Origin of the sequence: Kingella kingae ATCC 23330, from assembly GCF_900111845.1 — a bacterium.
GTDB lineage: Bacteria > Pseudomonadota > Gammaproteobacteria > Burkholderiales > Neisseriaceae > Kingella > Kingella kingae.
The window spans coordinates 1-98,428 of record NZ_FOJK01000004.1 but is presented as its reverse complement, the minus strand read 5'-3'; the positions used below and the strand labels follow the sequence as shown (position 1 = coordinate 98,428).

Sequence of the window (98,428 nt, the reverse complement as noted above, 5' to 3'; positions counted from 1 at the left end):
TGCGTATTGCTAACGGCTAAATTGGTTGTGGTTGCTGTGATTTTGGACGGTTTACCCAATGACAAAGTTTGATTGTCGCGTAACACGCCACCGCCAGTTAAACCTGCTCCTGCTGTGATAGTGGTGGCATCGCTTTCTAGTTTGAGTTTTAGGTATTCGGTTCGATCGCCCAATGCGGTAAAAATTTGATTGATTTTGCCGTTTGCGCCACCGAGCACGCGGTCGCCTGTTTCAATTTGCTCAATGGCACCGCGCCATTGGGCTTGTAAGTTTAATTGAGTCATGATTGCCTTTCTGGATTTTAAATACTGCCGAATGAATAGCTGCCGTCAAAAGCGATTTCGCCATTCCACAAAATGGGATTGCTGCGAAAATCTAAATAAAGCAGCCTGCACCGCAATGGGGCGATTTCGGCTAGGATTTGCTTGATTTGCTCGCCTTGTTCTATGCTGATAACACGCGATAGCACCACGCCATAAGTTGCCCAATCGCCATCGTTGCCGCCAAAATAGTGCTTGCCATTAAAAGAGATGTTGCCGTTGTATTGCTGCTCGCTTGCGCGTTCGATGATTTCTATTTCGCCTAGCTGCAAATCGCGGAACAACTGGCGAATCATGGCTGGCGTGCCTTTGTGTTGATGTTTGGCAATGTAGTTTTGAATGATTTGTCGTTGTGCGGTTTCGCTTTCGGCAAATATCCAGCCTTCTGCATCGGAGATGCTGTTTTCCCATGCCAAAAAAGGTAGAAATTCGGCAGAGCAGTGCAGGCTGCTGTGGTTTTGTGTGATGACGCGCCAATCTATTTGGGCGATTTGCTGGCTGCTTAATTGGGATAGCGTGTGTTGCAAGGGGCTGTTGTTGCTGGGGATTAAGCTGTCGGTCATGTTAATTCGCTGCTTTCTATGCTGACGATTCGGATAAATTCGCCGCTTTGGCATATCACGTCGTGTTGTGGTTCGTGCAAAATGACTTTTTCTGCACCCACTACGTCTAATGCACCAATGATTTTGGATAAGGCAAGTTGTGCGCCCAAGCCGCTATGTTCGGCAATGAGTTGTTGCAGGGCGGTTTGTTGGGCTTGCTGCACGCTGGTTTTGCCTAACTGACTCTGGTAGCGCGTGGCATAGCGCAGGGTAATGGGTTTGGCGGTGGCAGCTTGCACGGTAACGCTATCGCACAAGGGGCGTTTGTCTTCGGCAGACAAATATTGCTGCACATGGGCGAGCAATTCTGGACTGGCAATGCCTGCGTTGCTGTGCGATTGAATGTACACCAACACATCGCCTGCGCGTGGCTGCACGGCATAGGCATCGGCAACATCGTCCAAGTCTAGTGCGTGGGCGATGTATGCCAAGCGCGGGCCAGCGGCGGCTAGTTTTTCGGGATAAAGCTGCACTCTGCGTCTTAAACTGCTGTCGCTTTCGTTGATTTGGGCGATGGGCGGATTGGCATATGGGTTGGCGGCTTGAATGATTTTGCGCGACATATTGCGACTGGCGGCAATGTGGTCTAAATCGTTGCCTGTGGCAAAGGCTAAAAATGTGGCAAGCGTGGCTTCGTTGATGCGTTGGCGCAATAACATTTCGCTGTATGCTTGTTGCTGCAAATCAATAGTGAGCGGCTCGCTTTCTAGCTCCAATGTGGCGGCAACCACGTCTTTGATGTGGTTGGGACAAAGTTCAATGAGCCGCGCTTTTTTGCTGGCAAAAATGGCTTCAAACGTGAATTCTTCTATGACTTTGGGCGGTGGCAACTGGCTTAAATCAATTTCTTTCATGCTGGCACCTTCACAACAAAATTTAGGGCTTGTTTGCCCAAACGTCCGCGCAACTGAATTTGGACATTGATGCGTTCTTGGTTGCGCACGGCTTGGATTTGGGCTTGCTCAATTTCAAAACGCGGCTCCCATTTGGCGATTGCCATAATCACAGCGGCATTGCAGCGCAGCAACGTCGCTTCGCTGAGCGGCGTATCAAGCAACTCGGGGAGCAGGCTGCCATAGGGTTCGCGTTGAATGCGTGTGCCAATACGTGTGAACAAAATATTGTGGATAGATTGCTGCACATGCTCGGCAAGCGACATCATGCGCCCTGTTTGTGCGTTCATCATTGCGGTGCTCCTGTTGTGCCACCGCTGTCGCCTGTGTGGGTGTGGCTATGCAACACCACGCCGTTGCTGGACAATGCGCCGCCAATATGTTGCAGGTCGCCCGAAATGGTGGTGCTGCCGCCTGTGCCATTGCTGCCTGCCATGCCCGACAAATAAGTGAGCAAATTTTCTACGGTTAGCTTGCCTGTGAACGTGGCTTGCGGTGTGTCAAATGTGATGGCTTGGCTGGCTTGGACGGTTGCGGTTTGAATGCCCGAAATGTGCAGGCTGCTTGCGGCGTGGTTGTATTCAAAACGTGCGCCATCGGGAAAAGTGATGACGGTTTCATCGGCAGATTGAGCTGGGCTGGGAAAGGCGGTGGACATTAAGCCGCACAAAACCAAGCCATTAGCGGTTTCGCCGCTGGGGCTGATGACAATACAGTTTTCGCCCACGCTGGGCGGACGATGAACCGACACGCCGCCTGCACACGGCACAAAATAGGGCAACCAATCGCTTGTTAATTCGCCCAAAGCCACGCGCACGCGGCATTCGGACGGATTAACTTGGGCGATGTTGCCTTGTTTGATTAAGTTGGCGATTTGGCGATTGTGTTCGGCTTGCATGGCGATGATTGCGCGTGTTAAATGGTGTAATTATGCAAGCGGTTGTTTGAGCGTTGTGGCGTGAGAGTGGTTAAAAGCGCGGTTTAACGGCAAAGATAAAAGCAGCCTGTAACGCTTCGGGATTGCCGAAAGGTTGCAGGCTGCTTTTTCTATCAGATTTAGCCAAATATCTCGGAATGAGAACCTAACCGAACAAGTATCAAGGCGTTTTCTTTCCTGCCGTAAATTAAAACCAAATCAGGCTTGATATGGCAGTCTCTGTATCCGTTTTTGTCATTCACAAGCGCATGGTCGCGATATTTTTCAGCAAGCGGCAAATCATTTACCAAACAAGTTAAAACTTCTGCCCATTCCACTGTCGCAAGCTCTAAAAACTGCTTTTTCACATCTCGCTTAAACTGCCCTTGAAAAATAATTTCTCTGCTCATTTCGCCAATTCCTGCATTGCTGCAATAGCTTCTTCAACGGTTTTATAGCGTTTGGCTGTCTCAAATTCGGATTCCGCATCTTCAATCGCTTTACGTGTGATTGCATTAGGAATGCGGTTTACGTTGTGTTCAAATGAAATGGGAATGGTTTGGGTAGTAGCAATCTGATTAAAAAACAGTTTGACTGCTTGTGCTGGCGTTAATCCGTAGCTCTCAATGACTGGAAATGCGCGTTCTTTCAAACTTTTATCCATACGGATATTAAAATTTATTGCGCTCATGTTTAATTCCTTAAATATTTAAAAGTAATCAAATAATAAAACATTTGTTTTACTTTTTCAATATTTTCATTTCATGCTCCAACCGAGACTTTGTTTGCGCTGCTGCACTTGCTGCTCGGTCTGCGATTGCTCTCCAAGCGTTCTAGCGCGTTCATTGACGTCCTTCCTTCCGTGAACAAAGGGAAGGACGTCAAGCTGTTGCGAAATATTGCCGCAACACGGTTTCCACAATCTGCAAATCGTCATCGGAAAAACCTAACAATTTGCGCTGTGGGCGGTTGCCTTCGCCGTATTGGTGGGCGTGGGCGATGTAGGCGGTTAAGCCGCTTAAAAAGCCGATGGCGGCTTCGTGTGATGTGGCTTTGAGTTTGAGGTATTTGAATTGGTTGATTTTGCGGAACATGAGTTTTTCATGTATGCGCTTTTTGCCGCTCTTATCGGGAACGTAAATGAATTTACGGTTAAATTTTGAAACGCCGTCTTGTCCTAATGAACCGCCACGCGATAAAGCAAAACCTTGAACATAATCTGAATCATAGGAACTGCGTTGATAGTAGCCACCGCCCTTGTGAAAACGATAAGGAAAGCCGTATTTTTTATCGTGTTCAGGGCGTTTAATGGTGAGCATTTCACGCAATTGGCCGATATTACGCTGTCTCATTTCTGGGCCATCGTAAATAAACATTCGCCCAACTTTCAATTCTTCGTTTCTGCGTAATTTACGATAACCTTCCAAATAATCTTTATCACTGTCTTTTCTGCGACGCATGGGGCTACCGTCAGGCTGCAAATTGGCAATAATGCGCTCGCGGTTGTTTTGGCGAATTTTTGCACCAATTTTGCGCATCATTTTTTTGCTTTCTTGTGGCGACAAGCGTTGGGTTAAGGTGTTGAGATTATCTAGGTAAATATCTAGTGCGTTCATGGTTTATAGCCCTAATGTGGTGGCTAAATCGGTATCGCGTTGTGGTTCGGCTGGGTGTGTGATGTGGACGTTGTTGTGTTCGTCAATCAAGGCGGTGGTGCGCTCGTTGAGTTTGAGTTCAATCAGCAAATCTGCGCTGCTGTGTCCGTTTAAATCTGCCTCAAAGGTAAACGCATTCGGGATAACCGAGCCTTGCCCCAAAATATCTGGCTGGTTGGTTTGCAGCCAGTTGATAATGGCGACTTTTAACACGTCTATATTGCCGACAAAATCGGTAATTAGTAGCGTGAGCGTGTAGTGGTCGGTGTATCCAAGCGTGCCTTTGTGGGCTTCTACTTGTCCGTTGGTAATGTAGAGATGGAGTTTGTCGGGGTTGTCGCGCAATTCGGGCAGGGCGGTTTCTAGGGCGGTGCGTAGGGATTTAGGCTTTTCCATATTTTTCTATTTTCTCTTGACAGGTAATGCAGTGGGTGCAGCCTTTGACGGCGGCTCTTCGGGCTTCTGGGATTGGCTCGCCACAGGCGTGGCATTCGTGCGCGGATTGGTTGGCGCGTGGGGTTTGGGTTGCCGACCAGCGTGCTAATGCTGCGGCGCGGTGTCGTTCTTCTAGGTCGCAGGCGCGGTCAATCATTTGGGACATGGAATTCTTTCTTGACACACGCGGCGAGTGTATCGCGTGCGATTTTGCATTGTTGAAAAGCGTGGTCGGCGGCTTGATAGGCGCGGACTAAATCAGCATTGGTAGCCAAGGCGATGTTGGGTCGTACGCATTCGGGAACGGCTGGGCAGCTAATGACGTTGATTAGTGCAGGCTGCCAAAAGGACGGTGGCGATAATGGCTTTGTTCATGGTTGCAGGGCTTTCTTGATGTGGCTGGGCAGAGGTTGGCTTGCCCATTGTGGGTTTTGTTGCAGGGCGATGTCTAGCTGCTGGCGGCTTTGGGCGGCGGCTTGCTGCCATTGGTTGAGCTGATTTTGCAGCTGGATTTGGTTTTGCTGCATTTGCGCTATGGTTGCTTGGGCGTTTTGGGCTTGCTGTTGGCTTTGGGCAACTTGTTGGTGCGGGTGTTTGTTTTGCGTGTGCTGCCAAGCGGCAAGGGCAAGCAATGGGATATTGACAATGGCTGCAACACACAGGGCATAGGTGGCAAGTTTGTTTATCATGCTAGGCTGTCCGCTGTCCATTGGGTGTTTAAGTCGTCCACGCCGTGCTGAATGTTTTGGGTAACGCGGCGTACCCAGCCTTTGCCAAAGGTGCTGAACGTGGCGATATGGGTATAAAACGCTAGGCGTTCGGCATGAAAGCGGCTGACCAATTCGGCTTGGTTTGCTTTTTTGATGGCTGCCAAGGTTTGTTTGCCGATGATGCCATCGTCTGCCACTTTGGCGGCGCGTTGTAGGATTTTGCTGGCGTTTTGAATGCCGTGATTGACGCAGGCATCAAAATATTGGAAAGCGATAGCAGCAGGCATTTGGCTGGCTTGGCTGTTTTCCCAATAGGCGCGGCGATAGATGGCAATCGCATCGTTGCGCGACATACTGCGCATGCTGCCTGTGTAGCCATTGGCTTGGGCGGTGGCTTTGGTAATGCCCCAGTTGGTTTCGCCACCTGGGTCGCGTGGGTGGTTTACGTAGCCGCCTTCGTGCGACAAGATGCGTTCTATAAAAATATCAAATGCTTTTTGAGTCATGATGTTGTTCTTTCTTTTGTTGATTAAATTGCAAGCGACGAAGCAGCCTGCAAAATTGGGAAAGCTGAAAACTGGCGTGAATTTTGCCAATGTTGCCGCCTGCTAATAGGACGCTACCTGTTTGCAGGGCGAGTGTGAATATGAGCAGCCATTCCAGTAGTTCGTTGAGTTTGAAATGAGCAGCAAGGACGAGCGACATCATTTGTAGAAATGTGAAATAGGCTAAATAGGCAAAAATGGGCTTGTGCGCTCTGCCACGTTTGTCAAAAAAGAGAATGGATAAGGCACACGCGCCTGCTAGGGCTTGAATGGCGGCATATTGCATAGGGGTCATGACGGATTATTCTCCACGTTTTGACTTTGGTTTTTTTTGTCCAAATAGGCGTAGGCGTATTGAATGGCAACAACGGTAAAGGCGGCGGCAATGGCTGCACCTGTGAATTCGTTGATTTTGAGCGGCACGGAGTCTGGCAAAAGGAAATTGACGATTTCGCTGGCATCTTCGCCACCAAATAAGCCTGATAAACCGCCTGTGCCTATCAATGCGATTCGCCCTGTTCACATTCGGGAGTATTTGGATTGGCGCAGTAAAGCGGCGAAAACTCGGGCAAATCGCGAAGTGGCGTTGTTTAGCCATATTTTTAATAAGGCGCGTGAATGGGGTTATACGGATAATGAAAATCCTGTGCGCGGTGTCAAGAAAAATGTGGAAAAAGGGCGCGATGTGTATGTGTCGGACGATATGTTTTGGCGTGTGTTCAATCGTGCAGATAGGCATATTCAACAGTTGATGTTGGTGGCTTATTTGTGCAGCCAGCGTGTGGGCGATACGTTGAAATTGCGTGTGTCGGATTTTCGCGATGGCGCGTTGTGGATTCAGCAGAATAAAACAGGTAAGCGATTGCGTGTGGCGTTGGTGGGTGTGTTTGCTGATGTGGTGGAGCAGATTTTATCCGAGCGTGGCAATGCAAAACATGATTTTTTGTTTTGCAAAGATGAGCGGCCGATTTCGTATAACCAGTTGCGCTATGGCATGGACAAGGCGCGGCGATTGGCTGGGGTGGATAAGGCGGATTTTCAATTTCGGGACTTACGCGCCAAGGCTGGTACGGACAAGGATGAGGAACTGGGACTAAATGCGGCGCGTGATTTGTTGGGACATAAAAATAGTAGTATGACGGTGCAGTATGTGCGTCATCGCAAGGGGAAATTGGTGCAGCCGACCAAGCTGGATTGGGGCGATTTATTGACGTGATTTTTGGGTGTTTTTGGGGCGTTTTTTGAGGCGTTTTTTGAGCGAAATGTAGAACAGACGAAAAAATGTAGAACGAATCACGCTGTTTTAAAAACAAAGCAACCGCATGAAAAGCTAGATTTCATGCGGTTTTTTGTTTGGTGGGTCGGGTGGGTTTCGAACCCACGACCAAGGGATTATGAGTCCCCTGCTCTAACCCCTGAGCTACCGACCCAAGTGCAAGGAAAGTCGCATATTATAAAAATTTACGAATAAAAGGTCAATCATTACAAAAAAATAGAGCAATCTGACTATTTTAGAGTATAATGCCTAAACTCTTTAATAACGAATCCACACACCAAGGAGACAATCCATGCAGCACACATTCAACCCCTTAACCATTCGCAGCAAAGAACTGACTCCCATTGTGCAAGGCGGCATGGGCGTGGGCATTTCGGCTTCCAGTTTATCCAGCGCGGTGGCGCGTGAAAACGGCATCGGCACAATCGCCAGCGTGGATTTGCGCCATTTGCACGAAGATTTATTGGCAGAATCCAAAATCAACCCGACCGAAGAAAAATATTGCCAACTCAATCACATTGCGCTTGACCGCGAAATTCAATCCGCCAAAGCACAAAGCAACGGCAAAGGTTTGATTGCGGTGAACGTGATGAAAGCGGTTAAAGACCACGCGGCTTTGGTGCGTCAAGCGTGTGAATCGGGCGCGGACGCGATTGTCATGGGTGCAGGTTTACCGCTGGATTTGCCCGAATTGGTGGGCGGTTACAAAAAAGATGTGGCGTTGTTGCCGATTTTGTCGGAATCGCGTGGCATCGGTATCGTGTTGAAAAGATGGATGAAAAAAGGTGTGTTGCCCGATGCGATTGTGATTGAACACCCTGCTCACGCGGCTGGACATTTGGGCGCGATGACGGTGGACGGCGTAAACGATGAAAAATTTGAGTTCAAGCGCGTTATCACAGAAACGATGGAAATCTTCAAAACATTGGGCTTGGAAAGCGAAAAAATCCCGTTGATTTTGGCTGGCGGCATGGCGAATTTTGACAAAATCAGCACCGCACTCAAAGAATGGGGCGCGAGTGCGGTACAAATCGGCACAGCGTTTGCAGTAACGCAAGAAGGCGACGCGCACATCAATTTCAAAAACACGCTGGCTGGCGCAGAACGCGAGCAAATTGTGGAATTCATGTCGGTGGCGGGCTTGCCTGCACGCGGCGTAAACACACGCTTTTTGAGCAGCTACACCAAGCGTTTGGACAAATTGCAAGCCAACGCCAAAGCCGACCCACGCCGTTGTACGCAAGGCATCAACTGCTTAACCACTTGCGGTTTGCGCGATGGCTTGGAGAAAATCGGACAATTTTGCATTGACATCAAATTGGCAGAAGCGTTCCGCGGCGAAGTGGATAAAGGCTTGTTTTTCCGTGGCAAAGACCCATTGCCATTTGGTTCGGCAATCAAATCGGTGCGCGAAACAATGGAATATTTGCTAACGGGTGTGATGCCTAATCAAACTGCTCGCTAAATCAGCATAAACCTAAAAAAGCAGCCTGCACTTTTTGTTAAACAAGATTTGGACAAAAGGTGCAGGCTGCTTTTTTGTATAATACGGCTCTTTTGATTATTTACACCCAACCATGATACCGCACGAATTTATAGACGACTTGCTTGCTCGCACCGATATTGTTGATATTATTGACCAATATGTACCGCTCAAAAAAGGCGGCGCGAATTACATGGCGTGTTGTCCGTTTCACAAAGAAAAATCGCCCAGCTTTTCAGTCAGCCCAACCAAACAATTTTACCATTGTTTTGGCTGTGGGGCGCATGGTTCAGCGATTGGTTTTGTTATGGAACATCAAGGGCTTTCGTTTGTGGAAGCGGTGCAAATGCTCGCCGACCGCGTGGGCATGACCGTGCCAAATGTTCGCAGCGAAACGTCCGAAAGCACCGCCCAACGCGCCGCCCGAAAACAGCAACAACAAACGCTGGAAAACATCGTTCAGGCAGCCTGTGAATTTTATCGCCAACAATTACCGCAAAATCAACAAGCCATTGATTATGTGAAAAAACGCGGTTTGTCGCGTGAAATCGCGGAACACTACGGCATTGGTTATGCACCTGACGGTTGGCAGCCGCTCGCGCAGATTTTTCAGCCGTATCCATCCGCGCCGTTGGTGGATAGCGGCATGGTGTTGGACAACGAAGGCAAGCATTACGACCGTTTCCGTCATCGTTTGATGTTTCCGATTCGCAATGTGAGCGGTCAAGTGATTGGTTTTGGTGGGCGCGTGTTGGACGACAGCAAGCCGAAATATCTCAATTCACCTGATACACCATTGTTTGATAAGGGGAAAAATTTATACGGTTTGTACGAAGCACGTCAGGCGATTAAAGATGTTGGGCGTATTTTAGTCGTGGAAGGCTATATGGACGTGGTGGCGTTGGCACAATTTGGCGTGGGCTACGCGGTGGCGGCGTTGGGAACGGCAACGACTGCCGACCACATTAAAATGCTGTTCCGTCAAACAGATAGCGTTTACTTTTGCTTTGACGGCGACGCAGCTGGGCGTAAGGCGGCGTGGCGAGCGTTGGAAAATGCGTTGCCGCAATTAAAAGATGATAAGTCGTTGAATTTTCTGTTTTTACCCGAAGAACACGACCCCGACAGCTTTGTGCGTGAATTTGGCAAGGCGCGATTTGAAGAAGCGTTGTTGCACGAGAGTAAGCCGCTTTCGGCGTATTTTTGGGACGCGCTAACGGCAAATTTGGATATGCACACGCAGGAGGGCAAGGCGGAATTGGTCAACCACGCTACGCCTTTGTTGAATCAGATTACCCAAGCCTCTGCGCTGGCGTATTTGCTGAAACAGGAATTGTCGGCGAAAACAGGCATTGACCCGAGCAATTTGGCGTATTTAATGGGGCAGGCCGCGCCGCGCCGTCATGTGGAAGCGAAATCGTATAAATTACCGCGCGAAAGTTCTCGTCCAACAGCGGCTATTTCTTTGATACAAAAGCAAATTCGTACTTTATTGCTCAACGAAAAATGGGCGCAATATGTGGCGTTTCCCGATTATTTTGCGCTGGATAGCGAATATGCGTGTTTGGTGGCGTTGGCGAAATTCTATCGCGAGCACCCTAATGCGACCATGTCTCGCGCTTTGGAGTATTTCCGCGATTCGGCGCACGATGAAATCCTGACGTTTATTTGCCGCCACACCATGCAAGACGAACAGGAAATCAGCGACAACAGCCCAGCAAAATGCCAAGAATTTCAAGACGGTATGACTCGTTTGACTTTGGATTTGAAAACCGCGCAAATCAATCGCTTGCGCCAAAAAGAGAATTTATCGGCAGACGAAAAGCGATTGTTGGTGCAGTTGGTGATGATGAAATAGTGCAGGCTGCTTTTATCGGCAAAAAAAACGAAAAAGCAGCCTGCACTTTATCTTTTTGATTTATCGCTTAAACGCCAATACCAACACGCCAGCTGCGACCAATCCGATGCCCAACCATTCTTGTGCGCTGGGTTTTTCGCCCAAAAACCATACGGCAAAAATCGCGACCAGCACCAAACTGAATTTGTCCACAGGCGCGACTTGCGATGCGTTGCCTAGTTGCAGGGCTTTGAAATACGCCAACCAAGATGCGCCCGTTGCCAAGCCCGACAAAATCAGAAACAGCCAATTTTTTGCCGACAAGCTGCTGGGCGATTGCCATTTGCCCGTGTAGCTCAAAAACAAGGACAACGCGGCGATAATCACCAAGGTGCGGATAAAAGTCGCGAAATCGGAGTCAATACCTTGCAAGCCCATTTTAGCGAAAATCGCGGTCATGGCAGCAAAAATTGCCGATGCCAACGCCCAGTAAAACCATGTTTGCATAACCATTATTGATTTCCCGTAACTCGTTGATAATGTACCAAATCAAACGCGATACCATTTTGCGATACGCAAGATTCGCGCGATTGCTCACACCATTCTTGTGGCGCAAATTCGGGAAAATGCGTGTCGCCCTGCGGCAACAAGGCGATTTCGGTCAGGCGCAAATCGGTGGCAAACGGCAGGGCTTGGGCATAAATTTGTGCGCCGCCCATGATGATGATTTCGGGTGCATCGGCGCAAGATTGCAAAGCAGCCTGCACATCGCCCTGCACTTCTGCGCCTGTTGCCTGCCAATTTGCTTGGCGCGTGATGACGATGTTGCGCCGATTGGGCAGAGGTTTACGCGGTAAACTGTCCCACGTTTTGCGCCCCATGATGACGGGTTTGCCCGATGTGTATTGCTTGAAAAACGCAAAATCTTCGGGAATGTGCCATGGAATGTCGTTGTTTGCGCCAATAACGCGATTTTGTGCCAATGCGGCAACCAGTGTGATTTTTTGCATGATATTGTTCGCTAGATTAAAGTAACAAAAACAGCCTGCACTTACTGAAAATTTATTTCTCTTTCCATCTATTATAAATCAATAAAATCAACATAATACAAGGCAATATCGTTCGTGCATAAGTATGCAATGGGTCATCAACATACCAATATTGCCCCGTACCTGTTGGATTGTATTCAGTATTGGGAAAAAAATTGATGGCTATGGTAAAAATCAACCAGAGAACAATATCTTTGTTTCGGAATTTCATCGAATTATTCCTGATAATATTGAAAAAGTGCAGGCTGCTTTTTTGTATTATTTACGGCGACGACGCTCGCCAGGCAGCAACATATCCGCCCATTTCAAAATATTCGCCACTTCCGCAGGATTCAATTCGTAAAACTGACCGCGCTTCAAACGATTTGGCAAACCAATCGGGCCAAATCCCACGCGCACCAAACGGCTTACAGTAACACCTTGACTTTCAAACAAACGGCGCACTTCGCGGTTGCGACCTTCTTTGATGATGACGTTGTACCACTTGTTTACGCCTTCACCACCCTGTTCGTAGATGCGTTCCACTTTTGCCAAGCCGTCTTCCAACATCACGCCTTCGCATAAATCGTTCATTTGTTCTGGCGACAATTCGCCCAACACACGCACCGCGTATTCACGCTCTACTTCAAAACTTGGGTGGGCAAAACGTTGCACCAATTCGCCCGAAGTCGTCAAAATCAACAAACCACTTGTGTTAATATCCAGCCGCCCAATCGCCACCCAACGCGAACTTGCCGCCTGTGGCAAACGGTCAAAAATACTCACGCGCCCTTGTGGGTCATCGCGCGATACAATTTCGCCTTCTTGCTTATAATACAAGATGATACGCGGCAAGCGGTCAGCCCATTTCAATTTAATCGCGCTGCCTTTGACGGTAACTTGGTCATCGGGCGACACTTTTTCGCCCAATGTCGCCACGCGCCCATTGACTTGCACCCAGCCATTGTTAATCCACTCTTCCATTTCACGGCGCGAACCCACGCCCGAAGCCGCCAACACTTTTTGCAAGCGTTCAGGCTCAATGCGCGACAAATCGGTGCGTTTTTCGCGCAACTCTTGCACCCGCTCTTGCATTTTTTGATTGGGCGCACGCACCACCAGTTTACGCGCTTTGCTGGCGCGTTGTTTGGGCATGGTGGCGTATTCTTTGGGTTCGGAAATATAAGATTTTTCGTGGCGAGCTGCACCGCGTTTGGCGCGTGGTTTCGCGTTTTCGGCAGATTCGTTTTCGGCACGATATGGACGTTGCAGGCTGCTTGAAACAGGTTTTTGCGGTTTGCGAGCAGGCTTTTTGCTGCTCACGCCATCGCGAAATTCGCGTTTAGATTGGGGTTGATTTTTACTCATTTTAAATGCTCCGTAATTTTGCAGGCTGCTTTTGAATGCACGATAGAAATTTCCTATTGACAGCAATCCCCAACCCTCTCCCACAGGAGAGGGAGAAATATCGCGTGTTCAAAGTCTGCCCGAAAAATTCTTCTGTGGCTTGCGCGACAGGATTGGTTAAAAAAGCGGATTGTACTCCAAAAGCAGCCTGCACTCTATTTTCTCTTTCGTGCAAACGGCATTTCAATATAGCGATTACCCAAATACGCCAAACCACATAAAAATGACCATGCCATGCAGCAAATAAATCGCGTAACTCAAATCGCCCAGCTTGGTTAATCCGCGATAATTCAATAGATTAGCAAAACTGTAACCGTGCGCGACAAAGCCAAACCAAATCACCAGCAAAAGTCACTGCTCCCACGTTTACATAAGCCATTGAATTGGTTTGACAAACAGCACCGCTGGCAACACCAAAATAAACGGCCAATAATAACGCAATGGACTATTACCCAAAATCAACCAATCGGCAATTTTTGCGCTATCCCACTTTGCCAAGGCTGGCGGTATGCTTGCGTGCGAAGAAATAATCCACACCGCCACGCAAGCCGTCTAGCTGATGACTGCGGTTGTGCGATGTTGCAGGCTGCTTGAATAATCAGGCGCACAATAAAGCGGCAATGGCAGTGCAAAATGTGGCGGCAAGCAACAGGATAATGGTGTGATTATTCATGATGATTTCAATTCCATAGAAAAAACCCCAGATTTGGAGTTTATTTCCATGCATTATCTGCAAACTAGGAAAATAACTCAAATCTGGGGTTTACCAAAATGGGAGATTACGCCACCGTCATCACTTGCAGCGTATTGGTGCTGCCGCTTTCGCGCATATGCGAACCGCTGGTAATGATGTATTGGTCGCCTGCTTTGAACACTTCGCGCTCTTTGAGCAAGGCTTCCACTTCAAGCAATGCGGTATCGCGGTCGGTACTGGTTGCCAGTTGCAACGGACGAACACCGCGATACATTGCCATACGGCGTTGCGCTTGGGTACTAGGGGTTAGCGCGTAAATTGGAATTTGAATGCCATAACGACTGATTTGGAATGCCGTTGTGCCGCTTTCGGTCAAAGCCACAATCGCTTTGGCATTGGTATGACGTGCCATATGCACCGCACCGCTGGCAATCGCATGGTCAACGCGATAGGTTTCTTCCATGTGGTCGGCAACGCCCACCAGTGAATCTTGCTCGCGTTCGGCAGCAGCGCAAATCAATGCCATTTGGCGCACGGTTTCAAATGGGTATTCGCCCACTGCGGTTTCAGCAGAACACATCACCGCATCTGTGCCGTCCAACACCGCGTTTGCCACATCGCTCACTTCGGCACGAGTTGGCACAGGGTTGGTAATCATGCTTTCCATCATTTGCGTTGCGGTGATGCTGAAACGGCGCAATTCACGCGCACGGCGAATCATGCGTTTTTGCAAAGCTGGCACGGCTGCATTGCCCACTTCTACCGCCAAATCGCCACGCGCTACCATAATGCCGTCAGACGCTTCAATAATTGCGTCCAAGTTTTCAATCGCTTCAATGCGCTCAATTTTTGCCACCAAACCAGGTTGAATGGTTTGACCCAATTTCGCGCACTCTTCGGCAACGGCATCACGCGCAATTTTCATATCTTCGGCGTTTTTAACAAAGCTCACTGCCAAGTAATCGCAACCAATCTTAACGGCGGTTTTTAAATCGCGGAAATCTTTTTCAGTAAACGCGCCAGCCGACAAGCCACCACCTTGTTTGTTGATGCCTTTATTGTTTTTTAACACATGGTTGTTGTTGCAAATGGTATGGATTTCGCTGCCGACTACTTTTTCTACGGTAACGGTTAGCAAGCCATCGTCCAGCAGCAACACATCGCCTGCTTTCACATCGTTGGGCAATTCGCGGTAGTCCAAACCCACGCGCTCGCGGCTGCCTTCGCCTTCCAAAGCGGCATCAAACAGCAATTTTTCGCCAGCTTGCACTTCAATAAAACCGCCCACCAATTTGGATACGCGGATTTTTGGGCCTTGCAAATCTGCCATAATGGCGATTTCTCGCCCTGCTTGACGCGCGGCTTCGCGCACGATTTGCGCGTTGCCTTCGTGAAATTCGGGGGTGCCATGGCTAAAATTGAAGCGCACCACATTCAATGCACCAATGGTAATCATGTCGCGCAATAAATCTACATTGTTGCTGCCTGGGCCCAAGGTTGCCACGATTTTGGTGTTGTGGCGAATACGGGTTAAATCGCGTTTTAAAGCTGTCATGTTGTTTCCTTCAATCAAATGGGGGGTGTATTTTTGTAGGATTATAACAGTTTTTAAAGTAATTTAGGGGATTTAAATCGCTTATTTATTTGTTTGAAGCGATTATTTTGTTATAAATTACATAAGACTACATCAATACAATCAAAAGCAGCCTGCACTTTTTGTTTACGAAGTGCAGGCTGCTTTTTTAATCACAAAGATTACTCGCCGCGCTGCTCAACCACTTGGCTGGTCAAATTTTGCGTCAAACCGTTGATATCCGAGCCATTCAAGCCGATTTCTTTGAGCAAATTGTCCACCAACGGGGCTTGGCTGCGATAACGCAATGCGCTGTTTACCATTTGGTCTGCCAAATTGCCTTGCGAGGCGGCTGCGTCTGGGTGCAGGCTGCTTGCGCTGTTTTGTCCAACACCGCCCAAGCCATCAACATGCAAAATCTTAATGCCGTCAATTTGCTCCATTGGGCGCACGCTTTCGCGAATAATATCAGGCAAGTGGCGCAACAATGCCAAGCGGATTTGCATTTCAATTTGCTCCACGCTCAACACATTTGCCGCTTCGTTTACCGCACGCGCACCTTCAGCATCAACCTTGTATTGCTGCTCTTGCGCTTGTGCCAACAGCACTTTGGCATCGGCTTCACCTTGTGCGCGTAGGCGGCTTTGCGCGGCTTCGGCTTCGGCGGCAATGCGTAAGGCTTCGGCGCGATCAATCGCGGCTTGTTTTTCGGCTTCGGCTGCTACTGTCAAGGCAATCGCTTCTTTTTGCGCTGCTTCTTGTGCTGCAATCAATTCCACCGCTTTGGCGCGTTCTGCGCGTTCGGTTTCGCGCACCGTTACCACACTTTCTTCTTCGCGCACCGCTGCGGCACGCGCCTTGTCGGCTTCGGCTTTGGCTTCACTTTCGGCGCGTGATTTTTCGGCTACGGCAATCGCACGGTCTTGTTCTGCCAACTCAATCGCTTTGCGGCGTTCCACTTCGGCTTGCTCAACCGCTTGGGCTTTGCGAATGTCTTCGTTTTTAATATCGCGCTCTGCGGCAATGCGTTTCAAATCGACTTCACGCTCTGCTGCAATTTTGGCTTCTTCGGCTTCGCGTTTTTTAGCTGCTTCTTGCTCGGCAATACTGGCTTCTTGTTCGGCACGGCGCAAAGCAATTTCGCGTTCTTGCTCCAATTTTGCGTATTCTTCTTCGCGCAAAATCTGCAAACGACTACGCTCGGCTTCCAAATTTTTGCTGCGAATCGCCAAATCGGTATCTTGTTCGATGTCGTTACGCTTTTTGCGACGCACTTCAATCGTTTCGGTCAATTTGGTCAAACCTTCTGCGTCAAACGCATTTTGTGGATTGAAAAACTCAAAAGACGTTTGGTCCAAGCCAGTCAAAGACACGGTTTCCAATTCCAAACCGTTTTTATACAAATCTTCCGACACAACTTGCTGCACTTTTTGTACAAAATCCACACGTTTTTCGTGCAGTTCTTCCATTGCCATTTCGGCAGCAACGGCGCGTAAACTGTCCACAAATTTGCCTTCTACCAATTCTTTTAATTGGTCGGGCGACATGGTTTTCATGCCCAATGTTTGTGCGGCAGTGGCAATGCTTTCCGATGTCGGCTTCACGCGCACATAAAATTCTGCGGTGACATCAACACGCATACGGTCGCGCGTAATCAAGGCTTGATTGGCTTCGCGGCGCACTTCCAAACGCAGCGTGTTCATGTTCACAGGAATCACTTCGTGCAACACAGGCAACACCAGCGCACCGCCATTCATGATGACTTTTTCGCCGCGCCAACCTGTTCGCACAAACGACACTTCCTTGCTGGCTCGGCGATACAAGCGCGTCAGAATCAAGCCCAACACCACCAAAGCCACCAAAATAATGCCAGCCACCACCATAATTTCAATCAAGCCCATTGTCTTTTTTCCTTTATGTTTGGGTTACAAAAATCATTTAAATATCATATTAAATTGGGTCGCGCCCCAAGTTACATAATCAAGCTAAACAAGCAGCCTGCACTATTTTCTTGCCGCTCATACATTACTCTTTAAATGCGGATTGGGATTGGCAATCGCGCGAAATTGTCCGTTTTCCTGCGACACCAGCAACACCGAGCTGCCTTGCAACAAATCGTCTGCACCATCGGCTTTTGCCATGACATAGTGCTGCTGCCCAAATACGTCTTTAACGCGAACTTGTGCGGCTTGTTCGCTGCTGGCACGTCCCAACACCACTACGCCCACGCGTCCAACCAAATCTGCCGAAGCCTGCGCAGTGCTTTCGTCTTTGGGCAACACACGATGTAAACCTTGTGCCAACACGCGCACCACAGGCAATGCCACCAACCACGCCGCTATGGCGGCAAGCCACATCGGCAACCAGCCTGTAAACAGGACAAACCAAGCAGCCTGCACGGCGTAACCTGTTAGACCATACACCAACAAAAACACCACCAACCACATCAACAAAGGCAATTTGCCCACATAGAGCCAGCTTAAAAAGCGGATAACGGTGCTGCCTGTGTCGACATCTATCGTTAATTCGGGCGATGTGGCATCGGTTAGGCTATCGGGCAACAGGCTGTCTAGCCAATCGCTCGCGTCGCCCAACATCAGCGACACGCATTCCAACACGCCCAGCAATATCATGACGGCTAATGCAATGCCAAACAGTCGGGTTTCGGAAGCCTGAATCAATGTCCACATGGTTGGGTTTTCCTTTTTGGGGTTGATGATGTTGCCTGCACACGTTGCCATTAGCGACACAAAGAGTGGGTATGGCGGCGATACTCCATGCTCTGACTCGTATGAAAATGGGCAATGAATGTGCAGGCTGCTTTGCCCATTTAGGCATGTTTAAGCGTTATTTTTTATCTGTTTCCAAACCTTCGCGTCCTGCGGCAACCATGAATTTGTTTTGACCTTGCATCAGTTGTTGTTGCCCTGCCATGATTTTCTTTTGCGCCGCCAATACGCCTGCTTGGTCTTGTGGCGATAGGGTCATGGCGGCGCGTGTGCCTTCTAACACTTGTTGCATGCCTTGCGCCAAGTCATTGCGAATGGCTTTACCTTCGTCTGTTTTGAGCGATAGGGCGTTCAAACCTGCTGGCACTTTTTCAAAAATCGCAAGCATTTCGTTTACGATGACTTTGGCTTCTTCTTCGTTTTTCACGCCTTGCAAACGTTGTTGATAAACTTGGTTCATTTGCGGTGTGTAGCCCGTGTCTGCCATGACTTTAGCAATGGCGATTAAGTCGGATTTTTCGGGGCTGCCACACGCCGACAATAGCAAGACACTCGCTGCCACCAACATGATGCTACGAACCCAGTTACGCATTTGATTGAACATTTTTGTTTACTCCGTTTTGTGTTGATAAATGAAACAATGCTTACAAAAGCAGCCTGCACTATACGCGCCTATTTACCCGATTTCAAAGCTGCCAAACGTGCTTCAATTTGGGCTTTGCGACTTAAATCTGCCAAATCTTGTAAGGCGGCGGCATTGACTTGTTCGACAACAGGAACGCCACCTTGTCGCTGCATCACGCGATTAAAACTGTCGCCGCTTTTGCTGGCTGCACGGGCAATTTGAGCAATTTTATCAGCACTCGTACCATTCAATGCCACCCCAGTCGCGGCGGCTTGCGAGCGTTGCCAATCGTGCAAAGCAGCCTGCATTTCGCGCTGTTTTGCCAGCAATGCCGCCACAAAAGCGTCCAATTCGCGCTCTTGCGAACCCAAATCCGCCAAACTGTTTTCCAACACAGGCACACGCGCTTCAATGTCTAGCTGCTGTGCGATGCCAGCCTGCGCCAAATCATCGCGCCCCGATTGCACCGCCAACGCAATTTGTTCTGCCAAGGTTTCGTGCTGATTGTTTTCGTCTGCCAATTTTTTTGCGGTTAAATGTTTTTGTGCCAACACTTTGCCCAACTCGGTTCGCACTTCGTCAATCGCCCGTTCCAATTCGCGCACGTTTTCTTGCATCACGGCTTCGGGCGCACAATTTTCCGCCGCGTCCAACACCGCATGAAAACCACCGCTTACCAATCGCCCCACTCGGCGTGCCAAAGATTCGCTCATATTTTTTCTCCTGTTTACATTTGTCGCGCCTGACGAACAATGTCCGCCAAACGCAAAGTATTGTTCAGCTGCGCCAACACTTCATCATCATACGCCGCACCCTTACCCACTACTGCAAGCTGCAACATCGCGTCCATTAAACGCACAATGCGCCACATTGCTTTTTGCTCGTATTCGCGCAATGCCGCCAAATCGGCATTGTCGGGCAAATCCGCTACCAAAGTTGCCGCCAAATCGGGCAACTGTTCAAACAATCGCGCCAAAATCGCCGAATGTACGCCCAATTCTTTTTCGCTGTGCAACACGCTGTGTTTGGCGGCATACACAAATCGCTCCATCGTGTCGAGTGCGTGGGCATAATCGCGTTCTTGCTCGTGCGCCAAACGCGCTTGTTTGAGCAATTCGCGGATTTTTTCCGATGGCGTGCTTGCGCCGTCTATTTGCAACTGTGCGATGAAATCGGCATCTTCTTGGTCAATTCGTACGCTTAATGGAATACGATTACTGGTATTTGACATACACAAAACCTACACTTGAATTTATTTATATGCAAATATATACAAAACGAATACAAAACACAAGCAGCATGCACAAAATAAAACATAACTAGCTGTTTAAAAACAAAATAATTTGCATACAAAGTGCAGGCTGCTTGTTGCGATTTTTTCACGCAAAGCCCCTGCAACGCTGCTATAATCGCCCTTATTTTTTTATTGTTTTTAGTCAAGGATTAGCCATGCGAATTTTACTGACAGGCGCAAACGGACAAGTCGGACGCTGCATCAAACAACAAAAACCCGAACATTGGGAAATGATTGCCGCCGATTCCAACACGCTAGACATTACCGATGCCAAAGCGGTTGCCAATATGGTGAGCAATTTTGAACCCGATGTCATCATCAACGCCGCAGGCTACACCAACTTGGAAGCTGCCGAATGCGACAAAGAACACGTTTTCGCGGTAAATGCCGAAGGTACACGCATTTTGGCAGAAGCCGCCGCTCGTGCAGGCATTCGCTTTATTCACTTGTCTAGCGATTATGTGTTTGACGGTCAAAAACGCATGCCCTACACCGAAAACGACTACACCAATCCTCTTTCTACCTACGCCAAATCCAAATTAGCAGGCGAATTATTGGCGTTGTCCAGCAACCCAGCCAGCATTATTGTGCGCTCGTCTTGGGTGTTTTCAGAACACGGCGACAACCGCAACAATTTTGTTAAACGTGTCATGGAACAAGCACTTGCTGGCTCGGTTGCCACGCCCAGCGACAAAATCGGCTGCCCTACTTATGCAGGCGATTTGGCGCGTTTGATGATTAACTTGGCGCAATGTCAAACCGCACCGCGTGGCATTTACCACTATTGCGGCGACAAAGCGGTTAATCGTTTGGAATTTGCTCAAACCGTGGTCAAAATGATTCAAGCGGTGCGCCCATTGGAAACCACCGTTGTTGAGATACCTGCGCCCGAAAACGAACACACGCCACGTCCGCCCTATTCCGTTTTATCGTGCGACAAAATTCGCGCCTTGGGCTACGAACCATCGGATTGGCAAAGCGCACTCAAACACGTTGTGCAAACTTTATTGGCAAAAACCGCATAAACGATATAAAAAGCAGCCTGCACTTTATTCAGATTGCAGGCTGCTTTTGTTTTTTATTTTATTTATTTTATGGAACTCAATATGTTAAGCAATTCAACCATTTTGGTAACGGGCGGTACAGGTTCGTTTGGCAACACTTTTGTCCCCATGACATTAGAAAAATACAATCCCAAAAAAATCATCATCTTCTCGCGCGATGAAATGAAACAATGGGAAATGGCAAAGAAATTTCAAGGCGATAAACGGGTGCGTTTTTTCATTGGCGATGTGCGCGACAAAGACCGCTTATATCGCGCTTTGGACGGCGTGGATTATGTGGTTCATGCTGCCGCAACCAAAATCGTGCCAACCGCAGAATACAATCCGTTTGAATGCGTGAAAACGAATATTAACGGCGCGATGAATTTAATTGACGCTTGCATTGACAAGGGCGTGAAAAAAGTCGTGGCACTTTCAACGGATAAAGCCAGTAGCCCTGTGAATTTGTATGGCGCGACTAAATTGGCTTCGGATAAATTATTTGTGGCAGGCAATGCGTATTCGGGCGAACATGGCAGCCGTTTTGCCGTGGTGCGTTATGGCAATGTCATGGGTTCGCGCGGTTCGGTGATTCCGTTTTTCTTGAATATTCGCGATAAGGGCGTGTTGCCGATTACCGACGACCGCATGACGCGCTTTATGATTTCGTTGGAACAAGGCGTAGAATTGGTTTGGCATACGTTTGATGATATGGTTGGCGGCGAAATTTATGTGAAAAAAATTCCGTCTATGAAAGTGAGCGATTTGGCAACGGCAATCGCGCCTGAATGCAAGCAGGAAATCATCGGCATTCGCCCTGGCGAAAAATTGCACGAACAAATGATTAGCGCGGAAGATTCGTTCCACACTTATGAATATGCGGAACATTTCAAAATTTTGCCTGCGATTAACGGCTGGGACGAAACGCCCGAACGCATTAAGGACGGCAAGAAAGTGGCGGAAGGTTTTGTGTATGCCAGCGACAATAATCCTGAATGGATGAGCGCGGCAGAATTGCAAGCGTGGGTGGCGGCGAATCAGCATAAAATTGGCAATATTTAAATAATAAAAGTGCAGGCTGCTTTGAAAATAATTCAAAGCAGCCTGCACTTTTATTATTTAGACCATTTAATTTACAAAGTCGCTTCAATTTGCGGAATCATTGCGCGCGCTTCGTGCAGCATCATACCAAACGTATTACCATCGTCATTGCAAGAAAACACGCACACCAAGTGATGATGATGTGGCAAGCGAATCAAAAAATACACCGTGCCATTGCCTGTTACAATAATTTCGTTGAAGCTGGCACGCTCTTGTTGCAAACCACTATTAGCACGGAAAATTTCTGCCACTTGCAGCATAGTCGGCACGGTAAATACATCAGTGGTGGCACTGGCAACCAACGCCAAAACATCATCGGGCAAAGTCGCACTGGCTTCCATTGCTACCAGTTGTCGAGTCAAAATATCCACACAGGCAATGGCTTGGCAATCGCTAAAATGTGTCAGCGAATCTTTGAAAATTTGCTGCATAGCTGGGTTGTGCGGCGTGAGTTCGTATGAATGTTTTGCCACAGTAAGTTCAGGTTCTGCATTGGGTACAAAAGCAGCCTGCATCGTTTCGTTTTCGCTTGGGTTTTGGAATAATTTTTTGAAAAATGACATAAATCAACCCATTATATGTGTGTATCAATCAATAATAAAACACGCTACCTAAATTGATTTAGGTAGCGTGTCGTCATTATAGCATTAGCTCTCAAATAGCGCACAAGTGCCGTCTTCGGCGCAGTTGGCTTGACGGTACAAGCGAATCAAACGTGCGGTTGATGCATCGTGTTGTTGCGGTTCAACATCACCAGTCAGTTCTGCCAAAATGGTTTTGGCAAGTTGTTTGCCCAGTTCCACGCCCCATTGGTCAAAGCTGTTAATGCCCCAAATCACGCCTTGTACAAAGACTTTGTGTTCATACATGGCGATTAAGCTGCCCATATTGCGCGGTGTCAATTTATCCAACAAAATCATATTGGTTGGACGGTTGCCGCTGAATGTTTTGTGTGGCACAAGAGCTTCAATTTTGTCGGCAGGCAAACCTTGCGCTTGCAATTCGGCGCGCGCTTCATCTGGTGTTTTGCCGCGCATAAACGCTTCGGCTTGGGCAAATACGTTGGACAACAAAATTTCGTGGTGCCCTGGCAAATTGCTGCGTTTTTCCAAGCTGGCAATCAAGTCAATCGGGGTAACGTGTGTGCCTTGGTGCAACAGTTGGAAGAAGGCGTGTTGTCCGTTGATGCCTGTTTCGCCCCAAATGATTGGGCCTGTGTCGGTTGGAACGGCTGTGCCATTCATTTGAACTTGTTTGCCGTTGGATTCCATATCCAGTTGCTGAATGTATTTGGGCAAGCGGTGCAAGTGTTGGTTGTATGGCGCAATCACATGGCTGCCTGCACCATAGAAATTGATGTACCAAACGCCCAACAAGCCCATCAACGCAGGCAAGTTTTGCTCCAATGGCGTATTGATGAAGTGTTCGTCCATCAAGTGTGCGCCTTCAAGCAATTCAATGAAATTTTGTTCGCCTAAATACAACATAATCGGCAAGCCAATCGCTGACCATAAGCTGTATCGTCCGCCTACCCAATCCCAAAATTCAAACATATGGTCGGTGTCGATGCCAAATTCGGCAACGGCTTTGGTGTTGGTAGATAAGGCAACAAAGTGTTTGGCGATGTCTTGTTCGCTGGCTTCCTGCAAGAACCATTCACGCGCAGTGTGGGCATTGGTGAGCGTTTCTTGCGTGGTAAAGGTTTTGGACGCGATGATGAACAAAGTCGTTTCTGGGTGAACTTGCTCCAACACATCGCGCATTTGTGCGCCGTCCACGTTGGACACGAAGTGCATTTTTAGGCGTGGATGTCCAAACGATTTGAGCGCGGTACACATCATCAACGGCCCTAAATCCGAACCGCCAATGCCGATGTTGACCACATCTGTGATGACTTGATTGGTGTAGCCCAGCCACTCGCCGCTGCGAACGGCGTGGGTAAAATCGCCCATTTTGCGTAATACCGCGTTTACTTTGTGCATCACGTCTTCGCCATCTACTTCAATTTTGCGGTTGCTGCGGTTGCGCAAGGCAATGTGCAACACGGCACGGTTTTCGGTTTGGTTGATTTTTTCGCCACCAAACATTTGTTTCATACGCTCTGGCAAGCCTGCTTGTTTTGCCAGCTCAATTAAATCTGCCAAAATTTGGTCGTTGATACGGTTTTTGGAATAGTCCACGCTAATGCCGCCCACTTGTAACCAATAGCGTTGCGCGCGTTCTGGGTCTTGTTCAAACAAGTCGCGCATGTGGCTGTTTTGGGTGTTGGCAAAATCTTGTTCTAGGGCTTTCCATGCTGGAAGTTGAGTGGGGTTGGTCATATTGATTTCCTTGTTATGCAATCAAAATAAATCAAAAAAATGTGCAGGCTGCTTTTTATTCCACCAAATCGTCATCAACACGATGACGGCGCACGCTGCGTTTGCCTTTTTCTAGTTGCAGGCTGGCGGTTTCGCCCAAACGCAATGCCAAGCCAATCGCCAAAATGTCAATAATCGCCAGTTGCAGCAGGCGCGATATCATGGGTGTGTAGCGGTTGCTGTCCTCTTGCACCACCAACGCCAACACGCAGTCGGCAAGCTGTGCCAATGGGCTGTCACTGCGTGTAATGGCGATGACTTGTGCGCCGTTTTCTTTGGCAATGCTCACTGCATCGAGCACCTCAATAGACGAGCCTGAATTGGAAATCACCACCAACACATCGTGCGAACTCAATACCGATGCCGCCATCAGTTGAATGTGGGTGTCGGAATAGGCAACGGTAGAAATACCAAAACGGAAAAATTTATGCTGCGCATCTTGCGCCACAATGCCCGAGTTGCCCAAACCATAAAATTCGATACGGCGAGCGTGAGTCAGCATAGCGATGGCATTTTCCAATTCGTCTTCTTTGAGACTACGGCGCGCGCCCAACAAAGCAGCGGCGGTGTTGCCCAACACTTTTTCCATGACATCGCCCATGCCGTCATCGGTATTGAGTTCTTCGTGGACAAAAGGCAAACCAGAATGACTGATGCTTGCCGAGAGCGACAGTTTGAATTCAGGTAGCCCTTTGTAGTTTAGACTGCGACAAAAGCGGATAACAGTGGGCTGTGATACTTTGGCACGTTCGGCAATTTCAGCAACCGCGGCGTGGACAAACCATTTGGGTTCTGCCAAGGCAACTTCGGCGACTTTGCGCTCTGCACTTGACAAAGATTCTAGTTGTTCGCTGATTTGGCTTAACATAAAAGTAGACTTTCAAAAATAAAAGTGCAGGCTGCTTTGAAAGGTTGCCGCACATGATTATTGATATGGCGTGTAGTATAACAACAAATTCGCTCAAATGTCGGAAAAAAGCAGCCTGCACTGTGTTACATCAAACATAAAACATCGTTTTCGCCAGCAACACAATTCCCAACATCTGCACCAACACCGCCGAATGAATGTATTTGCTCCATTTGACTGTGAGCGTTTGCGTGCGGATTTTGTACACCGCAATCAAAAAGTGCAGCAACACGCCACCAGCCAAACACAGTTTTAACGTCAGTTGCAGCGCAAACGAACTGGCAAACGGGTCGCGCAACAAATCGGCATAACGATGCAACATCGTCAAACCCGACAAAAACACGCCAATCACAATAAACGGCATCACGCGCACCGCTCGGCGCGAAATCACACGTTCGGCTTCGCGTCTGGCTTCTTTTGAGATTTGCTTGCTGTGCAGGCTGCTTAAAATCAACGCTTCAAAAATCACGCCGCCGACAAATGCAATCGCGCAATACAAATGAATAATGTGCGCCCAAGGGTAAAGTTGGCTCATTTTTCGTCCTTTGTTGATGTGGTTTGACGGCGGGCGCGTGGGTGCGCTTGGTCGTACACTTGCGCCAAATGGTCTAGGTCTAGTTTGGTGTAGATTTGCGTGCTGGATAAGCTGCTGTGTCCGAGCAAATCTTGCACCGCGCGTAAATCTTGCGATGCTTGCAACAAATGTCCTGCAAAACTGTGGCGCAGCATGTGTGGCGTGATGTGTTGCAGGCTACCGCGTTGTTCCGCCCAAAATGCCAAGCGGCTGGCGATTTGGCGTGTGCTTAATCGGCTGCCGTATCGCCCTGTAAACAAAGCCGTTTCGCCATTTTGGGCTGGGCAATTTGCCAACCAAGTGTGCAGCGCGTCAATGCAATGGCGTGTGAGTGGCACTTGTCGCTGCTTGTTGCCCTTGCCCTGCACGCTGACCCAGCCTGCGGTTAATTCAATGTCGTGCAGATTGAGTGCGCGAAGTTCCGACAAACGCAGTCCGCTGCCATAAAACAATTCCACAATGGCGTGGTCGCGAATGGCAAGCGTGTCATCGGATTCGGGCGATTGATTGAGCAGCGCGCCCAACGGTTCGCGGTCTATGGCGCGTGGCAAGCGTTGCGGCAATTTGGGGGCGCGAAGTGTGGCAATAGGGCTATGTTCCCAGTAGCCTATATCGCACAAATACAGGGCATATTGCTTCCAAACCGTGAGTTTTCGCGCCAAGCTGCTGGCGTTTAAACCTTGCTGCGACAGCGTTTTGAGTGCGCGTGAAAAATCTTGGCGCGTGGGTGGCGTGTTTTGTTCGGACAACAGCGTGTGCAGTTGTTGCAAATCGCGGCGATAGGCGACAAGCGTGTGCGCAGAACGATTTAATTGCGTTTGTTGCAACAAATAGGCTTCGGTGTGGGCAAAAAATGATGTGGTCATAGGTCAAAAAATCATGCAAAAAAGCAGCCTGCACATTGTAGCAAAAATGTGCAGGCTGCTTTTGATTTGTTTTTTTGCAATTTAACTACCTTGTTTCGCTGCCCATTCCACAGGGGTCGCCGCCACTGCAATAGACAACGCGTGCAATTCGTTGCTGGCTAATTGCGCTGCCAAGCCGTCTTTAACCAAGCGATGACGTGCCAAACGTGCTTTGCCTTCAAACGCTGGCGACACGATTTGCGCGAAAAAGTGGTGCCCATCGCCTTCTACGACTAAATGTTCGCAGGGCAAAACTTGTTCAATCATTTCTTTAACTTGTTCTGGGTATAACATGGTTTTTGTTCCTTTTGTTGATATATAGTGAATTAAATTTAGATTAGTACAGTGTTGCCAACTCCCTTATGTACTAGATATACACGGCGGTCGTTGTCGCCTTGTCCTAATCTAAATTTAATCCACTATAAATTGCAGGCTGCTTTGCCCTTTTGTCCAAATCTTTGATTTGGGTATAAAAGGGTATGCCGTAGGCAGGTTAAATTTGATTGGCTTTAATCGCCTGTTCCAAATGCGGCATGGTCAAAGCACCGCTCTGGGTTTTGCCATTTGGGTACACAATCGTTGGTGTGCCGTTAAAGCCAAACTGTTCGCCCAACGCCATTGTTTTTGCCATCGTGGTTTCGCATTCAGCCACTTTGGGCGGCATTTTGCCTTCGCGCATCCATTCCGTCCACGCTTGGGTTGGGTTCGGCTGGCACAAAATCTGCACGGTTTTACGCGCTGCATCGGGGTGTAGTGATTCCAACGGCATCATAAAGTTGTAAATGGTTACGTTGTTCATTTTGGTGAACTCGCGCTCCAAGCGTTTGCAGAATGGGCAATCGGCATCGGAAAACACCGCTACTTTTAGTTCGCCATTGCCACGCACTTCTTTAATCGCCAAATCCAAAGGCAAGCTGTTGAAGTCAATCGCGCTTAATTCGGCTTTGCGCTCTTCGGTTAAGCTGCGTCCGTCTGCGGTGGCAATCAAATCGCCCACCAACATGTGTTGTCCAGTCGCATCGGTGTAGGCAATTTGGTTGCCACCTGCCACGATTTCATACAAACCTGCCACAGGCGTGCTGTTTACCGCCGTAATTTTCAAACCACGGTCGGCATAGCGGCTTTCTAGCGTTTGCGTAATCGTTTTGGCAACATCGGCTGGCACGTCTTTTGCCACTTGTGCAGGCTGCTTGGCAGCGGTTGCGGCTGGCGCAGGTGCTTTTGCTTGACCGTTTGCCGCAGGTGCTTGTCCGCAAGCCGATAAAATCGCCATAGTTAAAATTGAAGTTGTCCAAATGGTGTGTTTCATTATCTCTACCCAATGTTTTAAAAAATGCTGGCAAATATACCAAAAATCCAGCCAAACACGCCAAACAAATCACAAATTTTTACCAAAAAAAACTTTTCAGGCAGCCTGCACCGTGCCAAAATCCGCCTGTTTTTTATTTTGGACAAAATTCATGACGCCCATTCTTGTTTTTGACATTGAAACCATTCCCGATACCCGAGCCATTCGCGCGTTAAATCAACTGCCGCCCAGTATTAGCGATGCCGATGTCGTGGAATTTGCGGCGCAACAACGTCGTGCCAAAAATGGTAGCGATTTCATGCCACATCATTTGCATAAAATTGTGGCAATTTCGTGCTGCTTGCGTTGGAACGACAAGATTCACATTGCGACATTGGGTTCTGCCAACAGCAGCGAAGCCGAAATCATCGAGAAATTTTTTGGTTTGATTACCAAATACACACCACAACTGGTGAGCTGGAATGGCGGCGGATTCGATTTGCCTGTGTTGCATTATCGCGCATTGGTTCATGGCGTGCAGGCTGCTCGTTATTGGGATATGGGCGAGGGCGATTTTGCCGATAGCCGCGACTTTAAATACAACAACTACATCAGTCGTTATCACAACCGTCATTGCGATTTAATGGACTTGCTTGCCATGTACACAGGACGCGCCAACGCACCGCTAGACGAATTGGCAAAATTATGCGGTTTTCCAGGCAAAATGGGCATGGACGGCAGCCAAGTGTGGCAAGCCTATCAAAACGGCGAAATTGAAGCGATTCGAGATTACTGCGAAACCGATGTCGCCAATACTTATTTGGTATTCCAGCGTTTTCGTTTGATGAACGGCGCGCTCTCCCAACAAGAATACGCTGCCGAATTGGAGCGTTTGCGCGAATATTTGTATGCCCAAGCCGAAGATAAATTGCACTGGGAAGAATTTTTGGAAGCGTGGGACGAGTAAACAACACGCATCAAACAAATTTTTGTTAAAATAGACAATCTGTTATTTTTTAAGGCATACACAAATGTATTTTAAGCAACAACAAGGCGGCGGCTTGTTCAATTTTATGGCTGGTTCGATTGTCACATTGGGCGCAATCGCCGCTGTTTTGTTTACATTAAATCAAAACAATGCACGCGATTTTCAGCAGCCTAAAATGGTCAATAATCCCGTATCGTCAGAACCTGCTGTATTGACACCCAAGCCAGATGTGGCTGCATCGACTACGGTTGCCAACGTAGAAACTGCTGCTTCTATGGTGCAACCTATTCCACCTGTGGCAGCCAATACACAAAATACTACCGCAGACAACGAACCTATCATGGTGCAGGCTGCTTCTGATAGCACCACCACACCACGCGTTGCCAAGCCGTCTATCAACAATAATAAAGCAACCACCACGCCAAGCAAACCGCGCGAAACAACTGTTGTGCAAAATGACCCTGTATTGGGTGAAGCAATGCCTGCACCTGCCAAACCTGCTGCACCACGCAAGCAGCCTGCACGCGTTGCCGTGGACAATATCGAACCAACTGGCGAACAAATTTTAGAAGCGGGCAACTTGCAAAAAGCGCGTCAATTAGCCAGACGTGAAGCCGAACGAAAAGCACAACAAACCAGCAATAAACCTACCGCAACAACCGAGCCAAATAAACCCAAAGGACGCACGGTAATCCAAGCTGGCGCATACAACTCTCGCGCTGCTGCCGAAGAACAACGCACCAAATTGGCATTGAGCGGCGTACAAACCAAAATTGTTCCTGTACAAAGCAATGGCAAAACGCTGTATCGCGTGCAAACGTCTAGCATGGACGGCTCTCGCGCGGCACAAGTACAACAAAAACTAAAAAACAATGGTGTTGATACCATTACTCGCCCGCAATAAATCCCAATTCATCATTCATCAAAGATAAGGAAATCGTTATGTTGAATAAAAAAAGTATTGCCGCCGCATTGATGGCGTTATTTGTATCTGTTCCTGCGTTGGCAGCCACCGAAGGCGTGGACTATAAACTTGCCGAAGTGGAAGTTGCACCCTTGCAAAAAGACAAAATTGAAGTAACCGAATTTTTTGCATACTGGTGTCCACATTGCTATGACCTAGAACCCGTTATTGCACGTCATATCAAAACCTTTGCCAGCGACACCGTATTCCGCGCGGAACACATTGTGTGGGATAAACAACGCGATTTTGGTTTTGCACGTCTTGCCGCAGCGGTGAAACAATCGGGTACAAAAATACAAGCCAACCCATTTATTTTTGAAGCTGTAATTAAACAAAAAGTCAATTTAGGCAACTCAGCCGTTTTGTCGCAATGGCTCAAAGCACAAACCGCATTCGATGGCAGCAAAGTGCAGGCTGCTTTTGATTCGTTCAGCAACGCCACACAAGCCACACAAATGGAATCATGGACAGACCAATACGCCATTTCTGGCACACCAACCGTGATTGTGGGCGGCAAATACCAAGTTATTTTCAACAACGGCTACGAAACAGGCATGACCACGATTGACGAACTCATCAAAAAAGTACGCGAAGAACGTGGCATGAAAGCCCCAGCACCCAAAGCCGCAACCACACCAACTCACAGCTTTGGCGCAAGTTTGGTTAATAGCGTAAATCGTTAATAAAATATACAAAAGCAGCCTGCAATGACTGTGCAGGCTGCTTTATTATTGAGAAAAACAAATGGATATTGTTTTATTATTCAAAGCCCTGATTTTAGGCATTGTCGAAGGCTTAACCGAATTTTTGCCGATTTCCAGCACAGGACATTTAATTGTTTTGGGCGATTTAATGAACTTTAACAGCAACGGCAAAGTGTTTGAAATCGCCATACAACTAGGCGCAATTTTGGCGATTGTAGTGGAATATCGCCAACGCTTTGCCAACGTCATCACAGGCATTGGGCGCAACGACCAAGCCAACCGATTTGTGCTGAATTTGGCGATTGCCTTTATCCCAGCCGCCGTAGTAGGACTGCTGTTTCGCAAGCACATCAAAGAATATTTGTTCAACTCCATCACCGTCGCCATTGCGCTGATTGTGGGCGGTTTGTTGATTTTGTGGATTGAAAAGCGCACCCAACATCGCCCACCCAAAGTCAAAAATGTCGATGACATGAGTGGCAAAGATGCGCTGGTGGTGGGATTAGCACAATGTCTCGCTCTAATCCCTGGTACATCGCGTTCGGGCAGCACCATTATGGGCGGCATGCTGTGGGGCATTGAGCGCAAAGCCGCCACCGAGTTTTCGTTTTTCTTGGCTGTGCCAATGATGGTTGCCGCCACAGGCTACGACATCTACAAAAGCTGGCAAGAATTTACTTGGGGCGATGTGGGCTTAATTGCGGTGGGATTTGTTGCCGCTTTTGTATCTGGTTTGTTTGCCGTCAAAGCATTGTTAAAATTTGTATCGACCAAAAATTACGTTCCGTTTGCTTATTATCGCATTGTTTTTGGGTCATTTATTTTAATTACATCACAAACAGGCTGGATTACTTGGTCTCAAATGTAAATTATTTTTACATAAACTATTTTCAAAAGTCACTTTTTCAGGGAAAATACGGCTTTGAGAAAAAAGATTGTTTTGCCTGACTTGGCTGTACCGATGCAGCAGCACAGGCAGGTAAGAAGGAAATCTAAAATGACATTAGAAGAAATTGTAAAAGGCTTATCAAGCATTAAAGGTGTAGTTGCGGTAGCGATTGTGGATTATGGTAGCGGTATGATGATGGCATCGCATGCCAACGATACAACTTTTGATTTGGAAGCGGCTAGCGCAGGCTGCGTTAATATTATTCGCGCCAAAATGCGTATTAAGGAACGACTCAATTTAAATGATACTTTGCACGACATTCAAATCAGTCTATACAAACAAATCCATTTAATTTGCCCATGCACCAATAAAGACAGCACTTTTGTTTATTTGGTTGCCGACCGCGAAAAAGCCAATTTATCTATCTGCCGCCGTTCGCTGTTTAATGCAGAGAAATTGGTTGATTTTTAATTGCAGGCTGCTTTTAGCTAACATCAATCCAAACAAGCTATTTGATAGTTCAGGTAGCTTGTTTTATTTTGCATTAAAATTTATCACACTAGCATTAAATATCAAAAAAACAAAAAAATAAGCATTAAATTTTGTTTAATGCCTGCAAATCGTAGAATAATATAGTGGATTAAATTTAGATTAGGACAAGGCGACAACGACCGCCGTGTACATCTAGTAACATAAGGGAGTTGGCAACGCTGTACTAATCTAAATTTAATTCACTATAAAATTAAATTGCACAATATGAATTAATTTGCTTGTCAAAGCAGCCTGCACTGTTTATCCTTTGCGCTTTCATATCAACATAAACACATAGGAAAAAACATGAACCGCCTACAAAAAACCGATGATATTCGCATTGATGCCGTAACCGAACTCTTGCCTCCAATCGCGCATTTATACGAATTGCCTATTACTGATGCAGCCGCCAATTTAGTCGTGCAAACGCGCCAAGAAATCGCCGATTTGGTACACGGCAAAGACAACCGCTTGTTGGTCATCATCGGCCCTTGTTCCATTCACGACCCCAAAGCAGCAATGGAATATGCGCAACGCCTGCTGCCCTTGCGTCAAAAATACGAAAAAGAATTGCTGATTGTCATGCGCGTGTATTTTGAAAAACCACGCACCACAGTCGGCTGGAAAGGCTTAATCAATGACCCGCATTTGGACGGCAGCTTTGACATTAACTTCGGTTTGCGTCAAGCACGTAAATTGTTGTTGGATTTGAATAATTTGGGTATGCCTGCGTCCACCGAATTTTTGGATATGATTACGCCACAATATTATGCCGATTTGATTTCGTGGGGCGCGATTGGTGCGCGTACCACCGAAAGTCAAGTGCATCGCGAATTGTCTAGCGGTTTGTCTTGCCCAGTTGGCTTCAAAAATGGCACGGACGGCAATCTCAAAATCGCCATTGACGCGATTGGCGCGGCATCGCACCCGCACCATTTCTTGTCGGTTACCAAAACAGGGCATTCCGCCATTGTCCACACCAAAGGCAACAGCGATTGTCATGTGATTTTGCGTGGCGGCAAAGAGCCAAATTACAGCTCCGACCATGTGCAGGCTGCTTCGGCGCAACTCATCAAAGCAGGCGTAACGCCCAAATTGATGGTCGATTTCAGCCACGCCAACAGCAATAAAGACTACACGCGCCAAATGATTGTCGCCCAAGACGTGTCTGCCCAAATCCGCGCAGGCGAACAAAACATCATGGGCGTGATGGTGGAAAGCCACTTGGTAGAAGGTCGCCAAGACAAGCCAGAAGTGTATGGCAAAAGCATTACCGATGCCTGCATTGGCTGGGATTCCACCGAAGAATTGTTGGCATTACTCACCGCGGCACAACGCGAAAGCGGTCGCGTAGCATGATATTTAAAAAGCAGCCTGCACATTGGGTTCGCGCCCTAACCGCGCAAGAATGCCAACTGCTGCGCCAGATTTTTCGCAATTCTATTCGCTATAAATTGGTGCGCGTGGTATGTGGCAAATTCTTGCCGTTGCAGGCTGCTTTTTACTTTTGGCTGATTTATTTCTGCGCCGCCAAATGATTATCCAACGCCACCGCTGCGCCTGTAATGCCTGGGTATTTGCTCAACACCACATACACAGGAATCGCGGCAAGATACGCATCAAAACGTCCTTTGTTTTCAAAGCGATTGCGAAATGGCGAGTATTTAAAGTAATCAATAAAACGCGGAATAATGCCACCACACAAATACACGCCACCACGCGCACCCAGCGTCAAAGCCAAGTTAGACGCAACCGTACCCAACATCGCGCAGAAAATATCCAAAGTCAAACGGCACAAAGGCGATGTGCCGCTCAACGCGCGTTCGCTGATTTCGGCTGGCGTGAGTTTTTGACGCTTAACGCCTTCGCGCTCGCTCAACGCATCGTGAATCAACACCAAGCCTGCGCCGCTCAAAAAGCGTTCGGCGGAAACGTGTCCGTGTTTTTTCTTGGCGTATTGCCAAATCATCACTTCGGTGTCGTCAAACGGCGGGAAGCTGTTGTGTCCGCCTTCGCCTGCCAATGGCACATAACCTGCTGGCGATGGAATCAAACCGCTCACGCCCAAACCTGTTCCCGGCCCAATCACGGCTTTGGGTGCGTTTTCAATGGGTTGGAAGCCACCCACTTGTACCAATTCTTCGGGCTTGGCTTTGGTAATCGCCAAGGCTTGCGCGGTAAAGTCGTTGATAAACAACAATGTATCCAAATACAGAGCTTGGCGCGTGGTTTCAATCGAAAACGCCCAATGGTGGTTGGTCATTTGCAACCAATCGCCGACCACAGGGTTGGCAATCGCCACCGCTGCGTGTTTGACTTCTGGATTGCCTGCGCGTTTCAAAAATTCTTTGGCAGCGTCCACAATCGTGTCGTAGTCGTTGCACGGTAAAACTTCAATGTGTTCAAAGATTTGGTGCACGGTTTCCAGCGCAAAACGGGCGTTTGTGCCACCAATATCCGCCACCATGCGTGGGTAAACGGCGGTTTCGGTTTTTTTGGATTTAGTCGTTGTAGAAGACATTTGCGGTCACCTTTTCGGAATGTAAAACGTAGCTGATTGGGAATGTTTGTGTTTTTTCTTGTTCGGCTTGGCGATACACGGCTAATTTTTCTGCGCCTGCAATCGCCAAATAAACGTGCGCGGTACGTTCAATCGCCGCCAAAGTCATGGAAATGCGCTCGTGTGGCGCGGTCATGGGCGTGGTGTGCAACAAAGGTTGCGGATAATCGGCGCGAACCGCATCGGCAAATTGCGGTGCTTGGGGGAAAATGCTGGCAGTGTGTCCATCGCCACCCATGCCCAGCACCAATACATCGGGTTGAACATAGTTTTGTAGCGCAAATTCAACGGCTTGTTCGATTTGTTGCAGGCTGCTTTCGCTTGCCGCGTCATCAATCATGGCGATGAATTTTGCGTCTTTGGCTCGATTTTGCAGCAAATTATCGCGCACTAATTGTGTGTTGCTGTCGGCGTGATTGGTTGGCACAACGCGCTCATCTACCAAGGCAATATTCACACGCGCCCAATCCAAATCCAGTTGATTTAAGGCTTGAAAAAACGCAATCGGTGATTTGCCACCCGACACCGCCAACGTAGCGCTGTCTTGTTTTGCCAACGTATCGCGCAAATTTTGGGCAACTGCTTGGGTAAGTTGCTCGGCGTTGTCTGCCGCAGAATTTAATTGTTTAAATGAAATCATCAGGTTATTCCCTTTCTTTTTTATGTTGATGTTTTATCCTGCCGCATTGAGCGCAATCAGCCATGCCACCATACCCAGCAACACAGCAAACCAAATGCCTAGCCACATTCGCAATGGGCGCAGCAAACGCGGATTTTGCACCGTTGCACGATTGAAAATAGCGCGGATTAATTGGCGTGTTAAAGCGCGATTTTTGCGCCAGTTTTGCAAATCGGCAAAATCGGTTAGCCATTTTTTCGGCTACGCTCAATGTGCAGGCTGCTTTGAAATAGCCTACGCTGGCGGCAATCAACGCCAATATCATCAATAAAAATAAAATCATCATAGTGATTTATATCAAAGCAGCCTGCACTTTGCGTAAACACAACAAAAAATGCAGGCTGCTTGTTTAGGATTACGCTTGCTCTTCCAACCAAACATTACCATCACGCGCCAACAATTCTTGCGCTTCTTTTGGCCCCCAGCTAGATGCAGCGTAAGTGGCTGGTGCAACAGGCGAAGTTGCCCAGTTGTCCAAAATTGGCATGACCCATTCCCACGCTTTTTCCAGCTCGTCGCGGCGATTGAACAAGCTCAAACGTCCGTCAATCACTTCGCGCAACAGCAATTCATACGCTTCGGCGCGGCGTTCGTCTGACACTGTGCCCATGTCCAACACCATTTCGGTTGGCTGCACGTCCAAGCCGCTGCCCACTTGTTTCACATACAATTTGAGCGATACGGTTTCATCGGGCTGCAACGAAATCACCAAACGATTAGGATTTGTGCCAAACAAACCATTGGCTTGGTCTTTGAAATTCAAAACAATTTCTGCTGTGCGCGTTGCCAAGCGTTTGCCTGTACGCAAATAAAACGGCACGCCTGCCCAACGTGGCGTATCAATTTCGGCGCGAATGGCAACATAGGTTTCGGTACGGCTGTCGGCTGGCACATTGTGTTCTTGCAAATAGCCGTTTTGCTCGCCGTTTGCCACATATTGTGCGCGAATCACGTTTTTATCTACATCTGCCGAAGTCATCGGTTTGAGTGCAGCCACCACTTTCAATTTTTCATCGCGTACATCGTCTGCGCTCAACGATTTGGGTTGTTCCATTGCCACAAAACACAGCATTTGCATGATGTGGTTTTGCATCATGTCGCGCAATGCGCCTGTGATGTCATAAAACTCGCCGCGCTCTTCCACGCCCAGTTGTTCTGCCACCGTGATTTGCACCGATTTGATGAAATCTTTGTTCCAAACTGGCTCAAAAAACACGTTACCAAAACGCAATGGCAACACGTTTTGCAGGCTTTCTTTGCCGAGATAATGGTCAATACGATAGATTTGGTTTTCTTTGAAATGCGTGCCAACATCGGTGTTGATGGCTTGCGAAGAAGCCAAGTCTGTGCCAAGCGGTTTTTCCAATACGATGCGGACGTTGTCGGCATTTAAGCCCACTCGTGCCAAATTTTCACAAGCTGGCGCGAAGAATTTGGGTGCAGTTGATAAATAGATAACAACATTATCGGTTTCGGTACGTGCTTTGACGATTTTTGCCAATTCGTCAAAGTGTGCGCTTGTGTTTACATCTACGGTTAAGTATTGAATACGTTGAACAAAACTTGTCCACAATTCATCAGTGTAATTCTTTTTGATGTGGATTTTACTGTCGGTTTGCACTTTTGCCAAAAATTGTGCGGTGTCCATTTGGCTGCGCGATACGCCCAAAATGCGACCGTTTGGGTGCAACAAACCTGCTGCGTGCGCTTGATACAGGCAAGGCAACAATTTACGCATAGACAAATCGCCTGTTGCGCCAAAAATTACCATATCAAAATTGTTGAGTTGAGACATTTTTGCTTCCTTTCAACGTGAACATAAAACAAGTGGATTATGCCCGATTTTGGGCGGTACTGAATAGTGTTATTGAAATAAAATTACGATTACTTTGCGCTACATCGGGTGCAGGCTGCTTGTTAAATCGCCCATATACCCAATAACACTGCGCTGTATGGTGCGGTTTTGCCTATTGCAATCAAACATACACATCGCCAAAACGGCAAACGCAAGCAGCCTGCAACCAGCGGCAAGGCATCGCCCACAATCGGTAACCATGCCAGCAACAATGCCCATGCACCGTAGCGTTGTAGCCAGTTTTGGGCGCGTGGGGCGACTTGGGCGCGAAGTGGCACAAAGTAACCTAAAACATAACTGCTGACGCTACCGAGCGTGTTGCCTAGGCTGGCGACCAATAGCCATGTTTGCCAATGTTGTGGTTGCTGCCAAACGAGTGCGCCAAATAGGACTTCGCTGGCGGCTGGGAATAGCGTGGCGGAGATGAATGCCGATGTGAATAGCGACAAAATATCGGGGAACATAAAGTGCAGGCTGCTTTTTGATGTAAAAAAGAGTAGTGGCGCAATCATCGCCCTACTCTTTTGTGTGTTGATTTAATAATGTGGTGGCACTTCATCAGCTAAACTATATGGCTTATCTTGTGCGCCATCGCCTTGCTGCTGCATTTTGTTGTACAACACACGCAACTGCGCTTGCTGTAAATCCAGCGCGTCTTGCAATTTCGCTACCGTGTCGTTCAACGACAGCAGCAGTTCATCTTGCAGTGCAAGGCGAATTTCCAATTCTGTTATGCGGTCTTGCATTTCTTGCATGATTACAGCACCAGCGCGGCAATCCAGCCTGCAATAAACAGGGGAATGTTGTAGTGAATAAAGGTTGGAATCACGCTATCACGCATATGGTCATGCTGCCCGTCCACATTCAAGCCCATGGTTGGACCCAGCGTAGAGTCGGACGCTGGCGAACCTGCATCGCCCAACGCGCCTGCCGTACCAATAATCGCCACGGTTGCCAAAGGCGAAAAGCCCAAGCTAGCGCACAATGGCACATAAATCGCGGTAATAATCGGCAAAGTGGAAAATGAACTGCCAATGCCCATGGTTACCAACAAACCCACCATCAACATCGCAAACGCAGCGGCGGCTTTGCTGCCTGCAAACATGGCTGCACTGGCTTCTACCAAGGGTTTGATTTCGTCTGTGGCTTTCATCACTTCGGCAAAACCTTGTGCGGCAATCATAATAAAGCCCACCATTGCCATCATTTTGATGCCGTCGTTGAACACGCTATCGGCTTCGTTGCGGCGCACCACGCCGAGCATCATAAACACGGCAAAACCGAGTAATGCGCCCAACATCAATGCGTCTTTGTACACCAACTGAATCACAAAACACACCAAAATCGCCAATGCTGCCACCGCGCTGCGATAAGACGACACTTGCGGTTGTTTGGCAGATTCTTGCGCCACTTGTTCGTCAATTTGTTTGTTTTGATAGACACGCGGTTTGCGGTAATGCACAAACGCCAGCAGCAAGCCAGCCACCATGCCCAAAGCAGGAATCGCCATCGCGCTCATCACATTGATGCCTTGCACACTCATGCCTGCTTTTTCAATGTTGGGCAACAAAATTTTGTTTAAGAAAATCGCGCCAAAACCATAGGGCAAGAACATATAAGTCGTTACCAAGCCAAATGTGATGACACAAGCCAGCAAACGGCGGTCAATTTGCAGGCGATTGAACACCAGCAGCAAAGGCGGAATAATCATTGGGATAAAGGCAATGTGAATTGGCACGACGTTTTGGCTCATCACGCCCATTGCCAGCAACGCAAAAATCAAAATCCATTTCACTTTGTTTACGCCAGACGGGATTTTGTCTTGCGCTTGGTTGCCATTGAGTTTGCGGATAATCGCGCCTGCCATTTGTTGCGGCAAACCAGAATGCGTAATCGCCATCGCAAAAGCACCGAGCATAGCATACGACAAGGCAATGCTTGCGCCGCCGCTCAAACCATTTTGAAAATGCGTCATCACCCCTTTTTGCGTGACTTCGCCTGCTGCATTGACCACGTCTGCCAATGGTAAACCAGCCGCCAAACCGCCTGCAAATGCGCCCACCACCAAGCTCAATACCACATGAACTCGTGCCACCGACAGCACCAACATGACCAATACGCCAATCATTACTGCATTCATTGTTACTCCGTTTGCGTTATCTATAATGAAAAGAAAACACATCATACCTTAACATGGTTTAACACGCAAAAAGCAGCCTGCACTTTGCATCACAAAAAAATGCAGGCTGCTTTTTCTATCTCAAAGCAGCCTGCACTTTATTTATTGCTTACAACTCAAAATCTTCCAAATCTTCGGCTTTCACTTCCGCATCAATTTGTCCGATTAAATAAGACGAGATTTCCACTTCTTGCGGTGCAACTTGCACATTGTCAGACGACAACCAAGCGTTAATCCATGGGATTGGGTTTTGCGTAGCTTGGGGAAAAGCAGCCTGCAAACCCACGGCAAGCATACGATGATTAGTAATGTATTCCACATATTGACACAAAATGTCTTTGTTCAAGCCAATCATGCTGCCGTCTTTGAACAGATATGCCGCCCATTCTTTTTCTTGCTCGGCGGCTTTTTTGAACAATTCAAAGCACTCGTCTTGCAATTCGGCGGCGATTTCTGCCATGTCGAGGTCGTCCACACCGCTACGCATCAAGTTCAGCATATGCTGCGTGCTGGTCAAATGCAAGGCTTCGTCACGCGCAATCAGTTTGATGATTTTGGCGTTGCCTTCCATCAATTCGCGCTCGGCAAAGGCAAACGAGCAGGCAAACGACACATAAAAGCGAATCGCTTCCAACACGTTCACGCACATCAAGCACAAATACAGTTTTTTCTTCAATTCACGCAACGAAATCGTGATTTCCTTGCCGTTTACCGTGTGTTTGCCTTCGCCCAACAAATTGAAATATTGCGTGTATTCAATCAAATCATCGTAGTAGCAGGCAATGTCTTCGGCGCGTGCGATGATGTAATCATTCTGCACAATGTCGTCAAACACCACAGACGGGTCATTGACAATATTGCGAATAATGTGCGTGTAGCTGCGGCTGTGAATCGTCTCAAAAAACGCCCACGTTTCAATCCACGTTTCCAATTCAGGAATCGACACCAACGGCAAAAAGCCAACATTGGGGCTGCGACCTTGAATACTATCCAGCAGCGTTTGGTATTTTAAATTACTGATAAAAATGTGTTTTTCGTGGTCAGGCAAATTGGCGTAATCAATGCGGTCGCGCGATAAATCCACTTCTTCTGGCCGCCAAAAAAACGAGATTTGCTTTTCAATCAATTTTTCAAACACTTCGTATTTTTGCTGGTCGTAACGCGCCACGTTTACAGGTTGCCCAAAGAACATGGGTTCGGTTAGGGGGTTGTTGGCTTTTTTACTGAACGTGCTGTATTGCATTTCCAAGTGTTCGCAAGACATGATTTTTCCTAAATCGCTAAACTAAAACGGGCGTATTGTAACGTAAAAATAGGTTAGAAATAGCGGTTTTAGTCCGCATAAAATGTAAGTCTTTTTGTGCAATAGCATAAAAAGCAGCCTGCACCTTGCCTTATTTTGGCGTACAATGCGCGTTTATTTTGATTTTAACCGCAGTAAAACTATGTCAGACAACAAAACCTTAACCAAACAACAAATTGTAGAACTCAAAGCGCGTGCGCACCATTTGAACCCTGTGGTCATGGTGGGACAAAAAGGCTTGACCGAAGCCGTAGTCGCCGAAACCATTACGGCTTTGCAAGCACACGAATTGATTAAAGTGCGCGTGTTGGGCGACGACCGCGAAGAGCGCATTGCCATTTGCCAAGCCTTGTGCAAAGCGACCGAAGCGCAACTGGTGCAACATATTGGCAAATTGCTGGTGCTGTATCGTGAACGCCGCGATGAAGAACAAGCCGCTTAAAAGTGCAGGCTGCTTTTATTTTGTTGATTTAATTGATTGAACACCATGTCCGTAACCAGTCAAACCATTGTTACCCCGCAACTTATCGCCTTTGATGCGCCATTCACTTTGCAAAATGGGCAAACTTTGCCGCGTTTTGATTTAATCGTGGAAACCTATGGCACGCTCAACGCGCAAAAAGACAATGCCGTGTTGATTTGCCACGCACTCTCTGGCACGCACCACGCCGCAGGGCGACACAGCGCGTCCGACAAACACGCAGGCTGGTGGGATAACATGATTGGCGCAGGCAAACCAATCGACACCAACAAATTTTTTGTGATTGCGCTCAACAATTTAGGTGGTTGCGCGGGCAGCACAGGGCCTTTGTCCATCAACCCAGAAACCAATCAGCCCTATGGCGCAGATTTCCCACTCGTCACCGTGCAAGACTGGGTGCAAAGCCAAGCCTTGCTCGCCGACCATTTTGGCATTGAGCAATGGGCAGCCGTTGTGGGCGGCAGTTTGGGCGGCATGCAGGCTTTGCAATGGACGTTGGACTTCCCCGACCGCGTGCGTCATGCGCTCGTTATTGCGTCTGCGCCCAAATTGAGTACACAAAACATCGCATTCAACGATGTCGCCCGACAAGCCATTTTGACCGACCCCGATTTTTATGGCGGACATTACGCCCAACATCAAACCAAGCCGCACCGTGGTTTGCGTATCGCCCGAATGATGGGACACATCACCTATCTTGCCGAACACGGTTTGGGCAAAAAATTCGGACGCAATCTGCGCGATGGCAGCCTGCACTATCATTATGATGTGGATTTTGAAGTGGAAAGCTATTTGCGCTATCAAGGCGACAAATTTGCCGACCATTTTGATGCCAACACCTATTTGCTGATGACCAAAGCCTTGGATTATTTTGACCCAGCCGCCGCGCACAACAACCAGTTGCAGGCTGCTGTGCAACACGTTAAAGCCAAATTTTTTGTGGCAAGTTTTAGCAGCGATTGGCGATTTGCGCCCGAGCGTTCACACGAATTGGTCAATGCTTTGGTTAATGCGCGAAAATCGGTTCAATACATAGAAGTGGAATCGCACCACGGACACGATGCGTTTTTAATGGAAGACGCGCCCTATATGAACGGCGTTCGCGCCTATATGCACAATATTCAGGTGAGCCAATGAAAGAAACCGTCATCGGCATAAGCGCGATTGTGTTGATTATATTGGGTTATTTAAATATGCCGTTAGAATGGCGGCGACACAAAGACATTGAACACGGCAACCAAATCATCGCCCAAATTGAACGCTATCGCCAGCAACATAAACAGTTGCCCAACGCACAAAACGAAGCCGAATTGGCGCAACTGGGCTTGGTTAAAAACAAACAAGGTTGGCAGCCAGCCTATCGCCGCTTGAACGACCAACATTACGAAATCATCTATCAAGACGGCTACACCGCGCCCTATTTGCGCTGGCAATCCCAACAACCGCAATGGACATTAACGCCATGAATTTACGCGACGACCTTCAACTGATTTACGACTGGATTCCAGCCAACGCCCACGTTTTAGACTTGGGCTGCGGCACAGGCGAATTGCTGCACGCCTTAATGCAGCACAAAAATTGCACAGGCTACGGCGTAGAAATTGACGTGGACAGCGTGCAGGCTGCTTTGGAGCGCGGCGTGAACGTGCTGCAAGCCGATTTAGAGCGCGGTTTAGACAGCTTTGCCGACAACAGTTTTGACGTGATTGTGTTGAGCCAAACCATTCAAGCCATGCAAAACACCGAAAATATTTTGCGTGATTTGACTCGCATTGCCAAACAAGCGATTGTGTCGTTTCCCAATTTTGGCTACTGGCAAAACCGCCTGCAAATTGCACTGTGTGGGCATATGCCTGTGAGCGAGCGTATGCCGTATCAATGGTATAACACACCCAATATTCACTGGTGTACGCTCAGCGATTTTGACCGTTTGTGCGACAAAAACCATATCCGCGTGCTAGAACGCGCCGTGATGACCAGCGGCAAACGCGTGGAATATTTGCCAAATTTGCTGGGCAGTTTGGCGTTTTATCGCGTGGGGTAGTCGTCAATACAAAAAGCAGCCTGCACATTTTGTTGATGAAATGTGCAGGCTGCTTTTTATGTGATTACAAAACCGCAGTCGGATAAGACCCAATCACTTTCACAAATGCCGACCGTTCGCGCAATTCGCTCAAAACAGCCTGCACGTTTTCTTGCTGTTCGTGTCCTTCAATATCAATAAAAAACAGATATTCCCACAAGCCTGTTTTGCTTGGACGACTTTCAAACTTGGTCATGGAAATGCCAGCGCGTGTTAGCGGTTCAATCAGGCGATTGAGCGTGCCTGCTTGGTTGGGCGCACTCACAACCAGCGAAGTTTTATCTTGCGAACTGGGGACGGTGCTTTGATGCCCCAACACCAAAAAGCGCGTGGTGTTATTGGGTTCGTCTTCAATATTGCTGGCGAGCTTGGTCAAGCCATAAATTTCGGCAGCGGCTTGGCTGGCAATGGCGCAGGCGGCTGGGTTTTCACTTGCCAATCGCGCCGCTTCGGCATTGCTGGACACGGCAACGCGGCGAACGTGGGCAGGCAGATTTTTACTCAACCAATGCTGACATTGCGCCAAAGCCTGCGCGTGGGCATACACCGCTTCAATGCCGTTTTGGTCAGCCGTTTGGCGCAACAAGTGATGATGAATTCGCAATTCCACTTCGCCACAAGCGCGTAATGGCGTGGACACCAGCAAATCCAACGTGCGTCCAACCGAGCCTTCGGTGGAATTTTCTACAGGTGCGACCACATAATCGGCTTGACGCGCTTCCACCAAACGCAAGCTGTCGTCCACCGTCGCGCAGGCAACGGAGTGCGCCGCGTGTCCAAAATGCTTCATCGCCGCCAGTTGCGTGAACGTGCCTTCGGGCCCCAAATAGGCAATGGTGAGCGGACGTTCAATCGCCAAACATTCGCTCATGATTTCGCGGAACAAACGCGCTACGGCTTCGTTGGGCAGCGGGCCTTCGTTCAAATCTTGAATACGGCGCAACACTTGGGCTTCGCGTTCTGGGCGATACACCACACCTGTGCCTTTGAGTTCGCCAATCGCGCGTGCGTGCTGGGCGCGTTGGTTGAGCAGTTGCAGCACTTGTTGGTCAATTTGGTCAATCGCATCGCGGTGTGGCAACAGTTTGGCTTCGTCTGACATAATTTTATCCACAAAATAAAAGGGCGTATTTTAACGAATTTTAGGTGCGATGTTGTGGCAAAAATCCACAAAAAAAAATGGCAGCCGAGCGGTTGCAGGGCTGCCGAATACCTCAAATCAGAGATTTTACGCTTCACAAACAAATCAGGCTTTCGCCTGACTCTGCCGCATTGCCCGAAAGGAGTGAAAAAGCAATACGACAAAGCTGGGATTGAACAGCCATATTGGCTATTCAAGAAAATTATGTAACTTAATGTAGCGAATTATAGTGTTATATTGTACGGTTTGCCAAGTATTATTTGTTAAAAAGCGATTTTTTTTGCGATTAAATGAGATAATTAGACAAAATAAATCTTAAAATAGTACTTTTGTAACAAAAAGTAGTAAAAAAGCAGCCTGCACATTTTTGAGTGCAGACTGCTTTTGTGTGAAATACGTTTTATTCGATATTTTGAACTTGCTCGCGCATTTGCTCAATCAACACTTTGAGTTCTACCGACACTTGGGTGCATTCGCCTGCAATGGCTTTGCTGCCCAGTGTGTTGGCTTCGCGGTTGAGTTCCTGCATCAAAAAGTCCAAACGTTTGCCGATGCTGCCTGTTTGTTCGGTAACAATACGGCGCACTTCGCCAATGTGGGTGCGTAGGCGGTTGAATTCTTCATCGACATCGGCTTTTTGCATGAACAACACAAATTCTTGTTTTAGGCGGTCTTCGTCCACATGGGCAACGGCTTCGGCAAGGCGTTGGCGGCTGCGAGCGATGTGGCTTTGCAATAGGCTGGGGAACAAGTCTTCTAGCGCGCCGACAATCGCTTCCATCAAATCCAAACGCTCCACAATGTGCGCTTGTAATTTGCTGCCTTCGCGTTGGCGAGCGGCGATAAAGTCGTCCAAAGCGCGGTCTAATAATTGGTTGATGACTTGGTGCAGCTCTTCGCTGTCTATTTCTGCACTGGCGATGACCCCAGGGAAGCGCAAAATATCGGAAACACTTAATTTGCTTAAATCTTTGTGTTTTTTACGCAATTTGCTGTTGATGTCTGCCAATTCGTTGATGAGTTGCTGATTTAAGTGCAGGCTGCCTGCGCTGTGTTGTGCGTTACTTAATTGAATACGGCATTCCAATTTGCCACGCGCGACTTTGCTGCTGATGGTTTCGCGCATTCCGCTTTCTAGCACGCGCAAATCGTCGGGGATTTTGAATTGCACGTCTAAAAAGCGGTGGTTTACCGAGCGAATTTCTAAATCGATTCGTTTGCCAGCGCATTCGGCAGAAGCGTGGGCAAAGCCTGTCATACTGCATACGGTCATGATTTTTTCCTTGTATTTGGTTGAAAAAATGAGTGACGGCATCTTAACAGGAATGCTTATCAACGTAAATCGTGGTTAAGAAAAGCAGCCTGCCCCTTTTGTCCAAATCTCAGATTTGAGTATAAAAGGGGCAGGCTGCTTTTTTATTCGTCCACACGCAAAAACGTGGCGCGATAATAGCGCAATTCTTCAATGCTTTCCAAAATATCGTCCAACGCCTGATGCGAGCCTTTTTTGACTATGCCTTTATACACCGCAGGATTCCAGCGTTTTGCCAACTCTTTGAGCGTAGATACGTCCAAATTGCGGTAGTGGAAAAAGGCTTCCAAGCGTGGCATGTGGCGCACCATAAAACGACGGTCTTGATGAATGGTGTTGCCGCACATGGGCGTGGTGTTTGCGGGCAACCATTGCTGCATCCACGCGAGCAATTCGCTTTCCACTTGCGCTTCTGTCCATGTGGATTCTTTGACACGCTGGGTTAAGCCTGTTCGGGCATGGGTTGTGGTACACCATTCGTCCATGCCATTCATAATTTCATCGCTTTGATGAATGGCATACACGGGCGATTGCGCCAACACGTTTAAATGCTTGTCGGTAATAATCATCGCGATTTCAATGATTTTATCGGTATCGGGGTTTAAGCCAGTCATTTCCATGTCTAGCCAGCATAAATTGTTTTGGTCTTTCATGTTTTTCCTTTAAAAAAATGATATTTTTGAATCTTGATAAAACACACGATACAAATTTTTGTTTTGCAAATACGGATTATTTTGAATACGTTGCACCAGTTTCACAAAGTCATCGGCTTGTGCAGTCTGCCCCAGTTGAGCCTTGATTTTTCGTTTGGCAAAGCCTGCATCAATCAACACAGCAAAAGAATTATTCATATCCATACACTTATTTTAGGCGTAAAAAAACGACCGTAGTGGGTAGCAGATTGGTTACTGCACTTGGATAGTTCACCCACATTGGTCTCTTTGAATGTCCGCAAATCATAACGCAAACATATTGTTTAAGCAACTTTTATACAAAAATCCCCATCACAACCACATCGCCAACGAAGCCACAGGCACATCACACGCCCACACGCCTTGTTGGCTGCTGCCGTCCACGCCGCGTAAAAACACATAGCGTACCGCAATCACATCGGGGCAACATTGGCGGCTACGAAGATAACGCGCCGTAGCAATCGCATAAATCAAGGCTTGCAAATAATAGTGATGCTTGGCGATTTCTGGATTCAGCGACGCAGGCGAATAATCCGCCAAATAATTGGATTTGTAGTCAATCACCAACGCTTGATTTTGCGTGTAAACCAGCGTGTCAATAAAGCCATTCAAAAAACCGCTTAACTGGCGGAACGTGAGCGACAAAGCAGCCTGCACACATTCGGGCGACAAGTTCATTTGCTTGCACCAGTTTTGCACATCAACCAAATTAAATTGTTCTATTTCAAACAAAAATGCCATTTCGTTAAGCCACTCTTGGCGCGACAAATCGCACAAACGTATGCCGTTTACCAGCGGTGTTTGGCGCACTTTGTCTAGCATATCGCACACGGCTGGCAACCAGTTTTCGGCATCGGCAATTTGATGGCGATTCAACACGCGCACAATGCGCTCGCTGTGTTTTTCGGCTGGCTGACCAAACGGAAAATATTCCAGCAATTCGTGCAAACACACGCCTGCTTTTGCGCCACGCGGAAAGTGCGCCATGTCCCAAATATCATCGTTTTGGATTGGTAGCGATGTCGTTTCGCTGGGTAAAGCAGCCTGCACCGCAATGTCCCATTTGCGCTCGGCTTCGTCTGTGTTTGCCAACGCTTCGGGCGCGTGTTGATGCGAACTCAACGCGGTAAAACTGCTAAACACAACTGGCGCATAATGGCGCGTGGCAACGGTTTGCGCTTGATAAACCGTGTCGCTATCCGACTGAATGTGCAGGCTGCTTTTGCCGTTTTGCGTCCACAACAAAGCAGCCTGCGGTGTTTCGTCCCATTCAAAGCTGGTAGTTTCTGCGTTTTGCTTCTGTACGAATTGTTGCCAAATTTGGCGATAGGCGTGCGCTGGCACTTTTGCACCAGACCATGTTTTGTGCGCATCACCGTCTAACAAATAATAAAACGGGTGATGATGCGTGTTTTCGTGTGCCGCCAAATACAGCACCAATTGCTCTTCGGCGCGAGTCAAAGCCACATACAGCAAACGCAAATCTTCCGACAACCGCTCTTTTTGCGCCTGTTCTTTGTCGGCATCGGTCATTTGGTTTTTGTGCAACAAAGTACTGCCCGATTCGCCTTGCAACACTTGCCAATCGTCGCCCTTGTTGCCTTTGCCACGCCATACAAACGGGCAATACACAATCGGATATTGCAAGCCTTTTGATGCATGCATGGTTACGATTTTGACCAGTTGCTCATCGCTTTCCAGTCGCAAGGCGCGGTTTTCGTTGCTGTCGCCGTCTTGCGTGGCAGCGATTTCTTGTTGCAACCATTGATACAAGGCGGCTGGCAAACGTCCGCTTTCTTCTTCGGCAGCCAGCAATTCCAGCACTTGCCCCAAATTGGTCAAAGTGCGGTCGTTGCCAGCAGCGAGCAGGTTTTGGATGACATCGTGTTGCTGCAAAAAATGTTGCACCGCTGCATACACGCCCACTTTTTGCCATTTTTGTAAGGCAACGCTCGCTTCGTCTGCCCATTCGCTTAATGCGCGTTCGTCTTGTTGCAAAGCCCACAACTGTTGCGCGGTGTAGCCAAACAAGCAGCCTGCAAGCACATAAACCAAATGCGCCGTTTGCTGCGGATTCAAGAAAAATGCCAACAAAGCATACACAGCACGCGCTTCGTCTTCTTGGAACACGCTATCACGGCTCAACAACACGCTTTGCACGTTTAGGCGTTTGAGTTCGCGCTGCACCATTGCGCCTTCTTGGCGGGTTCGCACCAGCACAGCCATATCGCCAGCGTGTAGCGGTTTGTCTTTTAAACGCAATTCGCCCTGCCCTGCGCGATGCAAGGCATAGGCAATTTCACTGGCGCACCATTGGGCGGACGTGTGTTGCAAGGCATCGGTTTTTTCGGTTTTATCCAAACTTAAATCGTTGAGCCAACGCACGCGCACCGCCGCTTCTTGGGGCGACAAATGGCTGTTTGATCGATGCGCTTGCACGGTTTCGTATGCCAAATTGGGCAACACAAACGGTTGCGGTTTGGCGAACAATGCACCCACGCTGTTGACCAATCGCGCATGGCTGCGGAAATTGGTACGCAAAGTGTAGCGTTGTTCGGGCGACACGTTTTCTGCAGCTTGCAAATAGGCAAAAATGTCCGCGCCACGAAAATTGTAAATTGCCTGTTTTGGGTCGCCAACCATAAACACGGTGGGCGCGTTTTCTGTGTGCAGGCTGCTTTGCATAAAGGCGCGAGAAAAAATGCCATATTGCAACGGGTCGGTGTCTTGAAATTCGTCAATCAGCACCACTTGCCAAGTGTGCGACATGGCTTGTGCCAACGCGGTGGCATGGGTGCGATTGGTTTGCAGCGCGTTGAACACGTCTAGTAATAAATCGTCAAATTGACGTGCAGGCTGCTTTTGTTTGTCGGCTTCGTTTTGCTGGCGAATAGCGTGGAGCAAATCCATTGCCACGTTAATCAACACATCGCCTTCGCTGGCTGACAAGATTTGTGCGTGGTTTGCCCATTCGCCCCAAGTGCGGCTTAAACAGTCCAAAGCATCAGGGTCTTGTTTGCCTTTGAAGTCTTTTTTGGCTTTGTCGGTTAGCGTGGCAAGGCTGAATTTGTTTTCGTTTTTGCTATTAAAAAACAGCTTCAAAATAATGTTTACATCGGGCAAGCAGCCTGCACTTTTCCAGTCATGGCATTGTTGGATATAGCTTTTTAAATCATCGGGCTGATAGCTATTTTTGGGCAAACTCGGTTGCAATTTTTCCCACGCGCTTTCAATCGCATCAAGCTGATTTGCCGTGTCTTGCCATGCGCGTACAAAACCTTCGTTTGCTGCTTGCCAATCGCGCAAAGTGTATGCCATGGGGCGCGTGTGCAAATAAGTTCGCCCCACAAACGAAGCCAATGCTGCGGCTTGTTGCTGTGGATTTTTTTTATGGCGATACACAATCTGCGCCAGTTGTTCGTGGTGCGCCACTTGTTCGCGCCAAAAGTCTTGCGCCGCAATCGGGCTGGGCGTGCTGTCTTCGTCCAATTCAATTTGAAAAGGGACTTGGCAATAAAACGCGAAATCTTGCAACACGCGCTGACAAAAGCTGTGAATGGTGTAAATGGCGGCGTGGTCAAACTGGCTCAACGCGGCTTTGAGTCGCATCATTAAGCGTTCGCGCGATTCTTTTTGCAGGGCTTGTTCCACCAATTTGCTCATGAAATCTGCCGATTTGGGCGCGTATTGTTCGCAAGCAGCCTGCACTTCGGTTGCGCCAAACGGAGCTTGCATTTTGTGCAACACGTGCAAGGCTTCGCCCAAACGGTCGCGCAATCGGGTTTTGAGTTCGGCGGTGGCGGCGTTGGTAAACGTAACCACCAAGATTTTGTCCACAGGCATTTGTTCCAGCAGCACCAATCGGGCAAACAGGGCGGAAATATTCCATGTTTTGCCCGTACCTGCGCTGGCTTCAATCAAATTAGTGGCAACTAGGGGAACGTTTAGGAGCGTGAAATCGTGGCTCATAAGCAATCTTTATCGGATAAAAAAGAGTTTGGCGAACACGGTAAATACAATCAGAGCAAACAAGGCAAATGCGCCATACATGGCTGGTTTGTACCACGTTGGACGTTCGTCATCGTCGGCAACAGGCAAGTAAATGTGGTCGGGCAACACGAGAATATCGGGGTCGTCATTGGCATCGTGAATTGGCTGACTGGCGTTGAGTTGCAGTTCCAAAAAATCGGCAATGCTTTGATGACGTTTGGGCGCGTTTTGTGCGCTCAACAAGCCCAGCGCGGTCAGTCCACGCAAACGCTGTGGCGCGGTTGGGCTGCCTTGTGCGATTGCCTGTTCCAAATATTGCTTGGCACGATGTTTAATCGCGATTGGGGCTTGGCAAAAACGTTCGCAAGCAGCCTGCACTTGTTCGTTGCTGTGTTGTGGGTGTGTTTTTTGCCATTCGGTGCAGGCTGCTTGCAATTCTTGTTGCAGCAATACAGGCGCAGCCAATGGTGCAGCCGCCAGCATTTCGCCCAGCAAACGCGATGCGCGCCAATCGCCTTGTTGCGCGAAATATTGCGCGATTTTGGCGGCTTTTTGTGGCTGCTGTTCGGTAAACAAACCTTTGGCAAGCAAATATGCCCAATACAAAGCAGCCGTGCGTTGTCCTTGTTGCGTTTGCTGTTGCAGCCACGCGAGCAGTTTCGCGCTTTGTTCGGGCGACAAATCGGGCTGTTTAATAGCTTCGGCAACTTGCGGCAAAGGCTGCGAATGGGCGGCATCGTGCGGCAAAGTCCATTCAACCAACATAGCACTAAAATCCGCCAAACGCAGTTGCGCGTAGCCTTGCACCAATTCGGGATAGCTGGTGGGTTTGCCTGCGGCAAGTTGCAGCGTGCAGTCGTGAACTTGGGTGGGTGTGGGGAGAATTGGGGTCATGATGGGGTACTCGGTAAAAATGTAAGAATGTGGATTATATGGGATTAAGTGGTGCAGGCTGCTTTTTTGATTGATTCAAAGCAGCCTGCACTTTAACAAATTGATTGCAGGCTGCTTTGATTTGGTTTACGCCAATTCCGCTTTCTTGCGGCTAACTCGCGGTTTTTTAAACGACAATTTCGCTTTCTGCGCCTTCTCGTCCCAATCCACCAACACAAAACCGCCGTCCGTCAATTTGCCAAACAACAATTCATCAGCCAACGCCTTACGAATTTGCTCTTGAATCAAACGGTGCATAGGACGTGCGCCCATTTGTGGGTCAAAACCTTTTGCTGCCAAATGGTTACGCATCACATCGCCAAATTCTGCCACCACTTTTTTATCCGCCAACTGCGTCGCCAACTGCGCCAAAAATTTATCTACCACCTTCGCAATGATTTCAGGCGACAATGGCGCAAACGGAATAATCGCATCTAAACGATTGCGAAATTCAGGCGTAAACAATTTTTTGATGTCCACCATTTCATCGCCGCGTTCGCGTTTGCTGGTAAAACCAAAACTCGGTTTGCTCAACGCTTCCGCGCCTGCGTTGGTTGTCATGATGATGATTACATTGCGAAAATCCGCACTGCGTCCCATGTTATCCGTCAATTTGCCCGCGTCCATCACTTGCAGCAACACATTGTAAATATCGCGGTGCGCTTTCTCAATTTCGTCTAGCAGCAAAACACAATGCGGCTGTTTGTTAATACATTCCGTCAGCAAACCGCCTTGTTCAAAACCCACATAGCCTGGTGGCGCACCAATCAAACGCGAAACCGCATGCGCTTCCATATATTCAGACATATCAAAGCGTTGCAACGGCACGCCCAATTCCGCCGCCAACTGTTTCGCCACTTCCGTTTTACCCACGCCAGTCGGACCGCTAAACAGAAAACTGCCAATCGGTTTTTCAGGCAGCCCCAAACCCGAACGCGACATTTTCACAGCAGAAACCAGCGCTTCAATCGCATTATCCTGCCCAAAAACTTTGCGTTTCAGCGTATCGGCAAGCGTTTTCAAAACCTGTTTGTCATCGTGCGAAACCGTTGTTTCAGGGATTCGGGCGATTTTGGCGACAATGCGCTCAATTTCCGCCTTGTTGATTTGCGTTAAACGATTTTCAGGCAGCGCGATTCGTTGCGCCGCGCCTGCTTCGTCAATAATATCAATGGCTTTGTCAGGCAAAAAACGCTCGTTGATGTATTTTGCCGACAATTCGGCGGCTGCCTGAAACGCCTCGTCCAAATATTCAACGCTGTGATGTTGCTCAAACATCGGGCGCAAACCTTGCAAAATTTGCACCGTTTCCGCCACAGTCGGCTCAACCACATCAATTTTTTGAAAACGGCGACTCAGCGCGTGGTCTTTGTTGAACACGGTGCGATATTCTTCGTAAGTGGTCGCGCCAATGCAGCGCAGTTGCCCTTTCGCCAACGCAGGTTTGAGCAAATTGCTTGCGTCCATATTGTTGCCTTGCGTGCTGCCTGCACCGATAACCGTATGAATTTCATCAATAAATAAAACCGCATTTTCCACTTTTACCAATTCTTTCAGCACCGCTTTCAAACGCGCTTCAAAATCGCCACGATATTTTGCGCCAGCCAACAACGCGCCCATGTCCAACGCGAAAACAGTTGCATTTGCCAACACTTCAGGCACTTGTTTTTGTTCAATTAAATATGCCAAACCTTCCGCCAATGCGGTTTTACCTACGCCAGCTTCGCCGACCAAAAGCGGATTGTTTTTGCGGCGGCGACACAAAATTTGCAATACGCGCTCCATTTCCATTTTGCGCCCGATTAAGGGGTCAATGCGAGCAGCCTGCACTTCGGCATTCAGGTTTACGGTGTAGGCTTCCAATGGATTATCGGCAAGATTGCTGTCATCGTCATCATCATGATGCTGCGATGAGTGCAGGCTGCTTGTGCCATGCGAAAAATAGCGCAACAAATCTTTGCGCTCCACGCCATGCAGTTGCAATAAAAATACCGCAGGCGATTCTTCTTCCTGCATCAACGCCAGCAACAAATCGGCAGCCTGTACTTCGGTTTGCGATGACTGTTGCACATGAATCATCGCTCGCTGCACCACGCGCTGAAAGCCAATAGTCGGCTGTGGGTCAATCTTGTGGCTGGGAATATGCGGCGGATAAGTGGGCGTGTTTTCGTCTATGCTTTCGCGCAAATGTGCCAGCAGCAACGAAAATTCCGCGCTGTGTTCGCGCAAAGCATCGGCAACATTGGGGTCGCCCTGAATCAAAGCCAGCAGCAAATGCTCCAAGCCCACCAGTTCATGACGGCTGATACGCGCCTCTTCATACATGGCTTGCAAAATCGGTTCTAATTGAGATGAAATCATACGGACGTTTCCTGAATGCTGCACATAAGTGGGTGACCAGCATCGTCTGCCAGCCACAACACTTGTTGTTGTTTGGTTTCGGCAATATCACGCGTGTACACGCCACACAAACCTTTGCCCTCGTGGTGAATTTGCAACATGGTTTTTTCGGCTTTATCGTGTGGCATGTGAAAAATATCCATCAAAATTTCCACTACAAAATCCATAGGCGTGTAATGGTCGTTGAGCAAAAACACCGCATAGCGTTTGGGCGGCGACAGTTTTTGTTTACTTTGATTAACATTCAACTGTATTGGCATAAAAATTCCTATTTTTGTTGTATTTAGTGTTATTTTAATGAAAATTAGCACTTTCCCCAAATAAAACTTGACGTAAGTTAACGACTCGGTAACAATCGCAGTCAGCGAAAGGCAGCCTGCACAAGTGGTTTAGTGAAGTCGCCAATCGCGATTTTTTCATTTTTTAGTTAGAAAGTAGCATTTTATGGCAACTGGTATTGTTAAATGGTTCAACGACGCAAAAGGCTTCGGTTTTATTACTCCTGACGAGGGCGGTGAAGATTTGTTCGCACACTTCTCTGCAATCAACATGGAAGGCTTCAAAACATTGAAAGAAGGTCAAAAAGTTTCTTTTGATGTAACAACAGGCCCAAAAGGCAAACAAGCCGCTAATATTCAAGCCGCTTAATTCCTTTCCAGACCATACAACCATGAAAGGCAGCTTTTCTCTGAAAGCTGTCTTTTTGCATTATAACAGCAATATGAATACCCAAACTTCTTTACCCAAACGCACGCTATCCGTTGCGCCGATGCTAGATTGGACCGACCGTCATTATCGCCACATGGCACGCCAAATCACGCGCCACACTTGGCTATACACCGAAATGATAAACGCAGGTGCGATTGTGTACGGCGACCCCGACCGCTTTTTACAGCGCAACGAATGCGAAAACCCTGTCGCCTTGCAACTGGGCGGCAGCGAGCCGACTTTGTTGGCGCAAGCCGCGCAAAAAGCCGCGCAATATAGCTATGACGAAATCAATTTAAACTGCGGTTGCCCCAGTCCGCGTGTGCAAAAAGGCGCGTTTGGCGCGTGTTTGATGTTGGACGTGAACTTGGTTGCCGATTGCCTCAATGCCATGCAAGACGCTGTGCCAGCTATCCCTATCACAATTAAACACCGCATTGGCATCGACAAACAAACCGAATACCAACCGCTTGCCGATTTTGTCGGCAGCCTGCACGACAAAACCGCGTGTCGCACCTTTATTGTTCATGCGCGAAATGCGTGGCTAGACGGCTTGTCGCCCAAAGAAAACCGCGAAATTCCGCCGTTGCGCTACGATTTTGTCTATCGCCTAAAACAGGAGTTCCCCGATTTGGAAATCATCATCAACGGCGGCGTGCAAACCAACACGCAAATTGCCGAACATTTACAACACGTTGATGGCGTAATGATGGGGCGCGAAGCGTATCACAATCCTTATATTATGCACGATTGGGACACGCTATTTTACGGCGAAACGCAGCCTGCACCCACGCGCGAACAAATCACACAACAGCTATACAACTATGCCACACAACAACTTTCGCGCCAACAAGGCACGATTTTGCGCCACATGGTGCGCCATTATCTCGGTTTAACGCACGGTTTAAACGGCGCGAAAATTTGGCGCAGAATGCTATCCGATGCCGATTTATTGCGCGATAATCGCCCAGAACTTATTTTGGAAGCGTGGCAGCAAGTTGAAAAAATGCAGGCTGCTTTTGAATCAAAAGGATAAATCATGTATATCCCCCACAAAAAACGTCCATGGTTGCCATGGTTCTTTGGTTTGCTGCTCATCGGTGGCTTGCTGCTGGCTTTCTATTTGCTAGGCAACGTACTCACGCCGTTCATTGTCGCCGCCGTGTTGGCATACATTTTAGATCCCTTGGTCAGCAAAATAGAAAAACTCGGCATACACCGCAGCCGTGCATCTATGTGGGTGATGCTATTTGCTTTTTTTGTGATTATCGGCTTGCTGCTGGTCATCGTTCCCATGCTGGTAGAGCAATTCCAAAGCATTGTGCAAAAAATCCCCAAACTGGTGGACTATGTCCAAACCAAACTCGTGCCATGGTTTAACCAAAAATTTGGCGGACACATCGCGCTCAACGAAAAAACCATCGCCAACTGGCTACGCAGCAATACGGCAGGCATACAAAGCAGCCTGCAACGCGCGTTGCCAGCTGTGATGCAACAAGGCGGCGCGTTGGCAGCAGGCATTGGCAACCTAGTGTTATTGCCCTTGTTGTTGTACTACTTTTTGCTGGACTGGTCGCGCTGGGAACAAGGCATCACCACCATGGTACCGCGCCGATATTTAGCGACTTATCAACGCATTACACGCAATATGGACAGCATTTTGGGCGAATTTTTGCGCGGACAACTCATGGTTATGCTCATCATGGGCGTGCTATATGGCACAGGCTTAATGCTCACAGGCTTGGATTCGGGCTTTTCCATTGGTATGGTGGCAGGCATTTTGGTGTTTATCCCCTATTTGGGCGCGTTCACAGGCTTGCTGCTTGCCACGCTTGCCGCCGTATTGCAATTTGATTCATGGACAGGACTGTTCGCCGTTTGGGGCGTGTTTGGTATCGGACAATTTTTGGAAAGCTTTTTCATCACGCCGCAAATTGTGGGCGACAAAATTGGACTATCGCCATTTTGGGTGATTTTCTCGTTAATGGCATTTGGGCAACTGTTTGGCTTTGTTGGTATGCTCATCGCCCTACCCCTTGCTGCGATTTGTTTGGTGTTGATACAAGAAAACAAAGCCTTGTATTTGAACAGCATTTTTTATCGCCGCGAAAAATAATATCCAACGCATAAAAAGCAGCCTGCACTTTATTATTGATTCAAAGTGCAGGCTGCTTTTTATAGTGAATTAAATTCAAACTAGTACAGCGTTGCCAACTCCCTTATGTACTAGATGTACACGGCGGTCGTTGTCGCCTTGTCCTAGTTTGAATTTAATCCACTATAATATTACGGATACGCTCGACAATTTTTATCCGCACGACTAGGGTTCGCAAAAAAATCGGTTTCGCTGCATGCCGATGTTGTACTTTCGCACAGCAACATCGTCAAATCCTGATTCAAAATCAAAGCGCGTGGTTCTTGCTGTTTATTCAGCGCAACCGCCTTAAACGCAAATTGCCCGTCATGTGTTGCACCACGCGGCGCACCTTGCGGACGAATACAAAAAAAGTCCGTTTCCCGAATCGGCAAATCAATCCACAAGCGCGATGTTTTACGGAAATTGCCATGCGATGCGTAATGACGCTCCCATGCCTGTGCGTTATCCAGCAACGCCTTTTGTACATCGCTCAACCGCCCTTTTTTTACCGATTCTTGATACATCGGATACGCAAACGCCACCAAAATCCCCACGATTGCCACTGCCACCAACACTTCCATTAACGTGAATCCAGCCGAACGGTAAGACGCAACATTTCTATTTTTAGCCATTTTGACCCCAGCTTCTTTCCAATCAAATCAAAGGCAATCTAGCACAAACCAACTATTCCAGCAATCATAATAGTATTATGCTTGCTTTATGCACACTTAGCGTTTAGAATAGCGCGTTTCTAGTATTCATCAATTTCCAATTCAGGAGTAAACACTATGGCAAATAGCGCACAAGCACGCAAACGTGCTCGTCAATCGTTGAAAAACCGTGCACACAACGCGAGCTTGCGTACTGCATTCCGTACTGCGGTTAAAAAAGTATTGAAAGCCGTTGAAGCAGGCGACAAAGCGGCTGCACAAGCAACTTTCCGCGACAGCACCAAAGTATTGGATCGCATCGCTGACAAAGGCGTGTTCCACAAAAACAAAGCAGCGCGTCATAAAAGCCGCTTGTCTGCAAAAATCAAAGCAATGGCATAATTTATCGCCCTGCTAAATACAAAAAACAGAATAGATTTAGTGTCTATTCTGTTTTTTTATTTACTTTTGTTGCGCCGAAGCAGCCTGCAAACGCAATTCCAAACTGCGAGCATGGTATTCGCCCAAACTTTCCAATCCGCGCAAAAAACGCGACAATTCGGTTAAAGCCGATTCATACACTTGTTTTTTAAACATAATCACTTCGTCAATGGGTGCCCAATATTCGTACCATCGCCAATCGTCAAATTCTGGCTGACTGCTGGCGCGTAAATGCACATCGCTGTCTTGCCCCACCAAGCGCAATAAAAACCAAATTTGCTTTTGCCCACGATACGAACCGCGCCATTCGCGCCGAATCCAACTGGTAGGCACATCGTAGCGCAACCAATCGCGCGTTCTGCCCAAAATCTTAACGTGCTGTGGCAGCAAGCCGACTTCTTCTAGCAATTCGCGATACATCGCCGTTTCAGGACTTTCGCCTGGTTTGATGCCGCCTTGCGGAAATTGCCACGAATTTTCTTTGACACGCTTACCCCAAAACACTTGGTTATCTTGATTGGTCAAGATAATACCCACGTTGGGGCGATAACCTTCCCTATCCAGCATCGCCAGTCCCTTTATAAAATCCAAAACGCGCTAATTTTCCCACAAAACTGCCATGCTTGCCAAATTACGCTACAATGCCCGTTTTCTACCAAAGCAGCCTGCACCATGAACAGCGAATTAAATCAAGTTATCCAAACCGAAAGCTATGGCGAAGTGCAAGAAGTTTTGCAATTTTTGCTAGAAGAATGCAGCCTAGACGATGCGCCCAGCGTTGCCGAAGTCCAACAATGGCAACAGGTTTTACAACAGCGTGGCGGCAAATTCACTAAACTCGCGCAGCTTTGCCAACAATTTATTGACGAATCCGCATGATTATCCCAAAAAACAAATGGCTCATCGCTGCGATAGCGTGGGCAGCCGCCAGCATTTATGCGCTGATTTTTCGTGAAGCAACAGGACAAAACGCGCCACCTTTTCCGCATTTTGATAAATTGGCGCATTGTTTACTGTTTTTCGCGCAATTTTGGTTGTGCAGCAAAATTTGGTTGAGCGCGAAACGACCAATTCCCTTTTTGTGGCTGATGATTTTAGCGAGCATTTGGGCAGCCTGCACCGAGTTGGCGCAATATTTCTTCACACAAACGCGACAAGGTGATGTGTGGGACGCGCTGGCAGACATGATTGGCGCTGGCGTGGCATTGCAGATTGCTCGTATCGTGCAAACAAAAAAGTCTGATAAATCAAGAAAAAATAGAATTGTTTGATTTTTCTGCTTGACGATGAGGAAATTTGCTATATAATGCGCAGCTTATTCCCTGATAGCTCAGTCGGTAGAGCGACGGACTGTTAATCCGCAGGTCACTGGTTCGAGCCCAGTTCGGGGAGCCAGATAAAACAGCGAGTTAGGTTTAATGCTTAACTCGCTGTATTTTTTCGTGTACGTTTTGTGGACGTATTTTGCATCTATCATTTCTTCGCCCAAGACATACCGCATATAAATGCACGGCTGTGATACACACACGCTATTTGACACGCACGCAACGAAAGACATCAATGAGCAAAAACAAACTTTTGACTTTAGCTTTATTGGCAACCGCCGCTTGTTCCAGCGAACAGCAGCCTGCACCGATTACACAATCCACTGACCCACTAATGGAAATTGTGCGCCAAGTGCAAACGCAATCACAACAACAAACCGCGTCCAACGCTGCACCATTTTTCAATCAAGCTGCACCGTCTGTCGCGCAAACAGGCTATTTAGCCAACCCCAATGTACAGGCGTTTATGCGTTATCAAAATCAAGTCAATGGCTTGGATATGGCGTATATGCAACAATTTTTTGCGCGTGTGGGCTATCGCGGCAACATTATTCAGATTATGGACAGACCTGCCACCAGCCGTCCGTGGTATGAATTTCGCAAAGGCAATGGCGATGCGAGCAAAATTCAAGCTGGGCAGCGTTTTTATACGGCAAACCGCCACCCGATTGACCATACCGCCGCGCGTTATGGCGTGCCAGCGCAGTTAATCGTGGCGATTTTGGGCATTGAAACGAATTATGGCAAAAACAAGGGCAATATTCCTGTTGCCGATGCTTTAGCGACTTTGGCGTTTGATTATCCGCGTCGTGGCGCGTTTTTTCAGCAGGAATTGGGCGAATTTTTGAAACTGGCGCAAGAAGAACGCCGCGATGCGTTTGGTTTTGTCGGCAGTTTTGCTGGGGCGATGGGTATGCCGCAATTTATGCCGTCTAGCTTTCGCAAGTGGGCGGTGGATTATGACGGCAATGGTACGCGCGATATTTGGAACAATGTGCCAGATGTGGCAGCATCGGTAGCAAATTATATGAAACAACACGGCTGGCAAACGGGCGGACGCATGATTGTGCCTGCGCGTATCAATCCGTCGCCACAAATTCAGGCGTTGATTGATGAAAAAACTGCACTCAATTACACGGTGAGGCAGCTGCGTCAAATGGGGGTGCAGCCTTTGCAAGCGGTGAACGATAATGAACGCGCCTTGCTGTTTCGCTTGGAAGTCGCGCCCAATCAGTTTGAATATTTTATTGGTTTGAATAATTTTTATGTGGTGTGGCAATACAATCACAGCCGTATGTATGTAACCGCCGTGCGCGATATTGCGAATGGGTTGGGAGCTGGGTTGTAAGTTTTTTGTACGATTTAAAAGCAGCCTGCACTTTTTTGTGTGTTTACAAAAAGTGCAGGCTGCTTTTTATGCAAAGATAGGTAAAAATATGCCATAATCACACAGCACTTGCATCGCGTATCCCAACAAAGTGCAGGCTGCTTTTCAACAAGAAAAATCCATTTATTCACAGGAGTTTTACATGAGCAAGTCCACCATCTATTACACTCATACCGACGAAGCCCCAGCATTGGCAACGCAATCATTGTTGCCGATTATTCGCGCCTTTGGCAAACATGCCGATATCGCGTTTGAGCTTGCCGATATTTCGTTGGCAGGTCGCATTTTGGCGGCGTTCCCAGAATACTTAAAAGAAGAACAACGCCGCTCGGACGATTTGGCGTTTTTGGGCGACTATGTAACCAAACCCGAAGCCAACGTCATCAAATTGCCCAACATCAGCGCGTCAATGCCGCAGTTGAACGCCACGATTACCGAATTGCAAGCCAAAGGTTTTGCTGTGCCAAACTACCCAAGCAATCCGCAAACCGATGAAGAAAAAGACATTCAAGCACATTACGACCGCATTAAAGGTTCAGCTGTAAACCCAGTTTTGCGCGAAGGCAATTCCGACCGCCGTGCGCCAAAAGCCGTGAAAAACTTCGCCAAAAAATACCCACACAGCATGGGCGCATGGACAAAAGACAGCAAATCCCACGTTGCCACCATGCAATCGGGCGATTTTTTCCACAATGAAAAATCCGTAACCGTTGCCGAACCGACAACCGTAAAAATCGTGTTTACCAATCAATCAGGCGAACAAACCGAATTGCGTAAACTATTGAATTTAAAAGCGGGTGAAATCATTGACGCAACCGTCATGAGCAAAAAAGCGTTGGTGCAATTCTTGCAAGAGCAAGTGGCGGACGCAAAAGCCAAAGGCGCGTTGTTTTCATTGCACATGAAAGCGACCATGATGAAAGTGTCCGACCCGATTATTTTCGGACACGCGGTTAAAGTGTTTTTCGCGCCTGTGTTTGAGCAATACGGCGAACAGTTGGCAGCCGTTGGCGTGAATGTGAATAATGGTTTTGGTAACTTATTAGCAAACTTGGATAAATTGGACGAGCAAACTCGCGCAGGTGTTCAGGCAGCCATTGAACAAGCCTACGCCAACGCGCCAAGTTTGGCGATGGTGGACAGCGACAAAGGCATTACCAATTTGCACGTGCCAAGCGACGTAATTGTGGACGCTTCTATGCCAGCGATGATTCGCAATTCAGGACGTATGTGGGACAAAGACGGCAAAGCGCAAGACACCAAAGCTGTGATTCCCGACAGCAGCTACGCAGGTATTTACGCGGCTACGATTGATTTTTGTCGTGAAAATGGCGCGTTTGACCCGACCACAATGGGTACAGTGCCAAATGTTGGCTTGATGGCGCAAAAAGCGGAAGAATACGGTTCGCACGATAAAACCTTTGAAATTCAATCGGCTGGCAAAGTGGAAATTATTGACGACAAAGGCAATGTTTTGACTTCACACGAAGTGGAAACTGGCGATATTTGGCGTGCCTGTCAAACCAAAGACGCGCCTGTCAAAGACTGGGTGCAGTTGGCGGTAAACCGTGCGCGTTTGAGCGATACGCCAGCCATTTTCTGGTTAGACGAAAGCCGTCCGCACGATGCTGAATTGATTAAAAAAGTGAAACAATATTTAGGCGAATTGGATACCAACGGCTTGGATATTCAAATTTTAGCCCCCGAAGCAGCCTGCAAAGCCAGCCTGAAACGCATGAAAGACGGCAAAGACACGATTTCCGTAACAGGCAACGTATTGCGCGATTACAATACCGATTTGTTCCCGATTTTGGAATTGGGTACGAGCGCGAAAATGTTATCTATCGTGCCGTTGATGAATGGTGGAGGTATGTTTGAAACAGGCGCAGGCGGTTCTGCACCGAAACACGTTCAACAATTCAACGAAGAAAACCATTTGCGTTGGGACAGCTTGGGCGAATTTTTAGCGTTGGCGGTGTCGTTGGAACATTTGGCGCAAAAAACAGGCAACGCAAAAGCGCAAGTGTTGGCGGATACGTTGGACGCAGCAACCGAGCAATTATTGTTAAACGACAAATCGCCAAAACGCAAAGCGGGCGAATTGGACAACCGTGGCAGCCATTTCTACATCGCCTTGTATTGGGCGCAAGCGTTGGCAGCGCAAAGCACAGACGCTGATTTGCAAAAAACTTTTGCGCCAGTAGCAGAAAAATTAGCCGCACAAGAAGCGCAAATTTTGGCGGAATTGGCAGCAGGCGCAGGAAAACCTGTGGACATCGGCGGTTATTACGCACCAAACGCGGAATTGACAGCAAAAGCCATGCGCCCAAGCGTGAGCTTGAATGCGGTGATTGATGCGTTGTAATTGGATTGAATAAAAAGTGCAGGCTGCTTTTGAAATACGAAAAAGCAGCCTGCATTTTTGTTTACGCAATCGTTATCTAAAATGTTAAAATTCGCCCCGAAAAAGCAGCCTGCAACCTGCCAATCCCTTATCCAAACACCCATGAAACATACCGCGCAGCAATGGTCATTTGAACCTTTAACTTATTCATTCCTCCAAACTTTAACTTATTCATTCCCCCAAATTAGTGCAAGTAGCCAATTTGTGATAGGATTTTGCGGTGGCGGATTATGGTTATGGTTTGCGGATACTCGTCCAGAGACCGCTAATCAGCTTGCCTTATTTTTGTTGGTGTTCGGTATTATTTGGCTGATAAGCAAAAAATGGACGATATGGCAATGGTATCAAAAAAATGAAGAGACTATTTATTTAGATAACAAAGGCTTACACTTTTGCATTTATCCCCGTTCAGGCAGCCTGCAATATACAGATATTACCAAAGCAGTACATTGGTACATTGAGCGTGCAGATAATAGAAGAAGATATGATAAAGACATCGGCATCATCATAACCACGCAACAAGGCGAACACATTTACCTGAATTTGGAACGCATGATACAAAGCAATGATGGCATTTCATTTGGCACAAACAGCAGCGTCGTGATTCAAGAATTGAACAAGCGAATGAAGGCAGCCTGAAACACCATTTCTTAAAACTTTTAAAATACAAAAGAAAGACAAAACAATGACTTGGGAAACCGTAATCGGATTAGAAATCCACGTTCAACTCAACACAAAATCTAAAATTTTTAGCGGTGCAAGCACAGCGTTTGGCGCAGAACCGAACGCTCATGCCAGCGTTGTAGAATGCGCTTTACCTGGCGTGTTGCCTGTGATGAACCGCGAAGTCGTGGAAAAAGCGATTAAATTGGGCTTGGCTCTGAACGCGAAAATCAATCAAAAAAATGTGTTTGACCGCAAAAATTATTTCTACCCAGATTTGCCAAAAGGCTATCAAATCAGCCAGTTAGATTTGCCAATCGTGGAACATGGTCAATTAGAAATCGTGGTTGGCGATGACGTGAAAATGATTAACGTAACTCGCGCCCACATGGAAGAAGATGCAGGCAAATCCGTTCACGAAGGCTTAAACGGCGCGACTGGCATTGACTTAAACCGCGCAGGTACGCCTTTGTTGGAAGTGGTTTCCGAGCCTGAAATGCGTTCGGCAGCCGAAGCGGTGGCGTATGCGAAAGCCTTGCACGGTTTGGTAACTTGGTTGGATATTTGCGATGGCAATATGGCGGAAGGTTCGTTCCGTGTGGACGCAAATGTGTCGGTACGCCCGAAAGGTCAAGCGGAATTTGGTACACGCCGTGAAATCAAGAACTTAAACTCATTCCGTTTCTTGGAGCAAGCGATTAATTACGAAGTGGAAGCTCAAATCGAGATTTTGGAAGACGGCGGCAAGGTGCAACAAGCAACCATGTTGTTTGACCCCGACAAAGGCGAAACGCGCGTGATGCGCCTGAAAGAAGACGCGCACGATTACCGCTATTTCCCCGACCCTGATTTGTTGCCAGTCATCATTTCGGACGCGCAAATGGAAAAAGCCAAAGCGCAAATGCCTGAATTACCAAAAGAAATGGCAGCACGTTTTGTGAATGAATTTGGCGTGAGCGAATACGATGCGCGTTTGCTGACGGGTTCGCGTGTGCAGGCTGCTTTTTTCACGGAAGCGGCGAGCGTGAGCAATCAAGGCAAATTGGTTGCCAACTGGATGAATGGCGAATTGGCAGCAACTTTAAACAAAGAAGGTTTAGAGTTGGCGCAAAGCCCAATTACAGCAGCACGTTTGGCGGCGTTGGTTGGCAAAATCGCGGACGGCACATTGAGCAGCAAATTGGCGAAAAAAGCGTTTGAAGCGATGTGGGCTGAACCCGATGCCACGATTGAGCAAATCATTGAAAAACATGGTTTAGTGCAAATCACGGACACTGGCGCGATTGAAGCGATGGTTGATGAAGTGTTGGCGAACAACGCGAAAGCGGTTGAGCAATACAAATCGGGCAACGAAAAAGCGTTGAATGCGATTGTCGGTCAAGTGATGAAAGCCAGCAAAGGCAAGGCCAATCCGACTGCGGTGCAGGATTTGGTTAAAGCGAAATTGGCGTAATTGTTTAGACTAGCTTTGATAAAACAAAGAGTAAAGTAATGAAAGCATTAAAAGTATTGATGATAACTGCTTTATTGTGTGGCAACGCATGGGCAGGCGGATTGGACAAAAATGATGCGAGCGAATATGTTTTGCTCAATCAAAATCAGCAGCCCACTTCCACCTTTCAGCGTTACTATTTGCAAGAAAATCAATGGGTCATGGACGGCAAATTGGGCAATCAGGCTTGGAAAAGTGTGTGCAATGGTCAAGGCGAATGTCGTTTGCAAGATTCGTCTACCAAGCAAATGAGTCAATGGAAAGCGTTGCTACCCCAATCGCTGCAAGCCATGCCGATGGCGTGTATCAACAATATCGCGTTTGCTTTTTGTCGCATCAGCAATCCTAAAAATGCCAATCAACGGCTTTATTGGTGGTTTGCGTGGCAAAATGGACAAACTTATGCGCTGGGTTTGAATCGCATTCGTTAAGTTGAATCATAAAATGCAGGCTGCTTTTGGGATTACTCAAAAAGCAGCCTGCATTTTGTGTTTTGTCATTATAGTGGATTAAATTTAGATTAGGACAAGGCGACAACGACCGCCGTGTACACCTAGATAAGGGAGTTGGCAACGCTGTACTAATCTAAATTTAATTCACTATACCATAAAAATACACACTTTTTTACAGAAAGCGTGTATTTTTGTTTGCCCAATGTTTACATTGGATATTGCTGCACCATGCTGCTCAATGCACGAGCATCGTTGGCACGAGTTGTGGTTGTTTGCGAACCCAGAACCACAATAATCACAGGCTCACGACCCATTTGCGTTTGCATCACCATAGAGCGACCTGCTTCGCGAATATAACCTGTTTTTTGTACCGTAATATTCCAGTTGCCTTCGCGAACAAATATATTGGAGTTTTTGTACTGTTCAAATTTGCCTGTACTGGTATATGCCTCTCCACTTTGCGCGGTGCTTAATTGGCGAATTTGTGGATATTGGCTTGCGGCACGAACCATCATACTCAGTTCACGCGCAGTTGAAACATTGCGTGGGTCTAACCCTGTTGGCTCATAAAAACGGCTGTTCATCATGCCCAAACTACGCGCTTTGGCATTCATCGCTTGCACAAATGCCGACATACCGCCTGGATAAGTACGACCCAAAGCATGAATTGCACGATTTTCGCTGCTCATCAAACCCAAATGCAGCATTTGACCGCGTGTCAAAGTTGTGCCGATAGACAAACGGCTGCCTGTTCCTTTTAAACGGTCGATTTCCGCTTCGGTAATGGTGATGCGTTGGTTCATGTCCAAACGTGCGTCCAATACCACCATAGCCGCCATCAATTTAGAAATAGAAGCAATAGAACGGACATTATCCATATTTTTTTGATAGAAAATCTGCCCTGTGTTGGCGTTCATAATCAAGGCAGACTGCGCGTTGAGCAATGGGCCTGCATACGCCGCTTGCTGTTGAATCGTTGCTGGATTATACGGCACAGGTTGTGCAGAATATTGCACCGCAGGCAGTTGATTTTTCAAGAAATCACCCAAGATATCTTCGGTTGTATCAAAGGCATAAACAGGTGAAGCCAATCCTGCACTTAATAGTAAACCAATGCAAACTTTTTTGGTTTGTTGAAAAAATGACATAACTAAAATTTCCTGCTATTTAAAAGTAAGTTTAACCAAAATTAAATGATAATAACGATATTTATTAAGCAACAAACTTTGGCATACTAACACTATTTGTTTGTTTATCAAAGCAGTTATGTCATTTTTTACATAACCAACATTTTTTTACGTTTATTCCACTTCATCAATCCACGCTTGCTGCACGGCTTCCAAGATTTTTTCGCCGCAACGCGCTGGGTCATCGTCAAAATCGGGCAATGCCAAAATCAAATCGCGTAACTGGGTAAAGCGCAGGGTTTTGGGGTCTATGCTGTCGCCGTGTGTGTCAAACAAATCTTCGGCAATGCGTTGTGTATCTGTCCATTTCATGATGTTTATCCTTATTGTTTAGGAAATAGAAGTCAGCATTATATAGTGGAATGAAATAAAAATGGGACAAGGCGACAACGCCTGCCGTGTACATCAAGTACATAAAGGCGTTGGCAACAACGTACCATTGCGATTTCATTCCACTATAATTGAAAGCTGGGCTAAAAAGGCGCACAATAACGCCCTTTCCACCCTTTAAATCAGGAAAATCACATGAAAAACCTACACCCACAAACCTTGGCGATTCGTGCCAGCAAAGAGCAAACACCGTTCAACGAACATCAACAAGCCTTGTTTTTGACCAGCAGTTTTATGGCAGCCAGCGCGGCAGACGCAGCCGCTTTGTTCGCCAAAACCAAAGACGGCTACACTTATTCACGCACGGCAAACCCGACTATTGCTGCATTTCAACAACGCATTGCGGCTTTGGAAGGCGCAGAAGCGGGCATCGCAACGGCAACAGGCATGGCGGCGATTCAAGCGGCAATGCTGACGTTTTTGAGTGCAGGCGACCATATGATTAGCAGTCGCAGTTTGTTTGGCACAACGGCTGGCTTCATCACAGGACATTTAATGCGCTTTGGCATTGAAGTGACTTTTGTATCGCAAACCGATATATCGGAATGGGAAAAAGCCATTCGCCCGAACACCAAAATGCTGTTTTTGGAAACGCCATCTAACCCATTGAACGAAGTGGCGGATTTGGAAAAATTGGCAGCATTGGCACAGCAACACGGTGCGTTGTTGGCGGTGGACAACTGTTTCTGCTCGCCAGCAGTGCAACAGCCACTTCGTTGGGGCGCGGATTTGACCATTCAATCGGCAACCAAATTCATTGACGGACACGGTCGCGCTTTGGGTGGCATTGTGTGCGGCAAAGCGGATTTGATTAAGCAAATCGCGTTGTATGTCAATTCGGCTGGATTGAGCTTGTCGCCATTTAATGCGTGGTTGCTGTTGAGCGGTTCGGAAACGATTTTTGTCCGCACGCAGCAACAAGCCGCTAATGCAGAAAAAGTGGCGACTTGGTTACGCAGTCAGCCAAATGTAAACGCGGTGTACTACGCAGGTTTACCCGATCACGCGCAAGCCGATTTGGTACAAAAACAGCAAAGCTCGGGCGGCATGGTGATTGCGTTTGAAGTGGCTGGCGGTGTGCAGGCTGCTTGGAATGTGATTGATAGTGTGGAGATTTTTTCTAAAACTGCGAATTTTGGCGATGTTCGCTCAACCATTACGCACCCTTGGACAACCACGCACGGCAGAATGTCGCCCGAAAACAAATTGGCGGCTGGCATTAGCGAAGGTTTAATCCGTATTTCGGTAGGCTTGGAATATGCCGATGATTTGATTGCGGATTTGGAACAGGCTTTAGCAGCAAGTCAGAAGTAAATCACTTAATATAAAAGTGCAGGCTGCTTTTTGGCATAAATTTGCATGAAAAAGCAGCCTGCACATCACACATAAAACAGGAAAACACATCATGTCAGAAGCCGAATTTGCCACATGGGCATTACGCATTTGTTTAACAGGCTTTATCATTTTTTTGGGCTTTATTATCTACAACTTGGGCAAGGAATCCAAAGTCGGCAAGCTGGGAATGTTTATTTTGTTTTTGGTATTGGGGCTGGGCATTGCAGGCTTCTTGTTCAAAAACATATTGGTCAAAATGATGATGTAACCAAATTTTGCACTGTTTCAAGTATGCAAGCAGCCTGCACACTGTTATGATTACGCCCTTTCTAAAACGCTAAATATTCTCATCTTTTATGAAAGCACTCAGCGATTTTATCACCATTATTCTGTTTTTTGCGACTTACAAAATCACCAATAATATTGTTACCGCAACGATTGTGGCGGTGGTGGCAGGCATTGTGCAGGCTGCTTATACTTATTACACCGCCAAAAAACTTGAACCGATGCAATGGTTTAGCCTTGTGATTATTGTCGTGTTTGGTGGCTTGACCATTTGGCTGAACGACCGCACGTTTATCATGCTCACAACCACACTGTTGCCATGGACAATGGCAGCAACCATGCTCGTGATGCAGTTGCTCGGCAAAAACGGTTTGCGCTTGCTGTTGGGCAAAGAATTAGACTTGCCCGATGCCGTTTGGCAAAAACTATCGTATGCGTGGATAATCTTTTTCTTTTTACTGGGCGCGTTGAATTTAGCGATTGCCTACCCCTTTACCGCCGAACGCGAAGCGATTTGGATAAACTTTAAATTTTATGGCTACAAGCTCATTATTTTGCTGTTTTCCATCGTACAAGGCGTTTATCTTTACCGTCATCTACCCAAGGAGACTTCATAATGTTGTTTATGCTATTGGCAACCGATGTGGAAGGCACAGCCCAAGCGCGTGCCGAAGCCCGACCTGCTCACTTGGCTCGTTTGGAAGAGCTAGACAAAGCAGGACGTTTGCTCACCGCAGGCCCAAACCCCATGCCCGATAACCCCGACATCATGTCTGGCAGCCTAATTATTGCCGAATTTGACAACTTGGACGCTGCCGAAGAATGGGCAGGACAAGACCCTTATGTGCAAGCAGGCGTGTATGCCGAAGTGTTAATCAAACCCTACAAAAAAGTCTTCCCAAAATGAGCGATATGCAAAACCAAATGGCAGCTTTGTTGGCAAACTTCAACGCCGAAGTATTTGAGTTTACCGACCAAAGCCATTTACACGCAGGACACGCAGGCAACAAAGGCGGCGGACATTATGCCGTGTTGATTGTGTCGGACGTGTTTGCAGGAAAAAACCGCATTGCACGTTGGCGCATGGTGCAGGCTGCTTTTGCACCGTTGTTTGATGCAGGCAAAATCCACGCATTGAGCATTGACGCGCAAACCCCAACTGAATATTTTCATTAACATAAGGAATTGAATATGAACAAAACTCGTTTATTTGCCGCGATTTCGGCTGCTTTATTGACTGGCAGCGTGTTGGCACAAACCGTTGTAACCGTAAATGGCACAAAAATCGACAGCAGCGAATTGGACGCGCGCGCTAAATTTGTACAGCAACAAAGTCAAGGCAAAGTGCAAGACACGCCAGAATTGCGCCAATACATTGCCAACGAAGTGGTGTTGGAAACCGTGGTAACGCAAGAAGCCAAACGCTTGCAATTGGACAAATCCAGCGAATACAAAACCGTAGAAGCCGATGCTTTGAAACAAGCGCGCGAAAAAGGCTTGGACAAACAGCCCGACTTTAAAGGCAACTGGGCGCGTTTCCAAAACCAATTATTGATGGACGTGTATGCACAAGACGTTGCCAAGAAAAACCCTGTGAGCGATGCCGATGTGCAAAAACGCTATGACGACATCAAATCACGCTATCATAACACCGATGAAGTGCAACTGGGCGAAATCGTAACCGACAAAGAAGACCAAGCCAAAGCCGCGATTCGTGAATTGGGCGCGAAAAAATCGTTTGCCGATGTGGCGAAAAAATACAGCATTGACCCAGCAGTTAAAGCAGGTCAGCCAGCGTTGAATGAATACACTTCTTTGGTGGATTTAAAAGACGGTCGCCCGAAAATTTTTGAAGCGGTGCAAAACCTGAAAAAAGGCGAATACACGCGCAATGCGGTAAAAGGCGAAGGCATTTTTGTGGTGTTCTATGCCAACGACAAACGCAAAATCACCGTGCCAGCGTTTGACCAAATCCGCGACAATGTACGCGACGAATTACAACAAGAACGTGTGCAGGCTGCTGTGGGCAAATTGATGCAACAAGCGAAAATTGTGCCTGCGGACGGTAAATAAGTAGGCAAATAAAAAGTGCAGGCTGCTTTTTCGGTTTTTGTTACCAATAAAAGCAGCCTGCACTTTGTTTTCCACTATTTATGCTGCGCCCTACCCTGAATTTAATCCGCAAAGCAGCCTGCACTTTAATTTCGGTTAAAATGCAGGCTGCTTTTGTTTTTATGAGACTTCGCTATGCTGCACCTATATCAATCCAACCAACTCGAAAACTTGGCGCAGATGATGTTAAACCTACATCAATCGCAGCCTTTGTCGCACCCGTTGCAGGCGGAATACATTTTGGTGCAAAGCCAAGGCATGCGCCGCTACATCAACCAATATTGGGCGCAGCATTCGCCCATTGCCGCCAATTTGCACTTTGAATTGCCCGCGCAACTGGCGTGGCAACTGATGCGCGAAGCCTTGCCCAATGCGCCCAAATTAAGCCCATTTTCTAGCGATGTGATGCAATGGCGATTGCTGCAATTATTCCAATCGCGCCATTTTGCGGAAGACAGCGAACTGGCATCGGCACAAGAAATGTTGCGCGATTATGTGCAGCAGGGCGAAATGTCGGCGTATCAGTTAGCGCGACAGCTTGCCGATGTGTTCGACCAATATTTGATGTATCGCCCCGATTGGATTGAAGCGTGGTCAAATCAACAAAATGTAGCGGAATTGTCGCAGCGCGAAGATTGCGCCCAAGAACAGCAATGGCAAGCGGCAATTTGGCGCGAATTGTTGCGCGATGAACAACGCGCTCCGCATCGAGCGCAAATGCAGCGCGTGTTAATGGATTCGTTGGCAAATCAAACAATTCGCAGGCTGCCCGAGCGGATTTTAATGTTTGGGATTACTGCCCTTGCGCCATCGCATTTGCAACTGTTGCAAGAAATCGCCAAACAGCGCGATGTACATATTTTTGCGCTCAACCCCAGTGCGATGTATTGGGGCGATTTGCTTGAACCTGCACAAATTTTGCAGCAAACCGATGACGTGGATTTATCGTTGCAAGGACACCCATTGCTGGCATCGTGGGGCAAACAAGGGCGCGATTTTTTCAACGATTTGAGCGTTGCCGAAGCGCGTCAAGATGAAGCACATCAGCAATTTGCCGAGCAAGCGAAGTCGCCCAATTTACTGCACAGTTTGCAATACCAAATCCAGCAGCTAGTATTGCCCGAACAGGCGCACGATGACGATTGGTTGGCACAGCACGATGCTTATTTGCGCGAATCGGTGTTGCAACAAAATTTGGACGTGGGCGAATACTATGTCCGCCACGTTCAGCAAGATTTGTCGCCCGAACAAAAAGCGATGGTGCAGCTCAACGCCGATAGCAGCCTGCACATTCACAGCGCACACAGTCCGTTGCGCGAATTGCAGATTTTAAAAGACCGCATTTTGCTTGCTTTGGCGCAAAACCCAAGTTGGCAGCCACACGATATTGCCGTACTCACCCCCAATATTGAGCCATACGCGCCGTTTATTGACAGCGTGTTTGGCGAATATTCCGATGCGCCTTTGCCGTATTCGCTTGCCGATGTCAAACTCACGCGCAAGCAGCCTGCACTTGATGCTTTGGCGCAAGCATTGGATTTGCTCAACAGCCGTTTTGAAGCGGAACAAGTGTTGGCATTGCTCAACACCGAACCCGTGTTGCAACAATGGCACATCAACCGCGCCGACTTGCCCTTGCTGCACAGCGCGGTTGCCGAACTCAATATCCGCTGGGGCAGCGATGCCAGCGAACGCGCCCAATATGGCGATGCCAATAATTTGTTTACATGGCAACAAGGGCTAGACCGCTTGGTTTTGGGCTGGTTGCAGCCTGCACAATCAGGCGCAACGTGGCAAAACATCGCACCACACGCCAGCCACCCCGACCATTTGCCGATTTTGGCGAATTTTGTCGCGTTTGTGCGATTCCTGTCCCACACCAAACAACAATGGCAACAACCAGCCAGCGTGGCGCAATGGTGCGAACGCTTGCAACAGTTCACACAAACCTTATTGGGCGATGGCGACACCACGCAACAAGCCGCCTTGCAAACGTGGCGCAAAGCCTTGGACGATTGGCAAGAGCAAGCCGAAATCGCCCAATTTAGCGAACCATTATCCAGCCCCATTGCCTGCCAACACATTCGCCGTAGCTTGGACGAACCAACCGATGCAGGCTTGTTGCGCGGTGGCATCACGTTTTGCAGCATGGTTCCGATGCGCTCTTTGCCGTTTAAGATGTTGTGTTTATTGGGATTGAATGACGGCACGTTTCCGCGCAACACCAAAGCCGCACCGTTTGACTTAATCGCCAAACAACCGCGCAAAGGCGACCGTTCGCGCCGTGATGACGACCGTTATTTGTTTTTGGAAGCGATTTTATCGGCACGCGAACAGCTTTATTTGTCCTACATTGGGCGCGATATTCGCAGCGATGCCGAACGCGCACCGTCCACGCTATTGAGCGAATTGGTGGACACGATTTCCGCTTTGAGCGATGTGCCAAGCAGCGATTTGTATCAGCATTGGGTTACGCATCACCCCTTGCAGGCGTTTTCGCGCCGATATTTTGCATCTGCCGAACAGGACAACCCACACTTATCCAGCACGCGCAGCGACTTTGCCCACGCGCTGAATTTGGCGCAACAAGGTCAAACGCATCAAGCCAAAAATTTTGTCGATTGGCGCAACACAGACAACGACTCAGCCACTTTTATCCGCCAAAAAGATTTTTTACGCTTTTGGCGCAACCCCGTTCGCCATTGGCTGCACCACACTTTGAACTGGCAAAGCTCGTATTTTGCAGGCAACCACGAAAGCGAAGAGCCATTTTTGTCCAACCAACCGCGCCGTTTGGACGATGCCTATGTGCAGGCGCGAATGCATAATCAATCGTTTGATGACACGGCGGCTTATCTTCGCGCCCAAAGTTTGTTGCCAGCAGGCGAACTGGGTAAGCAAGAAGCAAAAAGTTATGAAATTGCAGCAAAGGCGTTGGATACCAATTTGCTTAATAGTCCGCGTTTGCCGCATCGTTCGGGCGAATTAGCTTGCGGACAGGGCAGCCTGCACTTTGATTTGTCGCACAACCATGAAGCAGGGCAAATCTTGTTGGCGCGTGATTTTTTGAGCGATAACAACACGCACGGCAAATTGACATCGCCCGACCAAGTGCAACTGTTGCTGCAACATTTGATTTATTGCGCGGCAACGCCCGACCATGAACCTGTGGCACGGCAAACGCATTATGTGAGCCTGACACAGCAAATGAGCTTGCCACCGATGTCGCAAGCGCAAGCGCAGGCTGCTTTGAGCGTGTGGCTGGCCTATTACGCGCAAGGGCAGCAAGCACCGTTGCCATATTTTGCGCGAGTAAACTGGGCGGCGGCGATGGCGTTGTACACCAAAAAAGATGCCAACTGGTTGGCAGCGCAAGACGCAGCGGCAGACAAATACCACGCTGGCTATTTTGGCATGGCGCAGGAAGATTACCCCGAAGTACAGCTGGTGTTTGGGCGCGACCCCGATGCCGAACCGCCATACACCTTGCCCGAATTTCAGCAGATAACCGAAGATTTGTTTGAGCCGTTGCAGGTGTGTTTGCAGGTGTTTGCGGACAATAAAGATAAGAAATAGGCAAAAAGCAGCCTGCACTTTTGATTGTGAATTGAACCCATTATAGTGATTTAAATTTAGATTAGTACGGCGTTGCCAACTCCCTTATGTACTACGTGTACACGGCGGTCGTTGTCGCCTTGTCCTAATCTAAATTTAATCCACTATAAATTTCGCAGTTGGCACGGTTTGACTTGCCTGCGTCCATAATTCAATCGCTTTTTGGCTGTTTTGTTATACGCCATTACCGTCCATATATAAAACTGCTAAATTGGCTTGAGCATTGGCATTGCCTTGTTTGGCGGATTGACTTTACCAATCAAAGGCTTGTTGGCTATTTTTTGGCACTTGAATGCCCAGTTGATACATTTTGCCAATTTGAAATTGAGCAGTTGCATCGCCCGATTTGGCTTTGGCAAGCGTTTGTTCAAAGTTGATTTGTTTTAGATATTCTCGGCTGTCTAGCGGTTTTTCTGCATACGCATTAAACGTGCCATATGGTGTGGGAAAACGTTCGTATTTGAATGTTGCAATGATGCCCAATTCTTGCGGCGTGTTTTCGGCAAAAGTGGCTTGCACAAAAGTAGCAAACAGTATGGCGGTTAAAATTCGTTTTTTCATCAAATTTTCCTTGTTGGCTAAAAAAAAGAAGCATCAAAAACTCACGTCCAATAATAATTCACAATGTGAAAAAACACAGGTGCGGCAAAACAAATGCTGTCCACGCGGTCGAGCATTCCACCGTGTCCGCGAATCAGGCGCGACCATGTTTGTATGCCAAAGCTACGTTTAATCGCTGCCATCACAATGTTGCCACTCATGCCCAGCAGCGACAAAATCGCGCCAATCAAAGCAGCCTGCACCGTGCTAAACGGCGTGATGCGATACAAACACGCTGCCAGCAAAGTTGAGCCAACAAGCGCAACAATGCTGCCGCGCAGGGTTTTGTGTGACAATAAATCGGCAAAAATCGGTTTGCCTTTTAATAGGCGGCTGAACAAATATTGGAAAACATCGTTGATTTGCACCACGGCAATCATAAAAATCAACAACAAAATATTGCGGTCTTCAAAGCCTGCAATCGGCAAAATCATCAGCGCAGGGACGTGCGACAGGCAAAAAATGCTAATCATTGCGCCCCATTGGATTTTGGCGGCGCGTTCAATAAAGTTGCTGGTGTCGCCCGACAGGCTGGCAATAATCGGCAAAATCAAAAACGCATACACGGGAATGAGTGCGCCAAACATGCCATACCAGTTAATCAGCACAAAATAATATTGCAACGGCAGCAAAATATAAAAGCAGGCTGCAATCACGTTGTGGTCGCTGCGACGGCGATAGGCAAGCGTCATAAATTCGCGCAATGCGGCAAACGAAATCGCTAAAAACAGCAGCGTTGCACCAATATGCCCAAACCAAAAGGCAAACAGCAGCACAATCGTCATCACCCACCACGATGAAATTCGGGCGTTGAGTTCGTTAATGGTTGGGTGCGGTTGATGTTCATAGCGGCGCGACAGGAATTGTCCAATCAAACTCGCCACCAGCAAACCTGCAAAAATCCCTACAAACACAAAACCAGCCTGCACGGGTAACATACTAATTGAATTCATATTTTTCTCTTTTTGATTGATTTATTTGGGCGCAGGCAAACGTTTGCCTTCTGGCGCAAGAGCCAGCATCGCATCGCGAGCGCGTTGCAAAAATTCGTCTTTGCTCTCACCTGGGAACAACTGCATTTCTTGACCAATGTTCACGCTGCAAATAATCGGCACAGGAATGAGCTTGCCTTTGGGCAACACGCGGTTGATGTTGTCTATCCAAATCGGCACAAATTGCACATCAGGGTTTTCTCGCGCCAAATGATAAATGCCGCTTTTAAATGGCAGCAGCACCACGTCATCATCGGTGTTGCGCGTGCCTTCGGGGAAAATAATCAGCGAAGAGCCTTCTTGCAGCGCGGCAGTCATTTGCGCGGTAATCGCTTTGGGGTCGTTGCCGTTACGCATAATCAACAAGCCGTTGAATACTTGTTGAATCACAAAACGGCGGATTTTGCCTTTTAACCAATAATCTGCGCCTGCAACGGGACGCGCCAATTTGCGCCACGGTTTAGGCAGCGAAATCCACACCATGACAAAATCGCCATGGCTGGCATGGTTGGCGAAATACACTTTTTTTTCGGGCGAAAACGCAATGTCGCCCTCAAATTTAGGGCGCACACCTGTGATAAACGACACAAAAAAATACAAAACTTGGTCGATGAGCCAAGCAAAAAAGCGTTGTAGAAAAATAGGCATAAAGATTCCTTTATTGAAAACGGGGCGATTGTAACGCGTTACGCAAGCAGCCTGCATCTAAAAATTGGGATAAAAATCGAAATTGTTGATGCGAAATCAATATAAACAGATAAAATAGACCATTTGCTGCGCGATAACGCAATATTTGTTTTATTTAAAAACAGCGAGTTAAATAAAAATACAAAAAATAATAGCAATTATCATTTGCGAATTATTCGCAATAACTGTATTATTCGCTCTACCAACTGCACGACAACTGATTTGACTAGCAAATCAAGTGCTTGTGTAGCTTATTTTGGTAGTGGTTTGTGTTCCTTTTGCGCTCCCGTTGAAATAAACGTGGAGCGTTTTTTTTGCGTGGTTTGGTTCTGTCATACCAAAATAGTCGTCATTCTCGCGCAGGCGGGAATCTATTTAACTATTTAAGTTATTGGCATTTATTTTCTGTTATAGTGAATTAAATTTAGATTAGTACAGCGTTGCCAACTCCTTTATATACTAGATGTACACGGCGGTCGTTGTCGCCTTGTCCTAATCTAAATTTAATTCACTATACCTAAATACTACGTTGGATTCCTGCCTACGCAGGAATGACGGCAAAACCATTAAACAAAAGCAGCCTGCACTTTTTCGGCTTCGTTGATGTGGTGCAAGGCGTGCAGGCTGCTATAACACGGCTGCAATAATTCGCTAATCATCATAAGCTGTTGCCACAATACTTGGCTTTGCGAACTGTGGTCGGTGTGTTGGCGCAAGTCTTCCATGTGTTGCTGCAAGGTTTTGAATGCGTTTTGGAATTCGCTTTCTTGCCATGTGTTGATGTGTTGCAGCATGTGGGCGATTTGTTCGGCAGCTGGGTAGAAATACGCGAAAAAAATCTGTTCGGCTTCGCTGTTTTGCTGAATTTTGTCGCGATACGCACCCAAGGCAGAAATGTAGCTAATGAGCGAATAATTCATTTTGAGCAACTGAAATCCGCTGGGCAACTGATTGGCGTGTTTATCGGGTTCGCTCGACATATCCGACAAGGTGCTGGATAAGGCAGCGGCTTTGTCGTGGCTTTGGCGACGTGCTGCGCGATACAACACATTGTCGCTGATGCCGTGCTGCAATTCTTGTAACACGGCGGTTAAATAGCCTGCTTGGCTGCTAATGGCGGCAGAGGCGGTTTTTTCGAGCGATAGGTATTTCCAGTCTGGCCATAAAAAATACACAGCTGCACCTGCAATGCTCGCGCCGACAATGGTGTCGATGGCGCGTGGAATAAAAAAGGTGGTGGTGTCCATGCCCATAATGGAAAACGCCATGAGTGCTTGAATGGTAATAAAAAAAGTGGCGTAGCTGTGCTTATTGGTGCGGAAAAAGAAAAACAGCGTAATGGTTAGGGCAACAATAAGCAATTTGGCTTCAATGGTTAGGCTTAAAATCGGCAAGGCAGAGCCAACTAATACGCCGCCAACTGTGCCGATAATACGCTGTATCAAACGCTTTTTGGTGGCGGAATAGTTGGGCTGGCACACAAAAACGGCTGTCAGCAAAATCCAATAGCCCAAACTTAAATCTGCATATTCAACATGATAGCCATGCATGAGCTGAACAATGGTGCAACACGCCAGCACGATAATCGCCATACGCACGGCATGACGAAACGTGGGCGAGTGCAGGCTGCTTTGTTGGCGCAAACTGCGAAACGCGCCTTTAAAACCGCTGCTTTCTGCAGATTGAATGCGGCTTTGTTCGCTATCGGTTTCCAAATCGGCGGTGGCTGGGTTGCCCAAATGCGCCAACTGCATGCTGACGTGGGCAATGTTGTCGAGCAGACGTTGCACGCGATAGGGCGCGATTTCGCTTGATGTGGCGTGCTGGGCATAATATTCCAGCGATGCGATTGCGCCTTGCGTGGCACGTTCTAGCTTGGGATTTTGCGAAAAATCGGTGTTTTGACGCAAGCAGCCTGCAAATTCGCGGCACGATTTAGCTTGCAAGCGCAGCAAACGGCGTAAACGAAAAATCAAATCGCTGTGCTTCATTTGTTCGGCAAACGCTTGATAATGAACGTGGCTGGAACTGATGCGCTCGTGAATGTCTTGGGCGATGAAGTAATAACGCAGCATTCGTGCCGTGCGTGGGTGGCGATGTTGTCCGCGCATACGATAAAACAAAGCACTGCGGGTGTGATTGAACGCATCAATCACGCGCATGTTGTTCATTGCCAAAGTGATTTGTTGCTGCTCCAAATGCTCGGCTTCGTCTGGGTCAAAAAATTCCGCTTTGGCTTCCAAATAGGTTGCCAACGCCAAATAAGTGTTTGCCATGCTCTCTTGCACGGGGCGATGCGGAAACACAATGTGCGTCAATAAAGTCGCGCCGCTATACAACAACGTGCCACACAAAATCAACATGCTGTTTAAATAGAGCGGTGCGTGGACATCGTGCGTCAAACTGGTGTAAACCGCCACTGCTAACGTGCCAAACGCAATGGTGCGATAGCGATTGCCTGCCGCGCCCAACATCGTAAACACAAACGCCAACGCGGTAAAAGTGATTGTAAAAATAATGGGATAGTTAAACGTGATTTGCACCGACAAAGACGAAATGGTAAACGCAATCAACGTGAACCACAGGTTTTTGAGTTTGCCTGTTAAACCGTTGTCCAAGTCCACCAAGCCGCCTGCAATAATGCCCAGCATCAACGGCGAAAAATACTGCTCCCAGTGGTAAAAATAGGCAATAAGACACGCAACCGTGCTGCTCAATAGCACAGGAATGGTGTTGATGTATTTGGTGTTTATGGGTGGCGTTTTCATGGGAATGGAATGTGCAGGCTGCTTTGAATGAAAGGCGATATTGTATAGCGAATTAAAATAAAAACTACCCATTTTGATAGGCAAATAATAAAAATATACGTATGATACGCAACTCTTTTTTTATTTAACACACACAAATTTTAAGGATAAAGCAAATGTCTATTAAACAAGAATTTAAAGATTTCATCATGCGCGGCAACGTGATTGACTTGGCAGTCGGCATGGTGGTTGGCACAGCGTTTTCGGGGATTGTGAAATCGCTGGTGGACGATGTGATTATGCCGCCGATTGGTTTGCTGCTGGGCGGCGTGGATTTTTCCAACTTGTTCATCACGCTAAAAGACGGCGCAAATGCCACCGAAGCAGGCTATGCAACTTTGGCTGCGGCAAAAGAAGCAGGCGCGGTAACCTTGAATTTGGGCGTGTTCATCAACACCGTGATTAGCTTTTTGATTGTGGCGAGCGCGATTTTTGTGGTGGTGAAATTAATTAACCAGCTTAAAAAAGCCCCTGCGCCTGTGGAAGAAGCTCCTGCTGAACCCAGCGAAGAAGTTTTGTTGTTGCGTGAAATTCGTGATTCGTTGAAAAATAAATAATCCAATATAAAAGCAGCCTGCACTTTTTGTGATAAATTGCAGGCTGCTTTTTTGTTTACAGGAAAACATCATGTACACCATTCAAACTCAATCCCAAAGCCTAGTTTTGCAAAACCCAACGCATCGCGCAGAAATTTATTTGCACGGCGGTTTGCTCAACCAATTTGCAATCCAACAAAGCAACGGCACTTGGCACAACGCGATTGATGCCTTTGCCAGCCCAGACGATGCCCGCGCCAATTTAATCAACGGATTTCATGGCGCGAAATTAAGCCCGTATGCTTGCCGTTTGCGCCATGGCGAATACTCGTTTGCAGGCAAACACTATCGCTGCGACAAACATAGGCTCGGCAACCACGCCATACACGGCTTAATGTACGATGCCGATTTTGTGCTGGAACAATCTCATGCCGATGCCGACAGCGCGTGGGCGTTGTTGCGTTCCGATTTTGCGCCAGACGAAAACGGCTTTCCGTTTGCCTATCAAATTCAAATTCAATACAAACTCAATCAACACGGTTTAAGCATCGCTACCCAAATCATCAACACAGGCACACAAGCCATGCCTTTGGTAGATGGCTGGCATCCGTATTTCACGCTTGGCGGCAAAGTAAACGATTGGACGCTGCACATCAACACCACGCAAATGCTGGAATTTGATGCCGATTTACTGCCCACAGGCAAATTGCTCGCCGACACCCGTTTTACCAATGGCGCAACATTAAACGACACCACGCTGGATAATTGTTTTGTGCTGGATTCGGTGCAAAAAGCAGCCTGCACTTTATCCAACAATGCGTTCAAATTAAGCATTTTTGCCGATGCCAATTACCCCTATTTGCAAGCCTATACTCCGCCCGAGCGCACTTCTATCGCACTAGAAAATTTAAGCGGCGCGCCCGATGCGTTCAACAATGGCATGGGTTTAATCACGCTCCATGCAGGCAAATCGCGCACCTTTGTCACACGCTATGTTTTGGAACAGGCGTAAACGTGCAGGCTGCTTTTTGTGTTAGAATTGCACCTTTAATTTTTTGGAATAACAAGGAAAATCTATGATTGAATTTGCACACGCTGCCGATGCAGCCGCACAACAACCTTCGGCATTGGTTAGCATTTTGCCGTGGATTGCGATTTTTGGTGTGATGTATTTTGTGATGATTCGCCCGCAACAAAAGCGCGAAAAAGAACGTCAAGCCATGATTAGCCAGCTCAAAAAAGGCGATCGCGTATTGTTGATGTCGGGCTTTTATGGTCGCGTAGTCAAAGCAGGCGAAAATATTTTCACGATTGAATTGAGCAAAGGCTTGAATGTGGAAGTAGAACGCAATGCGATTGCTGCCAAAGCCAACGAACCCAATGCACCCGAAGCGGCAGCATCATCATCTGCGGAGTAATCCTTTTGATAAAAGTGCAGGCTGCTTTTTGACTATTTAAAAAGCAGCCTGCACATTAAATTGCAACCCAACAAAGGTTTGATTTATGAACCGTTATCCACTCTGGAAATACATGCTGATTGTGTTCACGATTGCCTTGGCGATTGTGTACACCTTGCCCAATTTATACGGCGTCACCCCAGCGATTCAAATTTCCACCAACCGTCAATCCATTGTGATTAACGAAGAAACCGAAAAACGCGTAAGCGAAGCCTTGCAAAAAGCCAATATCCAACACGATGGTATGTTTATTGCAGGCGGCAGCTTAAAAGTGCGCGTGTCCGATGCCAACAAAATTTCCGCCCGCGATGCGATTGATGCCGCATTGGGCGAAGGCTACATTGTCGCGCAAAACCAAATCGCCAACAGCCCAGAATGGCTAGAAAAAATTGGCGCACGTCCGATGTTCTTGGGCTTGGATTTGCGTGGTGGCGTGCATTTCACGATGCAAGTCGATATGAAAGCCGCGCTGGATAAAACGCTAGACCGCTACGCTGGCGACATTCGCCGCACCTTGCGTCAGCAAAAAATCCGCACAGGCACGGTTCGCAAAACAGGCAATAGCTTGGTTGTGCCATTCCAAGATGCAGCCGATGTGCAAAAAGCCTATCCCGAATTGCAAAAATTGATGGAAGGCGCACAAGTGGCGGTGGATGGCAACAACGTAACCGTAACCCTGCCCGAAGCCTTACTCACCCAAATCCGCAACGACGCGGTTAAACAAAACATCAACACCTTGCACAATCGCGTCAACGAATTGGGTACAGCCGAACCTGTTATCCAACAAGCAGGCGCAGACCGCATTGTGGTGCAACTGCCAGGTATGACCGACACCGCCAAAGCCAAAGACATTATTGGTCGCACGGCAACGCTGGAAGTTCGCATGGTCAGCACCGATGCCAGCTTGTTTGGTCAAGCGCAATCGGGCAATGTGCCAGACGGCTACGAATTGCTCAGCAACAACGAACAAAATCGCTTTTTGGTTAGCAAACAAGTGGAGCTGACAGGCGACAACATCAATTCGGCGCAGGCTGGTTTTGAAGACAAAACGGGTCGCCCAACCGTAAACTTGTCACTAGACGGTGCAGGCACGAGCATTTTTGCCGATTTAACCACCGCTAACAAAGGCAAAATCATGGCAATGGTGTTGATTGACCAAGGCAAATCCGAAGTCGTTACCGCGCCACGCATCAACGATGCGATTACAGGCGGACGAGTGCAAATCACGGGCATGGCATCGCCAGCCGAAGCCAATGACGTTGCTTTGCTGCTTCGTGCAGGTTCGCTTGCCGCGCCCATGGAAATTGTAGAAGAACGCACCATTGGCCCATCTTTGGGTGCAGAAAACATCACCAAAGGCATCAATTCAACCGTATGGGGTTTTGCTGCCGTTGCCGTGTTTATGATGTTTTACTACCGCTTGTTTGGCGTGTTTTCAACAGTGGCATTGTCGGCAAACTTGCTGTTTTTGTTTGCGATTTTGTCTGCGCTACAAGCCACGCTCACGCTGCCAGGTATCGCCGCAATGGCATTGACTTTGGGTATGGCGATTGACTCGAACGTGTTGATTAACGAACGTATCCGTGAAGAATTGCGCGACGGCAAAAAACCGCAAGCCGCGATTAAAGAAGGTTATGACCACGCTTGGGATACGATTGTGGATTCCAACTTAACTTCGTTGATTGCAGGTATTGCCTTGTTGATTTTTGGTTCAGGGCCGGTGCGCGGTTTCGCGATTGTGCATTGCTTGGGCATTATCACGTCGATTTATTCATCGGTAGTTGTGTCTCGCGCCTTGGTGAACTTATGGTATGGCAGCCGCCGCAAACTCAAACATTTGTCTATTGGTGTGCGCTACGCTGCGGTAGTGGACGCAGACGATGTGCAGGCTGCCAAGGAGTAAAACATGGAACTATTTCATTTTAAACGCGATATTCCGTTTATGAGCTATGGCAAGCTCACCACGTTTATTTCGCTGGCAACCTTTATTTTGGCGGTGGTGTTTTTGTTTACACGTGGCTTAAATCTGTCGGTTGAGTTCACAGGCGGCACACTTATGGAAGTGGAATACGCATCGCAACAAGGTGCGGACTTGAACAAAGTGCGCCACAGCCTAGAAACGCTGCAACTGGGCGAAGTACAAGTGCAAGCCTTGGGAACAAATAAACACATCATGATTCGTTTGCCGAACAAAGCCGATGTGTCGTCTGCCCAATTGTCCAATCAAGTGATGGAGCAGCTCAAAAAAGAAAGCAGCGATGTCAGCCTGCGCCAAGTGGAATTTATTGGTCCTGCGGTGGGCGATGAATTGGTCAGCAACGGTTTAATCGCGCTGGGCATGGTGATTATCGGCATTATTGCTTACTTAGCGATGCGCTTTGAATGGCGATTTGCCGTGTCGGCGATTATTGCCAACTTACACGATATTGTGATTATTTTGGGCTGTTTTGCCTTTTTCCGCTGGGAATTTTCGCTGACCGTGTTGGCTGGCGTGTTGGCAGTGTTGGGCTACTCGGTAAACGAATCGGTAGTGGTGTTTGACCGTATTCGCGAAAACTTCCTAAAAGGCAGCATGCGTAACAAAACCGTACCAGAACTCATCGACAACGCGATTACCGCGACAATGGGGCGTACCGTTATCACGCACGGCTCAACCGAAGCGATGGTGGTGTCTATGCTGGTGTTTGGCGGTGCAGCATTGCACGGCTTTGCCACCGCTTTGACGATTGGCATTGTGTTTGGTATTTATTCTTCGGTGCTAGTGGCAAGTCCGCTGTTGTTGATGTTTGGCTTAAATCGCAACAACGTGATGAAATCGCAAGAAGAAAAAGAAGAAGTGGTTGTGTAACCCCAAAAGCAGCCTGCACTTTTGTTTAACCAAGTGCAGGCTGCTTTTCTATGTTTATCGCGTTACAGGTTTATATTTAATGCGTTTCGGTTTCGCCGCTTCTTCACCCAAACGGCGTTTTTTATCCGCTTCGTATTCCTGATAGTTGCCGTCAAAAAACACCCATTTAGAATCGCCCTCGCAAGCCAAAATATGTGTCGCAATTCTGTCCAAGAACCAACGGTCATGCGAAATCACCATCACGCTGCCTGCAAATTCCAACAACGCATCTTCCAACGCACGCAAAGTTTCCACGTCCAAATCATTAGACGGCTCGTCAAGCAACAACACATTGCCGCCAGCCAACAGCGTTTTCGCCAAATGCAAACGTCCACGTTCGCCGCCCGACAACTGCCCAGCAATTTTACTTTGGTCGCTACCCTTGAAATTGAAACGCCCCAAATATGCACGCGCAGGGATTTCAAATTGCCCCACTTGCAAAATATCACGACCTTCCGCGATGTTATCAAACACCGTTTTATCGTTTTGCAGACCTTCACGGCTTTGGTCAATCAACGACATTTTTACGGTTTGACCAATTTTCACGCTGCCTGAATCGGGTTGTTCTTTGCCCGAAATCAATTTGAACAGCGTAGATTTACCTGCACCATTCGCACCAATCACGCCCACAATTGCGCCTGCTGGAATTTTGAAACTTAAATCATCAATCAACACACGGTCGCCAAACGATTTAGAAACATTTTCAAATTCAATCACTTCATTACCCAAACGCTCGGCAACAGGGATAAAAATTTCCTGCGTTTCATTGCGTTTTTGATATTCGTAATTAGACATTTCTTCAAAACGTGCCAAACGCGCTTTGGATTTCGCCTGACGACCTTTCGCGTTTTGGCGTACCCATTCTAATTCCTGTTTCATTGCCTTGATACGCGCCGCTTCCGATTTCGCTTCGTTGGCTAAACGCTGCTCTTTTTGCTCCAACCAAGACGAATAATTGCCTTTCCAAGGGATACCGTGTCCGCGGTCAAGCTCCAAAATCCACTCCGCCGCGTTGTCCAAGAAATAGCGGTCGTGCGTAACCGCCACCACCGTACCGGGGAAACGTACCAAAAATTGTTCCAACCAATCAACGGATTCCGCGTCCAAGTGGTTCGTCGGTTCGTCCAGTAGCAACATATCAGGTTTGCTCAACAGCAATTTGCACAAAGCCACGCGGCGTTTTTCGCCACCCGACAGATTGCCGATTTTCGCGTCCCATTCAGGCAAACGCAACGCATCTGCCGCAATTTCCAATTCGTGTTCCGCACCACCGCCTGTGCTAGAACCTGCCGCGATAATCGCTTCCAAACGTCCTTGCTCTTCCGCCAAAGCATCAAAATCCGCGTCAGGGTCGGCATACGCTGCATAGACTTCTTCCAAGCGTTTTTGTGCGGCTGCCACTTCGCCCAAACCGCTTTCCACTTCTTCGCGGACGGTTTTTTCAGGGTCTAATTCAGGTTCTTGCGGCAGATAACCGATTTTCAAACCGCTCATTGGCACGGCTTCGCCTTCAAATTCCTTGTCCACGCCTGCCATAATGCGTAAAACGGTGGATTTACCTGCGCCATTCAAACCCAGCAAACCGATTTTCGCACCAGGGAAAAATGACAATGAAATGTCTTTAATAATGGTTTTTTGCGGCGGAACGACTTTGCTCACGCGCAACATGGAATAAACGTATTGAGACATAATAGGTTCTTTCTGTTAATGAAATTTGAGTTAAAAAAGTATTTCAGGCAGCCTGAAAATGATTTTTGCGTTTTTGGCGCATTTTTAAATGCCGGTAATCCGCCAATATTCGTGCTGAAATACCTGCAATCATCATGATAACGCCTTGCATATCCAATGGCTGCGCTGCCAATTTATCCAATACCAAAATTTTTAATGCTAGCAAAATAATCAAAACAATCATAAAATAAATCAATTGCTTTGAACCCATTTCCATTTGTAATTTATCAAAATATTGGTCAATGCGCTGGATTTGATGATTGGAATAGCCTTTGTATTTTAAAACTTTTTTGGGTAAACGAAAAAACAACCACAAAATCGCAATCGAGGACAAAATCAATAAAGATATAAAAATGGTGGTGTCCATATCGTCTGCTTTTGCCCAAAATGGCGTAACAATCAAGCACATCAACGCGGCAGGAAAACGTGCTAAAAAGAACGTGTTAATCGCTGATTGATACGTCATTTTTTATTTCCTTTCATACAAAAAGTGCAGGCTGCTTTGTTTGTTTAATCAATAATGGCAGGCACAAAGCGGTTAATCGCATCGCGCAGGGCAATCAGTTTGCCGTGGAAAAAATGCGAGCTATTGGGCAACACAATCACAGGCAAATCTTGTTCGCCACACCATTGCAAGGGCTTGGATAGCGCAACCACTTCATCGTCCGCGCCATGAATAAACAAGGTTTTTTGCACATCGGGGACGTGCGGCGCAGGCGTGGGATAATGCGCGACCGCTGCACCAATCAGCAACAACAAATCGGGCGTGCGCTGCTGCGCGGCAAAGGTGGACACATAGCCGCCAAACGAAAAACCCGCAATCGCCAGTTGCGTGGCGTGTGGATGTTGGGCTTGGGCGTAGTCAATCACGGCGACCACGTCATCGGTTTCGCCACGACCATAATCGTGCGTGCCATCGCTGTTGCCTGTGCCGCGCAAATTGGGCAAATAGCAATGAAACCCCATTTGTGTCAGGGCTTTGGCTGCGGTTTGAATCACTTTGTTGGTAAACGTGCCACCTTGCGTGGGATTGGGGTGATTGACCACCGCCACGCCGCGTTCTGTGCCTTGCGCTGGCAAATACATCGTTTCCAATTTGCCTGCCGTGCCTTGAATAAAAAAGATGTTTTGATTTTGGTTTAACATGGTTTTTTGGTTGATTTAAAGTGCAGGCTGCTTTGTTTTATCACGTCAGAGCAGCCTGCATTTTGTTTACTAATTTAGTCTTCGCCCCACACTTCGGCAGCGATTTCTTCTACTCAGCGAACTTCCGCACCTTTGAATGCGTAGGCTTGTTCGGGGACAAAGCCTTCAATGCCGTTTAAGTTTTCCAAAAAATCAATGTGCCACCAAGAGCGGCAGAATTCGCCATCGGTAATCACTTGAATGCCAGCGTCCAGTTGGTCTTGTACCAATTTGGCGATTTCTTGGTCTTCCACTTAGGTTAATTGTTCGCGTTTGATTTTGTTTGCAGCGAAGTCGGCGCGTGCTTGTTTTAAAGTGGCGGTGCGTAAATAGCTGCCAACGGTGTCGGCGCGTAAAGGTAAAGTTTTGCTCATGTTTATGTCTTTGTGTGGCTTATCAAAGAAAGAGAGAATTGTACGCGGTTTTTTGGGGTGTGTGGATAACTCATTTTTGAGTGGATTTTTTAGCCAAAATGTGCGAATACAAGGCAAAAATGCAAGCAAGGTTGAATACCTTGCGCGTATTTTTAACGCCGTAGTCGCGGATTTGGGCAAAAAAGACACCAAAAATGAGCTATCCACACGCCCCTATGTGCAGGCTGCTTTTTAATCATCATAGCCTTTTGGATTTTGCGATTGCCAACGCCATGCGTCTGTCATCATCGTGTTTAAATCGCGCTCAGCTGTCCAACCGATTTCCTGCGCGGCTTTGGCTGGGTCGGCATAGCAAACGGCAATATCGCCAGCGCGGCGCGGTTTAATCGCGTATGGCACGGTTTGTCCAGACACTTGTTCAAACGCTTTGACAATATCCAACACCGAATAACCCATTCCCGTACCCAAATTGTAGATGTGTACGCCTGCTGTTTTGGCTTTGGCATCAAGGGCTTTCAAATGCCCAATCGCCAAATCCACCACATGAATGTAATCGCGAACGCCTGTGCCGTCGTGCGTGTTGTAGTCGCTGCCGAACACCGACAATTCTTTCAATTTTCCAGCCGCCACTTGGCACACATACGGCAATAAATTGTTGGGAATGCCATTGGGCTGTTCGCCGATTTTGCCGCTTTCGTGTGCGCCAATTGGGTTGAAATAACGCAAAATAATCACGCTCCAACTGGGGTTGGCGTGTTGTAAATCCATCATCATGCGTTCCATCATGTATTTTGATGTGCCGTATGGGTTGGTTGTACCGCCTGTTGGGCTGGATTCGGTAATGGGGACGGTTTCGGGGTCGCCATATACGGTCGCGGACGAGCTAAACACAATGCTGCGAACGCCTGCTTTTTCCATTTCTTCCAACAAAATCAGGCTGCCTGAAACATTGTTGTCATAATAACGAAGCGGTTGCGCCACGCTTTCGCCTACTGCTTTGAGCGCGGCAAAGTGAATCACACTGTCAATGCTGTGTTGCGCGAAAATCTGTTGCAACAAGGCGCGGTCACGAATATCGCCTTCGTAGAATGTGGGCGTTTTGCCTGTAATATCCGCCACGCGCTGAATGACTTTGGACGATGCGTTGGACAGATTGTCTAAAATAATTGGGTGATGCCCAACGTTCAGCAATTCCACCACTATGTGCGAGCCGATAAAACCTGCGCCACCTGTAATCAAGATATTCATGTTGATGTCCTTTTTGTGTGAAAAATGAATGGGGGCAATTATCCCATTATTTATAAGATTTTTGAAATATAGTGAATTAAATTTAGATTAGTACCGCGTTGCCAACTCCCTTATGTACTAGGTGTACACGGCGGTCGTTGTCACCTTGTCCTAATCTAAATTTAATCCACTATAACAGAAAAAGCAGCCTGCGCCTTTTGTCCAAATCTTTGATTTGGGTATAAAAGGGGTATGCCGTAGGCAGGCACAGCCTTTAAACAAAAAGTGCAGGCTGCTTTTTGATAAACAAACAGGATTAACACTCTAAAATATAAGAACCTGTATTCACAAAGACACAGGTTATCGGAATACATTTGAGCGTGAAGTATCAGAGAAATTGGGTTTAACTGTTGAGATTTCAAAGAAAATTCAAGATATTTCTTGGCATATTCTGCCCAAACGTTGGATTGTAGAACGAACATTTGCATGGTTAGGTTGGTCTCGACGTTTAGCAAAAGATTTTGAGCAGACGAATTTATCTGCTGAAAATTTTGTTAAACTAGGGTATATTTCACAAATATTAAAATTTATCAAATAGTTGTTTGTGAATACAGGTTCTTATTACGGTTGGTTGGGAGAGAGCGACAGCAATCAAAAAAATGGCGCGTTGGATTTTGTGTACACAGGCAACAGTGATGCCGACACGTTGGTTTTATCGGGTGGCAGCCAATTAAACGGCAACATCATGGTAAACAAAGGCAATGTGGTGTTGTCGGGTCGCCCCACGCCCCATGCGTATGACTACATCAAAAACAAAGACGTGGCGTATGAAGACGATTGGCAAACGCGCACCTTTGCCGCCAACCGCTTTGTGGCGCAAAACAATGGTCATCTGTATGTGGGACGCAATGTGAGTCGCATTCAAGGCGATATCGTTGCACAAAATACGGCGCAAGCAACAGTGGGTTATGTCGCTGGTGAAACGCCTGTTTGCTCCCGTTCTGACCATACAGGCGCAACCACTTGTGATTTGAATAATCCCAATGCGATTAGCGAAACAACGTATCAAAACTTGCCGCGTACCGAATGGGTGGGCAACGCCACATTAAGCGACACGGCAAAACTAACTTTGGGCAAGACCCATTTTGCAGGCAGCCTGCACGCTGCGCCCGAAACCACGCTTGTGATGCAGCGCGATTCACAATGGCATATGCCTAGCGACCAAACGATTGGACATTTGCATGGCGAAGGTGGCGAAATTGTGTTGCACCCTGTTAATGCCGAGCCAAATACGTTTAATACTTTAACGGTGGCTGGCAATTTGTCGGGAGATTTGATGTGGGATTTCAACATCGACATCGCACAAAACAAAGGCGACCAAGTGGTTGTGAACGGTTTGGCATCGGGTAATCATGCTTTAACTGTACGCAATACCACGACCGAGCCGACACAACCGCAACGCCTTGTGTTGATGAATTTGCAAAACAAGGGCGATATAACGGTTAAAGTCAATGCTGATAATACGGTTGATGCAGGCACATGGCGTTACACCAAAACCGATGATGCTCAAACGGTTTATTTGTATAACCCAGTAAAAGAAAAAGAATTTGCTGATGCGGAAGCTGCGCGTTTAGCCGAAGAAAAACGTAAAGCCGAAGAAGCTGCGCGTTTAGCAAAAGAAGAAGTCGAACGCAAGCAAGCAGAACTGGAAAAAGCACAAGCCGAAGCCAAAGCGGCTGCCAAAGCCTTGCGCCGACAACAGCAAGCCAATATTGTGAGTGTGTACAGCAACACCGCCCTGTCCGAACTGTCATCGCAAGCCTACACTTTGGAACATATTGGTAACCGAATTGAACAGCGCGTCCACCATACGCCACACAATCAAACAGGTGTGTGGCTGGAAAGCGATTGGCAAAACATGCACCATCAGTCCAGCCAATATCGCGGTTACGAACAACGCGAAATGCTGACCCAACTGGGCGCGGACACCAGCATTAGCACATCTACTGCCGATGTGTTAATAGGCGGCACAATCAGCCACGCCAACAGCCACGTGGACTTTGACGGACAAGCCACAGGCAACACGCAAACCACCATGTCAAGCGTGTATGGTAAAGCGCAGTTGCACAACGGCGTGTTTGCGGCTGCCGATGCAGGCTACGGTCGCGCCCAAAGCGAAGTCAATGCCGATAATTTGAATGCGGATTTCAGTCTCTCGATTGCCGAAGTGGGCGCAAGTTTGGGCTACACTTTACACGCGCAAAATTGGCAAATTCAGCCACATATTGGTGTGCGCTATCATCGCATCGGACAAGCGCAATACGATTTGGGTAACACGCACGTTGATGTGCCGACTGCACACATTATTGCGCCACACGCAGGCGTTAGCGTGGCATATCGCTGGCAACTGGCAAACGGCGCGGTGTTGCAACCTGCATGGCGCAGTGTGTACCGCGATGCCAACCGCGATGCCGATGTAAACGTAAACGGCTATGGCTTAACCCAACGCTTTCGGCGACAATGGGAAAACGAGTTGAGCATGAGCGTGGCATTGGCAAATTGGCAAGCTGGTGTGCATATTGGTTATGCCAAAGGCAACGAAACAGGTTCGCGCAAATCGGCTGGCGCAACGGTTAAGATAATTTGGTAAACAAAAAAGCAGCCTGCACTTTGGGTAAACAAAAAGTGCAGGCTGCTTTTTATCCATTTAAAAGCAGCCTGCACTTTCTATTCAAACCAACATCATTACGCTTGGGTCAAATCCACGTCTTTGGTTTCGCGTGTGCTATACAATGCCAGCAACGACAACGCGCAGTTCATCGCCAAATACACGCCCACGCCCAAAATACCGTAACGGTTGTTTAACTCAATCGCCACCAAAGTTGCCACCGATGCGCCCACAATCGCCGAAAAGTTATACGCCAACGATGCACCCGAATAGCGCACTTCGGTTGGGAACAGTTCGGGCAACAAAGCTGCCATCGGGCCAAAAGTCATGCCCATCAACGCCATACCGACTGCTAAAAATGCCAATACGGAAGACGGTGTGCCGTTGGTCAAGAACAATGGCATCGTCAGGCCAAACACCAAAATGCCCCACGTTACCCAAATCAAAAAGCGACGGCGACCCAATTTGTCAGCATACACGCCTGACAAGCTAACAAAAATACCAAACACAATCGCGCCCAACAACAAAAAGCCTGTGAATGTGTTGGCTGGAATGCCCAAACCTGTTGGCTGACCAAATTCAGACAAACCGACTGGTTTTTTGGAATACACTTGCACAAACGCGGTCATGATGTAGAACAACACATACGTTGCCGCCATAATAAACGTGCCTTGCAAAATCGGCTTGATGTGTTTGGTCATCACTTCTTTAACTGGCGCGCCTTTGGTTTTGCCTTTGGCTTCGGCTTCGCGATAAACATGGCTTTCGTGCAAAGTCATACGCATCCACAAACCGACAATCACGAGCAACAACGATGCGATAAACGGAATGCGCCAGCCCCATTTAACCAATTCTTCATGTCCAACCGCAGTGCTAATCAAGAAAAATACGCCGTTTGCCATAAACAAACCGATGGGTGCGCCCAGTTGTGGGAATGTGCCAAACCATGCACGTTTGCCTTCGGGTGCGTTTTCGGTTGCCACCAATGCCGCACCACCCCATTCGCCGCCCAAGCCCAAGCCTTGTCCAAAACGGAAAATACAGAGCAGCAGCGGAGCCAAAATGCCAATTTGTTCGTAATTAGGCAACAAGCCAATCGCGACAGTAGATAAACCCATCGTCAAAAGTGATGCCACCAGCGTTTTTTTGCGACCGATTTTGTCGCCAAAGTGTCCAAACAATGCCGAACCAATCGGACGGGCAAAAAACGCCAAAGCCAGCGTGGACAACGACAACAACGTGGCGGCGTGGTCATCGGTTTTTGGGAAAAACTGGGTGCTGAATACCAAAACGGCAGCCGCAGCGTAAATGTAGTAATCATAAAATTCGATTGCCGTGCCAATCATGGAGGCAATGGCAACTTTGTACGGATTGTTGCGAAGTTCTGTGTGCGACATAATTATCCTTAAGTGTTTGTCGGTCTTAAAAAAAAGATAACGGAATATACGCAATCTTACATTTCTCGTCTAGTGTTAAATTTTGTTGGCAACGATAAATATTTTTAATAAAAAAGCAGCCTGCATTTTTGATGACTCAAAGTGCAGGCTGCTTTGTGATGGTGCTTACTTTTGTACCGCAGAAATCTTGATTTCCACTTTCCATTCGGGTTTTGCCAGTTTGGCTTCAACACAAGCGCGGGCGGGCATGTTTTGCGTATCCACCCATGCGTCCCACACTACGTTCATGCCGTCGTAGTCTGCCAAGTTGGGCAAATAAATCGTGGCTTCTAAAATGCGCGATTTGTCTGAACCAGCCTGCGCGAGCCAATGGTCAATTTGGCGCAACACATCGGCGGTTTGTGCGGTGATGTCACCCGATGTGTCTTCGGGAACCATGCCTGCCAAAAACACAAAACCGTTGGCAGAAACGGCTTCCGATAAACGATAATTGCTGCCAAAGCGTTGGATATTGCTCATGATGTTTTCCTTGTTACATAAGAACCTGCATTCACAAAAACTATTTGATAAATTTTAGAATCTGTATTCACAAACAACTATTTGATAAATTTTAATATTTGTGAAATATACCCTAGTTTAACAAAATTTTCAGCAGATAAATTCGTCTGCTCAAAATCTTTTGCTAAACGTCCAGACCAACCTAACCATGCAAACGTTCGTTCTACAATCCAACGTTTGGGCAGAATATGCCAAGAAATATCTTGAATTTTCTTTGAAATCTCAACAGTTAAACCCAATTACTCTGACACTTCACGCTCAAATGTATTCCGATAACCTGCGTCTTTGTGAATACAGGTTCTGAATAATAAATCATAAAAAAAGCCCAAAAACAGATTTTACTCTATTTTGGGCTTTTTATCTAATGCATGAATTGATTAGAAAATCTCACGCCAAGATAAACGACGGATTTGTATTTTTTTACCACAACGACGACCAACAACGCTAAATGTTGCGCCAATTCCTGTTGCCGTATTACCTGTCAATACATAGTTACCGTCAGTATTATTAAAGCAATCATCCTTTGCCTTTTCACCACCAGGAGTTAAATCACCATCTTCACCATTGGTTCTCGCTTCCCCATCACGAGTCATCGCAGAACCTAAACTATGAACATTAGAATCATTGGTTAATAATGTATGATTTGGTAAACCGCTGGAAGAGTACAAACCTACGGTAAAATAGGTATTACTATATGCAGTATCATTAGGATTAAAGTTGCTGGCATATTTACCTAAAAAGTCAACACCCGTACCTGATGATACTTTTACCGCACCACCATTGGTCGCATTCAATACCAAAATCCATCCAGATGATTGATTCTCACTTGGCTGTACTTTCTCATAAGTGGTAATGGTTTCATAAGTAACCCTTTTTTCGCGCTCTTGCATTTTAGTGCTGGTATTTACAGTACCCGTACAAACATCACCTGAACTAGTGGTTGATGTTGAGTTCGTGCTGATTTCTTTCCAAACAGACCATGGAAGTTCTTGGTGATTTTGGTCTAACTTTTCGCTTACTTTAACCCAACCATCAGCTTGCCAATTATCTTTTGACCAATCATTATTATTGGCCGTAGCAACTGGTTTTTCTTTATAGATACGAGTTGAAAGAATCAAAGTACCAAAAATCACAGTTGGGGTAACCACAACACGTTCACCATCTTGTACAGATGTCGTGTTACCTAATCGCACTTTCCAACCACCATAGGCTAATTTTGATTTATCACTAGAACTTTCAATTGCATTGGTTGAGCCTTTACGAACAATTACTTCTTTTGCGTCAGGAGTACCCTCTGCCATTGTTGCAGTCGTTGTGGTTAATGTTTGCTCCAACAAATCACTAGCTGTTAAAGGTTTTTCAGCTTCAGCAGCAGAATCATTAATAACATTAACAGGATCCAAATTACTTGTATTGAATCGTTGATAAATACCATATACAGCCTGCTCAACGGTCGAATTATAATCGCTAGCATACATATCACTACCCGTACCAAATGCCACAACATATCGTCCATTTTTTTGCATGGAAATAGCAGGAGCACTTGTAATTGGTTGGTTTGCAGAACCTGAATAAATTTTCTTCACAGCACCAGCACCATAGGCAACATTACCATTAGACAAATCAATTTTGCGCAAATCAAAGCGATACATATTACCACCATAATCTCCTGCAAAGGCAAAGTCATACACACCATCTCGATTCACATCAAGTAAGGTTGGCGATGCCAAACCACCCACGCCGTCTGGAACCACCACTTTTGCCAATAATTTACCTTTTGGATTACGGTTTGCTGTAGCAGCAGTAGCAGCACCACCACCAACATCTACACCCAACGCATCTTGAATATACAGAGCGGTTTCCTGACTACCATTAGTAGGATAAGAGAAGCCACTTGATAAGAAAGAAGCATAATAAATACCTGTGGTTAAGTTTTTGTCTGATAAAGAGCCATCGGCGTTATGTCTAATAGCAACGCGACCAATTTGTGGATAACCAACGGTATAGCCTAATGAAGAAAAATCTGCACTATTATCCTTTGGATTAGATTCATATAAAGGCACGGACGTATTCCATGTATTACTTTCGGCATTTAAGCCGATAGGTTTACCAGTATCTAAAGCCTTACCGCCAATATTGAGTGCGTACATACCACGTCCGCCTTGTCCCAAAGCCCCCACCATAAACGTGTTTTGACTATTAGATTTAGCTGAAGTCGTACGAACCGTAATACCACCATTAATCATAAATAAATGTGGACGCGCAGAATCTTTTGCATAATCCTCGTCTGCTAAATCTTTGTAACGAGTAGCATGAGTATCAAACAATGTTTGGCGCGGCATTGTCGCAGGTAAGTAATTCAATTTTAATGAATACGGATTTTTTGCATTGGCATCAGGATTACTTTGGAACAAGTACACCATGCCATCATTGGCTGCCGTAATCAAAAACTCTTGTCGATTACCTTGCGCAGTGCCATTTTTACCAGTCGCAACAATCGGCGTATCCAACACATCGCCCATATTATATTCATCAACACCAGTACTGCGTGGACTATCAGTAGGTGGATTTGGACGAATACGATAAGGCGTTGGATACTTCATATCTTTAATTTTGCTGTCATCGCTGCCTGTAACAGCACGAGTTGTCCAAGGCAATAATGCCTTATTCCACTCATCAGTACGTGGAGGCGTTTGCGTATCAGCAGGCAAATTAAAGAATGTATTATTCAAGCTATTGCCTACATTATCTGCCCATCGTACACCCGAACTTGTCATAATCAACGCTTTACGTTGCGAAAAGTCAGCCACATGCCAAGACGAAGTATCTGCTTGTGCTTTGCTATTTAAAGCATAAAAACGCAATTCGCTACTTTTTAGCCCTGCGGGGACAAACACTGATGCCGCCATATTAGGAATACTATTGCTAGCACCTGTCGCACTAGGAGGAGAGGTGGCATAAGATGTCTCTGCCATTACACTTTGCTGGCGATTAGGCGTACCTGCAATAGGTGCAAGAATCGGCAAGGTATTGGTAGTGGGAGGCAAATCAATAGGATTACTATTGCTAGGTGGTGGATTTTCACGTTCAATTTGGTCAAAAATCGAATCAAATGCCTTTTGTAATCCTGCTTGGTCATTGGCTGGATAGTACGCTTTTTGTACTGTTCCATCTTTTAATTTAATGTCGCTAGCACCACCTTTTAATAAGGCCAAACCACTACTAGTCAAACCACTACCAAACCCAATGGTAAACGTTGTAATGTTTTGTGTTGGAAAAGCTGGGTCATTCCATGATTTACCTGTATCATCATTGCCAACTGTGCGCAAATCAATTTTGTTGATTGGCTCGCTAAAAAATGACAACATCTCGCCTGCATATTGGGTTTGAGGAGCTAAAATTGGTTGATAATTAAAGATAGGATACATTCCGTATAAACCATATGCAGTGCGTTTGCTAGGTGTATAGAATGCGGAATCACTATCCAAGAAATCCAAATCGCTAGTTAAATTCCGTAATGGAGATTCAGTATACCAGTACCCCAGCTCTCTCTTCCTTACTGAGGGACCAAAATTCACACTAGGGTCAGAAACACCACTATATGGATAATAAATAAAATTTTGTGGTAATTCACTACACCAGTTTTTGGCATTAGAATTGGATTGTCGATAAGCTGCATTGCACATGCTACGATATTTGGGTGAACTTTTATTAATCAATTTACCATCTTTCGTTAAGAGATTACGCCAAAATTCATATTTATTAAGTTCTCTGTTAATATAAACCCAATGTGGATAATATAAAAAGTCACCTACCGTATTCCTTCTAACACCAGCATCTACCCAAAAACCCATAGGCCAGTTCGAATCACCATCAGATAATAGAACTACATAACTTTTTTGGCAACGGTATTTGATACCTTCATTTAGCATATTAACAGCCTTGAGATAGCTAGTAATGGTTGGCGTAGTACCAGAAGCAGGGAAATTTCTAATTGCATTAGCAACAGTTAAATAACTGGTTCCTAACGAAAGGTTGTATCTAGAACTTGAGTCATTAAATGAAACAAGACCCCAGTTAATTCGGCTACCATATTTATCAACTATTTTTGACAAGGAATTTCGCAATATTCCTTGCCGAGTTTGACCATACGAACCAGGAACCTCTGCCCTCATACTCCCAGAATCATCCAACAACAACATAATATTAGGTTTAGCACCCTGCATACCACGTACTGTTGTATTGGTAACCGATTGTTGCTGTTTTAAAATATTGGCATACGGTGTCGTTACTGTGGTTTTTTTTACAGTTGCCGTACTGGATAAATGCTGTGGCGCAATGGCAAATGGCGAATCAGCTGCCATTGTCGCAAAGCTGGACAAAGCAAGTGATACCCCCAAGCTTAATGGTTTAAGATTGCAATTATATTTTTTACATTTGAGACTCATACAACCCTCGTTTCTTGATAAATAGGTTAATATAAAAAAACCTGATTAAATTTTCTGAACAATTGGAATGATAACTTAATTTTGCGGACAAGATTTTTATTTCCCAACTTTCATTGCCATAATGTTATATTTTTGTCAAACTATACCACAACTTCCAAATAAGAAGCATAAAATAGGCAATGACCGCTGGTACGAAATTTACATTCCCATTGCTGAACGCCTATTTGAGAACCTGTATTCACAAAAAACTATTTGATAAATTTTAATATTTGTGAAATATACCCTAGGGGCTAATGACATTTTAGCTATAATTTCAACCAAATCAAAGCACAAGCTAATGACACGGTACTTTCATAATTACGTTTTAATTTATCGTACCGTGTTGCCAGCGCACGAAAATGCTTTAATCG

At 47.2% G+C, this 98,428-nt stretch carries 105 protein-coding genes, 2 tRNA genes and 2 pseudogenes; 44 read left to right on the top strand and 65 right to left on the bottom strand.

The genetic code is table 11. The features are described from left to right. From BQ5809_RS01520 to BQ5809_RS01460, 14 genes and pseudogenes are all read right to left on the bottom strand, one after another. Positions 1-284 (bottom strand): annotated as a pseudogene (locus tag BQ5809_RS01520) (tail fiber protein); the annotation flags it as partial. Between the two features lie 17 nt (positions 285-301). Continuing rightward, positions 302-883: a phage tail protein I gene (locus BQ5809_RS01515; RefSeq protein WP_003785645.1), complete on the bottom strand. Its 582-nt coding sequence runs from the start codon at positions 881-883 to the stop codon at positions 302-304. Beyond that, a complete protein-coding gene (locus BQ5809_RS01510) occupies positions 880-1,776 on the bottom strand; it encodes a baseplate assembly protein (RefSeq protein WP_003785643.1) in 897 nt (298 codons plus the stop codon). The genes BQ5809_RS01515 and BQ5809_RS01510 overlap by 4 nt, the downstream gene beginning before the upstream one ends. Continuing rightward, positions 1,773-2,108 (bottom strand): GPW/gp25 family protein, encoded by a 336-nt coding sequence (locus tag BQ5809_RS01505; protein ID WP_003785641.1) that lies wholly within the window; start codon positions 2,106-2,108, stop codon positions 1,773-1,775. The genes BQ5809_RS01510 and BQ5809_RS01505 overlap by 4 nt, the downstream gene beginning before the upstream one ends. Then, on the bottom strand, positions 2,105-2,713 hold the full coding sequence (locus BQ5809_RS01500) for a phage baseplate assembly protein V (RefSeq protein WP_003785640.1): 609 nt from the start codon (positions 2,711-2,713) through the stop codon (positions 2,105-2,107). The genes BQ5809_RS01505 and BQ5809_RS01500 overlap by 4 nt, the downstream gene beginning before the upstream one ends. Positions 2,714-2,871: 158 nt before the next feature. Continuing rightward, positions 2,872-3,141, bottom strand: coding sequence for a type II toxin-antitoxin system YafQ family toxin (locus BQ5809_RS01495; protein WP_003785639.1), 270 nt, complete (start codon positions 3,139-3,141; stop codon positions 2,872-2,874). After that, on the bottom strand, positions 3,138-3,422 hold the full coding sequence (locus tag BQ5809_RS01490; RefSeq protein WP_003785638.1) for a type II toxin-antitoxin system RelB/DinJ family antitoxin: 285 nt from the start codon (positions 3,420-3,422) through the stop codon (positions 3,138-3,140). The genes BQ5809_RS01495 and BQ5809_RS01490 overlap by 4 nt, the downstream gene beginning before the upstream one ends. Positions 3,423-3,612: 190 nt before the next feature. Next, positions 3,613-4,347 carry a phage virion morphogenesis family protein gene (locus tag BQ5809_RS01485; RefSeq protein WP_003785637.1) on the bottom strand — a complete coding sequence of 245 codons (735 nt, stop codon included), beginning with the start codon at positions 4,345-4,347 and terminating at the stop codon, positions 3,613-3,615. Positions 4,348-4,350: 3 nt separating this feature from the next. After that, on the bottom strand, positions 4,351-4,782 hold the full coding sequence (locus tag BQ5809_RS01480) for a phage tail protein (RefSeq protein WP_003785636.1): 432 nt from the start codon (positions 4,780-4,782) through the stop codon (positions 4,351-4,353). Beyond that, positions 4,769-4,987 carry a TraR/DksA C4-type zinc finger protein gene (locus BQ5809_RS01475; protein WP_003785635.1) on the bottom strand — a complete coding sequence of 73 codons (219 nt, stop codon included), beginning with the start codon at positions 4,985-4,987 and terminating at the stop codon, positions 4,769-4,771. Before BQ5809_RS01475 ends, BQ5809_RS01480 begins: the two co-directional genes overlap by 14 nt. Beyond that, entirely contained in the window at positions 4,971-5,096 is a 126-nt protein-coding gene (locus BQ5809_RS11505) for a hypothetical protein (protein ID WP_407928316.1), read from the bottom strand. Before BQ5809_RS11505 ends, BQ5809_RS01475 begins: the two co-directional genes overlap by 17 nt. 96 nt (positions 5,097-5,192) lie before the next feature. Next, positions 5,193-5,510 carry a hypothetical protein gene (locus BQ5809_RS01470; RefSeq protein WP_003785634.1) on the bottom strand — a complete coding sequence of 106 codons (318 nt, stop codon included), beginning with the start codon at positions 5,508-5,510 and terminating at the stop codon, positions 5,193-5,195. Continuing rightward, on the bottom strand, positions 5,507-6,037 hold the full coding sequence (locus tag BQ5809_RS01465; RefSeq protein ID WP_003785633.1) for a glycoside hydrolase family 108 protein: 531 nt from the start codon (positions 6,035-6,037) through the stop codon (positions 5,507-5,509). The genes BQ5809_RS01470 and BQ5809_RS01465 overlap by 4 nt, the downstream gene beginning before the upstream one ends. Next, positions 6,018-6,371 carry a phage holin family protein gene (locus tag BQ5809_RS01460; protein ID WP_003785632.1) on the bottom strand — a complete coding sequence of 118 codons (354 nt, stop codon included), beginning with the start codon at positions 6,369-6,371 and terminating at the stop codon, positions 6,018-6,020. Before BQ5809_RS01460 ends, BQ5809_RS01465 begins: the two co-directional genes overlap by 20 nt. A gap of 63 nt (positions 6,372-6,434) precedes the next feature. On the opposite strand from BQ5809_RS01460, the gene BQ5809_RS01455 reads away from it, so the two are divergent. Next, the gene (locus BQ5809_RS01455; RefSeq protein WP_003785631.1) at positions 6,435-7,292 is read left to right on the top strand and encodes a tyrosine-type recombinase/integrase; all 858 of its coding nucleotides are present in this window, start codon (positions 6,435-6,437) and stop codon (positions 7,290-7,292) included. Positions 7,293-7,430: 138 nt separating this feature from the next. Here BQ5809_RS01455 and BQ5809_RS01450 read toward each other — a convergent pair. Then, positions 7,431-7,506 (bottom strand) — tRNA-Ile (locus tag BQ5809_RS01450). 138 nt (positions 7,507-7,644) lie between these two features. Here BQ5809_RS01450 and BQ5809_RS01445 point away from each other — a divergent pair. Both BQ5809_RS01445 and dnaG read left to right on the top strand, forming a co-directional pair. Continuing rightward, positions 7,645-8,817, top strand: a complete 1,173-nt coding sequence (locus tag BQ5809_RS01445; protein ID WP_003785629.1) for an NAD(P)H-dependent flavin oxidoreductase — start codon at positions 7,645-7,647, stop codon at positions 8,815-8,817. Between the two features lie 112 nt (positions 8,818-8,929). Then, entirely contained in the window at positions 8,930-10,693 is a 1,764-nt protein-coding gene (gene dnaG / locus BQ5809_RS01440) for a DNA primase (protein ID WP_003785625.1), read from the top strand. 60 nt (positions 10,694-10,753) lie between these two features. Here dnaG and BQ5809_RS01435 read toward each other — a convergent pair whose 3' ends face one another. From BQ5809_RS01435 to BQ5809_RS01380, 11 genes are all read right to left on the bottom strand, one after another. After that, positions 10,754-11,185 carry an EamA family transporter gene (locus tag BQ5809_RS01435; RefSeq protein ID WP_003785623.1) on the bottom strand — a complete coding sequence of 144 codons (432 nt, stop codon included), beginning with the start codon at positions 11,183-11,185 and terminating at the stop codon, positions 10,754-10,756. Continuing rightward, positions 11,185-11,682 (bottom strand): dihydrofolate reductase, encoded by a 498-nt coding sequence (locus BQ5809_RS01430; protein WP_003785622.1) that lies wholly within the window; start codon positions 11,680-11,682, stop codon positions 11,185-11,187. The genes BQ5809_RS01435 and BQ5809_RS01430 overlap by 1 nt, the downstream gene beginning before the upstream one ends. 297 nt (positions 11,683-11,979) lie before the next feature. Continuing rightward, positions 11,980-13,068, bottom strand: a complete 1,089-nt coding sequence (locus BQ5809_RS01420) for a pseudouridine synthase (protein WP_032827602.1) — start codon at positions 13,066-13,068, stop codon at positions 11,980-11,982. A 234-nt stretch (positions 13,069-13,302) separates the two neighbouring features. Next, positions 13,303-13,449 (bottom strand): acyltransferase, encoded by a 147-nt coding sequence (locus tag BQ5809_RS01415; protein WP_230471711.1) that lies wholly within the window; start codon positions 13,447-13,449, stop codon positions 13,303-13,305. Between the two features lie 24 nt (positions 13,450-13,473). Further along, positions 13,474-13,644 carry a cobalamin biosynthesis protein CobD gene (locus BQ5809_RS01410; protein WP_230472154.1) on the bottom strand — a complete coding sequence of 57 codons (171 nt, stop codon included), beginning with the start codon at positions 13,642-13,644 and terminating at the stop codon, positions 13,474-13,476. A 242-nt stretch (positions 13,645-13,886) separates the two neighbouring features. Continuing rightward, positions 13,887-15,356 (bottom strand): pyruvate kinase, encoded by a 1,470-nt coding sequence (gene pyk / locus BQ5809_RS01405; protein WP_003785614.1) that lies wholly within the window; start codon positions 15,354-15,356, stop codon positions 13,887-13,889. 200 nt (positions 15,357-15,556) lie between these two features. Continuing rightward, positions 15,557-17,275, bottom strand: a complete 1,719-nt coding sequence (locus BQ5809_RS01400) for a flotillin family protein (protein WP_003785613.1) — start codon at positions 17,273-17,275, stop codon at positions 15,557-15,559. Positions 17,276-17,392: 117 nt separating this feature from the next. Continuing rightward, positions 17,393-18,064, bottom strand: coding sequence for an OB-fold-containig protein (locus tag BQ5809_RS01395; RefSeq protein ID WP_032827665.1), 672 nt, complete (start codon positions 18,062-18,064; stop codon positions 17,393-17,395). Between the two features lie 157 nt (positions 18,065-18,221). Then, a complete protein-coding gene (locus tag BQ5809_RS01390; RefSeq protein ID WP_003785606.1) occupies positions 18,222-18,707 on the bottom strand; it encodes a hypothetical protein in 486 nt (161 codons plus the stop codon). A gap of 68 nt (positions 18,708-18,775) precedes the next feature. Then, a complete protein-coding gene (locus tag BQ5809_RS01385) occupies positions 18,776-19,441 on the bottom strand; it encodes a PspA/IM30 family protein (protein ID WP_003785604.1) in 666 nt (221 codons plus the stop codon). A 14-nt stretch (positions 19,442-19,455) separates the two neighbouring features. Continuing rightward, positions 19,456-19,959, bottom strand: coding sequence for a hypothetical protein (locus tag BQ5809_RS01380; protein WP_003785603.1), 504 nt, complete (start codon positions 19,957-19,959; stop codon positions 19,456-19,458). A gap of 218 nt (positions 19,960-20,177) precedes the next feature. Here BQ5809_RS01380 and rfbD point away from each other — a divergent pair, with 218 nt between their 5' ends. Then, a complete protein-coding gene (rfbD, locus tag BQ5809_RS01375; protein WP_003785602.1) occupies positions 20,178-21,047 on the top strand; it encodes a dTDP-4-dehydrorhamnose reductase in 870 nt (289 codons plus the stop codon). A gap of 81 nt (positions 21,048-21,128) precedes the next feature. Then, positions 21,129-22,127: a UDP-N-acetylglucosamine 4,6-dehydratase (inverting) gene (gene pseB, locus BQ5809_RS01370; protein WP_032827601.1), complete on the top strand. Its 999-nt coding sequence runs from the start codon at positions 21,129-21,131 to the stop codon at positions 22,125-22,127. A gap of 71 nt (positions 22,128-22,198) precedes the next feature. Here pseB and BQ5809_RS01365 read toward each other — a convergent pair whose 3' ends face one another. The 7 genes from BQ5809_RS01365 to BQ5809_RS01335 form a co-directional block, all read right to left on the bottom strand. Further along, a complete protein-coding gene (locus BQ5809_RS01365) occupies positions 22,199-22,729 on the bottom strand; it encodes a hypothetical protein (protein WP_003785600.1) in 531 nt (176 codons plus the stop codon). Between the two features lie 84 nt (positions 22,730-22,813). Beyond that, a complete protein-coding gene (gene pgi / locus BQ5809_RS01360; protein WP_003785598.1) occupies positions 22,814-24,487 on the bottom strand; it encodes a glucose-6-phosphate isomerase in 1,674 nt (557 codons plus the stop codon). Positions 24,488-24,542: 55 nt separating this feature from the next. Beyond that, the gene (locus BQ5809_RS01355; protein ID WP_003785596.1) at positions 24,543-25,394 is read right to left on the bottom strand and encodes an SIS domain-containing protein; all 852 of its coding nucleotides are present in this window, start codon (positions 25,392-25,394) and stop codon (positions 24,543-24,545) included. 130 nt (positions 25,395-25,524) lie between these two features. Next, positions 25,525-25,968 (bottom strand): CopD family copper resistance protein, encoded by a 444-nt coding sequence (locus tag BQ5809_RS01350; protein ID WP_003785594.1) that lies wholly within the window; start codon positions 25,966-25,968, stop codon positions 25,525-25,527. Further along, complete coding sequence (locus tag BQ5809_RS01345) at positions 25,965-26,873, bottom strand: tyrosine-type recombinase/integrase (RefSeq protein ID WP_003785593.1); 909 nt, start codon at positions 26,871-26,873, stop codon at positions 25,965-25,967. The genes BQ5809_RS01350 and BQ5809_RS01345 overlap by 4 nt, the downstream gene beginning before the upstream one ends. 81 nt (positions 26,874-26,954) lie before the next feature. Continuing rightward, positions 26,955-27,206, bottom strand: coding sequence for a BolA family protein (locus BQ5809_RS01340; RefSeq protein ID WP_003785591.1), 252 nt, complete (start codon positions 27,204-27,206; stop codon positions 26,955-26,957). Between the two features lie 199 nt (positions 27,207-27,405). Then, entirely contained in the window at positions 27,406-28,221 is an 816-nt protein-coding gene (locus BQ5809_RS01335) for a DsbC family protein (protein ID WP_003785588.1), read from the bottom strand. A 151-nt stretch (positions 28,222-28,372) separates the two neighbouring features. Between BQ5809_RS01335 and BQ5809_RS01330 the strand changes: the two genes are divergently transcribed. The 7 genes from BQ5809_RS01330 (at position 28,373) to BQ5809_RS01300 (ending at position 33,814) form a co-directional block, all read left to right on the top strand. Next, entirely contained in the window at positions 28,373-29,167 is a 795-nt protein-coding gene (locus BQ5809_RS01330) for a 3'-5' exonuclease (RefSeq protein WP_003785583.1), read from the top strand. 64 nt (positions 29,168-29,231) lie between these two features. After that, a complete protein-coding gene (locus BQ5809_RS01325; RefSeq protein WP_003785581.1) occupies positions 29,232-30,092 on the top strand; it encodes an SPOR domain-containing protein in 861 nt (286 codons plus the stop codon). A gap of 38 nt (positions 30,093-30,130) precedes the next feature. After that, the gene (locus BQ5809_RS01320) at positions 30,131-30,835 is read left to right on the top strand and encodes a thiol:disulfide interchange protein DsbA/DsbL (RefSeq protein ID WP_003785579.1); all 705 of its coding nucleotides are present in this window, start codon (positions 30,131-30,133) and stop codon (positions 30,833-30,835) included. 61 nt (positions 30,836-30,896) lie between these two features. After that, positions 30,897-31,724 (top strand): undecaprenyl-diphosphate phosphatase, encoded by an 828-nt coding sequence (locus BQ5809_RS01315; RefSeq protein WP_003785577.1) that lies wholly within the window; start codon positions 30,897-30,899, stop codon positions 31,722-31,724. 129 nt (positions 31,725-31,853) lie between these two features. Continuing rightward, a complete protein-coding gene (locus tag BQ5809_RS01310) occupies positions 31,854-32,216 on the top strand; it encodes a hypothetical protein (RefSeq protein ID WP_003789582.1) in 363 nt (120 codons plus the stop codon). 366 nt (positions 32,217-32,582) lie between these two features. Beyond that, positions 32,583-33,635: a 3-deoxy-7-phosphoheptulonate synthase AroG gene (gene aroG, locus BQ5809_RS01305; RefSeq protein ID WP_003785571.1), complete on the top strand. Its 1,053-nt coding sequence runs from the start codon at positions 32,583-32,585 to the stop codon at positions 33,633-33,635. Continuing rightward, on the top strand, positions 33,632-33,814 hold the full coding sequence (locus tag BQ5809_RS01300; RefSeq protein WP_003785569.1) for a hypothetical protein: 183 nt from the start codon (positions 33,632-33,634) through the stop codon (positions 33,812-33,814). The genes aroG and BQ5809_RS01300 overlap by 4 nt, the downstream gene beginning before the upstream one ends. On the opposite strand, the gene BQ5809_RS01295 is transcribed toward BQ5809_RS01300, so the two are convergent. Both BQ5809_RS01295 and pgl read right to left on the bottom strand, forming a co-directional pair. Beyond that, on the bottom strand, positions 33,793-34,797 hold the full coding sequence (locus tag BQ5809_RS01295; RefSeq protein ID WP_003785566.1) for a glucokinase: 1,005 nt from the start codon (positions 34,795-34,797) through the stop codon (positions 33,793-33,795). The genes BQ5809_RS01300 and BQ5809_RS01295 overlap by 22 nt on opposite strands. Continuing rightward, positions 34,778-35,476: a 6-phosphogluconolactonase gene (gene pgl, locus BQ5809_RS01290; protein WP_003785563.1), complete on the bottom strand. Its 699-nt coding sequence runs from the start codon at positions 35,474-35,476 to the stop codon at positions 34,778-34,780. Before pgl ends, BQ5809_RS01295 begins: the two co-directional genes overlap by 20 nt. A 22-nt stretch (positions 35,477-35,498) precedes the next feature. Between pgl and BQ5809_RS10940 the strand changes: the two genes are divergently transcribed. Then, the gene (locus BQ5809_RS10940) at positions 35,499-35,786 is read left to right on the top strand and encodes a hypothetical protein (protein ID WP_155114346.1); all 288 of its coding nucleotides are present in this window, start codon (positions 35,499-35,501) and stop codon (positions 35,784-35,786) included. A gap of 84 nt (positions 35,787-35,870) precedes the next feature. On the opposite strand, the gene zwf is transcribed toward BQ5809_RS10940, so the two are convergent. From zwf to nrdB, 5 genes are all read right to left on the bottom strand, one after another. Further along, positions 35,871-37,310: a glucose-6-phosphate dehydrogenase gene (zwf, locus tag BQ5809_RS01280; RefSeq protein ID WP_003785557.1), complete on the bottom strand. Its 1,440-nt coding sequence runs from the start codon at positions 37,308-37,310 to the stop codon at positions 35,871-35,873. 122 nt (positions 37,311-37,432) lie between these two features. Continuing rightward, the gene (locus BQ5809_RS01275) at positions 37,433-37,882 is read right to left on the bottom strand and encodes a YqaA family protein (protein WP_003785555.1); all 450 of its coding nucleotides are present in this window, start codon (positions 37,880-37,882) and stop codon (positions 37,433-37,435) included. Positions 37,883-37,906: 24 nt separating this feature from the next. Then, the gene (locus BQ5809_RS01270; protein WP_003785553.1) at positions 37,907-38,125 is read right to left on the bottom strand and encodes a SlyX family protein; all 219 of its coding nucleotides are present in this window, start codon (positions 38,123-38,125) and stop codon (positions 37,907-37,909) included. 2 nt (positions 38,126-38,127) lie between these two features. Next, positions 38,128-39,510: a Na+/H+ antiporter family protein gene (locus tag BQ5809_RS01265; RefSeq protein ID WP_032827600.1), complete on the bottom strand. Its 1,383-nt coding sequence runs from the start codon at positions 39,508-39,510 to the stop codon at positions 38,128-38,130. 148 nt (positions 39,511-39,658) lie between these two features. Next, positions 39,659-40,792, bottom strand: a complete 1,134-nt coding sequence (gene nrdB / locus BQ5809_RS01260) for a class Ia ribonucleoside-diphosphate reductase subunit beta (protein ID WP_003789565.1) — start codon at positions 40,790-40,792, stop codon at positions 39,659-39,661. A gap of 202 nt (positions 40,793-40,994) precedes the next feature. On the opposite strand from nrdB, the gene yhbY reads away from it, so the two are divergent. Genes yhbY through metW form a run of 4 tightly spaced genes read left to right on the top strand, consistent with a single transcriptional unit; the run spans position 40,995 to position 43,377 of the window. Then, a complete protein-coding gene (yhbY, locus tag BQ5809_RS01255) occupies positions 40,995-41,294 on the top strand; it encodes a ribosome assembly RNA-binding protein YhbY (RefSeq protein WP_032827663.1) in 300 nt (99 codons plus the stop codon). A 45-nt stretch (positions 41,295-41,339) separates the two neighbouring features. Next, positions 41,340-42,470: a homoserine O-succinyltransferase MetX gene (gene metX / locus BQ5809_RS01250; RefSeq protein WP_003785546.1), complete on the top strand. Its 1,131-nt coding sequence runs from the start codon at positions 41,340-41,342 to the stop codon at positions 42,468-42,470. Then, positions 42,467-42,799 (top strand): LYR motif-containing protein, encoded by a 333-nt coding sequence (locus BQ5809_RS01245; protein ID WP_003785541.1) that lies wholly within the window; start codon positions 42,467-42,469, stop codon positions 42,797-42,799. The genes metX and BQ5809_RS01245 overlap by 4 nt, the downstream gene beginning before the upstream one ends. Beyond that, positions 42,796-43,377 (top strand): methionine biosynthesis protein MetW, encoded by a 582-nt coding sequence (metW, locus tag BQ5809_RS01240; RefSeq protein WP_003789557.1) that lies wholly within the window; start codon positions 42,796-42,798, stop codon positions 43,375-43,377. Before BQ5809_RS01245 ends, metW begins: the two co-directional genes overlap by 4 nt. Positions 43,378-43,441: 64 nt before the next feature. Here the strand turns inward: metW and pheA are convergent, their stop codons facing one another. From pheA to clpS, 8 genes are all read right to left on the bottom strand, one after another. Next, positions 43,442-44,518, bottom strand: coding sequence for a prephenate dehydratase (pheA, locus tag BQ5809_RS01235; RefSeq protein ID WP_003789556.1), 1,077 nt, complete (start codon positions 44,516-44,518; stop codon positions 43,442-43,444). A gap of 439 nt (positions 44,519-44,957) precedes the next feature. Then, a complete protein-coding gene (locus tag BQ5809_RS01230; protein ID WP_032827599.1) occupies positions 44,958-45,830 on the bottom strand; it encodes a YicC/YloC family endoribonuclease in 873 nt (290 codons plus the stop codon). 143 nt (positions 45,831-45,973) lie between these two features. Continuing rightward, complete coding sequence (orn, locus tag BQ5809_RS01225; RefSeq protein WP_003785534.1) at positions 45,974-46,522, bottom strand: oligoribonuclease; 549 nt, start codon at positions 46,520-46,522, stop codon at positions 45,974-45,976. Positions 46,523-46,531: 9 nt separating this feature from the next. Next, positions 46,532-46,720, bottom strand: coding sequence for a nitrogen regulatory IIA protein (locus tag BQ5809_RS01220; protein WP_111694424.1), 189 nt, complete (start codon positions 46,718-46,720; stop codon positions 46,532-46,534). Between the two features lie 153 nt (positions 46,721-46,873). Further along, entirely contained in the window at positions 46,874-50,530 is a 3,657-nt protein-coding gene (gene recB, locus BQ5809_RS01215; protein WP_003785532.1) for an exodeoxyribonuclease V subunit beta, read from the bottom strand. 9 nt (positions 50,531-50,539) lie between these two features. Next, on the bottom strand, positions 50,540-51,445 hold the full coding sequence (locus BQ5809_RS01210) for an SEL1-like repeat protein (protein WP_003785531.1): 906 nt from the start codon (positions 51,443-51,445) through the stop codon (positions 50,540-50,542). Between the two features lie 126 nt (positions 51,446-51,571). Next, complete coding sequence (gene clpA, locus BQ5809_RS01205; protein WP_003785528.1) at positions 51,572-53,845, bottom strand: ATP-dependent Clp protease ATP-binding subunit ClpA; 2,274 nt, start codon at positions 53,843-53,845, stop codon at positions 51,572-51,574. Continuing rightward, the gene (clpS, locus tag BQ5809_RS01200) at positions 53,842-54,144 is read right to left on the bottom strand and encodes an ATP-dependent Clp protease adapter ClpS (RefSeq protein ID WP_032827598.1); all 303 of its coding nucleotides are present in this window, start codon (positions 54,142-54,144) and stop codon (positions 53,842-53,844) included. The genes clpA and clpS overlap by 4 nt, the downstream gene beginning before the upstream one ends. Positions 54,145-54,328: 184 nt before the next feature. Between clpS and BQ5809_RS01195 the strand changes: the two genes are divergently transcribed. From BQ5809_RS01195 to BQ5809_RS01185, 3 genes are read left to right on the top strand one after another with little or no spacing between them, the layout of a single operon-like run. Beyond that, positions 54,329-54,532: a cold-shock protein gene (locus tag BQ5809_RS01195; protein ID WP_003785524.1), complete on the top strand. Its 204-nt coding sequence runs from the start codon at positions 54,329-54,331 to the stop codon at positions 54,530-54,532. Positions 54,533-54,554: 22 nt separating this feature from the next. Next, positions 54,555-55,628, top strand: a complete 1,074-nt coding sequence (dusA, locus tag BQ5809_RS01190) for a tRNA dihydrouridine(20/20a) synthase DusA (protein WP_003785522.1) — start codon at positions 54,555-54,557, stop codon at positions 55,626-55,628. 3 nt (positions 55,629-55,631) lie between these two features. Next, positions 55,632-56,708, top strand: a complete 1,077-nt coding sequence (locus BQ5809_RS01185; protein WP_003785521.1) for an AI-2E family transporter — start codon at positions 55,632-55,634, stop codon at positions 56,706-56,708. A gap of 170 nt (positions 56,709-56,878) precedes the next feature. Here BQ5809_RS01185 and BQ5809_RS01180 read toward each other — a convergent pair whose 3' ends face one another. Continuing rightward, positions 56,879-57,361, bottom strand: coding sequence for a type IV pilin protein (locus BQ5809_RS01180; protein WP_003785520.1), 483 nt, complete (start codon positions 57,359-57,361; stop codon positions 56,879-56,881). A gap of 156 nt (positions 57,362-57,517) precedes the next feature. On the opposite strand from BQ5809_RS01180, the gene rpsT reads away from it, so the two are divergent. Continuing rightward, positions 57,518-57,781, top strand: a complete 264-nt coding sequence (gene rpsT / locus BQ5809_RS01175) for a 30S ribosomal protein S20 (RefSeq protein WP_003785519.1) — start codon at positions 57,518-57,520, stop codon at positions 57,779-57,781. Between the two features lie 60 nt (positions 57,782-57,841). Here rpsT and BQ5809_RS01170 read toward each other — a convergent pair whose 3' ends face one another. Further along, complete coding sequence (locus BQ5809_RS01170; protein ID WP_003785518.1) at positions 57,842-58,387, bottom strand: RNA pyrophosphohydrolase; 546 nt, start codon at positions 58,385-58,387, stop codon at positions 57,842-57,844. Positions 58,388-58,492: 105 nt separating this feature from the next. On the opposite strand from BQ5809_RS01170, the gene BQ5809_RS01165 reads away from it, so the two are divergent. From BQ5809_RS01165 to BQ5809_RS01130, 8 genes are all read left to right on the top strand, one after another. After that, positions 58,493-58,699: a hypothetical protein gene (locus BQ5809_RS01165; protein ID WP_003785517.1), complete on the top strand. Its 207-nt coding sequence runs from the start codon at positions 58,493-58,495 to the stop codon at positions 58,697-58,699. Beyond that, on the top strand, positions 58,696-59,091 hold the full coding sequence (locus BQ5809_RS01160) for a VanZ family protein (protein ID WP_003785516.1): 396 nt from the start codon (positions 58,696-58,698) through the stop codon (positions 59,089-59,091). Before BQ5809_RS01165 ends, BQ5809_RS01160 begins: the two co-directional genes overlap by 4 nt. A 48-nt stretch (positions 59,092-59,139) precedes the next feature. Next, a tRNA-Asn gene (locus BQ5809_RS01155) sits at positions 59,140-59,215 on the top strand. Positions 59,216-59,380: 165 nt separating this feature from the next. Beyond that, positions 59,381-60,493, top strand: a complete 1,113-nt coding sequence (gene mltB / locus BQ5809_RS01150) for a lytic murein transglycosylase B (RefSeq protein ID WP_003785515.1) — start codon at positions 59,381-59,383, stop codon at positions 60,491-60,493. Between the two features lie 181 nt (positions 60,494-60,674). Then, a complete protein-coding gene (locus tag BQ5809_RS01145; RefSeq protein ID WP_032827596.1) occupies positions 60,675-62,897 on the top strand; it encodes an NADP-dependent isocitrate dehydrogenase in 2,223 nt (740 codons plus the stop codon). Between the two features lie 141 nt (positions 62,898-63,038). After that, positions 63,039-63,575, top strand: a complete 537-nt coding sequence (locus BQ5809_RS01140; protein ID WP_032827662.1) for a hypothetical protein — start codon at positions 63,039-63,041, stop codon at positions 63,573-63,575. 46 nt (positions 63,576-63,621) lie between these two features. Then, positions 63,622-65,052, top strand: coding sequence for an Asp-tRNA(Asn)/Glu-tRNA(Gln) amidotransferase subunit GatB (gene gatB, locus BQ5809_RS01135; protein WP_003785509.1), 1,431 nt, complete (start codon positions 63,622-63,624; stop codon positions 65,050-65,052). Between the two features lie 38 nt (positions 65,053-65,090). Further along, positions 65,091-65,522 carry a hypothetical protein gene (locus BQ5809_RS01130; protein WP_003785508.1) on the top strand — a complete coding sequence of 144 codons (432 nt, stop codon included), beginning with the start codon at positions 65,091-65,093 and terminating at the stop codon, positions 65,520-65,522. A 227-nt stretch (positions 65,523-65,749) separates the two neighbouring features. On the opposite strand, the gene BQ5809_RS01125 is transcribed toward BQ5809_RS01130, so the two are convergent. Beyond that, positions 65,750-66,691 carry a serine hydrolase gene (locus BQ5809_RS01125; RefSeq protein WP_003785506.1) on the bottom strand — a complete coding sequence of 314 codons (942 nt, stop codon included), beginning with the start codon at positions 66,689-66,691 and terminating at the stop codon, positions 65,750-65,752. A gap of 153 nt (positions 66,692-66,844) precedes the next feature. Then, positions 66,845-67,042, bottom strand: coding sequence for a Fe-S cluster assembly protein IscX (gene iscX / locus BQ5809_RS01120; RefSeq protein ID WP_003785505.1), 198 nt, complete (start codon positions 67,040-67,042; stop codon positions 66,845-66,847). 213 nt (positions 67,043-67,255) lie between these two features. Between iscX and metZ the strand changes: the two genes are divergently transcribed. From metZ to recC, 7 genes are all read left to right on the top strand, one after another. Beyond that, positions 67,256-68,434, top strand: a complete 1,179-nt coding sequence (gene metZ, locus BQ5809_RS01115) for an O-succinylhomoserine sulfhydrylase (RefSeq protein ID WP_003785503.1) — start codon at positions 67,256-67,258, stop codon at positions 68,432-68,434. A 91-nt stretch (positions 68,435-68,525) separates the two neighbouring features. Continuing rightward, positions 68,526-68,723, top strand: coding sequence for a DUF2788 domain-containing protein (locus BQ5809_RS01110; RefSeq protein ID WP_003785502.1), 198 nt, complete (start codon positions 68,526-68,528; stop codon positions 68,721-68,723). An 88-nt stretch (positions 68,724-68,811) separates the two neighbouring features. Continuing rightward, complete coding sequence (locus tag BQ5809_RS01105; RefSeq protein WP_003785501.1) at positions 68,812-69,357, top strand: septation protein A; 546 nt, start codon at positions 68,812-68,814, stop codon at positions 69,355-69,357. Beyond that, positions 69,354-69,647, top strand: coding sequence for a YciI family protein (locus BQ5809_RS01100; RefSeq protein ID WP_173020718.1), 294 nt, complete (start codon positions 69,354-69,356; stop codon positions 69,645-69,647). Before BQ5809_RS01105 ends, BQ5809_RS01100 begins: the two co-directional genes overlap by 4 nt. Beyond that, complete coding sequence (locus BQ5809_RS01095) at positions 69,644-69,916, top strand: BolA family protein (protein ID WP_003785498.1); 273 nt, start codon at positions 69,644-69,646, stop codon at positions 69,914-69,916. Before BQ5809_RS01100 ends, BQ5809_RS01095 begins: the two co-directional genes overlap by 4 nt. A gap of 15 nt (positions 69,917-69,931) precedes the next feature. Beyond that, the gene (locus BQ5809_RS01090) at positions 69,932-70,813 is read left to right on the top strand and encodes a peptidyl-prolyl cis-trans isomerase (RefSeq protein WP_003785496.1); all 882 of its coding nucleotides are present in this window, start codon (positions 69,932-69,934) and stop codon (positions 70,811-70,813) included. A 174-nt stretch (positions 70,814-70,987) separates the two neighbouring features. Continuing rightward, the gene (gene recC, locus BQ5809_RS01085) at positions 70,988-74,428 is read left to right on the top strand and encodes an exodeoxyribonuclease V subunit gamma (RefSeq protein WP_003785495.1); all 3,441 of its coding nucleotides are present in this window, start codon (positions 70,988-70,990) and stop codon (positions 74,426-74,428) included. A gap of 291 nt (positions 74,429-74,719) precedes the next feature. Here recC and BQ5809_RS01080 read toward each other — a convergent pair whose 3' ends face one another. The 4 genes from BQ5809_RS01080 to yccS form a co-directional block, all read right to left on the bottom strand. Continuing rightward, positions 74,720-75,028, bottom strand: coding sequence for an SEL1-like repeat protein (locus BQ5809_RS01080; RefSeq protein ID WP_003785494.1), 309 nt, complete (start codon positions 75,026-75,028; stop codon positions 74,720-74,722). 41 nt (positions 75,029-75,069) lie between these two features. Further along, positions 75,070-76,020, bottom strand: coding sequence for a phosphatidate cytidylyltransferase (locus BQ5809_RS01075; protein ID WP_050792388.1), 951 nt, complete (start codon positions 76,018-76,020; stop codon positions 75,070-75,072). Positions 76,021-76,041: 21 nt separating this feature from the next. Continuing rightward, positions 76,042-76,707: a lysophospholipid acyltransferase family protein gene (locus BQ5809_RS01070; protein ID WP_032133847.1), complete on the bottom strand. Its 666-nt coding sequence runs from the start codon at positions 76,705-76,707 to the stop codon at positions 76,042-76,044. Positions 76,708-77,312: 605 nt separating this feature from the next. Then, entirely contained in the window at positions 77,313-79,514 is a 2,202-nt protein-coding gene (gene yccS, locus BQ5809_RS01065) for a YccS family putative transporter (RefSeq protein ID WP_032827594.1), read from the bottom strand. Positions 79,515-79,669: 155 nt separating this feature from the next. On the opposite strand from yccS, the gene mscL reads away from it, so the two are divergent. The 5 genes from mscL (at position 79,670) to secF (ending at position 84,394) form a co-directional block, all read left to right on the top strand. Further along, positions 79,670-80,110, top strand: coding sequence for a large conductance mechanosensitive channel protein MscL (mscL, locus tag BQ5809_RS01060; protein ID WP_003785489.1), 441 nt, complete (start codon positions 79,670-79,672; stop codon positions 80,108-80,110). A gap of 70 nt (positions 80,111-80,180) precedes the next feature. Continuing rightward, entirely contained in the window at positions 80,181-81,101 is a 921-nt protein-coding gene (locus BQ5809_RS01055) for an aldose 1-epimerase (RefSeq protein WP_003785488.1), read from the top strand. Between the two features lie 64 nt (positions 81,102-81,165). Continuing rightward, positions 81,166-81,507 (top strand): preprotein translocase subunit YajC, encoded by a 342-nt coding sequence (gene yajC, locus BQ5809_RS01050; protein ID WP_003785487.1) that lies wholly within the window; start codon positions 81,166-81,168, stop codon positions 81,505-81,507. A gap of 85 nt (positions 81,508-81,592) precedes the next feature. Next, a complete protein-coding gene (gene secD, locus BQ5809_RS01045) occupies positions 81,593-83,449 on the top strand; it encodes a protein translocase subunit SecD (RefSeq protein ID WP_003785486.1) in 1,857 nt (618 codons plus the stop codon). A gap of 3 nt (positions 83,450-83,452) precedes the next feature. Continuing rightward, positions 83,453-84,394 (top strand): protein translocase subunit SecF, encoded by a 942-nt coding sequence (secF, locus tag BQ5809_RS01040; protein WP_003785484.1) that lies wholly within the window; start codon positions 83,453-83,455, stop codon positions 84,392-84,394. Between the two features lie 54 nt (positions 84,395-84,448). On the opposite strand, the gene ettA is transcribed toward secF, so the two are convergent. From ettA to BQ5809_RS11210, 4 genes are all read right to left on the bottom strand, one after another. Continuing rightward, positions 84,449-86,125: an energy-dependent translational throttle protein EttA gene (gene ettA, locus BQ5809_RS01035; protein ID WP_111694422.1), complete on the bottom strand. Its 1,677-nt coding sequence runs from the start codon at positions 86,123-86,125 to the stop codon at positions 84,449-84,451. Between the two features lie 40 nt (positions 86,126-86,165). Continuing rightward, on the bottom strand, positions 86,166-86,627 hold the full coding sequence (locus BQ5809_RS01030; protein WP_003785480.1) for a hypothetical protein: 462 nt from the start codon (positions 86,625-86,627) through the stop codon (positions 86,166-86,168). 44 nt (positions 86,628-86,671) lie between these two features. Beyond that, a complete protein-coding gene (locus BQ5809_RS01025) occupies positions 86,672-87,307 on the bottom strand; it encodes an alpha/beta hydrolase (RefSeq protein ID WP_003785478.1) in 636 nt (211 codons plus the stop codon). A gap of 113 nt (positions 87,308-87,420) precedes the next feature. Further along, positions 87,421-87,600: a hypothetical protein gene (locus BQ5809_RS11210; RefSeq protein ID WP_003785476.1), complete on the bottom strand. Its 180-nt coding sequence runs from the start codon at positions 87,598-87,600 to the stop codon at positions 87,421-87,423. A 118-nt stretch (positions 87,601-87,718) separates the two neighbouring features. Here BQ5809_RS11210 and BQ5809_RS01015 point away from each other — a divergent pair, with 118 nt between their 5' ends. Then, a complete protein-coding gene (locus BQ5809_RS01015; RefSeq protein WP_003785473.1) occupies positions 87,719-87,955 on the top strand; it encodes a hypothetical protein in 237 nt (78 codons plus the stop codon). Here the strand turns inward: BQ5809_RS01015 and galE are convergent. Beyond that, complete coding sequence (gene galE / locus BQ5809_RS01010) at positions 87,952-88,968, bottom strand: UDP-glucose 4-epimerase GalE (RefSeq protein WP_003785471.1); 1,017 nt, start codon at positions 88,966-88,968, stop codon at positions 87,952-87,954. The two genes, BQ5809_RS01015 and galE, sit on opposite strands and share 4 nt — an antisense overlap. Positions 88,969-89,344: 376 nt before the next feature. Here galE and BQ5809_RS11620 point away from each other — a divergent pair, with 376 nt between their 5' ends. Together BQ5809_RS11620 and BQ5809_RS01000 are read left to right on the top strand one after the other, a co-directional pair. Further along, a complete protein-coding gene (locus tag BQ5809_RS11620) occupies positions 89,345-89,545 on the top strand; it encodes a transposase (RefSeq protein WP_003785470.1) in 201 nt (66 codons plus the stop codon). Between the two features lie 6 nt (positions 89,546-89,551). Then, positions 89,552-91,597: an autotransporter outer membrane beta-barrel domain-containing protein gene (locus BQ5809_RS01000; protein WP_003785469.1), complete on the top strand. Its 2,046-nt coding sequence runs from the start codon at positions 89,552-89,554 to the stop codon at positions 91,595-91,597. A gap of 95 nt (positions 91,598-91,692) precedes the next feature. On the opposite strand, the gene BQ5809_RS00995 is transcribed toward BQ5809_RS01000, so the two are convergent. The 4 genes and pseudogenes from BQ5809_RS00995 to BQ5809_RS00980 form a co-directional block, all read right to left on the bottom strand. Beyond that, complete coding sequence (locus tag BQ5809_RS00995) at positions 91,693-93,012, bottom strand: metabolite/H+ symporter (RefSeq protein ID WP_003785468.1); 1,320 nt, start codon at positions 93,010-93,012, stop codon at positions 91,693-91,695. Between the two features lie 165 nt (positions 93,013-93,177). After that, positions 93,178-93,531: a RidA family protein gene (locus tag BQ5809_RS00990; RefSeq protein WP_003785467.1), complete on the bottom strand. Its 354-nt coding sequence runs from the start codon at positions 93,529-93,531 to the stop codon at positions 93,178-93,180. Positions 93,532-93,947: 416 nt separating this feature from the next. After that, entirely contained in the window at positions 93,948-98,018 is a 4,071-nt protein-coding gene (locus BQ5809_RS00985) for a PilC/PilY family type IV pilus protein (RefSeq protein WP_032827588.1), read from the bottom strand. 305 nt (positions 98,019-98,323) lie between these two features. Beyond that, a pseudogene (locus BQ5809_RS00980) lies at positions 98,324-98,428 on the bottom strand (IS5/IS1182 family transposase); the annotation flags it as partial.

What these genes read in the sequence shown, in the direction of transcription:
- BQ5809_RS01110 (WP_003785502.1), top strand. Translation starts at nt 68,526, where the DNA reads ATGTCAGAAGCCGAATTTGCCACATGGGCATTACGCATTTGTTTAACA.
- BQ5809_RS01245 (WP_003785541.1), top strand. Translation starts at nt 42,467, where the DNA reads ATGAAAGAAACCGTCATCGGCATAAGCGCGATTGTGTTGATTATATTG.
- recB (WP_003785532.1), bottom strand. Translation starts at nt 50,530, where the DNA reads ATGAGCCACGATTTCACGCTCCTAAACGTTCCCCTAGTTGCCACTAAT.
- BQ5809_RS01510 (WP_003785643.1), bottom strand. Translation starts at nt 1,776, where the DNA reads ATGAAAGAAATTGATTTAAGCCAGTTGCCACCGCCCAAAGTCATAGAA.
- metW (WP_003789557.1), top strand. Translation starts at nt 42,796, where the DNA reads ATGAATTTACGCGACGACCTTCAACTGATTTACGACTGGATTCCAGCC.
- BQ5809_RS01030 (WP_003785480.1), bottom strand. Translation starts at nt 86,627, where the DNA reads ATGACGTATCAATCAGCGATTAACACGTTCTTTTTAGCACGTTTTCCT.
- BQ5809_RS01395 (WP_032827665.1), bottom strand. Translation starts at nt 18,064, where the DNA reads ATGTGGACATTGATTCAGGCTTCCGAAACCCGACTGTTTGGCATTGCA.
- BQ5809_RS01145 (WP_032827596.1), top strand. Translation starts at nt 60,675, where the DNA reads ATGAGCAAGTCCACCATCTATTACACTCATACCGACGAAGCCCCAGCA.
- pgi (WP_003785598.1), bottom strand. Translation starts at nt 24,487, where the DNA reads ATGACCAACCCCACTCAACTTCCAGCATGGAAAGCCCTAGAACAAGAT.
- zwf (WP_003785557.1), bottom strand. Translation starts at nt 37,310, where the DNA reads ATGTCTCAACTCAACAATTTTGATATGGTAATTTTTGGCGCAACAGGC.
- BQ5809_RS10940 (WP_155114346.1), top strand. Translation starts at nt 35,499, where the DNA reads ATGTTGATGTTTTATCCTGCCGCATTGAGCGCAATCAGCCATGCCACC.
- BQ5809_RS00995 (WP_003785468.1), bottom strand. Translation starts at nt 93,012, where the DNA reads ATGTCGCACACAGAACTTCGCAACAATCCGTACAAAGTTGCCATTGCC.
- BQ5809_RS01325 (WP_003785581.1), top strand. Translation starts at nt 29,232, where the DNA reads ATGTATTTTAAGCAACAACAAGGCGGCGGCTTGTTCAATTTTATGGCT.
- BQ5809_RS01090 (WP_003785496.1), top strand. Translation starts at nt 69,932, where the DNA reads ATGAACAAAACTCGTTTATTTGCCGCGATTTCGGCTGCTTTATTGACT.
- aroG (WP_003785571.1), top strand. Translation starts at nt 32,583, where the DNA reads ATGAACCGCCTACAAAAAACCGATGATATTCGCATTGATGCCGTAACC.
- BQ5809_RS01465 (WP_003785633.1), bottom strand. Translation starts at nt 6,037, where the DNA reads ATGACTCAAAAAGCATTTGATATTTTTATAGAACGCATCTTGTCGCAC.
- BQ5809_RS01335 (WP_003785588.1), bottom strand. Translation starts at nt 28,221, where the DNA reads ATGAAACACACCATTTGGACAACTTCAATTTTAACTATGGCGATTTTA.
- BQ5809_RS01195 (WP_003785524.1), top strand. Translation starts at nt 54,329, where the DNA reads ATGGCAACTGGTATTGTTAAATGGTTCAACGACGCAAAAGGCTTCGGT.
- BQ5809_RS01505 (WP_003785641.1), bottom strand. Translation starts at nt 2,108, where the DNA reads ATGATGAACGCACAAACAGGGCGCATGATGTCGCTTGCCGAGCATGTG.
- BQ5809_RS01515 (WP_003785645.1), bottom strand. Translation starts at nt 883, where the DNA reads ATGACCGACAGCTTAATCCCCAGCAACAACAGCCCCTTGCAACACACG.
- BQ5809_RS01095 (WP_003785498.1), top strand. Translation starts at nt 69,644, where the DNA reads ATGAGCGATATGCAAAACCAAATGGCAGCTTTGTTGGCAAACTTCAAC.
- mscL (WP_003785489.1), top strand. Translation starts at nt 79,670, where the DNA reads ATGTCTATTAAACAAGAATTTAAAGATTTCATCATGCGCGGCAACGTG.
- BQ5809_RS01485 (WP_003785637.1), bottom strand. Translation starts at nt 4,347, where the DNA reads ATGAACGCACTAGATATTTACCTAGATAATCTCAACACCTTAACCCAA.
- gatB (WP_003785509.1), top strand. Translation starts at nt 63,622, where the DNA reads ATGACTTGGGAAACCGTAATCGGATTAGAAATCCACGTTCAACTCAAC.
- mltB (WP_003785515.1), top strand. Translation starts at nt 59,381, where the DNA reads ATGAGCAAAAACAAACTTTTGACTTTAGCTTTATTGGCAACCGCCGCT.
- BQ5809_RS01470 (WP_003785634.1), bottom strand. Translation starts at nt 5,510, where the DNA reads ATGATAAACAAACTTGCCACCTATGCCCTGTGTGTTGCAGCCATTGTC.
- BQ5809_RS01160 (WP_003785516.1), top strand. Translation starts at nt 58,696, where the DNA reads ATGATTATCCCAAAAAACAAATGGCTCATCGCTGCGATAGCGTGGGCA.
- BQ5809_RS01435 (WP_003785623.1), bottom strand. Translation starts at nt 11,185, where the DNA reads ATGGTTATGCAAACATGGTTTTACTGGGCGTTGGCATCGGCAATTTTT.
- BQ5809_RS01015 (WP_003785473.1), top strand. Translation starts at nt 87,719, where the DNA reads ATGTTTATGTCTTTGTGTGGCTTATCAAAGAAAGAGAGAATTGTACGC.
- pyk (WP_003785614.1), bottom strand. Translation starts at nt 15,356, where the DNA reads ATGACAGCTTTAAAACGCGATTTAACCCGTATTCGCCACAACACCAAA.
- BQ5809_RS01445 (WP_003785629.1), top strand. Translation starts at nt 7,645, where the DNA reads ATGCAGCACACATTCAACCCCTTAACCATTCGCAGCAAAGAACTGACT.
- BQ5809_RS01310 (WP_003789582.1), top strand. Translation starts at nt 31,854, where the DNA reads ATGACATTAGAAGAAATTGTAAAAGGCTTATCAAGCATTAAAGGTGTA.
- BQ5809_RS01075 (WP_050792388.1), bottom strand. Translation starts at nt 76,020, where the DNA reads ATGAATTCAATTAGTATGTTACCCGTGCAGGCTGGTTTTGTGTTTGTA.
- nrdB (WP_003789565.1), bottom strand. Translation starts at nt 40,792, where the DNA reads ATGCAATACAGCACGTTCAGTAAAAAAGCCAACAACCCCCTAACCGAA.
- BQ5809_RS01480 (WP_003785636.1), bottom strand. Translation starts at nt 4,782, where the DNA reads ATGGAAAAGCCTAAATCCCTACGCACCGCCCTAGAAACCGCCCTGCCC.
- BQ5809_RS00985 (WP_032827588.1), bottom strand. Translation starts at nt 98,018, where the DNA reads ATGAGTCTCAAATGTAAAAAATATAATTGCAATCTTAAACCATTAAGC.
- BQ5809_RS01490 (WP_003785638.1), bottom strand. Translation starts at nt 3,422, where the DNA reads ATGAGCGCAATAAATTTTAATATCCGTATGGATAAAAGTTTGAAAGAA.
- yhbY (WP_032827663.1), top strand. Translation starts at nt 40,995, where the DNA reads ATGTCAGACAACAAAACCTTAACCAAACAACAAATTGTAGAACTCAAA.
- BQ5809_RS01230 (WP_032827599.1), bottom strand. Translation starts at nt 45,830, where the DNA reads ATGACCGTATGCAGTATGACAGGCTTTGCCCACGCTTCTGCCGAATGC.
- yajC (WP_003785487.1), top strand. Translation starts at nt 81,166, where the DNA reads ATGATTGAATTTGCACACGCTGCCGATGCAGCCGCACAACAACCTTCG.
- clpA (WP_003785528.1), bottom strand. Translation starts at nt 53,845, where the DNA reads ATGATTTCATCTCAATTAGAACCGATTTTGCAAGCCATGTATGAAGAG.
- iscX (WP_003785505.1), bottom strand. Translation starts at nt 67,042, where the DNA reads ATGAAATGGACAGATACACAACGCATTGCCGAAGATTTGTTTGACACA.
- BQ5809_RS01265 (WP_032827600.1), bottom strand. Translation starts at nt 39,510, where the DNA reads ATGAATGCAGTAATGATTGGCGTATTGGTCATGTTGGTGCTGTCGGTG.
- BQ5809_RS01420 (WP_032827602.1), bottom strand. Translation starts at nt 13,068, where the DNA reads ATGAGTAAAAATCAACCCCAATCTAAACGCGAATTTCGCGATGGCGTG.
- BQ5809_RS01500 (WP_003785640.1), bottom strand. Translation starts at nt 2,713, where the DNA reads ATGCAAGCCGAACACAATCGCCAAATCGCCAACTTAATCAAACAAGGC.
- clpS (WP_032827598.1), bottom strand. Translation starts at nt 54,144, where the DNA reads ATGCCAATACAGTTGAATGTTAATCAAAGTAAACAAAAACTGTCGCCG.
- BQ5809_RS01210 (WP_003785531.1), bottom strand. Translation starts at nt 51,445, where the DNA reads ATGACCCCAATTCTCCCCACACCCACCCAAGTTCACGACTGCACGCTG.
- galE (WP_003785471.1), bottom strand. Translation starts at nt 88,968, where the DNA reads ATGAATATCTTGATTACAGGTGGCGCAGGTTTTATCGGCTCGCACATA.
- dusA (WP_003785522.1), top strand. Translation starts at nt 54,555, where the DNA reads ATGAAAGGCAGCTTTTCTCTGAAAGCTGTCTTTTTGCATTATAACAGC.
- BQ5809_RS01365 (WP_003785600.1), bottom strand. Translation starts at nt 22,729, where the DNA reads ATGTCATTTTTCAAAAAATTATTCCAAAACCCAAGCGAAAACGAAACG.
- BQ5809_RS01315 (WP_003785577.1), top strand. Translation starts at nt 30,897, where the DNA reads ATGGATATTGTTTTATTATTCAAAGCCCTGATTTTAGGCATTGTCGAA.
- BQ5809_RS01220 (WP_111694424.1), bottom strand. Translation starts at nt 46,720, where the DNA reads ATGAATAATTCTTTTGCTGTGTTGATTGATGCAGGCTTTGCCAAACGA.
- BQ5809_RS01390 (WP_003785606.1), bottom strand. Translation starts at nt 18,707, where the DNA reads ATGTTCAATCAAATGCGTAACTGGGTTCGTAGCATCATGTTGGTGGCA.
- BQ5809_RS01350 (WP_003785594.1), bottom strand. Translation starts at nt 25,968, where the DNA reads ATGAGCCAACTTTACCCTTGGGCGCACATTATTCATTTGTATTGCGCG.
- BQ5809_RS01140 (WP_032827662.1), top strand. Translation starts at nt 63,039, where the DNA reads ATGAAACATACCGCGCAGCAATGGTCATTTGAACCTTTAACTTATTCA.
- BQ5809_RS01330 (WP_003785583.1), top strand. Translation starts at nt 28,373, where the DNA reads ATGACGCCCATTCTTGTTTTTGACATTGAAACCATTCCCGATACCCGA.
- BQ5809_RS01320 (WP_003785579.1), top strand. Translation starts at nt 30,131, where the DNA reads ATGTTGAATAAAAAAAGTATTGCCGCCGCATTGATGGCGTTATTTGTA.
- BQ5809_RS01170 (WP_003785518.1), bottom strand. Translation starts at nt 58,387, where the DNA reads ATGCTGGATAGGGAAGGTTATCGCCCCAACGTGGGTATTATCTTGACC.
- orn (WP_003785534.1), bottom strand. Translation starts at nt 46,522, where the DNA reads ATGAAAGACCAAAACAATTTATGCTGGCTAGACATGGAAATGACTGGC.
- pgl (WP_003785563.1), bottom strand. Translation starts at nt 35,476, where the DNA reads ATGATTTCATTTAAACAATTAAATTCTGCGGCAGACAACGCCGAGCAA.
- BQ5809_RS00990 (WP_003785467.1), bottom strand. Translation starts at nt 93,531, where the DNA reads ATGAGCAATATCCAACGCTTTGGCAGCAATTATCGTTTATCGGAAGCC.
- BQ5809_RS01460 (WP_003785632.1), bottom strand. Translation starts at nt 6,371, where the DNA reads ATGACCCCTATGCAATATGCCGCCATTCAAGCCCTAGCAGGCGCGTGT.
- pseB (WP_032827601.1), top strand. Translation starts at nt 21,129, where the DNA reads ATGTTAAGCAATTCAACCATTTTGGTAACGGGCGGTACAGGTTCGTTT.
- dnaG (WP_003785625.1), top strand. Translation starts at nt 8,930, where the DNA reads ATGATACCGCACGAATTTATAGACGACTTGCTTGCTCGCACCGATATT.
- BQ5809_RS01340 (WP_003785591.1), bottom strand. Translation starts at nt 27,206, where the DNA reads ATGTTATACCCAGAACAAGTTAAAGAAATGATTGAACAAGTTTTGCCC.
- BQ5809_RS01105 (WP_003785501.1), top strand. Translation starts at nt 68,812, where the DNA reads ATGAAAGCACTCAGCGATTTTATCACCATTATTCTGTTTTTTGCGACT.
- BQ5809_RS01345 (WP_003785593.1), bottom strand. Translation starts at nt 26,873, where the DNA reads ATGACCACATCATTTTTTGCCCACACCGAAGCCTATTTGTTGCAACAA.
- BQ5809_RS01300 (WP_003785569.1), top strand. Translation starts at nt 33,632, where the DNA reads ATGATATTTAAAAAGCAGCCTGCACATTGGGTTCGCGCCCTAACCGCG.
- BQ5809_RS01080 (WP_003785494.1), bottom strand. Translation starts at nt 75,028, where the DNA reads ATGAAAAAACGAATTTTAACCGCCATACTGTTTGCTACTTTTGTGCAA.
- pheA (WP_003789556.1), bottom strand. Translation starts at nt 44,518, where the DNA reads ATGTCAGACGAAGCCAAACTGTTGCCACACCGCGATGCGATTGACCAA.
- metZ (WP_003785503.1), top strand. Translation starts at nt 67,256, where the DNA reads ATGAAAAACCTACACCCACAAACCTTGGCGATTCGTGCCAGCAAAGAG.
- BQ5809_RS01270 (WP_003785553.1), bottom strand. Translation starts at nt 38,125, where the DNA reads ATGCAAGAAATGCAAGACCGCATAACAGAATTGGAAATTCGCCTTGCA.
- BQ5809_RS01380 (WP_003785603.1), bottom strand. Translation starts at nt 19,959, where the DNA reads ATGTCAAATACCAGTAATCGTATTCCATTAAGCGTACGAATTGACCAA.
- rpsT (WP_003785519.1), top strand. Translation starts at nt 57,518, where the DNA reads ATGGCAAATAGCGCACAAGCACGCAAACGTGCTCGTCAATCGTTGAAA.
- BQ5809_RS01070 (WP_032133847.1), bottom strand. Translation starts at nt 76,707, where the DNA reads ATGCCTATTTTTCTACAACGCTTTTTTGCTTGGCTCATCGACCAAGTT.
- rfbD (WP_003785602.1), top strand. Translation starts at nt 20,178, where the DNA reads ATGCGAATTTTACTGACAGGCGCAAACGGACAAGTCGGACGCTGCATC.
- BQ5809_RS01180 (WP_003785520.1), bottom strand. Translation starts at nt 57,361, where the DNA reads ATGGCTAAAAATAGAAATGTTGCGTCTTACCGTTCGGCTGGATTCACG.
- yccS (WP_032827594.1), bottom strand. Translation starts at nt 79,514, where the DNA reads ATGAAAACGCCACCCATAAACACCAAATACATCAACACCATTCCTGTG.
- BQ5809_RS01385 (WP_003785604.1), bottom strand. Translation starts at nt 19,441, where the DNA reads ATGAGCGAATCTTTGGCACGCCGAGTGGGGCGATTGGTAAGCGGTGGT.
- BQ5809_RS01125 (WP_003785506.1), bottom strand. Translation starts at nt 66,691, where the DNA reads ATGTCATTTTTTCAACAAACCAAAAAAGTTTGCATTGGTTTACTATTA.
- BQ5809_RS01275 (WP_003785555.1), bottom strand. Translation starts at nt 37,882, where the DNA reads ATGATTGCGCCACTACTCTTTTTTACATCAAAAAGCAGCCTGCACTTT.
- BQ5809_RS01025 (WP_003785478.1), bottom strand. Translation starts at nt 87,307, where the DNA reads ATGTTAAACCAAAATCAAAACATCTTTTTTATTCAAGGCACGGCAGGC.
- BQ5809_RS01130 (WP_003785508.1), top strand. Translation starts at nt 65,091, where the DNA reads ATGAAAGCATTAAAAGTATTGATGATAACTGCTTTATTGTGTGGCAAC.
- BQ5809_RS01455 (WP_003785631.1), top strand. Translation starts at nt 6,435, where the DNA reads ATGGCAACAACGGTAAAGGCGGCGGCAATGGCTGCACCTGTGAATTCG.
- metX (WP_003785546.1), top strand. Translation starts at nt 41,340, where the DNA reads ATGTCCGTAACCAGTCAAACCATTGTTACCCCGCAACTTATCGCCTTT.
- BQ5809_RS01055 (WP_003785488.1), top strand. Translation starts at nt 80,181, where the DNA reads ATGTACACCATTCAAACTCAATCCCAAAGCCTAGTTTTGCAAAACCCA.
- BQ5809_RS01295 (WP_003785566.1), bottom strand. Translation starts at nt 34,797, where the DNA reads ATGTCTTCTACAACGACTAAATCCAAAAAAACCGAAACCGCCGTTTAC.
- BQ5809_RS01430 (WP_003785622.1), bottom strand. Translation starts at nt 11,682, where the DNA reads ATGCAAAAAATCACACTGGTTGCCGCATTGGCACAAAATCGCGTTATT.
- BQ5809_RS01165 (WP_003785517.1), top strand. Translation starts at nt 58,493, where the DNA reads ATGAACAGCGAATTAAATCAAGTTATCCAAACCGAAAGCTATGGCGAA.
- secD (WP_003785486.1), top strand. Translation starts at nt 81,593, where the DNA reads ATGAACCGTTATCCACTCTGGAAATACATGCTGATTGTGTTCACGATT.
- BQ5809_RS01400 (WP_003785613.1), bottom strand. Translation starts at nt 17,275, where the DNA reads ATGGGCTTGATTGAAATTATGGTGGTGGCTGGCATTATTTTGGTGGCT.
- secF (WP_003785484.1), top strand. Translation starts at nt 83,453, where the DNA reads ATGGAACTATTTCATTTTAAACGCGATATTCCGTTTATGAGCTATGGC.
- BQ5809_RS01185 (WP_003785521.1), top strand. Translation starts at nt 55,632, where the DNA reads ATGTATATCCCCCACAAAAAACGTCCATGGTTGCCATGGTTCTTTGGT.
- BQ5809_RS01495 (WP_003785639.1), bottom strand. Translation starts at nt 3,141, where the DNA reads ATGAGCAGAGAAATTATTTTTCAAGGGCAGTTTAAGCGAGATGTGAAA.
- BQ5809_RS01355 (WP_003785596.1), bottom strand. Translation starts at nt 25,394, where the DNA reads ATGTTAAGCCAAATCAGCGAACAACTAGAATCTTTGTCAAGTGCAGAG.
- BQ5809_RS01475 (WP_003785635.1), bottom strand. Translation starts at nt 4,987, where the DNA reads ATGTCCCAAATGATTGACCGCGCCTGCGACCTAGAAGAACGACACCGC.
- recC (WP_003785495.1), top strand. Translation starts at nt 70,988, where the DNA reads ATGCTGCACCTATATCAATCCAACCAACTCGAAAACTTGGCGCAGATG.